The following is a 90406-nucleotide window of genomic DNA, read 5'->3' as shown; positions in this document are numbered from 1 at the left end:
GTCGCCGCTTCTGCACATCTGTACGCTGACAGCAGGGGGTCATCTCTGACGCTTCTTGGCGTACTTGCGGCGGGCGCGCGCCTGGCGCTCCTCTTCCCGCTCCGCCTTCTCCTTCGCCTTCTGTTCGGCCTCGGCATCCGCTTCCACTATCTCGACGGCCACCATCTCCGGGGTCTCCAGGGAGATCCGCCCCAACATGCCGGACCGGAATTCATTGACCAGAATTTCCGAGGCCTTGTGCAGATCAGCCAGGCCGCCCTTGCGCATGAAGCCGCGCTGGCGGGCGATGAGATCCAGCAGCTCGATCTCGGTCTCGGGCAGCTCGCTCAGCTGGTAACGCGCCCTGATGCGCTCCGGATAGGCCTTGATGAAGTAGTCGGCGGCAAACATGGCGATGTCCGCGTAGTCGAAGACGGTGTCCTTGATGGCGGCGGTGATCGCCAGCCGGTAGCCGCAGGAGGGCGGGTTGAGCTTGGGCCAGAGGAACCCCGGGGTATCGGTCAGGATGACGTGGTTGTCCAGCTTGATCCGCTGCTGGGACTTGGTCACCCCCGCCTCGTTGCCGGTCTTGGCGATGATGCGCCCGGCCAGGGTGTTGATCAGGGTGGACTTGCCCACGTTGGGAATGCCCATGATCATGGCGCGCACCCCGCGCAGCTCGAAGTTGCGCTCAGGGAGCATCTCGTGGCACAGGGTCAGCAGTTGCTTGATCTTCTCCGGCTCCTGCTGGGTCAGGGGCAATGCCTTGATCCCCTTCTCCTGCTCCATGTGCGCCACCCAGAGTGCGGTGATCTCGGGGTCGGCGAGATCGGCCTTGTTCAACACCTTGATCACAGGGGTATCCCCGCGCAGCTCCGGCACCAGGGGGTTCTCGCTGGAGAAGGGGATGCGGGCGTCGAGCATCTCCATGATGACATCGACCTGGGGCATGACCTCGGCAATCTCTTTGCGGGCCTTGTGCATGTGGCCGGGGAACCAGTTGATGGACATATCCGTTACTCTCTCATAGGGGGCGGTCCCCTCTCGGGCTGCAGGCGCGTGGTGAGGCGCCAGACCGCGGGCACTCATCGCAAGGGGGCGCATTTTACCTGCTGCGGCCCCGATTTGACAGGCCATTCTGGCCGGTTGGACGCACTCCCCCGAGGGAATGGGCAAGCGGGTCCGTCCCCGGGGCTCGTCCGCCACCGGGTGACGCCTCATCAATAAGTGATTGATACAACATAACATTTGGATGATAGCTTCATCGTATTGTCATCCCGCTTCACTAAAAGTGTCATCTGTGACCTCTAGGCTGCGCTCAGGTTTCACAAGGAGCGAACCCCAATGAGAAAGATGGCAGGACTTGCAGTGATGATAGGCGCCGCCCTGGCCGCCGGCTGCAACTCCAACAACGACAGCACCACCCCCGAGCCCAGCGCCAGGAACGTGATCTTCTTCCTCGGGGACGGCATGGGCCTCAACACCCTGACCGCCGCCCGGATCTACGGCGTCGGGGAAGAGGGCAGCCTCACCATCGACACCCTGCCGGAAACGGCCTTCATCAAGACCTTCTCCCACGATGCCCAGGTGACCGACTCGGCCCCCTCCATGGCGGCCTACATGACCGGGGTCAAGAGCAACAACGGCGTCATCAGCATGGACGGCGACGCCACCCAGGAGAGCGACTGCAGCCAGAGTGGCGGCAAGCCGGTCACCACCTTGCTGGAGCTGGCCAAGGCCGACGGCCGCGGTACCGGCGTGGTCACCAGTACCCGGGTGACCCACGCCACCCCGGCCGCCACCTATGCCCATATCTGCAACCGGGATCTGGAGGCGGACATCGCCGTCCAGCTGGTACCGGGCGGTTCTGGCTACAACTCGGCCCTGAAAGAGGGGCTGGACGTGGTGCTGGGGGGCGGCAGCGGCTTCTTCCTGCCCACCGCCGACAAGGGCAAGCGTACCGATGGCCGCAACCTCATCGCCGAGATGCAGGCCAAGGGCTACCAGTTCGCCAGCAATCTGGACGAGCTGAACCGGGCCGAGGCGGGCAAGCCGCTGCTGGGGCTGTTCGGCGCCAGCCACATGAAGTACGACCTGGACAGGCCGGCCAGCGAGCCGTCTCTGGCCCAGATGACCCTGGCCGCCATCAAGCAGCTCAAGGATAAAGAGAAGGGCTATTTCCTGATGGTGGAGGGGGGGCGCATCGATCACGCCCTGCACGACACTAACGCCAAGCGCGCCCTGCAGGACACCCTGGCCTTCGACGGCGCCATCCAGGCCGCCATCCTTGAGGTGAAGAAGACAGACCCCGAGCTCAAGAACACCCTGATCGTGGTCACCGCCGACCATGACCACACGCTCGTCCTGAATGGTTATGCCAAGCGCACCGGCAAGACCACGTCAGGCAATCCGGGCGTGCTCGGGCTGGTGAAGAACTACGAGACCGGCGAGCCGAGCAAGGACAGCGATGGCATGCCCTACACCATCATCGGCTTTGGCAACGGCTACAACCGGGTGGACGGTCCGCGCAGCAGCGTGGCGGCCCTCGACGACGCCACCGTCTCCGCCGACGACTATCACCAGGAGGTGGTGGTCAAGGTGGGCGAGCTCGGCAACGAGACCCACGGCGGCACGGACGTCTTCCTCGGCGCCATCGGCCAGGGGGCGGAGAGCTTCCACGGCTCCCTCGACAACACCGCCGTGTTCGGCAAGATCAAGGCTGCGGCCAAGCTGTAAGGGACTATCAGGATGAATAACACCATGAAAAAGACGCTGGTCTGCACCGCTCTGCTCGGCGCCCTTTGCGGCACTCAGGGCGGCCTCTCCCAGGCACAGGCCGCCGACGCCAAGAACGTCATCCTCTTTATCGGTGACGGCATGGGCCCCACGGTACTCACCGCCACCCGCCTCTACAAGGTGGGGGAAGCGGGGGATCTGGAGATGATGAAGCTGCCCCGAAGCGCGCGCATCAAGACCTTCTCCCACGATGCCCAGACCACCGACTCGGCCCCCTCCATGGCGGCCTACACCACGGGGGTCAAGATGAACAACGAGGTGATCGCCATGAGCAGCGACACCCAGGCCGTCGCCCCCGGCAAGGATGCCAACGGCAACAAGGGCGTCAACCACTGCACCAGCGACAACGGCACCCCGGTGCCCACCATACTCGAACTGGCCAAGGCGGCGGGCAAGTCGGTGGGAGCCGTCACCACCACGGAGCTGACCCATGCCACCCCGGCGGCCACCTACGCCCACATCTGTCACCGGGACGCCGCCTACGCCATCGCCGAGCAGGCGGTGCCGGGCGGCGCCGGTTTCAACCCGGCGCTGGGGGACGGGGTCGACGTGCTGATGGGGGGCGGCGCCAACCACTGGACACCGTACAACAGCGCCAGCAACAAGGGCGGCCGAGCCGACGGCCGGGATCTCACCGCCGAGCTGACGGCCCAGGGCTATCAGTACGTCACCACCAAAAGTGATCTGGCCAAGGTCGAGAGCGGCAAGGTGCTGGGCCTGTTCAGTGCCAAGTCCCACCTCGACTACGAGCTGGACCGCGTCGCCAAGGGGGCGGCCAGCACCCAGCCATCCCTCTCCGAGATGACCGCCAAGGCGATCGATCTGCTCAGCCAGAACGACCAGGGCTACTTCCTGATGGTGGAGGGGGGCCGTATCGACCACGCCCTGCACGCCACCAACGCCAAGCGATCGCTGACCGATGCGGTGGCGCTGGACGAGGCGGTCAAGACGGCCCTCGGCAAGGTGGACCTGAGCGATACCCTGATCGTGGTCACCGCCGACCACGACCACACCATGACCATCAACGGCTATTCCGCCAAGGGCAACCCTGTGCTGGACCTGGTCAAGAACGCCGATGGCTCCACCCAGAACGACGTCGACGGCAAGCCGTTCACTACCCTGGTGTTCGGCAACGGCCCAAACCGTCAGGACCTGCGCCCCAGCCTCACCAGCGATCAGGTGATGGCGGACGACTACCTGCAGGAGACCGGTGTCAAGCTCGGCTCCGAGACCCACGGCGGCGGCGATGTGATGCTGTTTGCGGACGGCGCCGGCAGCGACCGCTTCAAGGGAACGCTGGACAACACCCGTGTGTTCGGCAAGCTCAGGGAGGCGCTCGGCCTGTGACCGACGGGGCCCGGCACCGCGCCGGGCCCTGCCCGTTCGAGCGACAGACGATGATGAAAACGCTGTTTTCTTTATGGCTGCTGGGCAGCGCCCTCTCCTTCCCCCTCCTGGCCGACGAGGTACCCGATCTGGCCGCCCGCATCCGCTATCAGGACAGGGTCACCGGCAGCGATGGCATCACTCGGGAGAGCCAGTGGCAGGAGAAGTGGCTGCGGGTCGGCAACCAGGTGTGGAGCCAGCGGCTCATTCCCCTCCCCCTGGCGCGAGCCTATCACGCCACCCACGACGCCAACCCCGGTCACAAGCACTTCACCCACCAGATGGCGGCGCGCTGGGTCACCCTGGATGACGGGGGAGACCTGCAACTGCGCTACGCCGATGCCTGGCACAACCAGCTGGTGGAGGTACCGCCCGAGGAGTATGGCCAGGTGGCCTTCACCCCCCACTGGGACAAACTTCGCCACCTGGTGGACCCCGCCCTGCTGCAAGGCATGACCCCCCTCGACGAGGCGGCCCCCGAACAGGCCCGCTGGTACGAGAAACGCGAGGGCAGGCAGCGCACCCGCATCCTCTGGTCCGGCCGCTGGCAGATCCCTCTGGTGGTGGAATCGGCGAGCCTCGACGGCTATCGCAGCTACCGCATGGAGGTCACCCTGAAGCCCCTGCCCAAAGCCCTGCCCTGGCAACGGCTGGAAGGGTACCAGACCCTGGATCTGCGGGATTTCTTCGACTGAACCCGCCCCGGTCACCATGGGCAGGCTGACATCGGGTAACGGGATGTTACACTCTGTGCATTCATCCCGGACCTGACTTTCCATGCGCCTCGTCATCCTGCTCCTGTTGCTCTGCTCCCCGTTCCTGTGGGTCCCCCGGGCCCACGCCGTGGTCGTCGTGGCCGCTGACATTCCCCCCTATGTCATTCGCTCCCATCAGGGGGCACCGAGCGGCATGGCCATCGAGGTGCTGGAGGAGGCGGCTCGCCGCCTCGGGGAGACGCTGGAGATCGAGCTGATGCCGCTGGCCCGCGCCCTCAGCCAGACCCGCCACCGGCCAGACGTCCTGCTGCTGCCGCCGGCCAGAAATCCCCAGCGCGAATCCCAGTTTCTCTGGATTGCCCCCCTCCTGGAGGAGGCATTCGTGCTGGTCAGCCACCGCAACCATCACCCGACCCCCCTCACCGTGGCGGATCTGCCCGGCCTCACCGTGGCGGATCTGCCCGGCCTCACCGTAGGCGTATTGCGGGGCTCCCATGGCCAGAGCCTGCTCCTGCCGCTGGCGGGCGTGGCACAGGAGCAGGTCGGCGAGGAGGTGGGCAACGCCAGCAAGCTGGCGCGCGGCCGCATCCAGGCCTGGGCCGTGGCCTGGAACACCGCCCGCTACAACCAGCAGCGGGCCGGCCTGCCGCTCCCGGATCTGGTGCGGGGCCAGACCCTGCAACAGAGTACCCTCTACCTGGCTGCCAGCCACCGCTTCTCCCGCAGCGAGGCGCTGCGCTGGCGCCAGGCCATCCAGGGGATGCGGGAGGATGGCAGCCTCGCCCGCATCCTGCACCAGTATGATTATCAGGCGCCCTGAATTGCCAAAGCCATTCAGAATGGTTATGGTATCCCCATGAAAGCAATCATGATTTCTTCAAGTACGCTCACACCCCGCTGAGCCCCCGCCCTCGCCCCGCTGCGCGAGTCGCTCGGGGGCATCGCGCTTGCGATCTATTCTCACCCTTCGAACCCATTGTCGACCAGCCTGCCCGTCATCCTGGTCTCGTCAGCCATTGATAAGGAATACCCCATGCAACAGCCTCATCTCGTCATCTCCAGCCTGGATCTGGATCGTATCGAACAGCTGCTCGGCAGCCACCCGCAGCACCTGGCCCTGCAGGAGGAGCTGGATCGCGCCGAGATCCGCGAACCCGCCGACATGCCGCCGGACGTGGTGACCATGAACAGCACGGTGCGCTTCAAGATGCAAAGCAGTGGCAACGACTTCTGCCTGACCCTGGTCTACCCGAAGGACGTGCAGGGGGACGAATCGAAGATCTCCGTGCTGGCGCCCGTCGGCAGTGCCCTGCTGGGGCTCAAGGTGGGTGACAGCATCGCCTGGCCCGGCCCGGCCGGTCGCACCATCCAGGTGGAGATCCTGGAGGTGGTCTATCAGCCGGAGCGCGCGGGCGAGCTGCACCGCTGACGGGCTGCCAGACGGCCATCCAGGTCTGATGCTACCAGGTGGCTGATCCGGCACTCCTTTGCCCGGTCGGAGCCGCGGGCCACCGAGCCGGGCTGAACCCCGTCGGCTCAGGCCGGCAGACAGACCCGGTTCTTGCCGCTGCGCTTGGCCCGGTAGAGGGCGCGATCGGCCTGGCTGAACAGGGTGTCGAAGTGCCATTCGCGGGCGCCGGGTACCAGCCCCAGGCTGGCGGTGACCTGGATCCCCGCCAGGGGCAGTGTGGCAATGGCCTGGCGGATCTGCTCGCAACGGGCCTGCTGAGCCAAGGCATCCCCCTCTGGCAGCAGCAGCACGAACTCCTCGCCGCCGAAGCGACTGGCCACCAGATCCCCCTGCGCCGCCAGATAGCGTCCCACCGCCGCCAGCACCCTGTCCCCCGCCTCGTGACCGTGGCGATCGTTGATCTGCTTGAAGTCGTCCAGATCCAGCACCACCAGGGCCCCCTGCTTCGGCGCCCTGGCGCAGTGCTCCATAAAGCCGCGCCGGTTCAGGAGGCCGGTCAGGGGATCCTGGCTCGCCTGCCGGCGCAGGGCCAGCGCCCGGTACTGGGTGCAGAGCAGCAACACCCCGAAGGTGGAGAGATAGTTGCCCATCAGCATGGAGAGGAAGGGCAGCACGTTGACCACGTGCTGATCCATCAGCACCCGCGCCTCGCCGCTGAGCAGGGAGCCCATGCGCACCAGGTTGAAGCCGTAGAGCAGGATGTTGACCACGGTGAACACCAGCACGGCCGGCAGGTAGGCGGGATAGCCGTGCCGCCAGATGAGAAAGACGATCACCGCCCCCAGCACCATGTAGCTCAGGCAGGCCAGCAGCACCTTGGGGGCCATGTGATCGTTGAACAGTACGCTCCAGCAGAGGATCGGCACATAGATGACCATGAAGAGCGCGAAGGCACGCCAGTTTGGCGGCTCGCCGAAGAAGCGCTGGATAGCGAGTGGCATCAGGGCGATGCAGAGGGTGATGAGCAGGTTGGCGAGCCAGATCCCCGCCATGTGGGGTGCGAACGCCTGCAGGAAGAACAGCGACTGGGCCGCCAGGGCGCAGAGGCTGGACCACCACCAGAGCCCGAGGCCCGGGATCTCCCTGTGGGTGGACCAGATGATGGAGAGGGTGATGAATCCCAGGCTGTAGCCCCCGAGGGCCATGAGCATCAGCGTGAAGACATCCAGATTGAGCAGAATTGAGGCGTCCATTGCCGAACCTTCCAATGGGGATGGCTGAGTATATGGGAAGCCCATGACAAGACACAGAGGGAGCCTTCTGGCATGGCAAAAATAATTCTCCGGCCTGCCCCGTCCCCGCGCTTAAGGCCAGAGTTGAGCGTCGTTCGACCCCAAACCCTCCTGCGACATGAACGCCGGAGATTTTTGCACTTGAACCCGCGCCATTAGATAGATATGTTGTTTTCGTGTGGTTTTATGAGTCGCCACGAGCGGGAAAAGTGCCCATAACTTATTGAGTCTTCTGGCACAATCAGATTTTGGTACATTTTTCACTCAACGGACCATTCATAGAATCTCATATGGGGCTTTTGCCCCGACCAAGACAATAATCCTGTCTTGCCTGCTGCCGGATGCAGCAGTCTCTTGTGCCACGGAGTCGCACGGGAGCAGGTTCAAGGCCGAACACACTTTCGACAGAGACGTCACTTATGATCAAAAAACTCATTCTCTCTACCTTGCTGCTGTGCGGGCTGGCCAATGCTGCCCCCAGCTCCACCCTGGATGCCGTGTTGGAGCGCGGTGTGCTGCGGGTCGGCTTCGACGCCGGCTACCAACCCTTCGAGATGACCAACAAGCAGGGCCAGTACATCGGCTTCGACGTGGACCTGGCCAAGATGGTCGCCAAGGAGATGGGCGTGAAGGTGGAGTTCGTCAACACCGCCTGGGACGGCATCATCCCGGCCCTCTTGACCGACAAGTTCGACGTCATCATGGGTGGCATGACGGTCACCCCCCAGCGCAACCTGCGCGTGAACTTCGCCGATCCCTACATCGTCGTCGGCCAGACCATAGTCCTGCGCAAGGACAAGGCGGGGGAGATCAAGTCCTTCCAGGATCTGAACGATCCCAAGTACAAGATCGCGGTCAAGCTCGGCACCACGGGCGAGCAGGCGGTCAAGCGCATGATCCCCAAGGCCACCCTGCTGCAGTTTGAAACCCAGGACGACGCCAAGCTGGAAGTGATCAACGGCAAGGTCGACGCCTTCGTCTACGACCTGCCCTACAACGCCATCTTCGCCTCCCAGAACCAGGGCGCCGTGGTGCACCTCGACAAGCCGTTCACCTTCGAGCCGCTGGCCTGGGCCATCCGCAAGGGGGATCAGGACACCCTCAACTGGCTGAACAACTACCTGCGCCAGATCAAGGGCGACGGCAGCTACGACCGTCTCTACAAGAAGTGGTTCGAGTCCACCGCCTGGCTGGACCAGCTCAAGTAACCTCCCAAAGGGGCGGCATGCCGCCCCTTCACGCAGACCCCCCACAATAACGACAAAAGAGGTTGTGACAGTGATCAACCCCAAAATCACAAGACAGATGGAAAAACAGCCCAATCAGCTGCTCTGGCACGGGGTCTTCCTGCTGCTGGTGCTGGCCGCCATTTTCGGCATCTACAAGGCCGTGCAGGCGGTGGACTACACCTGGCGCTGGGAGCGCATTCCCCAGTACATCGCCTATCAGGCGGAGCAGAAGCACTACGCCGAATTTGACGGCACCGTGGTGGCGGAGAAGGGGCAGCTCTTCCTGCAGGACGATCTCGACCCCAGCCGTCGTCAGGCCATCGCCGCCCAGGGCGCCCAGCTGGCCGAAGGGGACACCGTCTTCCTCGGCGACACCCTGGATGTGCAACTGAGCTGGACCGCCGGCCCCATCGCCTGGGGCGTCTGGGTCACGGTCAAGCTATCCCTGGTGGCCGGGGTCTTCGCCATCCTGCTCGGCACCCTGGCCGGGCTCGCCCGCCTCTCCCCCAATCCGGCCCTGCGCAACCTGGCAGTGACCTATGTGGAGCTTATCCGCGGCACCCCGTTGCTGGTGCAGATCTTCATCGTCTATTTCTTTATCGGCACTGTACTCAATCTGGATCGCTTCACCGCCGGGGTGGCGGCGCTGGCGGTCTTCACCGGCGCCTACGTGGCGGAAATCGTGCGCGCCGGCATCAGCTCCATCCACAAGGGGCAGATGGAGGCGGGCAGGAGCCTTGGCATGACCTCGGCCCAGACCATGCGCTACGTCATCCTGCCCCAGGCGTTCAAGCGCGTCCTGCCGCCGCTGGCGGGCCAGTTCATCAACCTTATCAAGGATTCGTCGCTGGTGTCGGTCATCTCCATCACGGACCTCACCAAGGCGGGGCGCGAGGTGGTGAGCTCCACCTTCAGCCCGTTCGAGGTATGGTTCACCGTGGCCCTGCTCTATCTGGTGCTCACCGGCACCCTCTCCTTCCTGGTGCGTCGTCTGGAGGTGAAATATGCGCGCAGCAACTGATCCCGTTATCAAGGCCCAACCGGTGTCGAGACGTTCTGCCATCACCGGCACTCACTGCCCCTTCCCGGTGCGTCGTCTGGAGGTACAACATGATGCGCGCAGCAACTGATCCCGTTATCAAGGCCCAACCGTTGTCGAGACGTTCTGCCATCACCGGCACCCCCTGCCCCTTCCCGGTCCGTCGTCTGGAGGTGAAATATGCGCGCAGCAACTGATCCAATTATCAAGGCAAGCTCAGTGGAGAAGTTCTACGGCACCGAGGTGCACGCCCTCAAGAACGTCAGCACCCAGGTGGCCGAGGGGGAAGTGGTGGTGATCGTGGGGCCGAGCGGCTCGGGCAAGTCCACCTTCCTGCGCACCCTCAACCAGCTGGAAACCATCAACGACGGTCACATCCTGGTCGACGGCATCAGCCTCACCGAGCCCGGCGACGTCAACAAGCTGCGGGAAGAGGTGGGCATGGTATTCCAGTCCTTCAACCTCTTCCCCCACCTGACGGTACTGGACAACATCACCCTGGCGCCCCAGAAGGTGCGGGGACTATCTCGCAAGGAGGCGGAAGACAGGGCCAAGGCGCTGCTGCTCAAGGTGGGGCTCTCCAACAAGGCGCAGAGCTACCCCTCCCAGCTCTCCGGCGGTCAGCAGCAGCGGGTGGCCATCGCCCGGGCGCTCGCCATGCAGCCGCGCATTATGCTGTTTGACGAGCCCACCAGTGCCCTCGACCCCGAGATGGTGGGGGAAGTGCTGGACGTCATGAAGGGGCTGGCCCGGGAAGGCATGACCATGGTGGTGGTGACCCACGAGATGGGCTTCGCCCGGGAGGTGGCGGATCGGGTGCTCTTCATGGAGAGCGGCGAGCTGCTGGTGGACGAGAAGCCGGCGGATTTCTTTGACAATCCGCCCTCTCCCCGCCTGCGCCAGTTCCTGAGCCAGGTGCTATAAGCCGGGTGTTATGACAACCGCTGTGGCTTCGACAATCCATCGCGCCCCCGCCTGCGCCAGTTCCTGAGCCAGGTGCTATAAGCCGGGTGTTATGACAACCGCTGTGGCTTCGACCATCCATCGCGTCCCCCGCCTGCGCCGGTTCCTGAGCCAGGTGTTATAACCCGCGATGCACAAACACGAAGAGGGAGCCCATGGCTCCCTCTTCTATGCTGACCTTCCTCATCCACCCCCAGATCATCTCCTTGCCGCAGTCTTTCGCCATCGGGTTGTTCACCACCCGGATGGAGCAAGGATGTTAATGAAATTTTAAATCCATCCGGTATGCTGACATCCAACTGGTCCAACCGGATGGCTCATATGGATGTGCAACTGCTCCTGCTCTACCTCTCCCCCCTCTTTCTGGCCTTTATCGGCTGGGAGATGCTCTACCTGCGAAGACACGGCGCCGCCTATCCCACCGCCGGCTACCAGTGGAAGGATCTCTTCGCCAACGCCACCCTGGCGCTGATGCATCAGGGGGGCGATGCCCTGGCGGCCGTCGCCATCGCCTACCTCTACGACACCCTCTGGGGCTGGCGGCTATTCGATATCGATCTCAACCTCTGGAGCCTCTTGCTGCTGTTCCTGCTGCAGGATCTCTGCTACTGGCTGTTCCACTTCGCGAGCCACCACGTGCGCTGGCTCTGGGCCTCCCACGTGGTGCACCACAGCTCGGAGCGGCTCAACCTCTCCACTGCCTTTCGTCAGAGCCTGATGTATCCGGTCTCCGGCATGTGGCTGTTCTGGATCCCCATGATCCTCATCGGCTTCCCGCCCGAGGCGGTGGTGGCCACCGTGCTCGTGAGCTTGGGCTTCCAGTTCTTCGTCCATACCCAGGTGGTGGGCAAGCTCGGCAAATTGGAGTGGATCCTCAATACCCCTTCCCACCACAGGGTGCACCACGCCAGCAACCCCAAATATATCGATCGCAACTTCGCCGGGGTGCTCATCATCTGGGACAGGCTGTTCGGCACCTTCGTCGAGGAAGACCCGGCCGAGCCGTGCCGCTTCGGCATCACCAAGCCCGTCCACAGCTTCAACCCCCTCACCCTCACCTTCCACGAGTGGCGCGACATGCTGCAAGAGGCCCGTAGCCTCCCCTGGCGGCAGAAGCTCGCGGTGCTGTTTGGCAAGCCGGCCGGTCCCGCCAGCCGCTGAGCACGCCCGGCAGACAACCCGCGGACAAAAAAAGAGCGCCTCTGGGCGCTCTCTTCATTGGCTTACTCACTCAGACGTGGGCAAAGGACCAGACGGCGGGAATGAGGCTCAGCAGCGTCACCCCGGCCAGCAGCCGCTCGCGCCCGCTGAGCCGCCGCTCCGCCCCGAGCTGGCGGCGGCTGTAGAGAAACAGCAGCAGACCCGGCCCGTAGAGCAGCAAGGAGAGCAGCAGGTACTCCACCCCGGCGGCATAGAGCAGCCAGAGGCCGTAACCGCTCGACACCAGCGCCACCGCGCGCATCAGGCCATTGCCCTCGCCACGCAAGGAGAGCTTGAGCAGGAAGAGGCCTATCAGCAGGTAGGGCACCAGGATCATGGAGGTGGAGATAAGCAGCAGGTTGGTGTAGCCCTTGCCGAGCAGCCACACCAGCAGCAGACAGCCCTGCACCGTCAGGCTGGTGAGCCAGAGCGACGCTATGGGGGTGCCGTTGCGGTTCTGGCGCCGGAAGATGGCCGGGAAGGCCCCGTGGCGCGCCGCGCTGAACGGCACCTCGGCCGAGAACAGGGTCCAGCTCACGTAGGAGGCGAGCACCGATACGATGAGGCCGGCGCTGATGAGCAGCTTGCCCCAGGAGCCGGTCATCTGGGCCATCAGCCCCGCCATGGAGGGGTTGGGCAGGGCCGCGAGCTCGGGGCGGCTCAGGATCCCGAGCGCCAGCACCGAGATGAGCACATAGAGCAGCAGCGCCAGCACCACCCCAAGCACGGTGGCCGTGCCCACGTCCCGCTTGTTTCTCGCCCGGGCCGACAGCACCGCCGCCCCCTCTATGCCGGTGAAGACCCAGAGGGTGATGAGCATGGTGTTGCGCACCTGCTCGGAGACCGGCACCGCCAGCGTGCTGCCCTGCTGATCCGCCGCAAAGGTGACCGGATCGAACCAGTAGCAGGCGAACAGGATGAACAGCAGCAACGGCAGGCTCTTGGCCAGGGTTGCCACCAGATTGAACAGGGCCGCCTGCTGCACGCCGCGCGCCACCAGCAGATGCACCGCCCAGAGGATGCAGGACTCGCCGATGAAGGCGCCCAAGGTGTTGCCCTCGCCGAACCAGACACTGTCAGGGGTATCGACGAAACTGCCCAGCGCCGCGAAGGCGATCACCAGATAGCCCACCACGCCTATGGTGGCACAGAGCCAATAGCCCCAGGCGGAGAAGAAGCCCACCAGATCGCCGAAGCCGGCCCGGGCATAGCTGTAGATGCCGCCGTCGAGCTCGGGTCTGAGTCGCGACAGATAGAGGAAACTCGCGGCCAGCGCCAGTATGCCGACCCCGGTGACGGCCCAGCCGATCAGCACGGCGCGGGCCCCCGCCACCTCGGCCATGTTCTGGGGCAGGCTGAAGATGCCGGCCCCCACCATGGAGCTGAACACCAGGGCGGTGAGGGACCAGAGGCCGATCTTGCTCTCTTTCATCGGTTCTCCTTAACGCAGCCGGCTGGCCAGCGCCTCTATGTGTTCCGGGCCTATGCCGCAGCAGCCGCCGATGAGGTTTGCCCCGGCTGTGCGCCAGCGCTCGGCCCAGCCGAGGTAATCCAGCGGCCCCAGATCGCCGCGGATCTCGTCCAGACCGTCGTTGGCTGTGGCCTCCTTGGGCTGGGGCGGGAAGGCGTTGGCATAGGCGCCGAGGCGAACCTCGGTGCGACCCAGGACCTGCAACCCGGCGCCGGCTACCTTGATCGCCCCTTCGATCACCTCGGGCTGGCAGCAGTTGAACAGGATGGCATCCACCCCGGCCGACGCCAACGCGGCCACGGCATCGGCTACCCGCTCCCCGGAGCGCAGGGTCGGTTCGCTGCCCGGCGCCTCGTCTTCCAGGGTGAAGGAGACCCAGAACGGCTTGCCATCATCGGGCAGCAGGGCCTTGAGGGCCAACGGCTCGGCGATGAGGCTCATGGTCTCCGCCAGCCAGAGATCCACGTGGGGGGAAAGCGCCCGGATCAGCGGGGCTGCCAGCTCGCTCACCCGCTCGGCTTGATACAGATCGGCGCGATAGGAGCCAAAGAGCGGCGGCAAGGAGCCGGCCACCTGCACGGAGCCCGGCTGCTCGTCGGCCACCTCCCGGGCCAGTTGCCCGGCCAGGGCCGCCAGCCCCTCCCCTTGGGCGGCAAAGCGCGCCTCGCCGATATGGAACGGCACCAGGGCATAGCTGTTGGTGGTGATGACCCGGGCGCCGCTCGCCACATAGGCCTGATGCACCTCGCGCACCGTCTCGGGTGCCTCCATCAGGGCCAGCGCCGACCACTCCGGCTGGCGAAACGGCGCCCCCCGCCGTGCCAGCTCGCGCCCCATGCCACCATCCAGTACCCACAAATCCTTTGTATTCATCTCTGTCTCTCTGCGTGTCCCCGTCGTGACGGGTGTTTATTGTGTGGAATCACATAAAGCCATCAAAACATCTAGACGGCTAGAATGCTTTTTGCATCATGACCCAAAGTAGAGGAAGAGGCAATCGGGCGCTACGAACAAATTCGGGCAAGCTCAGGGGGATAGCGGCAAAGGAAGGGGGCGTCCTGACCGCTGAGGCCTCAGCCCCAGGGTGAGAAACGGCAAGAGGCCACCCGAAGGTGGCCTCTTGTGGCGACAGATGAACTGGCGGCTCAGCGCCCGGCCAGCACCCGCTTGGTCTGCTTGACCCAGTCGGAGACCCGGCCCTGCTGGGGGTATCCCTGCCAGATCTGCTCCCACTGGGCGGGGCTGAGCGGACGACCCAGGCGGCGCTGTACCCCGGCGTAGAGGTAGTCGTGGGCCGTGGTGCGCGCCTGGGCCGAGGTGAGGAACTTGGAGACGGGATCGGTCAGGCGCACGTCCCGCATGCCGAGCAGGGGATAGTCGCTGTGCACCGCCGCCAGCATGGTCTCGCGCATGGCGGACTCGATGTAGCCGCGGGCAAACAGGGCGGTCACCGACTCGAGCGACCCCTGATCCGGGCCGTGATACTCCTCGTCGAACACAGGGCTGGGCTCCGCCACGGCGCTCTGCACCACCGCATCGGGATCCGGCTGCGGCACGACCACGGCGGCCTTGGGGGCTGCCGGTTTGGCGACTGTGGTGGCCTTGCGCGGAGCGCTCTGGCTGCAGGCGCCGAGCACGAGGGCGAGCGCCACACAGGCCAGCGCTCTGGAATGAGACGACATCTTCATGGTTCCTTGTTAACTCCTATCACTCTTCCTGAACGGGCTTGTCGGCCGGGACGGGCTCGACCCGGGTGACCAGCAGCTGGTCAATCTTGTAGCTGTCGATGTCGACGACTTCGAACTTGTAACCGGCGTATTTGACCGAGTCGGTCCGCTTGGGGATCTTGCGCAGCATGTACATGATGAAGCCGGCGATGGTCTCGTAGTTCTGGTTTTCCGGGAACTCCTCGATGTCGAAGGCGCGCATCACGTCGGAGATGGGGGTGACCCCGTCCACCAGCCAGGAGTTCTCGTCCCGCTGCACTATCTGCTCCTCCACCACGTGGGTGGCCCACTCCCCCATGACGGTGCTCATCAGGTCGTTCATGGTGACTATGCCCACCACCAGGGCATACTCGTTCATCACCACGGCGAAGTCGCCGCGATGGTTCTTGAAGTACTCCATCGCCTCGTAGAGGTTCAGGGTGTCGGGGATGATGATGACGTTCTGCACCAGGGAGCCGCTGTTGAGATCGATGCTCTGGCCGCCGATGACCCGGATCAGCAGCTCCTTGGCGTCGACGAAGCCCTTGATGCTGTCGAGGTTGTGGTCGCACACCAGGAACTTGTTGTGGGGGTGCTCGGCGATCTTGGCCTTGATGCTCTCCTCCCCCTCCTGCAGGGTGAAGTAGATGAGACTCTCCCGCGCCGTCATGGCGGAGGTGACGCCGAGGGACTGCAGCTCGAACACGTTCTCGATGAGCTGGTGCTCCTCGCGCTGGATGACGCCGGCCTCGGCCCCCGCATCCATCACCGCATAGATGTCGTCCGAGGTGATCTCGTCGTTGCGCACCATGGAGATGCGCAGCAGGCGAAACAGGCCGTTGGCCATGCCGTTGAACAGCCACACCAGCGGCATCAGCAGGGTGACGCACAGCAGCATGGGGCGCACCACCACCACGGCGATCCGCTCGGGCATGGTCATGGCGAGGCGCTTGGGCATGAGATCCGCGATCAGGATGAACATGCCGGTGACGAACACGAAGGAGGCCGCCGAGCTGATCTCGCCGAGCCAGGGCCCCTGATAGAACTCGGAGATGAACGCCTTGATGGCCGGATTCAGGGCGGACTCGCCCAGGATGCCGCCCAGGATGGCGACGGTATTGAGGCCTATCTGCACCACGGTGAAGAAATTGCCAGGCTGGGCCTGCAGCGCCAGTACCTTATCGGCATGGCGGTTGCCCTCGTCGGCCATCACCTGCAACTTGATCTTGCGGGAGGCGGCGAGGGAGATCTCGGAGAGCGAGAAGAACACGCTGCCGGCGACCAGCAGCATCAGAAAGAACAAACTATCGGCAAAACTCATGATTGACCTATTGCGACAGCCGCCTTGACACAAGACGGCAAACTGGGCCCGGGAAACCGGACCGTGACTCCATCCGGGACTCACACAGGGGCCACATTCTAGCAGAAAAGCCCCCGTTGGGGGGCGTTATCTTAAGATGCCCCTGGATGCAACAAAAAAAGGCGCTTTACGCGCCTTTTTATTCATGTCGGGATCAGTGTTTGCCCAGCAGATCGTTCAATTCGTCCGCCTTGGTGTGGCGCACGTCCTTGCCCTTGACGTAATAGACGATGTACTCGCAGATGTGCTGGCAGCGATCGCCGACCCGCTCGATGGCCCGCGCCGCCCACAGCACGTTGAGCACCTGGGGGATGGTGCGGGGGTCTTCCATCATGTAGGTCATCAGCTCGCGGATGATGGACTCGTACTCCCGGTCCACCTTGTCATCTTCCTTGTAGACCGCGAGCGCCGCGTCCAGATCCATGCGGGCGAAGGCGTCGAGCACGTCGTGCAGCATCTTGATGGTGCGGCGACCCATGTTCTCCAGCGACACCAGCGGCGGCTGGGGCTTGTTGGCGTTGTCGGTCAGCATGCGGGCGATCTTGTCCGCCACGTCGCCGATGCGCTCCAGATCCGTGATGGTCTTGATGATGGCCATCACCAGCCGCAGGTCAGACGCGGTGGGCTGACGCTTGGCAATGATGCGGGTGCACTCCTCGTCGATCGCCACTTCCATGGCGTTGACCTTGTGGTCGTTGGCGACGATCTTGCGCGCCGCATCCAGATCCTGGCCATGAATGGCGGCGATGGCGTCGGTGAGCTGCTTCTCCACCAGCCCCCCCATCACCAGCACCTGGTTGCGCACGCTCTCGAGCTCGGCATTGAACTGACCGGAGATGTGTTTGTTGAGGTTCATATTGTCCATACAAATAATCCTTGTTGCTCCGAGTATGCCTTAGTCGTGGAACCGACTGCCAATCTGTTTGTTGATGCTCATCTTGTTCATCTCAATAACCCCTGTTGCACCAACATGCCTTAGCCGTAACGACCGGTGATGTAGTCTTCGGTCTTCTTCTTGGCCGGGGTGGTGAAGATGGTGTTGGTGTTCGAGTACTCGATGAGCTCGCCCATGTACATGAAGGCGGTCTGATCCGAGACCCGCGCCGCCTGCTGCATGTTGTGGGTCACGATCACCACGGTGAACTGGCTCTTGAGCTCGTTGATCAGCTCCTCGATGGTGAGGGTGGAGATGGGGTCCAGCGCCGAGGTCGGTTCATCGAGCAGCAGCACTTCCGGCTCGATGGCGATGGCACGGGCGATCACCAGACGCTGCTGCTGGCCGCCGGAGAGGCCGAAGGCGTTGTCGTGCAGGCGATCCTTCACCTCGTCCCAGAGCGCCGCACCGCGCAGGGAGCGCTCGGCGGCCTCGTCCAGGGTACGGCGGTCGTTGATGCCCTGCAGGCGCAGGCCATAGACCACGTTCTCGTAGATGGACTTGGGGAAGGGATTCGGGCGCTGGAACACCATGCCCACCTGGCGGCGCAGGGCGGAGACATCCACGCTCTTGTCGTAGATGTTGTGGCCGTGCAGCTGGATCTCCCCCTCGATGCGGCAGATCTCCACCAGATCGTTCATCCGGTTGATGCAGCGCAGCAGGGTGGACTTGCCGCAGCCGGAGGGGCCGATAAAGGCGGTGACCTGCCCCTTGGGGATCTTCATGTTGACGTTGAACAGCGCCTGCTTGCTGCCGTAGTACAGGTTGAGATCCTTGACCTCGAGGGCGGTCTGCTCCGGGGTCAGGTTCAGCAGATCGGTGGCGGTGTGCTGGGTCGAACTCGGTGTTACGTTGATCATCTGTTTACCTCAAATCTGTCGGTGGCGGCGGGCACTCTCATTGTCCGCGGCCGGAATGCTTGGCTGGCAAGGGGGCAACTGCCCATCACTTGCCTCGCATCAGTCTGGGTGGCTGGATTAATGCGCCAGCGACCGGAATGTTTCACGCAGGTGGCGAATACCCGCGATGCCCGTCAGCTTCATCATCAATGCTCCAAAGAACGGAACTTCTCGCGCAAGTGGTTGCGGATGCCGATGGCCGTCAGGTTGAGGCCGACGATCACCGTCACCAGCAGGAAGGAGGTGGCATAGACCAGGGGACGCGCCGCCTCGACGTTCGGACTCTGGAAGCCCACATCATAGATGTGGAAGCCCAGGTGCATGAACTTGCGCTCCACGTGCAGGTACGGGAAGTTGCCGTCCATCGGCAACGTGGGGGCAAGCTTCACCACCCCCACCAGCATCAGGGGCGCCACTTCACCAGCCGCACGGGCGATGGCCAGGATGAGGCCGGTCATGATGGCCGGGCTCGCCATGGGCAGCACGATGCGCCACAGGGTCTCGGCCTGGGTGGCCCCCAGGGCCAGCGAGCCCTGGCGAATGGTGCTCGGGATCCGGGCCAGCCCCTCTTCGGTGGAGACGATCACCACCGGCAGGGTCAGGATGGCCAGGGTCAGGGCCGACCAGATGACGCCGGGGGAGCCGAAGGTGGGGCTCGGCAGCGCTTCCGGATAGAAGAGTCGGTCCAGCGATCCCCCCAGGGTATAGACGAAGAAGCCCAGGCCGAACACGCCGTACACGATGGAGGGCACGCCCGCCAGGTTGATCACCGCGATGCGGATGATCTTGGTCAGGCTATTCTTGCCCGCGTACTCGTGCAGGTAGACCGCCGCCACCACCCCGAGGGGCGTCACTATGATGGCCATCAGGATCACCATGAAGACGGTGCCGAAGATGGCCGGGAACACGCCCCCCTCGGTGTTGGCCTCGCGGGGCTCATCGGAGACGAACTTGCCGATCTGGTGGAACCAGTGCCCCATCTTGGCCATCAGGCTCATGTCGTTGGGCCAGACCACGTCCAGCACCCTGGACATGGGCATGGTCACCAGCTCGCCACGCATGTCCTTGACCGTGATGCTGTCTCTGTCCGCCTGGCTGCGCAGGGAGAAGAGCTCCTTCTCCAGCACCAGGTAGCGATCGTTCAGGGCCTGGCGCTCGCTCGCCAGCTGGGCCTTGAGCTCGTCGGTCAGCTTGTCGTCCAGCTCCGCCTTGCGCTCTTTGAGGCGCAGCCGCTCCAGCTGGTAGTTGATGCTGCCGATGTCGCCCTTCTGCAGCTCGTTGGCCTGGCTTGAGAGGTCGTTGGCGCGGGCCAGCACCCGTTGCAGCGCGGGATGCAGATCCTGGGTCAGCTCGCGACCATCCTCCTTCACTCCCACTATGTAGCCGTAGAAGTTGCCGTTGGTGGCGCGCTCCACCATGGCGAGCTCCGCCGGCTGGGTGCGCGATACGATGTCGGTCTCCAGTACCCAGCGGAAGTCCAGATCGACGAACTCCCGGTTGCCGGTCTTGACCAGGTAACGGGTCAGCTCCTCGCGCTCCTCCCCTGCAAGCTGAAGACCGGAGGCCCGCAGCCGCTCCACCGGCACCAGCTCGCGATCGTTGATCTCGCCGATCAGCACGCTCTTGTTGCCGTTTGCATCGCTCAACTGCCACTCATAGATGGGGTGCGGCCAGAAATAGACCAGACCACGCCAGCCGATCAGCAACAACAGACCCAGTACGGCCACCAGACTCAGGCTGACGGCGCCCCCCGTCATCCAGATCCAGGGGGCCCCCGATTTAAACCACTTACCCATTGTCGATTCCTTAGTCCTTACAGAGAGCTGTACTTTTCACGCAACCGCTGGCGGACGAATTCGGCCAGGGTATTGAACATGAAGGTGAACACAAACAGCACGAAGGCGGCGAGGAAGAGCACGCGGTAGTGGGAGCTGCCCACTTCCGATTCCGGCATCTCCACCGCGATGTTCGCCGCCAGGGTGCGCAGCCCCTGGAACATGGAGAAGTCCATGATGGGGGTGTTGCCGGTGGCCATCAGCACTATCATGGTCTCGCCCACGGCGCGGCCCAGGCCCATCATCACCGCCGAGAAGATGCCCGGGCTCGCGGTCAGGATCACGACGCGGCTCAGGGTCTGCCACGGGGTGGCGCCCAGGGCCAGGGAGCCCTGGGTCAGGTGCTTGGGCACCGAGAAGACGGCGTCTTCGGCGATGGAGAAGATGGTGGGGATCACCGCAAAGCCCATGGCGATGCCGACCACCAGGGAGTTGCGCTGGTCGAACTTGATGCCCATGTCGTGGGTCAGCCAGATGCGGGAATCCCCGTGCATGAAGGCGTTCTCTATGATGGGGCTCAAGGCGAAGGCCCCCCAGCCGATGAACAGCAGCACCGGAATGAGCAGGATGGCGTGCCAGCCTTCCGGCAGCCAGGTACGGCCACGCTCCGGCAGATAGTTCCAGACCAGCGCCGTCAGCAGCATGCCCATGGGCAGCAGGATCAGCAGCAGGATCACCCCGGGCAGGGCCCCCTCTATGATGGGCGCGAGCCAGAGACCCGCCAGGAAGCCGAGGATGACGGTCGGCAGCGCCGCCATGATCTCCACCGTCGGCTTGACGTACTTGCGCAGCCCCGCCGACATGAAGTAGGCGGTGTAGATGGCGCCGGCGACGCCGAGGGGCACCGCGAACACCATGGCGTAGAAGGAGGCCTTGAGGGTACCGAATACCAGGGGCACCAGGCTCAGCTTGGCTTCGAAGTCGTTGCTCGCTGAGGTGGACTGCCACACGTACTGGGGCTCGGGATAGCCTTCATACCACACCTGCTGCCACAGGGCAGACCAGGTCACCTCGGGGTGATCGTTCTCCACGTCAAAGACCTTGAAGTCGTCCCCCTGCTGGGTCAGCAACAGGTTGTGGCGGGGAGAGATGGCGACGGCCGCGAGGCTGCCCCCCTCGATCTTCTCGCCGAGCAGCTTGGCCTCCCCGGTGGCATGGAAGAAGTTGATCGCACCATCTTGACTGGCGCTGATAAAGCCCTTGCGGAAGTGCTCCGGGGTCAGCAGCGCGACCGGGCCGTCACCCTTGAAGTCACGGATCTGGGTGAACTGGCGCTTGCCATCCTGAGCCACTTCGAACCACTGGGAGATGACGCCGTTGTCGTTGCCCACCAGCAGGGAAGAGGCGCCGGAGAGCAAAGCCACCTGGGTCACGTTGGCGTTGGGGGCATTGATCTCCATGACGTCGCGCAGGGAGATGTCATTGAGGTTGTGGATGTCGTAGACGGAGAGACGGTTGCCCTCGCGCACGAACAGGATGCGCAGGTTCGGGGTCAGCAGCATCTGATCCACGTGGCGCGGCAGGGACGGAATGGCGTAGTTCTCGCTGCTCCACTCGACTTCCCCGGAGAGGAAGTTCTCCTCGCCGCTCATCACCATCAGCACGCCGCGGCCATCTTCGGTCACGGCGGCGGTGGCCATCTTGTCCTTGGTGGCCTCGAAGACCATGCGGGTCAGCGCCTTGCCTTGGGGATCGATCACCACAGGCTCTTCGCCGAAGGGATATTGCAGGCTGGGGTCGATGACGCGCACGTCGTTGGGATAGGAGACCTTGAAATAGGGCTGCACCACCTGGGCCTTACCATCGGCAAAGCCATAGGCGATGAGCTTCTGGCCAGGTGCAGGGGGCGCCACCGCAGTGATGTCACCGGAGACCTGCGCATCGCCGATCACCTGACCCACCTTGATGTCGCCATCCGCCTGAACGGCAAAAAACTTGACCTTGCCGAGATCGCTGAAGCGATAGCCTATCTCGTTCTGCTCCTCGACACCGAGCCAGGCGGTCTTGCCCTGGGTCGGCAGCTCGAAGGAGGACGTCGCCTCCATGCTGGCGCCATTGAAGATGGGCTTCACCACATAGAGCAGATAGAAGAAGATAAGCAGCAGCGCCACCAGCACCAGGGCTCCCCCTGTGGTGACGCCATATTTGGCCAATTTATCCTTGATCCGGCGTTTTCGACTGCCCGCCATGACCAGATTTAACGATTCCGATGACATGCAAGACCTCAATGTGAGCTAGGCTTGGCGGCATTATATGGCGGTTGCATGACAGTTTTGTTACATCGAGAGCCTCTGTGAAGAGGTTATTTCGAAGGGGAACCAGGCGGGAGAATGAGGGCAAGAGGCAATGCCAACCCTATGTTTTATATGAGAATATTTGAAGAAATTCAGAGCAGGGGCAAGATGATGCCCCCGTCCGCCTCAGAGGGCGGGGCCACCACTTTGTTTCAGCGCCTCTCTGGCCGCCTTCTTCTCGGCGCGGCGCCGCTTGAAAAAATCCGACAACTGGGCCGAGCAAGCGTCGGCGAGCACCTCCCCCGTCAACGCCACCCTGTGGTTGTGGCGCGGGTCCAGCAGGATATCGAACACGGACCCTGCCGCCCCCGTCTTGAGATCCCGGGCGCCGTAGACCACCCGCTTGACCCGGCTGTGGATGAGGGCCCCGGCGCACATGCAGCAGGGCTCCAGGGTCACATAGAGGGTGGTGTCGATCAGCCGGTAGTTTTCCAGCCTCTTGCCGGCCTCGCGCAGCGCCATGATCTCCGCATGGGCACAGGCATCGTGGTCGCTGATGGAGCGGTTCCAGCCCTCCCCCAGGATCTCGTCCCCCAGCACCAGCACGGCACCGACCGGGATCTCGCCTATCCCCTCCGCCCTGGCCGCCAGCGCCATGGCGTGGCGCATCCAGCGTTCGTCCTGCTCGCTCTGGCTGGCCTGTGCTGCGACTTCCGATGGTTTCACGCCCTGCTCCTCTCTGGTTGGTTGATGGCGGCAGACTGATGACGGTAGATCATGCTCGACGGGGACAGGGGCGACGGCCCCGCCACAATCGGCATCCCCCGACATGAGATGCCCGCCGGGGGGGCGGCGATTATGCCAAAACTGCTGCCCAGGCCCAAGCCGCATCTTGGTTGAACAATAAAGAAGCAATCGGCATCTCCCTGATAAAAAAGGAGTTGCACCCGTCAGGCCATCCTATTAGACTCCTTCCCCGTCAGCCGAGCTGACTCCGTCGGTGTGTAGCGCAGCCAGGTAGCGCATCTGCATGGGGTGTAGAGGGTCGGAGGTTCGAATCCTCTCACACCGACCAAATTCCCCGAAGATAGCCCAGTCAAACGACTGGGCTATTTTTTTGCTTCGCTTTCCACCTGTGTCTCTCGCGTCATCCCCCTCCATCCGCCCCCCCGCCGGCATAGATTTTATACAGAACCACTTGAAGCTTTTACAAAGTGCCGCTAGGATACGCAACTTTTCCGCCGGCCAGAAAACAGGGAGGTGGGCGTTAGGGTGATGGACTCACCGACCGGCTTGCAATCAATGAGGCAAGCATCCATGACCCAAGCAGTTGACACTCAGCCCGTTCAGCCCCTGCTCTCCCCCGCCGATCTCGATCCCGCGGAGCACGAATTCGGCGGTTCAGTGCATCTCGATGTGATCGATCTCGCCGCCCCGGATGAAGATTACTGAGACGAACAGGCCCCATGTTGCGGTTCAAGACGCCGGTTTTGCTGTCCGGCACCGCCTTCTAACCCTGACGAGACACCGCCCTCACAAATAACGATAAAATGCCATAAAAAGATAAAAATCTGGTTTTATTCACTAGCAGATAACGATGCACATCCCTCCCTCGGGCTCCCGTTCCCTGATACAAACCTACGTTATTGCGCGTCATTTCCCTGCTCTCCCCGTTTCCCCTCCCTCTTCACATCTTTTCCTGATTCGGTTTTAAACAATAGTTCATCAACCAGTCTCCTTGCAGGCCAGATGAAAGCTGCATTGAAAGGATGCATTTCATACAGATGTTTTTTCCAAGCCTGGAGTAAGGTCGGGATTTCTTTTTGCATTTGTAATTTTATTACGTAATTAATTACATTTTCGACACCCAATTGACGGCCCGTTCATCCTCCCTGAGGGGCGGCGCAGCCAAGAGCATAACTATCTGTATAGAGCTTTTATGCTAATCACATAAATCCTTTTAAAACATCATCTTAACAACCACACCAAAACACCTGTTTTAAAAATCAAGTTGACGAATCCCCCATTCTTTTGCACCTTATGAGTCGTGTTACCCCGCTGTTATGGGGAGTTTAAGAGAAACGAACATAGACGTTAGTCGTAGTTAGTAAGTTCAAAATGTAACTTTCAAAGGAGTGAACCCTATGTCGGCACCGGCCCAGACCATCAGCAGCCCCCGCCTGCACATCCAAGGCGAGATGCTTCCCGATTACGCGCAGATCCTGACGCCGGATGCGGTGGCCCTGGTATCCGAGCTGGTGGAACGCTTCGCTCCCCAGCGCAACGAACTGCTCAAACAACGGGTCGCCCGTCAGGCCCGCATCGACGCAGGTGAGCTGCCGGACTTCCTGCCCGAAACCGCTCACATCCGCGACGGCGACTGGACCATTCGTGGCATCCCCGCCGACCTGCAGGACAGGCGTGTGGAGATCACCGGCCCGGTCGAGCGCAAGATGGTGATCAACGCCCTCAACGCCAACGTCAAGGTGTTCATGGCCGACTTCGAAGACTCTCTGGCGCCGTCCTGGAGCAAGGTGATCGAGGGTCAGATCAACCTGCGCGACGCCGTCAACGGCACCATTGCCTACCAGAGCCCGGAGGGGAAGGTCTATACCCTGAGTTCCGATCCGGCCGTTCTCGTCTGCCGGGTACGCGGCCTGCACCTGCCGGAGAAGCACATCACCTTCGACGGCGAGCCCATCCCCGGCGGCCTGTTCGACTTCGCGCTCTACTTCCTGCACAACCACAAGGCGCTGCTGGCCAAGGGATCCGGCCCCTACTTCTACGTGCCCAAGCTGCAGAGCCATCTGGAGGGGCGCTGGTGGAGCGAGGTGTTTGCCTGGACCGAAGACAGGTTCGGCCTGCCCCGCGGCACCATCAAGGCGACCGTGCTCATCGAAACCCTGCCGGCGGTGTTCGAGATGGACGAGCTGCTCTATCAGATGAAGGATCACATAGTCGCGCTCAACTGCGGTCGCTGGGACTATATCTTCAGCTATATCAAGACCTTGAAGAACCACCCGGATCGCGTCCTGCCGGACCGCCAGGTGGTCACCATGGACAAGCCGTTCCTCTCCGCCTATTCGCGGCTGCTCATCAAGACCTGCCACAAGCGCGGTGCCCTGGCCATGGGCGGCATGGCCGCCTTTATCCCGGCCAAGGATCCGGCGGTCAATGCCGAGGTATTCGCCAAGGTGAAGGCAGACAAGGAGCGTGAGGCAAACAACGGCCACGACGGCACCTGGGTGGCCCACCCCGGCCTCGCCGATACCGCCATGGCGGTCTTCAACGCCGCCATCCCGGCCGGCACCAGCAACCAGATCCATGTGCTGCGCGAGCAGGATGCCCCCATCACCGCCACCGATCTGCTGGCCCCCTGCGAGGGGGAGCGCACCGAGTCTGGCATGCGCACCAATATCCGGGTGGCGCTGCAATACCTGGAAGCCTGGATCAACGGCAACGGCTGCGTGCCCATCTACGGTCTGATGGAAGATGCGGCGACCGCCGAGATCTCCCGCACCTCCATCTGGCAGTGGATCCGCCACGGCAAGACCCTCTCCAACGGTCAGGTGGTAACCAAGGCGCTGTTCCGCCAGATGCTGGCCGAGGAGCAGGAGGTGGTCAGACGCGAAGTGGGCGAGGCCCGCTGGCAGGCCGGTCGCTTTGCCGAGGCGAACGCCCTGATGGAAGAGATAACCTGCGCCGACACACTCATCGATTTTCTGACGCTGCCCGGCTACGAGCGGCTGTGAAACCCGGGCCGGTGACGGCCCCCATAACAAGTCAATGGAAACGTGAAATCAATGAAAGAGGGAACTGATATGGCACTGACCCGTGAGCAACAGATCCAGGCTATCGAGAAAGACTGGGCAGAAAACCCCCGCTGGAAAGGGATCAAGCGCGGCTACAGCGCCGAAGACGTGGTGAACCTGCGCGGCAGCCTGCAGCCGGCACACACCCTGGCCCAACGCGGTGCCGACAAGCTGTGGGAACTGATCCACGGCGGCGCCAAGAAAGGCTATGTGAACTGCCTCGGCGCCCTGACTGGTGGTCAGGCGGTGCAGCAGGCCAAGGCCGGCATCGAGGCCATCTACCTCTCCGGCTGGCAGGTGGCGGCGGACAACAACCTCTCCTCCACCATGTACCCGGATCAGTCCCTCTACCCGGCCAACTCGGTGCCCTCGGTGGTGGAGCGCATCAACAACTCCTTCGCCCGTGCCGACCAGATCCAGTGGGCCAACAAGGTGGGCCCGCAGGACAAGGGCTTCATCGACTACTTCCTGCCCATCGTCGCGGATGCGGAAGCCGGCTTCGGCGGCGTGCTGAACGCCTTCGAGCTGATGAAGGGGATGATCGAGGCGGGCGCCGCCGGCGTCCACTTCGAGGATCAGCTGGCCTCAGTGAAGAAGTGCGGCCACATGGGCGGCAAGGTGCTGGTCCCGACCCAGGAAGCGGTGCAGAAACTCATCGCGGCCCGTCTGGCGGCGGACGTCTGCGGCACCACCACCCTGGTGATCGCCCGCACCGACGCCAACGCGGCGGATCTGCTGACCACGGATGCGGACCCCTACGACGCCGGCTTCCTGACCGGTGAGCGCACCAGCGAGGGCTTCTACAAGGTGCAGGCCGGCATCGAGCAGGCCATCTCCCGTGGCCTGGCCTACGCTCCCTACGCCGACATGGTGTGGTGCGAGACCGCCAAGCCTGATCTGGACGAGGCGCGCCAGTTTGCCGAAGCCATCAAGGCCCAGTACCCGGACAAGATCCTGGCCTACAACTGCTCCCCGAGCTTCAACTGGAAGAAGAACCTGGACGATGCCACCATCGCCCGCTTCCAGCAGGAGCTCTCCGACATGGGCTACAAGTACCAGTTCATCACTCTCGCGGGCATCCACAACATGTGGTTCCACATGTACGAGCTGGCCTACCAGTACGCCCGCGGCGAGGGCATGAAGCACTACGTCGAGATGGTGCAGCAGCCGGAGTTCGCGGCCGCCGAGCGGGGCTACACCTTCGTGGCGCACCAGCAGGAGGTGGGCACCGGTTACTTCGACAAGGTGACCACCGTCATCCAGGGCGGGCAATCTTCGGTGACCGCTTTAACGGGCTCCACCGAAGAGGACCAGTTCCACTAAGGTGATGGCTAGAATGGCGCCGACCAGGTGACCCTTTCAGCCAGCTATCCAGGGTGGGCAATCCTCGGTGACCGCGCTGACCGGCTCGACCGAAGAAAATCAGTTCCACTGATAAGCAGAATCCCTTGAGATAGCAAAACCCCGGCCAGTGGCCGGGGTTGCTTTTTATCCGTGGCCTCGGCGTCGCCGAGCCTCAAACCAGCTTGACGGGCTCAGAGCTCGAGTATCTCTTTGACAAAGGGGATGGTCAGCTTGCGCTTGGCGCGGAAGGAGGCGTTGTCGAGCCGGTTGAGGGTGGCGAGCAGGGTGCGCATGTCGCGCGACAGCCGGTTGAGCAGGAAGCGGCCCACGTCGATAGGCAGCTTGAAGCCCCGCAGCTCGGCGCGCAGTTGCAGGGCACTGAGCTTGCCCTCATCGTCCAGCTCGTCGAGGTGGAAGCTCACCCCCCAGTCGAGGCGGGAGGCGAGATCCGGCAGCTGCAGCCCCAGCTTGCGCGGCGCGCTGCAGCCGGTGACCACCAGGGTCCCCTCTCCCTTCTCCTTCCAGCGGTTGTAGAAGTCGAACAGGGCCCGCTCCCACAGGGCGTTGCCGGCGATCGCCTCCAGGCTGTCGAGGCAGACCAGGGGCAGGCTCTCCAGGGCATCCAGCATGCTGGGGTCGAGCTGTTCGAACTGATCGAGGGAGAGATAGGCAGCGGCGGCGTCGCGGGCGTTGACCTCGGCGCAGGTGGCGTGCAGCAGATGGGAGCGGCCCGAGCCTTTGGCTCCCCAGAAATAGAGGAAGGGCGAGCCCTGACCGATGGCCGCGTTCTTGAGGGCGGTGATCAGATGGGCATTGTTGCCGGGATAAAAACTGACGAAGGTTTCATCATCCGGTAGTTGTACGGCGAGAGACAGTTGGGCCGGTTGCTTCACTCGTTGGGCTTTGACTGTGATATTTGCGGGCAAGTGTATCACCAGAGCGGCAGATAGAGAACCGCCCGGGTCATGCCGGGCGGTCTGGAACATCCCCTGAGCTCAGGGCTGCGACCATTGGTAGCGCAGGCCGCTCTCGTTGTCTTCCACCTGGCGCAGGCGGCTCTCAAGCTGCAGACCCCGCACCAGCTCCGCCTTGTCCCCCTGCAGCGAGAGATTGAAGGTGACCTTGTCTCCCTCCAGCTTGCCGATCGCCACCTTGGTGACGCTGGCCATGCCTTGCAGCATCTTCTGTATCTGGATCATGCCGTCGATGTCGGACAACCCCTCCACCACCAGGGTCTGGCTGGAGGCGACCCCGGAGAGGCGGGTGCCGTACTGCTGCACCAGCCAGCCGGCCAGGGCATCGGCAAACCCCTTGGCCACCTCGGTCTGGGACCCCGAGCCAGACCCCTTGGTCAGTTCGGTCAGCTCCCCCGCCTGGGCACCCGGCTTGACGCCATAGAGGCCCCAGTCGATGCTCCAGCTCTCTCCCTCCGGCGTCAGCTTGCCCAGCACCACCATTTCGGCGCCATAACGCTGGCTCGCCTTGAGCACGGGATCGGCGAAGCGACCCCAGACGTCGGTGGCGTTGACCGCCATGTTGTCGTCGAGATCCATCAGCGGGATGCTGATGGGCAGCCCCATGGCCTGGGCCTGGGTACGCAGGGCGGCGGCCCAGCCATCGCCGGACTGATCCGGCAGGATGCGGCGCTCCCCTTCGTCGACAACCAGCCAGACGCCCAACTGAGGGCGCACGGGGCCCAGCAGGGCAAACTTGCTCTGGGCGACCAGGGCGTTGACCTTGGCCACGTCGAAATCGGCCTTGAGAAACTTCACCGGCCCCACGTCCTGATAGCCGTAATGCTGCACATAGTCACCGGGCGCGGCCAGCGCCTTGACCACGTCCGGCTGGGTCAGGATGTCCCGCTTGCCCGTCACCTTGACGAGCACATCCCCCAGGGCCTGAGCCTGAGCGGCCGTCATGTCGCCGCTGGTGGGTGCCTTGCCCTGATAGAGGTCGGTCACCTGGGCGGCCGACGCCACGAATGGCAGACAGCAGCAGAAGAGCATCGCTAAGCGTTTCAGCATAAAGAAGATTCTCGAAATGGGGGATGGTGCTTATGGTAGCGGCAAGGCCCAGGTGGCAGCAAGCCGGCGGGGGGCATAAACCACGAAGCCGGCGATAGGCCGGCTTCGCTTGCGCTCTTTTTGAAAGAGCGCCGATGACATCAGGACTTATTTGGTGCCGAAGATCTTGTCACCGGCATCGCCCAGACCCGGGACAATGTAGCCCTTCTCGTTCAGGCCCTGATCGACGGCGGCGCAGTAGAGCTCCACGTCCGGGTGGGCCGCTTCCAGCGCCTTGATCCCTTCGGGGGCGGCAACCAGCACCAGCACCTTGATGGACTGGCAGCCCTTCTTCTTCAGCAGATCAATGGTGGCGATCATGGAGCCGCCTGTGGCAAGCATGGGGTCGATGACCAGGGCCAGACGCTCTTCGATGTTGCTGACGATCTTCTCGAAATAGGGGACGGGTTGCAGGGTCTCTTCGTCGCGGTAGATGCCGACCACGCTGACGCGGGCGCTCGGCATGTGTTCCAGCACGCCGTCCATCATGCCGAGGCCGGCACGCAGGATGGGCACGACGGTGACCTTCTTGCCCTTGATCTGGTCAACTTCCACTGGCCCGTTCCAGCCATCGATGGTAACTTTCTCGGTTTCGAAGTCAGAGGTCGCTTCGTAGGTCAACAAACTGCCCACTTCCTTGGCCAGTTCACGGAAACGCTTGGTGCTGATGTCGCCTTCGCGCATCAGGCCGATCTTGTGCTTGACCAGGGGGTGTTTGACTTCAACGACTTTCATTATTATCTCCTCTAACTGCCGCCAAAAAAATCGCGGAATCATACAACAAAAGCCGCCCCTTGTAGAGCTTTTCCATCCAAAAACGCGCAAACGATTTTCTTTCTGCTTTTCCCTGCCCACTGATAGAATACGCCCCGAATTTTACCCTCCACTTCTTTATATGACGGGGAATACGCGTGACTGACAAAACCTCACTGAGCTACAAGGATGCTGGCGTGGATATCGATGCCGGCAATGCACTGGTTGAACGTATCAAGGGCGTGTCAAAGCGCACTCGTCGTCCTGAAGTCCTTGGTGGTCTTGGCGGCTTTGGGGCCCTGTGTCAAATCCCTGCAGGCTACAAGGAACCGGTACTGGTCTCCGGTACCGACGGGGTGGGCACCAAGCTGCGTCTGGCCATCGATCTGAAGAAGCATGACACCGTGGGGATCGATCTGGTGGCCATGTGCGTCAACGACCTCATCGTCCAGGGCGCCGAGCCCCTCTTCTTCCTCGACTACTATGCCACCGGCAAGCTGGACGTGGACACCGCCGCTGCCGTGGTCACCGGCATCGGCGTCGGCTGCGAGCAGTCCGGCTGCGCCCTGGTGGGTGGCGAGACCGCCGAGATGCCCGGCATGTATGAAGGGGAAGACTACGACATCGCCGGTTTCTGCGTCGGCGTGGTGGAGAAGAGCGAGATCATCGACGGCAGCAAGGTCGGCGAAGGGGATGCCCTGATCGCCCTGGCCGCGAGCGGCCCCCACTCCAACGGCTTCTCCCTCATTCGCAAGATCCTGGAAGTCTCCAAGGCAGACGTCCACCAACCGCTGGGTGACACCACCCTGGCCAACGCCCTGCTGGAGCCGACCCGCATCTATGTGAAGCCGGTGCTCAAGCTCATCGAGGAGTGCGAGATCCACGCCCTGTCCCACATCACAGGCGGCGGCTTCTGGGAGAACATCCCCCGCGTGCTGCCCGCCAATACCCAGGCGGTGATCGACGAGCAGAGCTGGCAGTGGCCGGCGGTGTTCAGCTGGCTGCAGCAGGCCGGCAACGTCACCCGCCACGAGATGTACCGCACCTTCAACTGCGGCGTCGGCATGATCATCGCCCTGCCGGCGGATCAGCTGGACAAGGCGCTGGCCCTGCTCAAGGCGGAAGGCGAGAACGCCTGGCACATTGGCCACATCGCCAAGGCGGCCGATGGCGAGGAGCAGGTCATCATCAAATGATGCGGATCCTGGTTCTGATCTCCGGCAGCGGCAGCAACCTGCAGGCGATCCTCGACGGCTGTGCCAGCGGCAAGATTGCGGGCCAGGTGGTGGGCGTCATCAGCAACAGGGCCGATGCCTATGGCCTGGTTCGCGCCAAAGAGGCGGGGGTGGCCACCGCCATCCTGGCCCAGCAGCAGTTCGCCAGCCGGGAGGAGTATGATGCCGCCCTGCTGGCCCTGATGCAGGACTACCAGCCGGATCTGGTGGTGCTGGCCGGCTTTATGCGGATCCTGAGCGGCGATCTGGTGCGCCACTTCGCCGGACGGATGATCAACATCCACCCCTCCCTGCTGCCGAAGTACCAGGGACTGCACACCCACCAGCGTGCCATCGAGGCCGGTGACGACGAGCACGGCGCCAGCGTCCACTTCGTCACCGAGGAGCTCGACGGCGGCCCGGTGATCCTGCAGGCTCGCGTGCCCATCTTCGAGGGGGACAGCGCCGACGAGGTCGCTGCCCGGGTCCAGGTCCAGGAGCACTGCATCTACCCCCTGGTGGTGCAGTGGTTCTGCGAGGGGCGCTTGCAGATGCGAGAAGGGTCTGCCTTCCTCGATGGCAAGCAGCTTGGCCTGGCAGGCTATGCCAGCGAGTAACCGCTAGCAGTAGTAAGACACAACAAGGGAGGCTTAGGCCTCCCTTGTCATTTCTATCGACCAGCGCAATTGCTGCCATCACGTCCGATTACGCCGCTGCGCGGCTAATCGGCCCTACACCGGATTGTCGATATCGATAAAGGTCACTTCCAGCCCGTGCACCGTGGCGAGCCACTCCCCCAGCGCCTTGACGCCATAACGCTCGGTGGCATGGTGACCGGCGGCGTAGAAGTGCATGCCCATCTCGCGGGCGGTGTGGATGGTCTGCTCCGAGGCTTCGCCGGAGATGAAGGCGTCTATGCCCTGCTCCGCCGCTTGGCTGATGTAGCTCTGGCCGCCACCGGTGCACCAGGCCACGGAACGGATGAGCTCGGGCCCGCTGTCGCCGCAATGGAGCGGCTCGCGGCCGAGGCGCTCGGCGATGAGCCTGGCAAAGTCGGCCCCGCTTATGGGCTCTTCCAGCTTGCCCACCATGGCGACGCTCTTGCTGTTCCAGGGTTCGAGGCCGCGACGCACCTTGATGCCGAGCAGCCTGGCGAGCTGGGCGTTGTTGCCCACCTCGGGGTGCACGTCCAGGGGCAGGTGATAGGCGAACAGGTTGATGTCGTGGGTCAGCAGGGTTTTGAGGCGGCGCTGTTTCATGCCGGTGATCTGGGCCGGCTCGCCGCTCCAGAAGTAGCCGTGGTGAACCAGGATGGCGTCGGCATCGGCGGCCACGGCCGCATCGATCAGGGCCTGGCTGGCGGTCACACCGGTCACCACCTTGCGAATGCGCTCGCGCCCCTCCACCTGCAGGCCGTTGGGGCAGTAGTCCTTGATGGCGTGGGGTTCGAGCAGGTGGTTGAGCAGGCTTTCCAGTTTTCGATGAGAGATCATGGGCGTCTCCTAACAGGGCTCCCCGCACAGGATCGCAGGGAGCCGGATTCCGATCGTCAGGGGCCCATGATAATCGAGCCGGGCCGGCAAGGCCATGGCACCGGCATCAAGCCTAGGCGGGCAGCTCTATGCCGGCGTCACGCATCTGGGCCAGCTTGTAGCGCAGGGTACGCGGGCTGATGCCGAGCTTGTCGGCCACCGCCTTGCGACTGCCATTGCACTCCTGCAGGGTGTCCAGGATGATCTGGTGCTCCTGCAGCTTGAGCTCGCCGCCGAGCCCCTCCCCCGACAGCCGCTCGAGGGGGCGTACCAGCGTCTCGTCCGTCTCCTCCAGGATCAGGTGCTCGCACCCGATGAGCCCGTCTGGACAGAGGATCAGGACACGCTGCACCACGTTGTCGAGCTCGCGCACGTTGCCGGGCCAGGAGTGGGCCATCAGGCGTTCGCGGGCCTCCTCCGCGAGCCGCGGCGTCGGCAGCCCCATCTGGCTGGCGTGGAGCGCCAGCAGATGCTCCGCCAGGGGCAGAATGTCCCCCGGGCGCTCCCAGAGCGCGGTCCAGCGCAGGGGGAAGACGTTGAGGCGGTAGTAGAGATCCTCGCGGAACAACCCGTCCTGCACCGCTTTTTTCAGATCCCGGTTGCTGGTGGCGATGACCCGCACATCGAGGGGGATCATCTTGCGGCTGCCGAGCCGCTCCACCTCTTTCTCCTGCAAGACCCGCAGCAACTTGGCCTGGAGCCCCAGATCCATCTCGGTGATCTCGTCGAGCAGGAGTGTGCCTCCCTGGGCCTGCTCGAACTTGCCGGGACACCCCTGCACCGCTCCGGTGAAGGCCCCCTTCTCGTAACCGAACAGGGTCGCCTCCAACATGTTCTCCGGAATGGCGGCGCAGTTGATGGCGATGAAGGCCTGCTCGGCACGGCTGGAGTTGTCGTGGATGTAGCGGGCCAGCACCTCCTTCCCCGTCCCGCTCGGGCCGGTCACCATCACGGTGGCCTCGCTCCTGGCGACCCGGGTCGCCAGCTGGAACAGCTCGGCGGTCCTGGGATCCCCGTACACCACGGCCCGCCTCTCCACCTTCTGGGCCGGCACATAGCGGCTGACCTGGTTGAGCAGCACCTCGGGGGAGAAGGGCTTGGCCAGGTAGTCGATGGCCCCCTCGCGCATGGCGCGCACCGCACCGTCGATGTTGGCGTAGGCGGTCATCAGGAGCACAGGCACCTGGGGATACTGCTGGCGGATATTGGCCAGCAGGGTGAGGCCATCCATGCCTCCCATCTGGATGTCGGAGATCACCATGTCGAAACGCTGGCGCGACAGGGCCAGCAGGGCCCGCTCACCGCTGTCCACCTCGCGGCACTCATAGCCACCGAGCAGCAGGGTGTCCACCAGGGCCTCGCGCAGGCCGTTGTCATCTTCCACCACCAGAATACGAGCCTGGGTCATGCTACACCTCCGAGCTGCACCGCTTGCTGATGCAGGGGGAACGACAGGGTAAAGCAGGTGCCCTCACCGGGGACAGAGGCCACGCTGACCTCCCCCTGGTGGGCACGCACCACGGATTGCACCACGGCGAGCCCAAGGCCTGTGCCCTGGGAGCGGGTGGTGAAGAAGGGTTCGAAGATCTGGCCGAGCAAGGCCGCCGGCATCCCCTTGCCGTTGTCGAGCACGCGCATCTCCACCCGGTTGCCGCTGCGCACCGCGCTCACCAGCAGCGAATCGGCGCCGGCCTGGCGCGCGTTAGCGATGAGGTTGTTGATGGCGCCCGCCAGGGCGCTGCTGTTGGCGAGCAGGCAGAGATCCGGCTCCGGCACCTCCAGGTGCAGGGCACAGCCCTGCTGCTGGCAGAAGGCCTCGGCGCCGGCCTGCACCTCCGCCAGCAGCCCCTGGACCGAGATGGGGGCCACCACCTGGTTGTCACCGTTGCGGGCAAACAGCAGGATGTCGTTGATCTGCTTCTCGAGATCCTGCAGGCGAGCCATCAGTTTTTGCTGGAACTGGCTGCGGGACTCGGGCTTCAGGGTGCGGTTCGCCAGGTTGGCCGCGTAGAGCATGGCGGCGGAGAGGGGGGTGCGGATCTGGTGCGCCAGGGAGGCGGCCATGTTGCCAAGGGCGGACAGCCGCTTCATGTGGTTGACCCTGTCCTGCAACTGGCGGGTCTCGGTCAGATCGGTGATGAACACCAGCTGCCCGGGCTGATCCGGCAGCGGCTGGGTCGACAGCTGGACCCGGCGCCCGTCCCGCAGGGAGATCTCGTGGCCGTCGTCTTCCCTGGGCTGGAAGCAGCGGGCGATGATCTGGCGCCAGAAGAGGCCCTCCAGCGGTTCCCCGAGCAAGGCCTGGGCCGCCGGGTTGGCGCGGGTGATCAGCCCCTCGCCGTCGAGCAGCAGCACGCCGGTAGGCAGCGCCGTGAAGATGGCGTAGAGCTGGCTCACTTCGTGTGACTGGAGGGGGTTGTCCTGCTGCGAGATTGTCATAAAGCTGACCTCAAACTGGCGATTGGGTCAGCTTATTCAATTTCCATGCCAGTGATTTATTGCATTAATATCAATGTGTTGACAGCCAAGCGTCAAAGCATTGACCTCAGTTGTCCTTGCTCATGCCGTACTTCTTCATCTTCTCCACTAGCGTGGTGCGGCGCATGCTGAGCAGGTCGGCGGCGCGGGCCACCACCCCGTCCTGGGACTCCAGGGCCTGGCGGATCAGCTCCACCTCGAGGTCGGCCAGCATCTCCTTGAGGTTGACCCCCTCCTGGGGCAGCTGCATGGGCAGGGGCATGGCGATGCCCGGATCCAGCACGGGCGGGGACTGGAACACGGCGGCCAGGGCATCCCGCTCGTCCATCTCGGTGAGGCGCTCATCCCTGGGTTCGCTCGGCAACAGCCGGTAGCGGCCGGGCAGGTCCGCCACATCGACGATCTGGTTCGGGTAGAGGATCAGCAGGCGCTCGATGAGGTTGGACAGTTCGCGCACGTTGCCGGGCCAGGGGTACTGCATCAGGGATTCCATGGCGCGCTGGGTCAGGCGGATGATGCCCCTGTGCTGCTCGGCATGGCGATTGAGCAGCTCCTGCAACAGCAGGGGAATGTCGTCGCAGCGCTCGCGCAGGGGCGGCGTCTCGATGGGGAAGACGTTGAGCCGATAGTAGAGATCCTCGCGAAACGCCTGGGTGCGGATCATCGCCTCCAGATCCCGGTGGGTCGCGGCGATGACGCGCACGTCCGCCTGCACCGTCTTGCCCCCACCGACCCGGTCGAACTGGCGCTCCTGCAACACCCGCAGCAGCTTGACCTGCATGGGCAGCGGCATGTCGCCGATCTCGTCGAGGAAGAGGGTCCCCCCCTGGGCCAGCTCGAAGCGGCCGCGACGGGCGGCGATGGCACCGGTGAAGGCCCCCTTCTCGTGGCCGAACAGCTCGCTCTCCAGAAGCTCTGCCGGAATGGCGCCGCAGTTGATGGGCACGAAGGGGCCCGAGCTTCGGGCGGAGAGCTCGTGAATGGCGCGGGCCACCACCTCCTTGCCGGTCCCGGATTCCCCCAGGATCAGCACGTTGGCATCGGTCTGCGCCACCTGGCCGATGAGGCGGCGCACCTCCTGGATCCCCTTCCCCTTGCCCACCAGCAGGCGCAGCAGGGTCTGACCCTTGTCGTGGATCTGCTGTCTGGGGTGCAGGGAGATGAAGGCCTGGCAGAAGTGCAGATGGCGGGTCAGGGACTCGTAGGTGAAGGGATCGTCGCTGCCGCCGATAAAGTTGCTGTTGGGGTGATCCGCCGACGTCAGGGAGATGAAGGGGATGCGAGGGTAGGTGGCCAGCAGCTCGGCCAGGGGGCGTTCGAGCAGACTGCCCGCCAGTATCCCCTGCAGCGGACCTGACGATTCGATGGCCACCTCGAGATCGGCCTCCACCACCTCCTGCCAGGGGATCCCCATGAAGGAGAGCACGGTTTCCAACTGCTGACGCCGCGCTTCATCGGCATCCACGATCAGCACCCCCATAGCCATCATATCCATATTCTTACACACCTGACGCCAAGTTATTGTTTTTAAACTACTTATGATAGTTAGCTATGCACAATGTCATAAAGGCCACAAAGTGCCAAAATTCTGGCGGATTGTCAAAACTTGTCGCGTTACAGAGTGTCCCGTCGGGACGGGGATCACGCTTCCAGCCAGACAGAGTATCGGAGGAAAATCGGCGCAGGGGGCAACAAGGCGCCGACGACAGCCGGCGCCGAAGGCGGGATCAGTGCTTGACGCTCTCCTGGGGCGCGGCGTAGCGGCACTCGGGGAAACGGCTGCAGGCCAGGAACAGGCGACCGGCGTGGGGACCCTTCTTGGCCTCCCGCTCCACCAGGGGCGCATCACAGCGCGGGCAGTGGGGCACCCGATGGGGATACACCTCCTCATCATCCTCCCCCTCGGCAAACAGATTATCCACCAGCTCGGCATCGGCAGCCGGCAACGGCGCAGGGCGTGGCGACAGTATGGCCTTGACGGGGGCGACGCCCGGGGTACGACCGCCATGGCGGGGCTCTTCCACCTCGACCCGATCCAGCTGCAAGGGGCTGAAGGTCGGCTCGCGGCGATCCCCAGGCAGCAGATCCTCATCCGGGGCAAGGCGGGGGCCGCTTAACAGCGGCAGGATCTGTTCGCGCAGTTCCTCGACCTGATAATGGCTGCTTGCCGGGATCTGCAGCAGCGGCAGACCGGCGCTGTCAAAGGCCGCCTTGAGGAAACTGTCGCGCACCTTGCGCTTCTGGTGGCGATGGGAGCTGTCATCGAGCTCGATGGCGCAGATGAAGGAGAGATCGGAGGGGTGGCAGAGCAGATAGTCCACGTGCTTGGCGCTGATCTTGTTGAACGCCTGCTGCCACTTGCTCTTGCCCATCCCCGTCTCCGGCGTCAGCACATCGGCCACCCGCACCTTGGCAAAGACCCGGGCCTGGTCGCCGACCGCCAGATCCAGCACGCCGAGGAAGGAACGCTCGGCGGGGGTGAACAGGGTCTCCTGCAGATCATAGGGCAGCGCCTTGCCCTTCTTGCCCCTGCTCCAGAAGATCGCCAGCAGAAGCAACACCAACAACACCAATCCCGATACGACAAGGCTATTCATACACGCACATCCCGTTCACAAGACATTTCCAGTTCACATCAACACGGAGGGGCCACACTCTACCACGTGGAAAGCGGCGCAGGCAGAGCTGAAATCAAACCCGCGCCGGCATTCGCGTTTTTTCACTAAATTTGCGCAAGGCGGGCTTCATATGGCCTGTCACAGCAGGCACAATGTCAGAGCCCATGGACGCGCTGGCGCACTCGCCGTCGCTGCCGGACGTCCCCCACGCAGTCCCATTCAAGGAGAGCAGGATGCAAAAGCAATTGGTCGTCACCGTGATCGGCGCAGACAAGCCCGGCATCGTCGAGAGCCTGGCCGATACCATCACCCGACAGCAGGGCAACTGGCTGGCAAGCTCCATGAGTGAACTGGCGGGGCAATTTGCCGGCATACTGCACGTCGCCGTCCCCGACGAGCACTATCGTCCCCTGTGCGAGGCGCTGGTGATGCTGCCGGGCCTCACCGTGAGCTTCGCCGAGGGGCAGCTCAGCCCGGAGCCGGCCCGTCAGGTGATGCTGAGCGTCACCGGCAACGACAGGCCGGGCATAGTCCACGAGGTGGCCAGCATACTACGCCAGCTCAACATCAACGTGGCCGATCTCACCACAGGCTGCGAGCCGGCGCCCCACAGCGGCGCGCCGCTCTTCTACGCCCATGCCCTGGTGGCCCTGCCACCCCAGCTCGAGCTGGACGATCTCGTCAGCGCCCTGGAGTCCCTCTCCGACGACCTGGTGGTCGACATCGACCAGGACCTGACCGAATAGTGCTGGTTGTCATAAATTTGTCATGGTTTGACGCCATAACTTCCGCGCAGACGCAACCAGAGTACAGAGGCACCAGATGAGCACCGACAGGCAGTATGAAGAGAAAGAGCTGAGTTGGCTCTCATTCAATGAACGGGTGTTGCAAGAAGCCATGGACAAGACGGTTCCGCTCATCGAGCGGGTCCGTTTCCTCGGGATCTTCTCCTCCAACCAGGACGAGTTTTTCAAGGTACGGGTATCGGACGTCAAGCGCCGCATCCTCATCAACGAGGTGCACGGCGGCGATGACGAGGCCAAGGTACTGCTGCGGGCCATCCAGCAGAAGGTGATGGCGCTCGGCGAGGCGTTCGACAACACCTACAAGGAGCTATTGCTCGCGCTGGCCCGCCACAACATCTTCCTGGTCAACGAGAACCAGCTCTCCGATGCCATCCAGCAGTGGCTGCGGGTCTTCTTCCGGGAGAAGGTGCTGCGCCACATCATCCCCATCCTGCTCAACAAGGAGGTCAACCCGGTCAAGTTCCTGAAAGACGAGCACACCTACCTCGCCATCGAGATGAAGAAGAACGGCCAGGTGATCCAGTACGCCCTGGTGGAGGTGCCGACCGACGATCTGCCCCGCTTCTTCCAGCTGCCGCCGGAGGGGACGCGCCGCAAGAAGCAGATCATCATCCTCGACAACGTCATCCGCTTCTGTCTCGACGAGATCTTCAAGGGCTTCTTCGACTACGACGAGATAGCGGCCTACGCGGTCAAGCTGACCCGGGACGCCGAATACGATCTCTCCGACCAGTTGGACCTCAGCCTGGTGGACAAGATGAGTGACGGCCTGAAGCAGCGCCTTACCGCCATGCCGGTGCGCTTCGTCTACGAGCGGGAGATGCCCGCGGCCATGATAAGCTTCCTCAAGCTCAAGCTGCAGATCAGCTCCTACGACGCCATCATGCCGGGCGGGCGCTATCACAACTTCAAGGACTTCATCGGCTTCCCCAACGTGGGCCGGGAATACCTGGAGAACCCCAAGCTGCCAGCCCTGGACTGCCGCGATTTTGACGGCTTCGTCAACGCCTTCGACGCCATCACCCGGCAGGACATACTGCTCTACTACCCGTATCACAAGTTCCACCACTTCACGGAGCTGGTGCGCCAGGCGGCGTTTGACCCGGCGGTCAGTGCCATTCGCATCAATATTTACCGGGTCGCCAAGAAATCGCGCATCATCCACTCCCTCATCGACGCCGCCAACAACGGCAAGAAGGTGACCGTGGTGGTGGAGCTGCGCGCCCGCTTCGACGAGGCGGCCAACATCGACTGGGCCAACATCCTGACCGATGCGGGGGTCAAGGTGGTGTTCGGGGTGCCCAGCCTCAAGATCCACTCCAAGCTCTGCCTCATCACCCGCCACGAGAACGGCGAGGCGGTGCGCTACGCCCATATCGGGACCGGCAACTTCAACGAGAAGACCGCCAAGATCTACACCGACTTCTCCCTGCTGACCCGCCACCCGGACATCACCGCCGAGGTGGAGAGCGTGTTCGAGTACATCGAATACCCGTACCGGCGCTACAAGTTCAACCACCTGCTGGTCTCCCCCATCAACAGCCGCCGCCAGCTCTATCGCCTCATCGACAACGAGCTGGCCAACGCCAAGGCGGGGCAACCCAGCGGCATCACCCTCAAGATCAACAACCTGGTGGACAGAGACCTCATCAACCGGCTCTATGCCGCCGGCCAGGCCGGGGTGCCCATCCAGATGATCATCCGCGGCATGTGCGCCCTGCGCCCCGGGGTGCCTAGCCTGAGCGACAACATCCGGGTCATCAGCATCATCGACCGCTTCCTCGAGCACCCTCGCGTCATGGTGTTCCACAACAAGGGCAACCCCCAGCTCTATATCTCCAGCGCGGACTGGATGAGCCGCAACATCGACGGTCGCATCGAGGTGGGTACCCCCATCTATGACGAGCGGCTCAAGCAGCGCATCCTCGACATCCTCGAGCTGCAGCTCGGCGACACCTGCAAGGCGCGGGTCATCGATGCCGACCAGAAGAACGAGTACGTGAAGCGGGGCAACCGCCGCAAGGTCCGTTCCCAGGTCGCGATATACGACTACCTCAAACGCATAGAGTCAAACCATGGACAATAGTCTGTACGCCGCTGTCGATCTGGGGTCGAACAGCTTCCACATGGTCATCGCCCGTCTCAACGAGGGGCGGATGCAGCTCGTCGATCGCATCAAGGAGCGGGTGCGCCTCGCGGAGGGGATGGACGAGCAGCGCCGGATGTCGGACGAGGCCATGGCCCGGGGCCTCGACTGCCTCGCCCTGTTCGCCGAGCGCCTCACCAACATCAAGCCGGATCAGATCCGCATCGCCGGCACCTATACCCTGCGCCGGGCCAGCAACGCCCGCGCCTTTGTGAGCGAGGCGGCCAAGGTGCTCAACCACCCCATAGAGATTATCAGCGGCCAGGAAGAGGCGCGCCTCATCTATCAGGGGGTCGCCCATACCCAGCACATCGAGGGCCAGGTGCTGGTGGTGGACATCGGTGGCGGCAGCACCGAACTCATCATCGGCGAGGGGTTCGAGCCTAAGGCCCTCACCAGCCGCAAGATGGGCTGCGTCAGCTTCACCCAGAGCTTCTTTGCCAACGGCAAGCTTGGCGAGAAGGCCTTCAACAACGCAGTGCTTGAGGCCCAGCACCAGCTCGCCCCCATCATCAACCAGTACCGCAAGCTCGGCTGGCAGAGCTGCCTCGGCAGCTCAGGCTCCATTCGCACCGTGCGCGACGTGTTGCAGGGGGAGGAGTGGACCGACGGCGCCATCACCCTGGCGGGCCTGGAGCGCCTCAAGACCGAGATGCTCAAGCACAAGCGGGTCGACCAGCTCAAGCTGGCGGGCCTCACCGAGGAGCGCCAGGGGGTGTTCGCCGCCGCGGTGGCCATCCTGCTCGGGCTCTTCACCTCCCTGCCCATCGAGCGGATGGAGTACTCCGACGGCGCCCTGCGCGAGGGACTGCTGTACGAGTTCGAGGAGCGGCTGCAGCACCACGACATCCGCGAGCGCACCGCCCTGGCCCTCTCCACCCACTATCGCATCGACAAGCGCCAGGCCACCCGGGTGGAGCAGAGCGTCCTCTCCCTGTTCGATGCCCTGAGCGGCCCCTGGGAGATGCCGGAGGAGCCCTATCGCGCCATCCTCGGCTGGGCGGCCCGGCTGCACGAAATTGGCCTCGCCATCAACTACAGCGGCATTCACCGCCACTCCGCCTATATCCTGCAAAACACCGACCTGCCCGGTTTCAACCAGGACGATCAGGCCCTGCTGGCGGCCCTGGTGCGCTTCCAGCGCAAGGGGCTCAAGCTCTCCGAACTGCCCGCCCTGCCGAACCACGACGAGCAGACGGTGCTGCGCTGCATCCGCATCCTGCGCCTCGCGGTGGCGGCCCACCACAGGCGCCAGGACAACCTGCTGCCCGAGTGGAACGTGCAGGCCGCCGGCGATCAGCTGGTGGTCACCCTGCCGCTGGACTGGTGCGACGAGAACCGGCTCCTGATGCAGAACCTGGAGAAGGAGCACCGCTACTGCCAGGAGCAGGGCTGGCCCCTGCTGTTCCAGCTCGGCTGAGCCCTCGGCTCAAGCGAACATTCGTTCAACTCAAATGAAAAAAGGCAGCCGATGGCTGCCTTTTGTCGTGATGCCGGTCTCACTGCAGGTCCGGCAGGATCAGCTTGGCTATCTCGAAGTAGATGATGAGGCCGGTGCCATCCACCAGGGTGGCGATGAAGGGGGCCGAGACCACCGCCGGATCGATGCGAAAACGGCGCAGCACCATGGGGATCACCGAGGCGACGGTGGCGCTCCAGAGCACGATGGCGATGATGGTGAGGGTCACCACCATGCCGATCTCCGGGCCCACCCCTAAGCTCCAGGCCCGCACCCAGGCGGCCAGGGCGATGGCCGCCGAGATGAGCAGGCCGGTGGAGATCTCTTTTTTCAGCACGGTGCCGAGGTTCTTCAGGCTCACCTCCCCCACCGCCATGGCACGCACGATCGTGGTGGTGATCTGGGTGCCGCTGTTGCCCCCGGTGCCGATCAAGAGCGGGATGAAGAAGGCGAGCGCGATGGCCGCCTCCAGCTGCTCCTCGAAGGCCCGCAGCACTGTGCCTGTGTAGGCCTCCGCCACGAACAGGATCAGCAGCCAGCCCACCCGCTTGCGCCACAGCTGCCAGGGAGTGGCCTGCAGATAGGGAGTATCCAGGGGAGATGAGCCCCCCTGCAGCTCCGCATCCTCGGTGGATTCGAGCTCCAGGATGTCGGCGGCGTCATCCACGTGGAAGACCCCCACCAGACGACCCTGATCTTCCACCGGCAGGGTCGAGAGGTCGCGGTCGATGAGCAGGCGGGCCGCCAGCTCCCGATCCGCCCGGGCGTTGATGCGCACCGCCTCCCGCTCCATCAGCTCGCTCACGGGCCGCAGGGGATCGGCGATCAGCAGCGACTTGAGGGAGACGCTGCCCTGCAGGCGCCGCTCGCCGTCGACCACATAGAGGTGGCCGAACAGCTGGGCCTGGTCCCAGGCGCCGTGGATCAGCTGTTTGGCGCTCTCCACCGTCGCCTCTGCCGCCACGGCCAGGTACTCGTGGCGCATGTTGGCACCGACCGACTCGCTCGGCCAGGCCAGCAGCGACCGCAGGGCATCCCGTGGGGGCTCGGGCAGACGAGCGAGCAGGGTGCTGCGATCCTCTTCATCGAGCCGGCGCAGCATGGTCAGCAGGTCGCGGCGCGCGATGGCCCCCTGCAGGCCCCCGAGGATGCTGCCATGGAGCCTGAGCAACAGATGGCCGGCGCACTCCGCGGGCAGGGAGCCGAGCAGGGCGGCCCCCTCGGGGACAGGCAGGGTATCGAAGATGCAGTTGAGCTCTTCCGGGCGCAGGGTCAGCAGCTGATCGGCCCGCTGGACCGGGTCCTGGTTGTGCGCCAGCCAGCTACCCAGGGCGATAGGATCGAGCAGTTGATGACGGTTGAGCAGGGTGTGTGTTTTCTTCATCACAGATGTCCTCATGTGATCCCGGGTCGGGCCCGGGAGCAACCGGTCATGCCGGCTGCCGTTTGCAAGAAAACAGCAATTTGATTGACGAGTAACAGGCAGGAAATGACGCCGTCCGGCGTGTCTTCATCCCCACGTACCAGCTTTAGCACTGCATAACGTATCCGGCGCGCCGGAAGCCACTTGGGTTGACACCTTAATCCGATGAAAACTGTCCTGATCTTGGGCGTCTCTGGACGTCGTGAGATCAGTGGCCTGTGTTTATGCAGGAGCCTCGCCTAACGAGATGCTGCGAATGATGCGCACGGCGGGGCCGTGCGGGCGGCATCATCGGCCCAGGCGCGAGTCGAGTCAAGGCAATCAGGACGTCTGCAACGGGTTGTTACAAATTGCGGGCAGGAGCATGAAATGACGGCTCCCCCGGGCCGGGGCCACGGGGGAGCGTGCGGTCAAGGGACAAATCAGCGGATATAGTCGAACAGGGTGAGCTTGCTTATCTTGCTGAAGGCGAGCTGGGAGGCGCTCATGGCCGCATCCTCCTTGGAGAGGGTGGCGATCACCTCGTACATGTCGGCCTCCGAGACCTTGGCCCTCGCCTGCTGGTTCAGGGTGCTGAGGCCGTCGTTCGAGCTCATCACCTGCTCCAGGCTGTTGAGCCGGCTGCCCACCTCCCCCTGTCCCCTGTCCACCTGGGTCCTGGCGTTGTTCATATGGGTGGTGGCATCGGCCACCGCCAGCTGGAAGTCGCTCGCCGGTAGGCTGGGATCCCGCAGGGCCGAGATGAAGTCGGACATGCCGTTGAGTATGTTGTCGTTCACTGGCTTATCGAGCACAAAGGTTTGAGGCGCCGAGCCGGCAGGCAAATCCAGGGTCAGCTCCAGCCCGTTGAAGGAGATGGCGTTGCCCGCCGTATAGGGAAGAGCGGGTCCCTGGACAACAACACCCAGGCTGTTCTGAATATCATAGGTTCCAGGTGGGCCAATCTGGGTGTTCACCGTGTACTGGTTGCTCGGCAGGGCTGGATCGTAGTTGTTGCGATAGAAGCTCTCGAAGTTGCCCTGGTCCCCCACCCCCACCTGGATGTTGGCGCTGGTGGCGCTGGCGGTGCGCCGGGTTGCCACCATCTCGAACAGATCGAAACCGGAGTCGTTCGCCGGGATCTTGACCGTGGGAGAGACCTGGATGCTGCGCTGACCCGTGTCCCCCTGGAACACGTAGTTGCCGCTGGCATCCTTGACGAAGGGCTGGGTCTTGCTCTGGTTGCCGCCGAAGATGAACTCCCCCTGGGAGTTCTTGCTGTTCATCAGGTCGAACATCTGCTTTTGCAGCCCCTCCAATTCGCTTGCGATGGCGCTGCGCTCCTCGGCGCCCATGGCGGAGTTGTTCGCCTTCTGGATCAGGGTCTGGGCGCTCAGCATGGCATTGTTGATGGAGGTGAGGACCGTATCCTCGTGGCCCAGGCTGTTCTCCAGCAGGCTGCCGTTGACGCCGTACTGCTTGAAGAGATCGATCTCCTTGGTCAGCGCCATCTTCTGGCTCATGCCGGAGGGATCCTCGCCGGCACGGGTGAACTTCTCCCCCGTCATCAGCTGGTTGTAGGCGGTGTTCTGACGCTCGCTCACCTTGCTCATGGTGGCCAGGTTGCGGTCGTAGATCATGTTGGTGGTGATGCGCATGACTTACCTCACGGAGGAGAGCAGGGTGTCGAAGATGGTCTTGGCGGTGTTCACTATCTGGGCCGAGGCCGCATAGGACTGCTGGAAGCGGATGAGGTTGGCCGCCTCCTCCTCCAGGTTGACCCCGGAGACGCTCTCGTAGATGCCGGTGCTCTGGGTCAGCTTGGCCTCGTTGGCCTGCAGCAGGGTCTTGGCCTGGCTGGTCTTGTTGCCGATCCCGCTCACCAGCCCGGAGTAGGCGTCGTTGAAGGTCATCTTGTCGTTGCTGGTGGCGGCGTTGTTGTTCTTGCGCACCAGCTCCTTGTTCTGCAGCTCCGCCAGGGCCAGGCCGTTGGCGTTGTCGGCGAAACCGTCCTTGTTGTAGCTCAGGGTGAAACTGTCGTTGGCCTCCACCTTGCCGATGATGCTGAAGTCATAGCCCGGGGTCAGGGCTGGCACTATGGGCGTCCCCAACGGCATCTCGAGGACGGACATCAGGTTCTGTCCCTTGCTGGACGCCGGGGCCACGCCGAGCAGGTTGTTGTTCTTGTCGTAGACCTCGTAGTTGCCGCTGCCGTCGATCTTGATGACCTGGGGAGCGCTCGGATCCAGGTTGTTGGCGCCAAAGCCCGAGCCCGTCCCCGTGTTGTAGACACTGCTCAGCTTGATTTCACCCGAGCCCAGGTTCTGGGCGTTCTTGTCCGCCTTGATGGGGGACGCCAGCGCGATGTCCTCTGGCCGGGTGATCGCGGCCTCGAGGTTGGCGGCGGCATGCCGGGTGGGTTGCAGCGCTATCTTGTCGCCGGCGGCCGGGGTGCCGGAGAGATCGATCTCGATGCCGTGCCCCGCCACCTCGAACGTGGCGGGGGGCGTGGTGCCGGTCATCAGCGAGGTACGCTTGCCGCTACCGTCGATGGAGAACACCTCATAGCCGGTGGCGCTGCTGAACTGCACCTCGTAGTCGAAGGTGGTCACTTCCGTTCCCTTGCCGGGGACGAAGTTCACCTTGGCGGCGCCGCTGCCGGTATTCTGGCTGTAGGGCAGGCCATCGCTCGCGCCGAGGGAGAAGAGATCCCCACCGAGCTCGTTGTCCAGATCCATCCCCAGCCGGTTCTGCTGGTTCATGGCGTCGGCCAAGGCGACCGCCAGCTGCCCGAGCTCCCGCTTGGCCGGTTCCAGATCCCGGCGCGCGGTGAAGAGGCCGCCGATGGCCCCCCCCACATCCTTGTCGTTGACGTCGGCCTGGTTGGCCCCCAGAGTCAGTTGCAGCGTGACGTCCCGGGAGTCCGGGTTGCCCGCCACCACCTTGAACTGGGCCACGCCGCCGTCCAGCACCAGGGAGTGCCCCGTGCTCATGTTCACCAGCATGCTGCCGTTGGGCTGGGTCACGGTGCGGATCTCCATCTTCTCGGAGAGCTGGCGGATGGCCTCGTCCCGCTGATCGAACAGCATCAGGTTCTCCTCCGGCGTGCCCTGGGTGCGGATGATGGCCTGGTTCAGATCGTTGATGCTATTGAGCAGGCTGTTCACCCTGTCCGTCTCGTCGCTGATGGTGGCGCTGATGGTGTCCCCCTGCTTGTCGAGCTGGGCGGAGAGGGTGTGGAATCTGTCCACCATGCCGCCCAGCTCGCTCAGGGTCGTCTTGCGCCCCCCGATCTCGGACGGCGACTCGTTGGCGGTATGGAAGGCCTTGAAGTAGGAGGTGATGGTGGTGCCCACGCTGTTGCTGGCATCGCCGAGCAGGCTGTCGAGCTGGAAGAGCTGATCGTAGCGGGTGCTGGAGGCCTGATAGATGGAGGTATCCCGGCGCATCTCGGCCTGGGCATAGGCGTTGATGATGCGCTCGCTCACCATGTCTCCCGTCCCCAATCCGACGGAATTGGTATAGATCAGGGTGCGTTCACGTACATAGCCCTGGCTATTGACGTTGACGATGTTGTTGCTGGTGGTCTGCAGCAGTCGCTGCTGGGCCAACACACCCGAGGTACCGATTCCAAGCAGATCGCTTGCCATAGCTTACAGCTCCATCTCTGTGTTCCTGGTCGCAGTGCTGCCGGGCATCGAGTAGCCGGCGATGGCATCACTGCGCAACACTTGTTTAAGTTTCCTGGCGTACTGGGGGTCGGTGGCATAACCGGCCTGCTGCAGCGCCTCGAAATAGCTGTCCGGGCTGTCCACCTTGGCCAGGGCACCCTTGTAGCGGGTCCCCGAGGTCAGGAAGTCCACGTAGTCGTTGAAGCTCTCTTCAAACGACTCGTAGGAGCGGAACGCCGCCTTCTGGCGCGAGGCCACCCCCTGCTCGTACTCCAGGGTGCTCACCACCGCCTTGGGCCCTTCCCAGCGCGGATCGGCCTTGATGCCGAACAGGTTGTGGGTTATCTGCCCCTCCCCGTCCTTGATCACCCGCTTGCCCCAGCCACTCTCGAGGGCGGCCTGGGCCACCAGCACCGCCGGGCTCAGCCCCAGCTTGTCCGCCGCCTTCTTGGCGAGCGGCATCAGCCTGTCGACGAACTCCTCCGGACTGTCGAACACCTTGGTGCTCCCGTCCAGGGCCGGCGCCCGCTGGCCCGTGCCCATGGGCGGCACGGTGCGGTGGGGACGCCGGGGCGGGGCCAGACGTTGCTCAGCCCCAGCCAGCTCACCCTTCATCTCGCTCTTCATTTCGTTATCAGCAAAATCTTTGCCAACTTTGGAGGCGGCGATCAGATCGTTGGAAGCACTGGGGGGCTGATAGGGCTTGTAGACCCGCTCGGTGCGCTCGGGCAGCTTGAGCACGCGCCCATCCTGATGGGTGAAGGTCTTGTCAGGAGAGAGCTGCCTGGCCACCATCTCGGCGATGCCGAGGCCCCCCTTGCTCGACATGTCGGCAACCCGCTGCTCGTCCAGCATCCCTTCATAGAACTGGGTGTAACTGCTGTTCATCGGGTTGCCTTCGGTCAGCACCGAGTTGGCCTGGCGCATCCCCTTGAACAGGGTCTGGGTGAAGATGGACTCGAACTGGCGGGCCGCCGCCATCAGGGCCCCCTGCTGCCCCTCCTTGCTCTGGCTCATCCGGCGCAGCTTGTCCAGGTTCTGGACATCCTGCACCATGCCAAGATTGATACCGCTCTGGGTGTCGAACTCTGCCATAACCTACCTCTTTGCCGCCCGTGGCAACCTCTTGCCGCTCAAGATGTTACAAAATGACCAGCTGGCCCTGCCGGAGGTGCCGCCCGAGGCGGCATTGCCATCCCTCATTACAGAATGACCAGCTGGCCCTGGATGGCGCCTGCCTGCTGCAGGGCCTCCAGGATCGCCATCAGATCGCCGGGGGCCACCCCCACCTGGTTCACCGCCCGCACCAGGTCGTCCAGGGTCGCGCCGGTATCGAACTTGAACATCCGCCCCGGATCCTGCTGCACGTTGATGGTGGAGTTGTTGGTGACCGCCGTCTGCCCGCCCGCCAGCGGATTGGGCTGGGAGACCTGCTGGTTCTCGGCGATGGTGACCGTCAGGCCGCCGTGGCTGATGGCGGCCGGACGCAGCCTGACCTCGCTGCCGATGACGATGGTGCCGGTGCGGGAATTCACGATGATCTTGGCGGACTCGCTCGCCGGATCCACCTCCAGGTTCTCTATGGTGGAGAGGTAGGAGACCCGCTGGGCCGGATCCCGCGGCGCAAACACCTTGATGGAGGTGGCATCCAGCGCCTGGGCGGTATTGGGCCCCACCAGATCGTTGACCACGTCGGCCACCCGACGGGCGGTGGTGAAGTCGGGCCGGTTCAGGTTGAAGGTGATGGTATCCCCCTGGCTGAAGGAGTTCGGCACTTCCCGCTCCACGGTCGCCCCGTTGGCGATGCGCCCCACGGTCGGGGTGTTGATCACCACCTTGGAACCGTCAGCCCCCTCGGCCCCCAGGCCCCCGACCACCAGGCTGCCCTGGGCCACCGCATAGACGCGGCCGTCCAGCCCCTTGAGGAAGGTCTGCAGCAGGGTGCCGCCCCGCAGGCTCTTCGCCTCGCCGATGGCGGAGACGGTGACGTCTATGGTCTGGCCCGGCTTGGAGAAGGGGGGCAGATCCGCGTGGATCGCCACCGGCGCCACGTCCTTGATCTTGGGCTTGATGTTGTCCGGCACCTTGATGCCGAAGTTGTTGAGCATGGTCCTGAAGGTCTGCTCGGTGAAGGCGTTGTTCTTCTCACCCGTGCCGGGCAGACCTACCACCAGACCGTAACCGATCAGCTGGTTGCTGCGCACCCCTTCCACCGAGGCGAGATCCTTGATGCGGGACGCGTGCGCCAGCCCGAGCGGCAACAGGCAGCACAGCAGGGCAAGCAGACGGAATCGGTTCATGACATCTCCTAACGAAACCACTGTGGCCCGGATCGGCTTGGCGATCCGGGCTGTCGAGTCTTAAATGGGCCACCAGGGACCGTTGAAGAAGCTGGTCAGCCACCCCTGTTCCTGGGTGTTGGCCAGATCGCCGGTCCCGCCGTAATGGATGCGGGCATTGGCCACCTTCTGGGACGACACGCTGTTCTCGGAGCTCACGTCCTCCGGACGCACCAGACCGGTGATGCGGATGTATTCGTTGCCGTTGTTGAGCATGATCCACTTCTCGCCGCGCACCAGCAGGTTGCCGTTCGGCAGCACCTTGACCACGCTGACCGAGATATTGCCCTGCAGGCTGTTGCTCTGGTCCGCCTTGGCCTGCCCCTTGAATGCGCTGCTCTGATCGACGGAGGCGGAAAGGTTGTAGGGGCTCGCCGTCACCGGCACCCCGCCCAGGCTCACCGGCGACAGATCGAAGCTGTTGTCCTTGCCGCTCTGGGTGTTGGCCTTCTTCGACGCCGAGGTCGACTCCGCCAGCTCGATGGTGATGATGTCACCTATCTTGTGGGCCTTGATGTCCGAGTAGATGCCGTTGACCTGCTCGGGCTGGAAGATGGCCCCGGTCGGGCGCACCGACACCGGCTCGGATTCGCCGTAGACGGGAGCAAATTCCGGATCGTCGGGCTTGGGGGTGTTGGGGGTACTGGCACAACCCGCCAGGGTCAGCAGGCCCAGCATCCATATGGCTTTCATCATGGCTCTCCTACGTCAGGTACGCTGGGTCAGGAAGGACATCATCGAGTCTACCGCTGAGATGACCTTGGAGTTCATCTCGTACACCCGCTGGGCCTGGATCAGGTTCACCAGCTCCTCGGTCACGTTGACGTTGGAGGTCTCCAGCATCCCCTGCTTGATGACCCCTAGCCCGTCCGCACCGGCAGTCCCCTGAATGGGGGCACCGCTGGACTGGGTCTCGAGGAAGAGGTTCTCCCCCATGGGCTGCAGGCCGGTGGGGTTGACGAAGTCCGTGGTGTTGATCTGGCCCACCACCTGGGACTGGCCGTCCCCCTTGAGCTGGACCGAGACCTGGCCATCCTCCCCCACGGTGACGCTCTGGGCGTTCTCGGGGATCTGGATCTCCGGCTGCAGCGGGTAACCGTTGCCCGGGGTGACTATGGTGCCCTCGTCGTTCAGGGTGAACTGGCCGTTGCGGGTGTAGGCCGCGCTGCCGTCCGGCAGCTGGATTTCGAAGTAGCCGCGGCCGCTGATCATCAGGTCCAGGGAGTTGTCCGTGGTCTGGACGTTGCCCTGGCTGTGGTTCTTCTGGGTGGCGACCACCTTGGCCCCCGCCCCCAGCATCAGGCCGGAGGGCAGTTCGGTGTCCGCCGAGGAGCGGCCACCTGGCTGGTTGATGTTCTGATAGAGCAGATCCTCGAAGATGGCGCGGGCCTTCTTGTAGCCCACAGTGCTGGCGTTCGCCAGGTTGTTCGAGGTGACCGAGATGTTGGTCTGCTGGGCATCCAGGCCGGTCTTGCTGATCCAGAGTGCAGGATTCATGGTGTGCTCCTTGATTAGCTGATACGCAGCAGCTGGGTTTGGGCCTCGTCGTTTTCCTCGGCGGTCTTCATGATCTTGACCTGAGTTTCAAACTGACGTTGCAGGCGAATGAGGTTGGTCATCTCGTCGACCACGTTGACGTTGCTCCCCTCGAGGGAGCCGGCGATCAGGCCCACCTCGGCAGACGCGGCCTCCCGCTGGCCATCCTTGCGGCGGAACAGGCCATCCTGACCCTTCTCCACCGCATCCCCCGCCGGGTTGACCAGCTTGATGCGCTGGAAATCCTCAGGCAGGTTGGCGGCAGCCCCCTCGGGGCGACCGCTGATGGTGCCGTCACGGTTGATCTCGATCTTCTCCATGGGCAGCGGCAGCACTATGGGCTGGCCGGCGTCATCCACCACGTTCAGACCGGTGGAGGTCTGCAGGTTGCCGGCGGCGTTGAGCTGCAGGTTGCCCATGCGGGTGTAGGCCTCCGCACCGTTGGGATCCTGCACCGCAATCCAGCCAGGACCGTCGACGGCGACGTCAAGATCCCGCCCCGTGGTCATCAGCATGCCGTGCTGCAGGTTCTGGCCCGGCCGCTCGGTCATGGCGAACACCCGGGTGGGCAGCCCCTCGCCGAACGCCTGCATGCTGCGCGCCTGCTCGAAGTCAGACTTGAAGCCGATGGTGTTGGCGTTGGCCAGGTTGTTGCCACGCACAGCCAGGCTGTTCATGTTCTCCTTGGCCCCGGACATGGCGATGTAAAGCAGGTGATCCATGGGATCCTCCGTCAAACAGATGACTCTCGCGGGGGAACTGCAAGTTGAATGCCAAGAGAGAGAAACACGGCGACAGGAGCGAGGGAAAAAGCGCGGCGCTGAGACGACAAGGGGCGCCGAAGCGCCCCTTGGAACCACAAACACCTTAGCGGATCTGCAGTATGTTCTGCTGCAGGGAGCTGTTCACCTCCAGGGAACGGGAGTTCGCCTGGAAGTTGCGCTGGGCGGTGATGAGGTCCACCAGCTCTGTGGTCAAATCCACGTTGGACTGCTCCAGGGCCGACGACTTGATGGAGCCGAAGGTGCCCGAGTTCGGGGTGCCGGGCAGGGCATCGCCGGAGAGCAGGGACTGGCGCCAGGAGGTGTCGCCCACCTGGGTCAGCCCCTGGGAGTTGGCGAACTTGGCCATGGCCACCATGGCCACCTTGACGGTGGTGGCGTTGCTGTAAGTGGCGGAGACTATGCCGTCCGCGGTGATCTCCACCTTGGTCAGGCGGCCGACGGTGGAGCCGTCCTGGGTCAATTTGTTGACTTCGAACGGCGAGGCGTACTGGGTCACGGTGCCGAGCTTGAGCTCGATCTCCTGGGTACCGTCGGCGCCATTGGTGATGATGCCGGCCCCCGCCGCCCCCAGCTGCTCGGTCTTGATGACCGCCGGGGTGGTGGGGGTGACCATCTTGCCGGAGGCGTCGAAGGTCACCCGCGCGCTCAGGGGCGCCTGGCTGACACCGGTGGCCATGGTGGTGGCCACACCGCCCGCGATGTCGATGGGCTTGTCGCCTTGATAGAGGTACATGCGCCAGGCGGTCGGCACCGCCGCCTGGGTCGTGTCGGCAGGGTCGGCTTCTTTCACGAAGTACTGGGTGATGGTGTGGGGCTCACCCAGGGAGTCGTAGACCACCACCGAGGTGGAGGAGGAGTAGGTGTCCGAGTCCTTGGGGTCGAACTTGGAGGCATCGGCGGCGCCGTTGCCCGCGGCCAGCGGCGAGGCGGTGGAGGGCAGGTTGAAACTCGCTTCGATCGTCGAGGTCTGGACCGGTTCACCGGCCCGGTCCGGGATCTGGATGGGCTTGGTCGCGTTGATACTCACCGCCTTGGGGGTGCCGTCTGCGTTGATCTCGTAGCCCTGCAGATAGCCGCCGGAGTTGCTGACCATGTAGCTGTTTTCGTTGAGCTTGAAGGCACCGGCGCGGGTGTAGGTGCGATCCAGGTTGGAAAGGCCGTCCGAGGTCACGAAGAAGCCGTTGCCCTGGATGGCGAGATCCAGCGCGTTGTTGGTGAATTGCAGCGCCCCCTGGTGGAACTGCTGCGCCACCGCCCCCGTCGCCACCCCGTTGCCGACCTGGGTCTTGGCGTTGACGAAGATGGAGTTGGCATAGACGTCGGCGAACTCGGCGCGGGACTCCTTGAAGCCAGTGGTGTTGACGTTGGCAATGTTGTTCGCGGTGACGTTCAGGTCTTTTTGAGCCGCATTGATGCCGCTGAGGGCATTGTTGAATGACATGTCTTTCTCCTTAGATCACTGCGTTAGAGGTCGAGGCCGGGGTCGTGGTCGACTTGCCGCCCGTCCCGCCAATTTCCAATACATCGGTCAGGTAGATGCCGCCCAGCCCCTTGAGCTTCAGGGTGCTGGGATTGGTGCTCGTACCCAGGGTGACGCTCTCCACCTTGGCGTAAGTCAGGGCGGGTACGCTCTCCGACTTGCCATCCACGGTGGCGTGCGCTTCTATCGAATACTTGCCGCTCTTGGCCGCATTGCCGGACTTGTCCTTGCCATCCCACTCGAAGGCCACGTTCCCCTTGTGGTCCCCCTCGAGGGAGAACTCCTTGACCACCTGGCCGCTCTCGTCCTTCACTGTCACCTTGATGTTGCTGCCGCCGTCTCCGGTGGCGATGACGCCGGAGAGGGTGCCTCCCTTCTCCACATACCCCGTGTTGGAGGGGATGAGCACGTTCTGGCCCACCAGGGCCGACGCCTGGAGCGCCTGGCTCGAGGTCATCAGGCTGTTGAGGCTCTCCATCTGGGTGGAGAGGCTGCTGATCCCCTGGGAGGTCGACATCGAGGTCATCTGGGACAACATCTGGGCGTTGTCCACCGGCTTGAACGGATCCTGATAGGAGAGCTGCATGGTCAGCAGCTTCAGGAAGGACTCCTGATCCAGCTCCTTTTTCTGGGTGCTGGTGTTGACCGTACTGGTCTGGGCCGACGTCGTCCGGTTGACACCCAGCAGGCTGTCATAGGTATCTGCCACTTATGCTCCCCCCTCTAGGGCTTGCGATGCCCGGCGTAGGCCGAACAGGCGGTCACGGGTCTCTGTCATCTGGGTTCACCTCTATCAGGACTTGCCGAGGCCGAGCGTCTGCTGCAGCATCTTCTTGGCCGCATCGGCCACCTGGACATTGGTCTGGTAGCTGCGCGAGGCGGCGATCATGTCCGCCATCTCCTCCACCATGTTGACATTGGGCTTGAAGATGAAGCCATCCTTGTCCGCCATGGGGTGGTTCGGGTTGTACTCCTTGAGCAGGGGGGCATCACTCTCGACGATGCCTTTCACGTCCACCCCCACCGAGGCCTGCTTGTCGGACATGGCCTGATCCAGCTGGGCGGCAAACACTGGCCGCCTGGCGTGGTAAGTTTTTTCCACGCTGGAGCTGACGCTGTCGGCGTTGGCCATGTTGCTCGCCACCGTGTTGAGGCGAACGGACTGCGCGCTCATGGCGGAGCCTGCAATGTCAAAGACCTTGAACAAACTCATCCTTGCTCTCCTTTCAGTGCCTTGAGCAGGCCGCTTATCTTGCCGTTCATGAATTCGAGGGAGGCCTGGTATTCGAGGCTGTTGCGCAGAAACTCGCTGCGCTCCTGCTGCACGTCCACCGTGTTGCCGTCACCGGTATCCGGTTGCAGGGGATTGCGGTACTGGGTCGACCCGGGCGCATCCATCTGCAAGGCGAAGTGCTTCTCGCTGGTGGTGCTGAGCCCGAACCCTTGCCGGCTCTGGGCCTGTTGCAGCGCCTGGGAGAAGTCGATGTCACGGGCCTTGAAGCCCGGTGTATCCGCATTGGCGATGTTGCTGGACAACACCTCGGCACGCTTGGCGCGCACGCTCAGCGTGTACTGGTGAACACCGAATGCCTTGTCGAATGAAATTGCCATAGCACACCTCCTGCTTCACGAATGTTTAGCAAGAGGTGTGCCAAAGAGGGATATGAGGAGGGTTATTTGACCTTGTAGACGATGCCGGGGTTGCAGCGGATCATCTCGAACTTGTCGGTGAGACCGGCCAGGGACTCCGAGGCCCCCAGCATCAGATAGCCGCCAGGGTTGAGGCTGCCGGCGAACTGGTTGAGGATCTTGGACTTCACCTCGGGGGCGAAGTAGATGAGCACGTTGCGACAGAAGATGATGTCAAACTTGCCGAGCAGGCTGTAGCTCTCCAGCAGGTTCAGGGGACGGAAGCTGGTCAATTTTCTGACACGCTCCGATACCCGCATCTTGTTGTCGCCGCAGGGCTCGAAGAACAGCCGCTTGCGCTCGGGGGAGAGGCCCCGGGCCAGCGCCAGGCTGTCATAGACCCCCTCCTTGCACTGGTTGAGCATGGTGCTGGAGATGTCGGTCCCCACTATCTGCACCCCGCCCGGCAGGGTGCCCGGTCGCTTGACCTGCTGCTCCAGCGCCGTCATGGCGATGGAGTACGGCTCCTGCCCGGATGAGGAGGCGGCGGACCAGATCTTGATGGGACGACCGCTCTTGCCGAGCTCGGGGAAAATCTTGTCGCTCAGCAACTGGAACGGGTAGGTATCGCGAAACCACAGGGTCTCGTTGGTGGTCATGGCATCGACCACCGCCATCTTGAGTTCCCGCTCGCGCACGTTCATGGCCCGGGTCACCAGTTCAGACAGACTCTCGATACCAAACTGAGTCATCAAGGGCGACAGGCGGCTCTTGACCAGATACTGTTTGTTGTCACCCAGCACTATGCCGCTCTGTTGCGCCAGAAAATTGCTGAATTGCCTGTATAAGTCGTCCGAAAGAGTCTTCATGCAGTTTTTCTTCTTGATTAGAGAGCGCCTTGTACGGCCTTGGCCAATTCATCAGGCTGGAATTTGGCAATGAAATTGTTCGCGCCGACTTTCTGCACCATGGCCTGATTGAACACCCCACTGAGGGAAGTGTGCAGGATAACATGCAAATCCTTGAGGGCGGGATTGTTGCGGATCTCGGCGGTGAAGGTGTAGCCGTCCATCTCCGGCATCTCGATGTCCGAAATCACCAGGGCGATCTGATCCTTGATGGGGCCGTTCCTGGACATCTCCAGCAGCATGTTGAGCGCCTCGCGCCCGTCCTTGGCCAGCACGCACTGCACCCCGATCGCCTCCAGCGCCCGCTGCACCTGCTTGCGCGCCACCGAGGAGTCGTCCGCCACCAGCACGGGGCGACCCAAGGGGTTGTGCTCCACGCTCGCCTCCACCAGCTCGGCGCTCACCTCGGTGGAAACCGGCGAGATCTCGTTGAGGATGCGCTCCACGTCCAAGATCTCCACCAGCTCGCCGTCCACCTCGGTGACGGCGGTCATGTAGTTGATGCGCCCCGCCCCCTTGGGTGGCGGCAGGATGGACTCCCAGTTCATGTTGATGATGCGTTCGACCGAGTGCACCAGGAACCCCTGAATGGATCTGTTGTACTCGGAGATGATGATGAAGCACTTGGAGAGGTCCTGGATGGGACGCTTGCCCATCGCCATGCTGAGATCGATCACCGAGATGGTCTGGCCACGGATGTGGGCCACGCCGCGGATGCAGGAGTTGAGCTTGGGCATGACGGTCAAGGGCGGGCACTGCAGCACCTCACGTACCTTGAATACGTTGATGCCAAATCTTTGACGTCCGTTGAGACGAAACAGCAGCAGCTCCAGCCGGTTTTGTCCCACTAACTGGGTTCGCTGGTTGACCGAGTCCAGAATACTCGCCATAAACACTCCCTAAAAATGCTTGGCACTGATCGTGCATGTTATTATGCATGCACATTGGCTTGCATCAGACCAGCGATGTTTCGACAACCGAATTCTGGTGCAAGCATAGTTAACTACGGTGGTATACGTGAATAACTTATCGACCGGTAAGCAAAAATGATTAGTAGACTTTTCCTCATCTTACTGCCGTTTTGCAGCCTGTCTCACGCCATGGCGTCCGAGGTCACCGACTATCTGCAGGAACAGGCGCAGGAGTTCGTGCTCGACCAGCTGGATATGCCCCTCGATGCCCAGGCCGAGGTGAAAGCCGGGACCATTGACGAGCGCCTCCCCCTGACACGCTGCGAGGAGGCCCTGACCATCACCCTCCCGTCCAGGATGGAGATCCGCCGCAACACCACCGTCTACCTCAAGTGTGAAGAAGACAAACCCTGGGACCTCTACCTGCCGGTGCGGGTCAGCATCCAGAAGCCCTATGTCACGGTGGCGGCCCCTGTGGCCAAGGGCGACGTACTGAGCGAGTCCATGTTGACCCTGGCCTACCAGGATCAGACCCTGATCCGCGGCGACTATCTGACCGACCCGGCCGCCCTCGTCGGGGTACGCAGCAAGCGCGAGCTCAAACCCGGCCAACCCATTCGGCTGACCCAGGTGTGCGTGGTCTGCAAGGGGGATCAGGTGACCCTGGTCGCCGAAAACAGCAGCATGCAGATCAAAACCATGGCCCGCGCCTTGCAAGATGGCAGCTTCGGAGACATGATCCGGCTTGTCAACATTCGTTCGGGCAGAGCGGTGCAGGGCCAGGTCAGTGCCGTGGGATCCGTGGTGGTCACGTTTTGACTGTTTTGTTAACGATCCGATTTTTTTTCTAAAGTTCTGACCGCCGTCACCGATATACAGGTAAGCGAACAGCAAAGCAGACGAAGGTAAACCTTATGGCTATCAACAATATCAACAACTTGGCTAACAACCGGTTGCAAAACAACGGGACCAGTCAAGGTGTAGCCACCAAGTCCGCGACCTCTGGTGAGGGCAACCGCGCGACGACCGTCAAGAGCGACTCTGTCTCCTTGACCAGCGAGGCGCAGCAATTGCAACAGATGCAGAAGACCCTCAACACCGCCTCCACCGGTAACGAGAGCCGCGTCGAGAGCCTGAAGAAGGCCGTGGCCAGTGGGGAGTACAAGGTCAACAGCGAAGCCGTGGCCAGAAAGATGTTCAGCTTTGAAGCCGATCTGGACAAGCGGCTGGGATGATGGATCTCGTCGAGCTGCTGCACGCCCAGGACGACAACCTCTCCCAAATGCAGGGTCTGCTGGCGGAGGAGTTTGATCTGCTCAAGGCTCACCGTGCCCTCGCCTTGCCGGCGCTGGCCGATCGCAAGCAGCAACTGCTGGTGGCCATCGAGACCGTGGACAAGACCCTGGCCGGACAGCCCGACCTGCAGCAACGACTCGGTGCCTTCCCTGACCAGCTGCAGGCCCTGCAGGCCAAGCTGGAAGCCTGCCAGGAGCAGAACAACCTCAACGGTCGCCTGCTCGAACTCAGCATCGTCTCCAATCGCCGGCTGGCCAGCTTCCTCAGCAAGCTGAAGGACAGCAACTCCCTGACTTACGACGCCAAGGGCAATACCCGTTCCGGCACCCGTTCCCTGGGGATCAAAGCCTGACCCCCTTCCCGCTTCGGCGTTGAGAAACCCCTTTATCCCTCTGTCCTGACCCGCGCGGGTCAGAGCGCCAGCCGCATCAGCTCGGCATCATCGGCGCAGGCGTGAATGCTCATGACACCATCCTCGTAACGGCCGTAGCTGGCCGCCCACTCCCCCCTCGGAAAACAGATGGACCCCGGGTTCATCAAGACCCTCTCCCCGTCCTGCCGCAGCACGGGAAGGTGGGTGTGGCCGCTGATGAAGAGGCTGCCCGCAGGCAAAGGCACCGCCTCCGGCTGATAGAGATGGCCGTGGCTCACGAACCAGCGCCGCCCGTCCATCAACATCTGGTTGTAGGGGGCCGTGATGGGGAAATCCAGCAGCATCTGATCCACTTCCGAATCGCAGTTGCCCCGTACCGCCATGATGCGGGAAGCCAGTGTATTGAGTCGCTCGGCCACGGCCGCAGGGGCATAGCCCTCCGGCACTGGGTTGCGCGGACCGTGGTTGAGCAGATCCCCGAGCAGCAGGTAGTGATCCGGCTGCCAGGGGGCGAGCCGGGCCAGCACCTGCTCCAGGGCAGGCAGGCTGCCGTGTACATCGGAGATAATTGCTATCTTCATCCCACTTTCCTCATGGCTGACTGAAGTAGAGATCCTTGGTGGCGATGGCGCCCTTGAGGTTGCGGCTCGGCAGGCCGCGCAGGGCCGGGTCCACCAGCCGCATCTGGTTGTAGTGATAGACGGGGATGACGGGCATCTCCTCCATCAGCAGTTGTTCCGCCTGATGATAGAGCCCGGTCCGGGCCTTGGCATCCAGGGTCTCCGACGCCTGCTGCAGCAGACCGTCGAAGGCCGGGTTGCAGTAGCCGCTCTCGTTCTGGGGATCCTGGCAACGGAAGCTGCCCAGCATGGAGGAGGGCTCCACGTAATCGCCGAACAAGAATGAGCGGGCCAGCATGAAGTCGCCGCTGTCCTTGGCCACCTGATAGGCGTTCCACTCCAGGTTGTTGAGGACGACCTCCACCCCCAGCGGCTTCCACATGGCCGCCACCGCCAGGGCCAGTTTCTTGTGGTTCTCCGAGGTGTTGTAGGTCAGCGTCAGCTTGAGGGGATGGGCGCTGTTGTAGCCCGCCTGGGCCAGCAGGGCGGCGGCACGGGCCAGCCGGGTAGCCTGCGCCTCCAGGGCGAGGGGCGAGCCAAGCTCGTCATAATCCGGCATGCCGGGCAGCAGGGACCAGGCGGGACGCTCTCCCTGACCGCTCACCTTCTCGGTCAGCAGGCGGCGATCGATGGCCATGGAGAGCGCCTGACGCACCCGCACGTCCTGCAGCTCCGGGCGATTGAGGTTGAAGGTATAGAGGTAGGTGCCGAGCAGCGGCAGGCCCCAGATCCGCTCCGGCGTCTCCTGCATGGCCTTCTGGTAGTACTCCAGCGCCACCTTGTTGGTGAGCTGGATCTCCCCCGCCTCGTAGCGCAGCCGCTCCGCGTGCTGGGAGGCGAGCGGCAGATAGGTCACCCGCTGGATCCGGGTGTGGGCATCGTCCCAGTACTGGGGATTGCGCTCGGCTTCGATGCGCTCGTTCGGCACCCAGCTCACCAGCCGGTAGGCGCCGTTGCTGACCAGCTTGCCGGGCTGGGTCCACTGCTTGCCGAACTGGCTGACCGCCTTTTCATTGACCGGCACGAAGGGACGCTGGCTGATGAGCTGCAGGAAGTAGGGCACAGGCCGCTCCAGGGTCACCTTCAGGATCTGGTCGCTCTCGGCCTCCACCCCCAGGGCATCGAGATCGAGCGCACCGGCGTAGATGGACTGGGCATTGTTGATGCCGGTCGCCAGCAAGAGACCGGCGGAGGGCGATGCCAGCGCCGGGTTCAGCAACCGCCGCCAGGCATAGACGAAATCCCGTGCGCCAAGGGGCTCACCGTTGGACCACTTGAGCTGGGGGCGCAGGAAGAAGCGCCACACCAGCCCATCCTCGCTGGTCTCCCAGCGCTGGGCCTGGGCCGGCACTATCCTGCCCTGCCCGTCCTCGCTCACCAGCCCCTCGAACAGGTCCACCAACACCACCTCCCCCGGGAAGCCGGAACGGATCTGGGCCGGATCCAGGGACTCGGGTTCGGCGCCGTTCCCCTTGACCAGGGTCTGCCGATCCGACAGCACAGGCTGCTGCCCCACTGTGGTCGCCTGCAGGGGGGGCGCCATCATCAGCCCGAGCAACAGGGAAGGAAGCCAGCGGCGGGCGGGCCGGGCGGCGAAACGGTAAAACATGACATCAACCTCTTTCAATTCTTCTGACTGCAGGGTGGGGAAGGCCGACGGCGCGCCTGAAACCGAATGCATGATGCCGCCCTTGTTATCCCCGAAGACGCCCCGTATTGTATCGGGCTTGCCCGGCAGATGGAGTCTTTCGGGCTATTTTTTTCAGCCGTTTTTGCGCGAGAGCCGCCGCCGGCATGCTTCCACCGCCAGTCTGGCCGTGACGACCGGCTGACAGGGGGGCCATCCGGCGGGTTTCTGCCGTTTCAGGGGTCTTTATGGGATACGAATGGCTGGCGCTGGCCGCCGCCAGTTTATGGGCGGTCGCCGCCCTGATTTCCGTCAAACCGGCGCGCCATCTGGGGGCCTTTGCCTACAGCCGCTGGCGCATGTTCCTGGTCAGCCTGATGCTGGCCAGCGCCAGCCTCGTCACCGGAGGCTGGCAGACGCTCACCGAGAGCGCCCTCCCCCTGCTGGCGCTCTCCGGCCTCGTCGGCATCTTCGTCGGCGACACCGCCCTCTTCGCCTGCATGAACCGGCTGGGCCCCAGGCGCAGCGGCCTGCTGTTCTCCTGCCACGCGCTCTTCTCCGCCCTGCTCGGGCTCTGGCTGTTCGGCGAGCGGCTCGGAGGCTGGCGTCTGGTGGGTGCCCTGCTGGTGCTGGCCGGGGTCATGCTCGCCATCCTGTTCGGACGCCGTGGCGACAATCAGCAGAGCGAATGGGAGCAGGTGCGCGGCAGCCTCGTCGTCGGCATTGCCCTGGGCCTCACCGCCGCCCTGTGTCAGAGCCTCGGTGCCATCATCGCCAAGCCGGTGATGATGGGTGGCACCGTGGACGCGGTGAGCGCCTCCGGCATCCGCATGGGCAGTGCCCTGCTGGCCCACTGCGCCCTGCGGGTGCTGCGGGTGCCGCTGGCCATGCCCCACCACCCCATCAACCGGCAGGTGCTCGGCATGATAGGCATCAACGGGTTTCTGGCGATGGCGCTCGGCATGACGCTGATCCTGGTGGCCCTGCGTCAGGGGGACGTGGGCATGGTGGCCATCCTCTCCTCCACCACCCCTGTCATCCTGCTGCCGCTGCTGTGGTGGCACTCGGGGATGCGGCCCTCGCTCCCCGCCTGGGCCGGCGCCCTGCTGGCGACCCTGGGCACGGCGCTGGTGCTGGGGGGATCCTGATCCCCCTGCCCCCGGCCTTTCCCCTCGCCCTCAGGGCGAGGGGGATCAGAACCTGGCTACCTCTTCCTCGGTCAGCTCACGGTATTCCCCCGGCGCCAGCTCCTCGTCCAGGGTCAGCTCGCCGATCCGCTCCCGGTGCAGCCCCACCACCTTGTTGCCGATGGCGGCGAACATCCGTTTCACCTGGTGATACCTGCCCTCGTGGATGGTGAGGCGCGCCTCGCACTCCCCCAGGATCTCCAGCTCGGCGGGACGGGTCTTGTCGGCTTCGTTGCGCAGATAGACGCCGTCGGCAAACAGCGAGATGGCGTCCTCGCTCACGGGGTCGGCCAGCCAGACGTGGTAGGTCTTGGCGCACTCGTGCCGTGGCGAGGTGATGCGGTGGGACCACTGGCCGTCATCGGTGATCAGCACCAGGCCTGTGGTGTCGAGATCGAGCCGGCCCACCACGTGCAACTTGCCCATGGCGGGCTCGTCGAGCAGCTGGAAGACGGTGGCGTGATCCGGATCCTCGTTGGAGCAGACGTAGCCTTCCGGTTTGTGCAGCATGAAGTAGCGATTGCGCTGGTTCAGCGTGAGCGTAACGCCGTCAAACTCGATCTGGTTCTGCTCGTGGATGTGGAAGGCGGGCTGCTTGACCAGGACCCCGTCCACCATGACCTCCCCCTGACGGATCAGCTTGCCCGCCTGGGAACGGGTCAAGTCGGAGCAATCGCAAATAAATTTATCGAGCCGCATGCAAAAACCTCGGAATCCATCTTGATAAGGGGCGTCATTATATCGGCCGAACCCGACAACACCAGCACTAAGCAGGGAGAGCGGCAGATGGTGCCTGACGCCATCCGGCACCGGTGGTAGACTGCCGCCAGCAGCGTCACACCATGCATAATAATAATCTCAGGACGTCCCCATGAAGCCGACTCAGCCTCATCCCGTCATTCCCGTCAGCCAGTTGCAACCCGGCATGTATGTCATTGCCATCACCAGCCAGACCGGCGCCATGGAAATAGCCCAGATGGGGCTGGTCACCAGCACCAAGCAGATCGAGGCCCTGCTCCGGCGCGGCGTCACCACGGTGCGGGTGGATCTCGCCCGCAGCAAGCTGGCCGGCATAGAGCAACACCTCTCCCCGGCCCCCGTCTCCCCCTCCGCCGGCGCCCAGCCCCCCGGCAGCAGCGCCAGCGGCGAAGGGCGCGAGCTCAAGATCCGCCGCCTCTATCAGGAGGCCCGAGAGCTGCAGGGCAAGTTCATCCGCCACCTCAAGGCGGGGGAGCCCATCGACATCACGCCGCTGGCGGCGGTGGCCGAAGAGATGGTGGACACCATGTTCACCCATGGGGACGCCATGCTCTGTCTAGCCAGGATCCGGGCCAAGGATGCCTATCTGATGGAGCACTCCATGAACGTCGCCATCCTGCTGGCGAACTTCGGCCGTTATCTGGGGCTGGAGCGCAGCGTGCTCAGGGAGCTGACCCTGGGGGGGCTGCTGCACGACGTGGGCAAGATCATGACGCCGGACGAGGTGCTGAACAAACCGGGCAAGCTGACCGACGAGGAGTTCGATGTCATGCGCCAGCACGTGGTGCACAGCCACGACATCCTGATCGCCACCGCCGGCATCACCCCCACCATGCTGGAGGTGGCCACCAACCATCACGAGCGCCTCGATGGCACCGGCTATCCAAGACGGCTCAAGGGAGAACAGCTCTCGCTCCATACCCGCATGAGCGCCATCGTCGACGTCTACGACGCGGTCACGGCGGACAGGGTCTACAAGCGGGGGATGCAGCCGACCCAGGCGTTTCGCATCCTGCTCAAGGGGGCCGATCACCACTTCGATCGGGTGCTGGTGACCAAGTTCATCAAGTGCATGGGGGTCTATCCGGTCGGCACCCTGGTGCAGCTATCCAACCAGCGGCTGGCCGTCGTGATGCAGCGCAACGAACAGCAGCCGCTCAAGCCCGTGGTCAAGGTGATCTATCACGCGACCCAGCGCCACTATCTCGAGGTACAGTGGCTGGATCTCGCCCGAAGCGGAGTGCAGGAGACCATAGAGAACACGGTGGATCCCAAGGAGTTTGGCATCAACCTGGCCCATTTCGTCTAGCGCACCCGGGACTCGGGGGCCTGCTCGCGGCAGTAGCGGATAAGGAACTCCTCATCCAGCGGGGAGAGATCGAAGCGCAGGCAGGCCTCCTCGATAGCCCGGATGTCGTGCAGATGATGGTCGCTTAGCCAGCGCACGGCACGGCGCAGATCCTCTCCATGGGGCAGCAGGGTATGGTCGCTCATGGTCACCTCCGGTCAGCCATCGTTCCCGGCCCGTCGCGGCGGGCCCTCTCTATCTAGCTTAGCCCGCCTGCCGCCCCTTCATCCTGCCTTCAAGCTGGCTCAGGCAAACGCCCGCTGCCAGTCCTGATCGAATTTCGCCAGAGCCGCGTCCACCGCCGGCACCTGGAGCAGCTGCTCCGCCACATCCAGCGGCAGGGTGATGGACCGGCAGCCCGCCAGCAGGCAGTCGAGGGCCTGGCGCGGAGTACGGAAGGAGGCTGCCAGCACCTTGCTGTTCGGGGCGTGCAGCGCCAGCAGCTGCTGCAGCTCCTGCACTGTCTTGATGCCGTCCCCCCCCTGGGCATCCAGCCGGTTGACGTAGGGCGCCACGTACTCGGCCCCGGCCACCGCCGCCAGCCAACCCTGCAGCGGGGTATAGACCGCGGTGCCCAGGGTCGGCACCCCGTTGGCCGTCAGGGTCTTGATGGCCGCCAGTCCTTCCGCACACACCGGGATCTTGATCACCAGGTCCAAGTCCAGCTCACGCAGGGCAAACGCCTCGCGCACCATCTCGGTCTCGGTTTTGCCCATCACCTGGGCAAACAGCCGTCCCTTGGCTCCCAGCACCTCCCGCAGGGCGGGCAGCAGCTCGGGCAGCGGCATGCCGCCGGCCGCGGTGATGGACGGGTTGGTGGTGACGCCGGCCAGCGGCAGGATCCGCGACCAGCGGCGCACCGCGGCCACATCGGCCGTATCGAGATAAAGCTCCATCTCTGACTCCTTATGGGGATGTTCAATCTGTCGCCATTCTAGCGGTTTCTCATTCGCGAATTTATTGATCAACATCAAAATGACCTTCGAATGAAAGCAAATAGAATGAAAACCAAAAGGAGGCGGTATGATTTTCGACCTGCAACGCTACTCGACCCACGATGGCCCCGGCATACGCACCCTGGTGTTTCTCAAGGGATGCTCCCTCGCCTGCCGCTGGTGTCAAAACCCGGAAAGCCGCTCTCCCAGGCCGGAGATCCTGCTCGACCGGCGCCAATGCATCGAGGGATGCAGCCTCTGCAGCCAGGCCTGCCCGGCCATCCTGCGTGACGCTCAAGGCATCCGGCTGATACGGTCCGGCCTCGGAGCCCAGGATGTGGAGCGGCTGCGCGGCCTCTGCCCGAGTGAGGCGCTGCAGGTGTGCGGTCGGGAGGAGAGCCTGGACGCGCTCATGAGCACAATATTGCGGGATCGCCCCTTCTTCGAGCGCAGCGGCGGCGGGGTCACCCTCTCCGGCGGCGAGCCCTTTATGCAGCCCGACTTCGCCGCAGAGCTGCTGGCCCGCTGCAAGGCCCAGGGGCTGCATACCGCGGTGGAGAGCTGCCTGCACGTGCCCTGGCACCAGATTGAGCCGAGCCTCCCCCACCTCGACCTGCTGCTGGCGGATCTCAAGCACGTGGATGAGGCGCGTTTCTTCGACTGGACCCGCGGCAAGGTCGCCCTGCCCCTGGCGAACCTCGGGCGTCTGGCCGAGCGCGGCGTGGCCATGCAGATCCGGGTGCCGCTCATCCCCGGCTTCAATGCCGACCGCGAATCGATAAAAGCCATCACCGACACCGCCGCCCGCCTCGGCACTGTGCAGGAGATCCACTTTCTCCCCTACCACACCCTGGGGGCGGGTAAATATGCCCTGCTGGATCTGCCCTACGAGGCGCCAGAGCGACCCCTCAATGACCCGGATTTGCTCGACTTTGCCCACACCTATGCCCAACGCCAGGGGCTGACCCCTGTCACCAGAGGATAAGATCATGACCCAGCTCGATTTGAATACCCTCAGCCCCCGGATCCGCGCCCACAAGGAGAGCCTGATCCACATCGTCCAGCCGCCGGTCTGCACCGAGCGGGCCCGCCACTACACCGAGGCCTATCAGGCCCACCTGGCCCGGCCGCTGCCGGTACGCCGCGCCCTGGCGCTGGCTCATCATCTGAAGGAGCGCACCATCTGGATCAAGCACGACGAGCTCATCGTCGGCAATCAGGCCAGTCAGGTGCGGGCGGCGCCGCTCTTTCCCGAATACACGGTGAGCTGGATTGAGAAGGAGATCGACGAGCTGGCCGACCGCCCCGGTGCCGGCTTTGCGGTGAGCGAGGCAGACAAGCTGGCCATCCACGCCCTCACCCCCTTCTGGCGCGGCCAGACGGTGCAGGATCGCTGCTACGGCCTCTTCACCGACGAGCAGAAGGCGCTGCTGGAGAGCGGCATCATCAAGGCCGAGGGCAACATGACCTCGGGAGATGCCCACCTCGCGGTCAACTACGAACAGCTGCTCGCCCTCGGCCTCGACGGACTCAAGGCCAGGGTGGCCGAGCGGCGCGGCCGGCTCGATCTGGCGGACTGGGCCGATCTGCAGCGCGAGCAGTTCCTGCAGGCCGTCGCCATCACCTTCGATGCCGTCAGCCAGCACATCGAGCGCTTCGCCGCGCTGGCCCGCGAACTGGCGCAGCAGGAGCCGCGTCCCGAGCGCCGCTGCGAGCTTGAGACCATCGCGCTCAACTGCGCCCACATCGCCCACCGGCCCCCCGAGACCTTCTGGCAGGCGCTGCAGCTCTGCTACTTCATCCAGCTCATCCTGCAGATCGAGTCCAACGGCCACTCGGTGTCGTTTGGCCGGATGGACCAGTACCTCTACCCCTGGTATCGCCGCGAGGTTGAGCTGTCGGAATCCCTGCCGCGCACGCGCGCCATCGAGCTGCTGCAGGGGTGCTGGCTCAAGCTGCTGGAGGTGAACAAGATCCGCTCCGGCACCCACTCCAAGGCCTCCGCCGGCAGCCCGCTCTATCAGAACGTCACCATCGGCGGGCAGAACTGGCGCAATGGCACAGCCCATGACGCGGTCAACGGCCTCTCCTACGCCATTCTGGAGTCCTGCGGCCAGTTGCGCTCGACCCAGCCCAACCTCTCGGTGCGCTACCACGCTGGCATGAGCGAGGATTTCCTCGACGCCTGCATCCAGGTGATCCGCTGCGGTTTCGGCATGCCCGCCTTCAACAACGACGAGGTGGTGATCCCCGAGTTCATCAGGCTCGGGGTGAGCGAGGAGGATGCCCACCACTACGCCGCCATCGGCTGCATCGAGACCGCGGTGCCCGGCAAGTGGGGCTATCGCTGCACCGGCATGAGCTTCATCAACTTCGCCCGCATCCTGCTGGCGGCGCTGGATGGCGGCCGCGATGCCACCACGGGCAAGGTCTTCTTGCCCCAGCCCCAGACCCTGCGCGAGGGCAATTTCGCCTCCTTCGACGAGGTGATGGCCCGCTGGGACGAGCAGGTGCGCTACTTCACCCGCAAGTCCATCGAGATCGACTGCGTGGTGGACAGCGTGCTGGAGGCCCAGGCCCACGACATCCTCTGCAGCGCCCTGGTGGATGACTGCATCGAGCGCGGCAAGACCATCAAGGAGGGGGGCGCCGTCTATGACTGGGTCTCCGGCCTGCAGGTGGGGATCGCCAACCTGGGCAACAGCCTGGCGGCGCTGAAAAAACTGGTGTTCGAGCAGGGCGTGGTGGATCAGCGCGAGCTGGCCGAGGCGCTGGAGCAGGACTTTGCCGGGCTCGAGGGGGAACAGCTGCGCCAGCGCCTCACCCATGCGGCCCCCAAATACGGCAACGATCTGGACGAGGTGGATCTGCTGCTGGTGCAGGCCTACCAGAGCTACATCGACGAGCTCAAGGGGCTGCACAACACCCGCTTCGGTCGCGGCCCCATCGGCGGCACCTACTATGCAGGCACCTCCTCCATCTCGGCCAACGTGCCGTTCGGCGCGGCCACCCTGGCCACCCCGGATGGCCGCCACGCCCGCACTCCGCTGGCAGAAGGGGCCAGCCCCTCGTCGGGCTCGGATCGCCTCGGCCCGACGGCGGTGTTCAACTCCCTCGGCAAGCTGCCCACGGCGGCCATCCTCGGTGGCGTACTGCTCAACCAGAAGCTGAGCCCGGCCAGCCTGGAGAACGAGCGGGACAAGGCCAAGCTGATGAGCCTGCTGCGCACCTTCTTCGAGGTGCACAAGGGGTGGCACGTGCAGTACAACATCGTCTCGCGGGAAACCCTGTTGGCGGCCAAGGCCCATCCCGATCAGTACCGGGATCTGGTGGTGCGGGTGGCGGGCTACTCGGCCTTCTTCACCGCCTTATCCCCCGATGCGCAAGATGATATCATCGCCCGCACCGAGCACAGTCTCTGACGCCCACAGCGCCCGTGCGACCGATGACAGGCAAGCCACCCGCGGGTGGCTTGCCGCTATCTCCCCAACCTGCGAGGCCCCATGAACCCACGCCACCAACTGATCCTCACCCTGGTCCATCAGGCCCGCAAGATGAGCGTGGCCGAGCTTTCCCGGCACACAGGGGTGTCTGAGGTGACGGTGCGCAACGACCTCACCGCGCTGGAGAAGCAAGGACTGCTCAAACGGGTGCACGGCTCGGCCATGGCGCTGGAGAGCGACGACCCCGACGCGCGGATGAACATCAACTACCTGCTCAAGGAGCGCCTCGCCGAGCGGGCCGCCCAGCTGGTGGAGGATGGCGAGACGGTCTTCATCGAGGGAGGCAGCGCCAACGCCCTGCTGGCCCGCCACCTGGCCCTGCACAAGCGGGTCACCATCATCACCATCAGCAGCTACATCGCCCACCTGCTGCGGGACACCCAGGCCCAGGTGGTGCTGCTGGGCGGCCTGTTCCAGCATCAGAGCGAGAGCGTGGTGGGGCCGCTGACGCGCCTGTGCATCGAGCAGGTGCACTTCTCCAAGGCCTTCATCGGGGTGGACGGCTTTCACCCCGAGATCGGCTTCACCGGCCGGGACATGATGCGGGCCGACGTGGTCAACAGCGTGCTGGCCAAGGGGGTGACCAATGTGGTCATCACCGACAGCAGCAAGTTCGGCGCCATCCACCCGAGCCCCCTCGGCGCGCCGGGGCAGATCGGCGTGCTGGTCACCGACGATGCCCTGCCCGCCCCCATGCGGGCCGCCCTGGCGGTGCGCGGCATCACCCTTCACTGCGTCGCAGCCTGAGTAGCACCTTGCCACCCGTTGCCGGGTTACTCCCCCGCCTGGCGGCTTGACGGCGCCCACCCTGGCAGGGGTATGCTCGTCCTCTTTCGGCCTCCCCTGGCAGGGGCCGATCACACAAGGACGTTGCATGCAAACCAAGGACAAGTGTCTGGCCGCCCTGGTCATCCTCTGCTGGGGCCTCAACTTCGTCGCCATCAAGTGGGGGCTGGAGGGCATTCCGCCGCTGCTGCTGGGGGCGTTGCGCTTCATCGGGGTGGTCTTCCCCGCCATCCTGCTGGTCCCCAGGCCCGCCATGCCCTGGCGCTGGCTGCTGGCCTACGGCGGCGCCATCAGCCTGGGCCAGTTCGCCTTCCTGTTCTGCGCCATGAAGTTCGGCATGCCCGCGGGCATGGCCTCTCTGGTGCTGCAATCCCAGGTGGTGTTCACCCTGCTGTTCGCCATGATCTGGCTGGGGGAGCGCTGGCAGCCCCACCACTGGGTGGCCCTGCCCCTGGCGGGGCTGGGTCTCTACCTCATCGCCACCCATGGCGAGGGTAACCTGACCCTGCTCGGCTTCGTGCTGACCCTGTGCGCGGCCGCCTGCTGGGGACTTGGCAACGTCATCAACCGCCAGATAGGGCTGCGCTACCAGACCACGCTGCCCAGCCTTATCGCCTGGGGCGGCCTGGTGCCCATACTCCCCTTCCTCGCGCTCTCCTGGCTGTTCGAGGGACCGGAGCTGATGGCCAGCAGCCTGCTGAACTTCAGCTGGCAGGGGCTCCTGTGCGTGCTCTATCTCTCCTTTGTCGCCACCTGGCTCGGCTACGGCCTGTGGGGGCGGCTGCTGATGCGCTATCCGGTGGCGCAGGTGGCCCCCCTCTCCCTGCTGGTGCCCTGCGTCGGCATGGTGGCCGCAGCCCTGCTGCTGGATGAACACCCCACCCCCTTGCAGTGGCTGGGCTCCGGCCTGGTGCTGCTCGGCTTTCTGGTGCATCTGCTGGGAGGCAGAATGCGGCTGTTCAGGGTCCAGGCCGAGGATTGACCTCGCAGGGGAAACTTCCCATGATGGTGAAGGCCCTCTTGGGCCCGATCCCCTATCCCGGCCGGACGCCATCATCAGGAGAGCAAGGACATGCGCCACCCTTCACCCTCGGTCATTCCCTCTTTATCACGGGCCATGGGGCTCATGGCCATCGTGCTGCCGCTGTGCTGGAGCCCCTTCGGCTGGAGTGCCAGCCTGCCGGCCGACCTCAAATGGGAGAGCAACGACACCGACCCCGTCTATGCCGACCCAGAGGCCAGGCGGGGCGGTACCTTCCGTGACTTCATGTCGAGCTTCCCGCTCACCCTGCGCAAATACGGGCCCGACTCCAACGGCGGTTTTGCCGGTTATGTTCGCGAGACCAACCTGCCGCTCTTGAGCACCCACCCCGTCACCGGCCATCCCGTGCCGATGCTGGCCAACCAGTGGGCCTTCGGCGCGGACCACAAGACCCTCTATTTTCGCATCAACCCCAAGGCGCGCTGGTCGGACGGCCAGCCCGTCACCGCCGATGACTGGGTCTTTACCCTCAAGATGATGCGCAGCAAGGAGATAAACGACCCCTGGTACAACAACTACTACAGCACCCAGATAAGCGAGGTGACCCGCTTCGACGACCATACCCTGGCCATCACCAGCGGCACGGAGAAGAGCCGGGAGGATCTGCTGGAATCCCTGCCGTTCAGCCCGGAACCCAGCCACGCCATCAAGCTGACCAGCGACTGGGTCAAGGAGTACAACTGGAAGGTGCTGCCGGTCACCGGCCCCTACCGGATCGGCGAGGTGAAGAAGGGCAAGGCGATCACCTTCGAGCGGGTCAAGGATTGGTGGGGCAATGACGAGCGCTACTTCCAGCACCGCTTCAATCCGGACCGGATCGAGATCAAGGTGCTCAGGGATCAGAACATCGCCTGGCAGCACTTCCTGCGCGGCGAGCTGGACACCTTCCCCCTGGTCATGCCCAACTGGTGGCACGACAAGAGCAAGACGCCGGAGTTCGAGAAGGGCTACATAGCGCGGCTCTGGTTCTACAACCAGACGCCCCAGCCCCCCATGGGGCTCTATCTCAACACCGCGGATCCGCTGCTGAGGGATCTCGACGTGCGGCTCGGCATCCAGCACGCCCTCGCCTTTGACAAGATGATCGCCACCCTGCTGCGGGGGGATTACCAGCGTCTCAACACCTATGGCTCGGGCCAGGGGAATTTCACCAATACCGACCTCAAGGCACGCCCCTTCGATCCCAAGCTCGCCCGGGAATACTTCGCCAAGGCGAGCTTCACCAAGACCGGACCGGATGGCATCTTGCGAAACGACAAGGGCCAGCCCCTGACCCTGACCATCACCTACACCACGGCGGAGCACGCCCAGCGTCTCACCCTGCTGCGGGAAGAGGCGAAGAAGGCCGGACTCAACCTCGAGCTCAACCTGATGGATGCCTCGGCCGGCTTCAAGTCCATGCTGGAGAAGAAACACCAGAGCGCCTGGATGGCCTGGAGCGGAGGCCGTTACCCCGCCTATTGGGAACACTTCCACAGGGTCAACGCCAACAAGCCCCAGACCAACAACATCATGAACCTCGATGACGAGGCCCTCTCGGCCCTGGTGGAGCAGTACGACAAGGCGTTCGATTTCGGCAAGAAGGCCGAGCTCTCCCGCCAGATCCAGCAGCGGCTCTATGAGCTCGCCAGCTTCGTCCCCGCCTACCAGGTGCCCTATACCCGGGCCGGCGCCTGGCGCTGGGTCCGCCTGCCCAAGGTGCCGGCGACGCCCCAGAGCGATCTGCTCTACTGGCCGCTGGACGGGGGCAACAGCGGCTACAGCTTCGGCGGCCTGCTCTGGATCGACGAAGAGGCGAAGGCGCAGACCCGGGCCGCCATCAAGTCAGGCCAGACCTTCCCGGCAGTCACCCTGATTGATACCACCTATCAGCAGAAATGAAGCGGCTTGCGCCGCCTAGCCGCGCCACAAACAAAAGACCCCGCACATAGGCGGGGTCTTTTCTGCAACCGGGGTTGCAACGGCAAGCGGGGGCGATCAGCCGCGCTTGGCCTGCTTTTGCGCGATGGCGTCGGCCACGTCGGCCGGATCCAGCACTATGCCTTCCTGATCCGGCGTCGGGAACACGGCGACGCAGAGCTCGTCCTGCTCCATGCCATCCACCCAGCGCTCCAGCCACACCTTGAGGGTGATGGACTGCGGCTTGCACTCGGCCCACTCCCCTTCGGCCCAGGCCTTGGCGTAGTCGGGATGCGGCCATACCGGAATGCAGTCTTCCTCTTCGGTCGTCAGCATCATGACGCCGTGCTCGTCGGTCAGGACAAACAGCTCTTCGTGCTCGACCAGCTTGCTGATGAAGTGATCAAAGCGGTAATCGGCGTTCAGTTGCAGCGCGGCGTTGCGCTCGGTGTCGCTAAGTTCATAGCTCATCGGTCAAGTCTCTCATGAAATAAAGGGCGACATGTTCACATCTTGCCGGCGCCTTGTCCAGCAGGAGTGATCGGTCACCCATTTTTCGCGATCTCATCCCAGCTCCGGGGTCACCAGGGTGATCTCCGCCATCTCGCTGAAACGCTGGCGCAACCAGTAGGCGGACTCCACCTCGACGAAGCAGAGCTGATCCCGTCCGGCCCGCACCCCTTGCATGATCTGCTCGAGGCGCGCCTGTTGCTGTCGTTGCCAGGCCGCCGCCAGCTTGGTGCCATGGGCCTCGTCCACCACCTCGCGGCGCAGCTCGAACAGGTTATCGGTGATCGGGCTGTTTATCTTGGCGGGGCTGTGCCAGTACATCAGCAGGTTATCCAGCATCTCCTCGTCGTAACTCGCGAGCGCCTCGAGCCCGGGAGTGTCGCCTTCCCCCTGGGCGGCAAAGTCGCACCAGCCCGCCGCCAGCGGAGCCAGGCTCTGCGCACTCGCACCCTTGCCATGCTGACGCAGGGCTGTCACGTCCTCCCCCCTGATGGAGGGCAGCCAGAGATCCCCCTGATGTCCGTCCAGGAGGGGAAGCAGCAAGGAGGGGGCATAAACAGGAAAACGGGGGCCCAGGGAGTGCAGCAGAGATACCAGGGTGACAGTGATCATGAGACGCGCCTTGAACTGAACGACCTGGTGTCATACCCGGCCATGAGGATGAACGAGGGGCCATTCTAGCATGTTTACCGATGCAGAGGCCCAGAACCACGGCCCGGCGAGCGGCGGGCCAGAGCCCAAAAAAGCAGCGTTCGAACCTGAGCCTCCCCGAGAAAGACCAATAGTTTGAGCCAGCGCCCACTAAAGTGGCACCGGGGATGCTAGGTTGCATACATCTTTAGCGTGAGGAGTGCATCCATGAGTGGGATCAACCAGGTTTCTGACGATTTTGTGAATGAGCTGAAAATACTGGCGTGTTTTGATCCGGCCAACATGAGCCTGGGGATCAAGCTGCGCAGCGACATGTCGGAAGCGCTGTGCCAGGCCGCAGCACGCCTGCACAGCCAGGGTCTGATCACGGCGGCGGATGGCGGCTATCTGACTCCCTTCGGCATGACCATGCTGGAACATCTCCAGCACCTGCTGGTCGCACTCAAGCCGAATTGAGTTCCTGCGGGGCCCAGAGCGAAAAGTTGAGCAACTCCCAGTGCGCCCCCTGGCGCAGCAGACAGGCAAACAGCAAAGGACCTTCGGGTCCTTTTATCTTGCCATCGATCACCCACTCCCCCACTCTCTTCACCACAGGCTGCGCCCTGATCTCGTCGGGTTGCGTCGCGCTGCCCAGCCGCACCTGCACAAACTGCTGGCACACAGAGGCGGCTTCACGGGCCACGGGATCGGGTATCGGGGCATTGACGGGGCTGGAGAGCACCGCGCTCAGCAGGAGTGATGGGAGCATAGTGGAGGCCATGGCAAGGATCTGTCATCAAGATGGCACAAAACAAAAAGCCGTGGCACCAGAGGTACCACGGCTTTCTTAAATTCTGTAAGAATTACAGAGCAGTTACGTTCTCAGCCTGCGGGCCTTTCTGACCTTGGGTCACAGAGAACTGTACGCGCTGACCTTCAGCCAGGGTACGGAAGCCGTTACCTTGGATGGCGCTGAAGTGAACGAAAACGTCCGGGCCGTTTTCTTGCTGAATGAAGCCAAAGCCTTTGGTTTCGTTGAAGAACTTGACGGTACCGGTGATCATGTTGGACATATCTTTAAACCTGTATTCAAAATAATTACTTATGCTTTTCAGCGGATAAAGCTCAAAAAACGGGATTACTTATGAACAACAGGAAAAGATGCAAAACATCATATTCATTGACATAACTATCGCCCTTTCAAGCTGGTTGAGATTATACGTGCCTTTGTCGATTACGCAAACAAATTTGTACCCCGCCAGCGGCAGGGTACAAACGCTTACACCTCCGCGGATTCCAGCGCCTGAACCAGAGCCTTGAGGAAGCGCGCGGCCTCGCCACCGGTGCAGGCCCTGTGGTCGAACGTCATCGACAGCGGCAGCGCCCTGACCGGGCGCGCCTCCCCGTGAACGAACACCACCTTCTCGAACAGCTTGCCCGCCCCTATGATGGCCACCTGGGGCGGCGTGACGATGGGGCTGGCGTAACGACCCGCGATGGCACCGAAGTTGGTGAGGGTGATCGTCGCCCCCTGCAGCATCTCCCGCGGTACCGCACGGGCCTTCACGTCGGCGATCATCCGATCCAGCCCCTGACGGATGTCCACCCTATCCCGCTCGGCCACGTTCTCCATCACGGGCACATAGAGCCCGTGTTTGGAGTCGACCGCGATGGCCACGTTGACCTCACTGAACAGCCGCCGCGACAGGGTCTCCCCGTCAAACCAGGCATTCATGGAGGGCTCGGCCCGGCAGGCGACGCCGATCGCCTTGATGAGGCGCACCGTCACGTCTTCGTCGGACCGCCAGTGGCGCAAGTCCACCTCGTCCGTGATGCTGACCGGCACCACAGTCCTGTGGGAGTGCTCCATCGCCTTGGCCATGGCCCGCCGCGACCCCTTGAGGAACTCGTTGCCACTCCCCTGCATCGCCTCGAAGGCGCTCTGCACGTCCTGCTCGGTCACCATGCCGGCGCTGCCGCTGCCCTGGATCCTGTCGATGTCGAGGCCGAGTTTTTGCGCCAGCAGGCGCACGGCGGGCATGGCCTGCACCAGGGTGCCGCCGGGCGCCATGGCCCCCACCACGAAGTGATCCTCGATGTGCTGCTGATGGGCACTCACCTTGCCCACCACGGTGCCATCGTCCTCACCGCCCTCGAATTCCACCAGGGGGGCGCCGATGTGGAGTATGTCCCCTTCCTGACCGCACAGCCGGGCGATCACCCCGGCCACCGGCGAGGGCACATCCACCAGCGCCTTCGCGGTTTCAACCGACAACAGCACCTGATCGACGCTCACGGTCTCACCGGCGCGCACCTTCCATTCGACGATCTCGGCTTCGGCCAACCCTTCGCCCAGATCCGGTAATTTGAAAAATTTCATGACCCGTTCTCCATCCGCAGGAACATCACCAAAGGTTGAAAGATCTCATGGCTCTTGCTTGCCGGGGCGCCAGCGCGCCAACCTGTGAAAAAGGTCATAGCCATTTGTTCTCCATCAGCTGGCGAGCCGCATCGGCGATCTCCTGCTCGGTGATGAGGTAGTACTCCTCGTTGCGATAGTAGGGCACGGCAACATCCACCCCGGTGAGGCGTCTGGGCGGGGCCTTGAGGGCGGTGAGCGCCTCCTCGGTGACCCGCGCCACTATCTCGGCGCCCACCCCGAAGCTGCCACAGGCCTCGTGCACCACCAGCAGGCGCCCGGTCTTGCGCACCGAGGTCAGTATGGTCTCCATGTCCAACGGCTTGATGGTGGCCAGATCCAGCACCTCGCACTGGATGTCCTGCTCCGCCAGCAGGGTGGCGGCCCGCATCACCTCCTGGATACAGGCCCCCCAGGCGACCACGGTCAGATCCCGACCCGGTCTCAGGGTGAAGCAGACATCCAGCGGCAGGCCGACACCGTCATCCACCACCTCCGACTTCATAGAGCGATAGATGCGATCCGGCTCGAAGAACATCACCGGATCAGGGTCGCGGATGGCCGACAGCAGCAGGCCGTAGGCCCGCCTCGGGCTGGAGGGGATCACCACCCGCAGCCCCGGGATATGGGCGAACAGGGCCTCCACACTCTCGCTGTGGTGCTCGGGGGAGTGGATGCCGGCCCCATAGGGCGAGCGATAGACTATGGGGCAGGAGAGCCGCCCCCGGGTGCGGTTGCGCATGCGCGCTGCCTGGCAGACGATCTGCTCCATGCCGGGGAAGATGAATCCCTGGAACTGGAATTCGGCGACGGGCTTGAGCCCCTGGGTCGCCATGCCCACCGCCACCCCGGCGATCAGCCCCTCGGCCAGCGGGGTGTCTATCACCCGCTTGAAACCGAACTTGTCGCGCAGGCCCACGGTGGCACGGAACACCCCGCCGTTGACCCCCACGTCCTCGCCCAGCACCACCACGTCGGGGTCGTGCTCCATCTCGTGGTGCAGCGCCAGATTGATGGCTTCGAGCAGCGTTATTTCACTCATGGTGAGCCTCCCCGCCGTGCTGCTGCATACCCTTGGCGATGATGCGCCGGCGCTGTGCGCGGTAATCCTTCGGCAGCTCGGCAAACTGATAGTCGAGCAGGGTCTCCGGCGCCTGCGGCATCATGCCCTCATAGGCGGCCACGGCGCGCTCGACTTCGCGGCTCGCCTCCGCCAGCAGCGCCTGCTCCTGCGCCTCGTCCCACCAGCCCTGCCCGGCCATGAACTGGCGCAGCCGCTTGACGGGCTCCCTGGCCCAGGCGGCTTCCACCTCTGCGGAGTCCCGATAACGGGTTGCGTCGTCGGCGGTGGTGTGATCCCCGAGCCGGTAGCTGACGGCCTCGATCAGGGTCGGTCCCTTGCCGCTGCGAGCCCGTTCGACGGCGGTGCGGGTCGCATCAAAGACGGCCACTACGTCGTTGCCGTCCACCTGGAGGCTGCGCACGCCGGCCCCAATCCCCTTCTGGGCCAGGGTCGGGGCGCTCGACTGCAGCTTGCGCGGCACCGAGATGGCCCACTGGTTGTTGTTGATGATCATCACCATGGGGAGATGCCAGACGCCGGCGCAGTTGAGCCCCTCGAGGAAGTCCCCCTTGGAGGTGCCGCCATCCCCTATGGTGACCACGGCGACCCTGGGCTGATTGCGCAGCTTGAAGGCGGCCGCGATGCCGGCGGCATGGGTGATCTGGGTCGCGATGGGCACGCAGATGGGCAGATCTTCGGAAAGTTCGCCATCTGCCTTGTAAAAGACGCTGCCCCGTTCATCCCCGCCCCAGTACTGCAGGTTCTGCTCCATGGGCACGCCCCGCACGTAGAGAGTGGGCATGTCCCTGTAGTAGGGCACGTAGACATCCTCCGGCTGCATGGCGAGACCGACCCCTATCCCGACCGCTTCCGCCCCCAGGTGGGAGGGAAAGGTGCCGAGCTTGCCGGTTCGCTGCAGTGCAATCGCTTTCTTGTCGTAGCTGCGCACCATCACCATGTTGCGGTAGAAGGTGTGCAGTATCGCCTTGTCCAGCCAGGTCGGCAGTGTCGCGACCGGGCGCCCCTCCTCATCGAGGTAACGAAGGAAGGGGATGTCGACATGGGTCATAACTGGCTCCTTGCCGTTGTCAGCGTCACCACCATGAGGTGACCCCTAAAATGTAAACAACATGTTAAGTGCAGGGCAATGGGATTCACTCAGGTAAGACCAGTAGAAACTTCTTTAATTTAAGAAAGACACTGAGATCTTCGGCGAGCAGAAACGAAAAAGGGAGCCCATTCAGGCTCCCTGTCACGGCGAGTTCGGGATCGCTCCTCCCATCACAATGGCGCTGCGGGCCGCCAGGGAGGCAGATCCTGCCAGCACGGGCGGACCGGGATCACTCCCACAGCCGGGTCGGCACCACCAGCAGCATGGTGCGCTGGCCGATGGCCACGTTGGCGTTGGGGAAGACCACCGCCTCCCGCGGTTTCTCTACCCTGTATTGCCGATCCCCGTCTTCGGCCAGCACAAAACCCTGGGGAAATTCGGTGAAATTGTCCACATCGCTGGCAAACAGGAAACGGAACTGCTCCGACTGCTTGTTGATCACCCGATCGATGGCGAAGAGGGTGAAATCATCCGCCCGCCAGGGCTCGAGCAACACCTCATCCTGGGTCACCAGCTCCTGCAACGCCTGGCGCACCTCGATGAAGCGGGTCATGTCGTTCTCGCCGAAGGGGCGCACCTTGCCCAGCTCCACCGTGAAGGCATGGGCCCCGTGCTGGTGCGAACTGTAATAGCTGAAGGTGGTGGTCGGGCCGCTCGAGAGCAGTATGGTGCGCACGCCGCAGGCACCGAGGAAGCGGACCTGCTCCTTGCAGTGGGGGCGCTCGTGGGGGAAGGGATAGACGGCAAACTTCTCGTGGCGCGAGCCGCGGATGGCGGTGTGCAGATCGTAGTGATAGCGGGGCCTGGCGGGATCGGCGAAGAAGCGGCTCACATACTGCTCCAGGCGCATGGCGCGAATGCGCTCCCGGTTGCACAGCCCCTCCCCCCTGCTGTGGGCACCGGAGAAGAGCCGGTTCATGTTCTCTTCCACCTCCCGCACACCCTGGTTCATGGCGGCGGGGTTGCCAAACAGAAACAGCACCCGGTGACGGGCCCTGAGTTCTCCCCCGAGCAAGCGGCTCAGCAACTGGTTGCAGATCTCGATGGGGGCGGTCTCGTTGCCGTGGATGCCGCAGGAGAGCACTATGTCCTTGCGCCCGCCCGGCCTATCTTCCGCCCCGTGGGCGGGCTCCAGGCAGATCACGCCGGTGTCCCACACGCTCACCCTGGTGCCGTCGGGCAGGTCGAAGTCGAAGGGATCGAGCTGCCACTCGTGGCGACGCGTCAGGGCCAAAAAGTCATGCTGGGGAATCATCCGTCTCACCCTCTTGTCTGGAATACCATGGCCGGATTATACGCAAGGCGAGCGGGCTTAAAATCAATTTTTAAACAAATTCAAACAGTAACGACACAAAATTGGCGATGGTTGATGACAAGTCATTCAACACCAGGGGACGCGAGAGCAATACGGGGGAGGAAAAACGACGGCAGACGGCAAGGGGAAAGGGCGGCTCTTCACGAGGGGCATCAGGCCCCGGGGATCAGCGAGAGAAACGAGGCATCCGTGCCCGGCTGATCAACCACGCCAGAACGGCTTGGTGGTCTCTTGATAGCGATCGGCTTCGTTCAGACCGATGTCCTTGAGCAGGTAGGCGGGCAGCTCGGAGAGCTGGCGACGGCTGCGGCTGCGTTCCAGCCAGGTCAGGACGGTCATCTTGGCGCGAGCAACCAGGTTCGAGTCGCTGGAGTGCTGGTAACCGGCTTCGGTATAGGTCATGTTGGCCATGGTGTGGCTCCTCTAAGTTCTGCACTGGGTTCGTATTTTCTTGCGCAAAGCTTAGTCAGCCCGGTGAGGTGCCTCAATTGACGAATTTTGATACATGACATTAGTAAAAGTAATGGCTATTCTCCCCAGCCATAAAAACATAACCATATGATTTTTATCATAAATGTCAGGGCAACTTTCCCCCGTGCAACCCGACAGCATTTTCTCCTGCATCACGGGTTTCTAACTATGCAGTTTCCTACGTTAGCTATGCACGGACCGGCGCCGGACCCAAAGCCGGCCAGCCCGGTCTCACCACCAATTGTTAACCGAAAGTTTCATTAAAGATCGTTATTTAACAGAACGATGCAGCAAGGCAACGCCTTCGCCACGCACCGCGAGGCGACCCCGATCAGGGGCAGAAAGGGACACTTGGCACCCTGTCGACATGCTGGTATGGTTATTTATACAGTAGTCAGTCATGCTGCCTTTCCCCTCAATGCCGGACAGGCGACACACAGGATCTGCCGATGGACACCTTTACCCCCGCCGCCGCCCTGCGCCAACAGATGGCCCTGCTGGAAGAGGCCCTGGCCCGCCTCGCCAGTCGGCTCGCCCGGCTCGACTTGCAGGAGGCCCATGTCTATCCCCTCCCCGCCGTGGCGCAGGGGGAAGAGCACGAGCCCATCGAGGCCATCGAAGTCGGCCATCTGCAGGGCGACGCGGCGCTGGCCGCGACCCTGGCGGCCTTTCAGGATCACAGCGCCCGCCCCGGCTGCTCCACCAAGGCGACTCATCGCCTGCCGGGCTGGCTGCGCTTCCCCGCCGCCTGTGCCGCTGATCTGGCCCCCCTGATCGAGGAGATCAACGGCCACAAGCTCGCCTTCAAGGCCCTGGTGCAGGCCGCCGGCGGACGGGACGAGAAGTTCGAGCTGGTGCACGGCGCCCTGCCCGGCGTCATCACCCTGCAGGTCTATCGCAAGCTGACCTGGCTTCAGGGGGCGCTCCACTCCCTCGGTTTCACCTGGGCCGACAAGCAGAGCATCAGCCGCCTCAGCCGTGAGCAGGTGCTGGAGATGCTGGAGCGCAGCCGTCGCTACATCCCGGCCCTGTCGGACAACGAGGAGTGGAGCAAGATGGTGGATCAGGAGGTGTACGACATTCGCCGCCTGCCGGCGGATGCCCAGCTGCGCATCCGCCGGCCGGTCAAGACCCACCCCATGATCAACCTGCTCTGGCAGGACAGGGAGCCGCGCAAGCAGCAACTCAAGGCGAGCCTGCCGTTGCTGCTCTGCTCCGATACCTCGCCCAGCGTCACCCACCTGGGCCACTACCCGCCCAAGCTGCGTCAGGCGCGCCGGGATCGCAAGATTGGCGGCGAGCCCATCATCGAGCGGCTGCACCTCTACCTCTATCAGGGGTAGCTCGCCCGCACGGCCCCAACGACAAGGGGAGCATCCCAGATGCTCCCCTTGTCTCGCTCACCCGCACAGGCTGTCAGCTCATCAGCAGCGCTCTCAGGCTCTCCACGTCCAGCCCCTTCACCTCGGACTGGCCGCTCAGGAGGCCATCGGCCAGGGCCCGCTTCTCGTCGTGCAGGGCCACTATCTTCTCCTCCACCGTCTGCTCGCACACCAGCCGATAGACGGTCACCGGCTGGGTCTGGCCCATGCGGTGGGCCCGATCGCTCGCCTGATCCTCCACCGCCGGGTTCCACCAGGGGTCCAGGTGCAGCACGGTATCGGCCTGGGTCAGGTTGAGACCCGTGCCCCCCGCCTTGAGACTGATGAGGAACAGGGGCACCGCTTCGTGGCGAAAACGCAGGATGGACTCCTGACGGGACTTGGCGGAGCAGCCGCCGTCCAGATAGCAGTAGTCCCACTGCTTCTGCGCGATGCGCGCTCGCAGCAGGCTCAGGAGATCGACGAACTGGCTGAACACCAGCACCCGGTGGCCGCCGTCGATGGCCTCCTCCAGCAGGTTCATCGCCTCGTCCAGTTTGCTGCTGGTCTGGGACCACTCCGGCATCACCAGCTGGGGCGAGCAGCAGAGGCGCCGCAGCCGGGTCAGCCCGCTCAGCACGTGCATCAGGGCGCGGCCATCGGCGCTCTGCACCTGCTGCACCACCTCGCGCCTTGTCGCCTCGTAGAGCTGGCGCTCCTCGGGGGAGAGGCTGATGTGGTGGATGATCTCGGTCTTGTCCGGCAGCTCGGTCAACACCTGCTGCTTGAGGCGGCGCAGGATGAAGGGGCTGATCACCGCCCGCAGCATCGCCATGTGGCGGGGATCCTTCACCGCCTTGCCGAAGCGGCGCTTGAACTCGCCGAGGCTGCCGAGCAGGCCCGGGTTGATGAAGGTGAACAGGCTCCACAGCTCGCCGAGGTGGTTCTCGATGGGGGTGCCGGAGAGGGCCAGGCGAAAATCCCCGTCGAGCTGGAACAGCAGTTTGGCACGCTGGGTGCCGGCATTCTTGATCTGCTGCGCCTCGTCCAGCACCATGCTCGCCCAGTGACGGGACTTGAGCGCCTGGGAGAGGCTGCCGAGCATGCCGTAGTTCACCAGGATGATCTGCCCGGCCCTGGCCTCTTGGATCAGGGTCGCCCGCTCGGCGGGGTGCTCGAACACCACCACCTCCAGCTCGGGGGCAAACCGCGCCACCTCCTCCTGCCAGTTGGTGACCACTGACTTGGGTACCACCACCAGGGCGGGGCCGAGATGCTGGCGCATGCGCAGCACCATGAGCGCCTGCAACGTCTTGCCTAGGCCCATGTCGTCGGCGAGACAGGCGCCAAAGCCGTGGTGGGCCAGGGTCGCCATCCAGCGCACCCCCTCCTTCTGGTAGTCCCGCAGCGCCGTCAACAGCTCGGGGGCACACTCCACCTCCTGCTGCCACTCCTGCTGCAAGTCGTGCCAGGCGTCATCCCCGGCGGTGGTCACCGCCGACAGCAGGCGGGCCAGGGGATAGGCCAGCTTGTTGTTGATGCGCTGCTCGGTGTCCAGCATGGCCCCCAGCATGGTGAGACGCTCCACCAGCTTGTCGCTCAGCATCAGGCTGGTCTTCTCGTCGAGCTGGACGGTGCGCTGCCCCGGGGTCAGCTGGCGCAGGATAAGGCGAAGATCGAGGATCTGGTGCTCGTCCAGCGCCAGCGCCCCCTCCACCTGGAACCAGTCCTGGCGCCGCTCGATGCGCAGGCTCAAGGCCGCCTCGTCGAGGCTCTTGAGGCGGGCGCTGTCCTGGTGCCAGTGCACCACCACGCCGGCGTCCACCAGCTCGGGCAGGGCGTTGACCAGGGTCAGCGCCTGCTCGCCATCCAGCTTCCACTCGTTGCCCGGCAGGCCGATGGGCAACTGGTTGCGCAGGCGCTGGGCCTCGGCCTTCTCGGCGGCCAGATCCCGCTGCCAGTAGTGGTACTCCCGGATCCCCTGGCGCACCATGGCCTCCCCCTTGCCAAGGGGCAAGGGAGGGAGATCCCCCTCCCGGGTCACCAGCTGGACCACCAGCTGGCCCTCCTGCCAATCCAGCTGGACCGAGGGGATGCCGGGCCAGGGGGCCAGCTCGGCGTTGCCCTTGAGCCCCGCCACCTGGCTGTGCCAGGGAAGATCCGGGATGGCATCCAGGGTGCGCTGGAGCTCGTCGAGCCCGGCGGGCGGCAGCGCAGGGATAGCCTCCAGGGCCGGCAGCCTGTCGAGCAGCGCCTGCGGCGTCAGAATGAGCTGCCACAGATCCTGGGCCAGGGGCACGATGTGCGCGCCACGGGCCGCGGCGGCCGGGCTCAGCACGGCGCGCATCTGCCGCCCATCCGGGTGCTGTTCGTCGGGCTCGGCCGCGACTATCTGCAGCAAGGGGGCGCTGATGGCCAGTTGCAGCTTCTGCCCCTTGGCATTGAACAGGCGGGGGTGGTCCGCCAGGGGGCGCCAGGCCTCTCGCGGCAGCTTGCCCATATTGCGCTGCAGGGTGCGCACCAGCGCCCAGTCCGCCTCGTCCAGCAGGTTGGCGTACTGGGTGGAGAGCAGGGCCGGATCGACCCGGCGCCCGGCGGTCCACTCCCCCTTGGTGCTCTGCTTCTGGATCTTGCACTCGAGCTCGGGCCCCTCGGCGTGGAGCAGCCATACCAGCCGCTCCTGAGGCTTGCGCACACCGCTCGAGCGCCCCAACCCCTGCAACCAGTTGAGCCAGCTCGCCGAGGCGGGCGCCTTGCCTTCCTCGCCCTGTGCCCCCTCCTCGTCCTCATCCAGGGGGGAGGCGCGCAGCGAATGCAGCGGGGCACGCACCGCCCCCTGCCCCAGCAAGAGCCGCAACAGATCCTGGCAGAAGGCCATCAGACGGTGGCGCGGCTCGGCCTCCAGCAGGTGGGAGAGATCCCACTTGTGCAATATGGTCACCTGGGGACTCTGTTCGCCGTGGCGGGCCAGGGCGCAGAGATCGAGCCAGAGATAGCCCCAGTGCAGCTCCTCCAGCGGCAGTTGCAGGGTATCGAACAGCCCCACCGCCTGACCGTGGCGATCGCCCGCCCACTGTCCCAGCAGATCCGCCAGTAGGGGGGAGCCATTGCCCAGGCTGCGCTGCCACTTCTTGCGCTGTTCGCTCCCCTGCATGGGCTCCGCCTGCTGCAACCAGCCGAGCCAGAGCAGGGCGCTGAACATCCTGGGCCAGGACCCGGCCCCCTCCTGCACCTGCCACTGCCCTAGCGCCCTCTGGAGCCGTTCGGCCAGGGGCTGCTCATCCCCTCGCTCCGCCAGTTGTTGCAGCGACGGCCAGTGAGTGGTCACCTCGCCGGTCAGCGGTCCGCAGAGCCACTCCCACTCGGTGGCCAGCGCCTCGACCCGCGCCGCCAGTGCAGGGGCGCAAGGGGTGACCAGGGACGCCAGCGGCCAGCTCGCCTCCGGCTCGGCATCCAGCAGGGCCTGCAGGGCGAAGTGTTCGAGCAGCAGGGTTTGCCAGGCGGGGCTGGAGCCAGACAGCAGGCGGTGGGCGTCGGGCAGATCCAGCAGGCTCAGGAGCTCCGCGCTCTGGTAATAGGCCGGGATCTGCCCCGCCTCCCCCAGGCAGAGCTCGCGCACCACCCCTTGTGCCACCTCCTGCCCCGTGACCGAGGGCACCCGGCGCCAGTCCGGCATGGGGCAAGCCCCCGAGCGTACCGCCAGGATCAGGGTCAGGGTCCCCTCCGCCGTCAGGCTCCACTGCTGCTCCGTGCGCTGGCGGATCAGCCCCAGCCGCTCCAGCCGGTTCAGGGTGTCGGTCAGCGAATGCTGCCCATGCAGCGTGTCTTGCAGGTAACGGGTGCTGGCGGCGCGCTGCAGTTGCAGCTCGCAGAGCAGGGCATGGCAATCCGAAGAGAGGGTGAAGGCTGACATCGGAACTCACGGGCAGATGCAAAGGCGGAATTTTAACGGGAAAGCGGCGGCGGCTCGACCCTTAAGCGCGAATTAGCACAAAAAAAGCGGCGCAGGGATCTGGAGGCGCCGCCACGGCCAGGGCTCAGGCTGCCGGCGCCATAAAAAAAGGCGCCGCGGCGCCTCTTGATTGAGCCAGGAGTCACCCTCAGCCTTCGAGCCGTGCCAGGCGGGATTCCAGCGCCTGCAACTGCGACTTGAGGCGCTCGACTTCCTCTTCCAGCTGGCTCAGGCGATCGGCGGCAGGAGAGGCGTGGCTGACTGCCGGTGCGCTCTGTGCCAGGGCCTCCAGGTCTATCTCCCCGCCAAACAGGTGGGCGTAGCGGGACTCCCGCTTGCCCGGCTCCCGGGGCAGCTTGACCACATAGGGCCCCCGCTCGACGAGGCCGGCCAGCACGGCATCCACCTCGGTCACGTCGTCGAAACTGCACAGGCGATTGGTGCGCGAGCGCAGTTCACCCGGGGTCTGCGGGCCGCGCAGCAAGAGTTCGCAGACAATACCGAGCTCCTGGGCCGTGAACTTGAGCTCGCCAAATTCGGTGTTGCAGAAGCGGTGCTGATAGCGCGGCACCCGGGCGTTGAAACCGGCGGTATTGACCACCAGGCGGCGGCGGATCAGCTCGTCGATCACGGCGCGGATGTCCAGCTCGGCGAGCTCCAGCACGGGCTCGCGGTTGCTCTTCTGGTTGCAGGCGTTGACCAGCGCATTGAGCGAGAGAGGGTACTGATCCGGCGTGCAGATCTCTTTCTCTATCAGGCAGCCGATCACGCGCGCCTCTAATGGGCCTAGTACTATCTCCATGTCATACTCCCTTGCCAAACAAGACGTTAAGACGGTTATCTTAGCCAAGACGCTCCCGCCGTCCAGCACTCAAGCCCGTTTTTGCGAGCCGATGCCCCCCTTGGTGCAACCTTGTACAGCTCCTGCCCCGACGTGGCTATACAGACTTGTCGACCCGGGTGTCCGCTCCCGTGGTCAGGATGCGCACCCTGTCCCCCTTGGCGAAGGTGAGTGCGGGATCCTGCTCCTGCACGACGTTGAGCAGTTTGCCCGCCTCCGTCTTGATCAGCAGCTCGACCGTCTGCCGGCCCTGCCCGCTCTGCTGGTTACCCTGGCGGCGGCGGGAGACTTCGGCCCCCGCGACGGCCCCCACTGTGGTGGCGACGGTCTGGCCGGAGCCACCGCCAAATTGGCTGCCGACGGCGGCTCCCAGCGCGGCCGCCCCTATGGTGCGAAGGGGCCGGGTAGTTCCCTGCCGGGGCGCCTCCTGGGTGAGGAGGCGGCTCTCCTGTACCGTGCCGTATTCCACCTGGGCGCTGGTGCCCGCGACAGCGGGCGAACCCGTCAGGGCGAGCAGGCTGATGACGATGAATGCACTCTTCTTCACGATATCCACTCCGGTGACGACCAAGACCCGATGACGCCGACCCCGCCTTGGGCCACGCCATCCCCCCGGGGAGACTACACCACCAAAGCTGACTGCCAGCTTGCCCGGGGTGGAAATGATCACGGCCGCGAGGCGGCCGTGATGGAAAGACACCGAGGGCTGTCACTCCGGACTATGAAGAGGGCTTGCGCTCCAGGGTCGCGGCAACGGATCTCGCCGCCGAGCCGGTGAGCAAGGGCTCACCTAGATAAAGCACCAGGGCCTCGGCCCGCAGGCGATCGGCCTCCTCACGCCTCCCCAGGGCATTGAGGGCGATCACCATGTTGGCGTAAATATTGGCCCTGGGGGTATGGCGCACGAACCCCTGCCCCCAGTCGAGATAGGCCTCCAGCTCTCCCTTGTTGTTGCTCTGCAGGCCCACCATCAGCCGCACCGCGTTCACGTCAAACTCCACCCGGGTCAGCCAGGCCATGGGATTGACGATGTCGAGCAGAAGCGCCGGCTGCTTGTAACCGCCCCGCTCATACTTGGTCACCACCCAGGCGGTGTGCAGGGCCGTCAGCATAAAGGGCACGACTATGAGGGGAATGGCGATGGCCGCGAAGCGCAGCAAGAGCCAGGGGCGACAGACATGCTCCCGCCAGTTGGCGTGGCCGGCCAGCCCCTCCTCCTCCACTTCCGCATCCACCACATGGATGAGCAACAGCAGCGCCCACCACAGGGCAATGGCGTGGTAGAAGGGATATTCGGTCTGGGTATGCAGCAGGATGGGCGTGACCAGGGCCAGCAAGGCCGCCCCCCTGACGATGCCAGCACGACCCAGCCGCCACAGCAGGGTGCCCCCCATCAGCACCATGCCGAGCATGGGGGCCATCCCCCCCTCCACCGCCCAGTAGAGAAACTCGTTGTGGGGGTGATCCAGGTTGTATTCGATCTGCACCATGGCGGGGTTCAGCGCCTTGTCGGCCATGTAGTGCTGCAGAAAAACGGACTCGAAACTGCCGTAGCCCCAACCGCTCCAGGGCGCCTCGGCGATGAGCCTGGCAGAATATGGCCAGTAGATGGAACGCATGCCGCCGGACTGGTATATCTCCAGTCCCCGCTTTGCCCCCGCCATCCCGTACTGGGAGGCCAGCCCGAGCGCAACCCCCAGGGCCACCAGACCCAGTACCCGGCCCAGCAACCGCTCACGGTGCAACCGGGGCACGAGCAGCAGCAAGGCCAACACCCCGCCGAGTTGCCCCACCCTGGATTGCACCACCACCAGCAGCAGGGACGTTGCCAGGATCACCCAATAGCGCAGCCCCCTGAGCCAGGGGTGCCCATGGCCCCGCAGCTCCAGCCAGATGGCCAGCGACAAGCCGGTCGCCATGAAGCTCGCCATCACGTTGGGTTGCTGGAAGATGCCGTAGGGGCGGTTGACCTTGGTGTCATAGCCTATCCAGTTGCCCGGCACCAGCAGGTAGTACTGCACCAGGCCGAGCAGCGCCTCTATGGCGACGGCACCCAGCAGCAGATAGAGCAGCCGGTCGCGTGCGCCGCGATCCAGCCGCCACTGGTAGAGGCTGGCGAGGAACAACAGGCCGGCAAACAGCCCCAGCAGCCGGGGAATGGCGTAATCCTTGAGCTCGAAGCCGGGATAGGCCATGGGCAGCAACAGCAGCAAGCCGCCAAGCCACAGGACCGTCAGCAGCGGCGAAACCATCAGCCGCTGGTTGAGGGTGACCTGCCACAGCCCCAGGGCCATCACCAGGCTCGCGAAGATCCAGCCCCAGGCGTTGAAGGGCAGGTAGAGCCCGGCTCCGCCGGGGTTGTGCATAAAGAAATGCATGCCCAGCAGCCAGTACAGCACGCTGATCACCCCAAAGGCCCTTGCTGTTGACGTCATCTTCCCTGACCTCCATGCATTCATGTTCATAACACTATCCCCCAGGCAACAAAAAGGTAACCGTTCACCGGGAGGATGTTGACAACAACTCTTCCGGGAGCGGGTAGTCTGTTTTCTCTATGCAGGCACCGACCACGGCCCTCAGCCATTCCTGCGGACAGCGACCTAACCGCTTGGCTGTCTCTATCAAAGACAAGATGCGCTGCCGAAACAGCTCTCCCCGATGTGACCAAACGCCATAGCTCCCCTTGCGCCACAGCACATACCCGCGTAGCGCCCGTTCCGCCTCATTATTGGTCAAGGCTATCTCGTCGTTTTCCAGAAAACGCCACAGCATTTCATCATCCTTGAGCAGTAGCCGACAGCGACCTCGGTAGCGCTTGCTGCACAGCAAACTGCCTCGCCCCAGCTCTTTTCGCCAGCTTTGCCGACATCGCTCAAGCCTTCGCTGATATTGTTTCTGGCTCAACACGCCTTGTTCATAGCCATGTCGAACCCTGAATACGCTATTTGCGAGAAGCACCAGTCGGGCCCCAATGGGCTGATTGACCTTTTCGCCGCTGTCGGCAATCGCTGCCACATTGCGCAGTACATGGGCCCAGCACAGCTGACGCTGGCTGCTGTCGATGAAACGGTATCCTGCGTACTGGTCTGTCACCAACACGCCATCCAATTCTGAGCCCAGCAGCCGTTTGGCCGCATCCTGACCCCGGCCAAACGCCGTCATGAAACAGACGGCCACCTTGCTCAGTGCCAGCCACATCCAGCGCCGCTCACCACCACGCTGATGCCGTGTTTCATCGGCATGGATACAGGAGGCTGATTGCACTTGTTGTTTGATGGCCTGGTGCGTCGGGGTCAACATGGCACTGACTCGCCCTTGCGCCTCGCTGATGGCGCCGCGACTGAAGCTCAGGCCGAAGTGCTGTTTAAGCTGTTGTTGTATCTGGCTAATGCTCTGGTGAAACAGACCACTTTGCAGGGCGATGTAGCTCAGCAGGTTGGTCCCCATCTGGCTGCTGCTCACCGTCTCGGGCAACGGAGCCGGGCTGGTCTCGATGCAATGACAACAGGTGCCGCTAAAGAGCTGATGTTCGGTCACCCTGTAGCTGACCTCGGGCAGGTCAAAGACCTGATGGACGCGGTAGGGTTTGTCATGAAATACCACATTGCCCCCACAGCAGGCGCACTGTCTGGCAGGGTAATGGGGTATTACCGTCAGCCGTTCATCCGCTGGATGACGCTCACGCCGAGCGCCTTTGTGGCCCGGTTGGGCGCCGCGTTTTTTACCTGAGGCAAGGCGCGGCCGAGCAGGTGGTGGTGAGCCTGGCCCATCACTGGAAGGAGGCTTGGAGGAATTGCCGCTGTGCTGGTTGAGTCGGTCTTCTAGCTCGGCGATGCGCGCCATCAGCTTCTGAATAAGTTCATTAGCCTGCTCAAGGGTCAGCGGCGAAGCGGCCGGTGGGGTCATGGATGTGCTCATGCCCCTGATGGTGCCAAGCTGACAGGATCACGCAAGAGGCAATAGTGGATCACCGGACGATCGTCTCATTTTTTACCTGTCAACTGGTCTGGGTGAACCGTTAC

At 63.7% G+C, this 90406-nt stretch carries 83 protein-coding genes, 1 tRNA gene and 1 riboswitch; of the genes, 31 read left to right on the top strand and 53 right to left on the bottom strand.

Annotation, left to right across the window (positions count from 1 at the left end; all coding sequences use genetic code 11):
• Positions 1-39: 39 nt before the first annotated feature.
• Positions 40-990 carry a ribosome biogenesis GTPase YlqF gene (gene ylqF, locus AB5Y72_RS16600; protein WP_368199260.1) on the bottom strand — a complete coding sequence of 317 codons (951 nt, stop codon included), beginning with the start codon at positions 988-990 and terminating at the stop codon, positions 40-42.
• Positions 991-1323: 333 nt separating this feature from the next.
• On the opposite strand from ylqF, the gene AB5Y72_RS16595 reads away from it, so the two are divergent.
• The 5 genes from AB5Y72_RS16595 (at position 1324) to rnk (ending at position 6306) form a co-directional block, all read left to right on the top strand.
• Complete coding sequence (locus AB5Y72_RS16595; RefSeq protein WP_368199259.1) at positions 1324-2715, top strand: alkaline phosphatase; 1392 nt, start codon at positions 1324-1326, stop codon at positions 2713-2715.
• Between the two features lie 12 nt (positions 2716-2727).
• A complete protein-coding gene (locus AB5Y72_RS16590; protein WP_042076422.1) occupies positions 2728-4122 on the top strand; it encodes an alkaline phosphatase in 1395 nt (464 codons plus the stop codon).
• 50 nt (positions 4123-4172) lie between these two features.
• Positions 4173-4856 (top strand): hypothetical protein, encoded by a 684-nt coding sequence (locus AB5Y72_RS16585; protein WP_042076452.1) that lies wholly within the window; start codon positions 4173-4175, stop codon positions 4854-4856.
• An 82-nt stretch (positions 4857-4938) separates the two neighbouring features.
• Complete coding sequence (locus tag AB5Y72_RS16580) at positions 4939-5697, top strand: substrate-binding periplasmic protein (protein ID WP_368199258.1); 759 nt, start codon at positions 4939-4941, stop codon at positions 5695-5697.
• A gap of 213 nt (positions 5698-5910) precedes the next feature.
• Positions 5911-6306: a nucleoside diphosphate kinase regulator gene (rnk, locus tag AB5Y72_RS16575; RefSeq protein ID WP_042076417.1), complete on the top strand. Its 396-nt coding sequence runs from the start codon at positions 5911-5913 to the stop codon at positions 6304-6306.
• Positions 6307-6413: 107 nt separating this feature from the next.
• Here the strand turns inward: rnk and AB5Y72_RS16570 are convergent, their stop codons facing one another.
• Positions 6414-7541: a diguanylate cyclase gene (locus tag AB5Y72_RS16570; RefSeq protein ID WP_042076414.1), complete on the bottom strand. Its 1128-nt coding sequence runs from the start codon at positions 7539-7541 to the stop codon at positions 6414-6416.
• A 458-nt stretch (positions 7542-7999) separates the two neighbouring features.
• Here AB5Y72_RS16570 and AB5Y72_RS16565 point away from each other — a divergent pair, with 458 nt between their 5' ends.
• From AB5Y72_RS16565 to AB5Y72_RS16545, 5 genes are all read left to right on the top strand, one after another.
• Positions 8000-8788: a transporter substrate-binding domain-containing protein gene (locus AB5Y72_RS16565; protein WP_042076411.1), complete on the top strand. Its 789-nt coding sequence runs from the start codon at positions 8000-8002 to the stop codon at positions 8786-8788.
• A gap of 97 nt (positions 8789-8885) precedes the next feature.
• Complete coding sequence (locus AB5Y72_RS16560) at positions 8886-9830, top strand: amino acid ABC transporter permease (RefSeq protein ID WP_042076450.1); 945 nt, start codon at positions 8886-8888, stop codon at positions 9828-9830.
• A complete protein-coding gene (locus tag AB5Y72_RS16555) occupies positions 9814-9939 on the top strand; it encodes a hypothetical protein (protein ID WP_325783065.1) in 126 nt (41 codons plus the stop codon). The genes AB5Y72_RS16560 and AB5Y72_RS16555 overlap by 17 nt, the downstream gene beginning before the upstream one ends.
• Positions 9940-10028: 89 nt before the next feature.
• The gene (locus AB5Y72_RS16550) at positions 10029-10772 is read left to right on the top strand and encodes an amino acid ABC transporter ATP-binding protein (RefSeq protein WP_042076409.1); all 744 of its coding nucleotides are present in this window, start codon (positions 10029-10031) and stop codon (positions 10770-10772) included.
• Between the two features lie 360 nt (positions 10773-11132).
• On the top strand, positions 11133-11972 hold the full coding sequence (locus AB5Y72_RS16545; RefSeq protein WP_042076448.1) for a sterol desaturase family protein: 840 nt from the start codon (positions 11133-11135) through the stop codon (positions 11970-11972).
• 70 nt (positions 11973-12042) lie between these two features.
• Here AB5Y72_RS16545 and AB5Y72_RS16540 read toward each other — a convergent pair whose 3' ends face one another.
• The 9 genes from AB5Y72_RS16540 to tadA all read right to left on the bottom strand — a co-directional run bounded on the left by AB5Y72_RS16540 (position 12043) and on the right by tadA (position 23176).
• On the bottom strand, positions 12043-13443 hold the full coding sequence (locus AB5Y72_RS16540) for a basic amino acid/polyamine antiporter (protein WP_368199256.1): 1401 nt from the start codon (positions 13441-13443) through the stop codon (positions 12043-12045).
• Between the two features lie 9 nt (positions 13444-13452).
• Entirely contained in the window at positions 13453-14355 is a 903-nt protein-coding gene (locus AB5Y72_RS16535; protein ID WP_368199255.1) for a homocysteine S-methyltransferase family protein, read from the bottom strand.
• 272 nt (positions 14356-14627) lie between these two features.
• Positions 14628-15170, bottom strand: a complete 543-nt coding sequence (locus tag AB5Y72_RS16530; RefSeq protein WP_209792990.1) for a hypothetical protein — start codon at positions 15168-15170, stop codon at positions 14628-14630.
• A 19-nt stretch (positions 15171-15189) separates the two neighbouring features.
• Positions 15190-16509 carry a hemolysin family protein gene (locus AB5Y72_RS16525; protein WP_368199254.1) on the bottom strand — a complete coding sequence of 440 codons (1320 nt, stop codon included), beginning with the start codon at positions 16507-16509 and terminating at the stop codon, positions 15190-15192.
• 193 nt (positions 16510-16702) lie between these two features.
• Positions 16703-17413, bottom strand: a complete 711-nt coding sequence (gene phoU, locus AB5Y72_RS16520; RefSeq protein ID WP_042076394.1) for a phosphate signaling complex protein PhoU — start codon at positions 17411-17413, stop codon at positions 16703-16705.
• A 110-nt stretch (positions 17414-17523) separates the two neighbouring features.
• Positions 17524-18342 (bottom strand): phosphate ABC transporter ATP-binding protein PstB, encoded by an 819-nt coding sequence (gene pstB / locus AB5Y72_RS16515; protein ID WP_042076392.1) that lies wholly within the window; start codon positions 18340-18342, stop codon positions 17524-17526.
• 185 nt (positions 18343-18527) lie between these two features.
• Complete coding sequence (gene pstA, locus AB5Y72_RS16510; RefSeq protein ID WP_325783070.1) at positions 18528-20177, bottom strand: phosphate ABC transporter permease PstA; 1650 nt, start codon at positions 20175-20177, stop codon at positions 18528-18530.
• Between the two features lie 17 nt (positions 20178-20194).
• Complete coding sequence (locus tag AB5Y72_RS16505; RefSeq protein WP_325783071.1) at positions 20195-22432, bottom strand: phosphate ABC transporter permease; 2238 nt, start codon at positions 22430-22432, stop codon at positions 20195-20197.
• Positions 22433-22636: 204 nt separating this feature from the next.
• On the bottom strand, positions 22637-23176 hold the full coding sequence (gene tadA / locus AB5Y72_RS16500; RefSeq protein WP_325783072.1) for a tRNA adenosine(34) deaminase TadA: 540 nt from the start codon (positions 23174-23176) through the stop codon (positions 22637-22639).
• A 272-nt stretch (positions 23177-23448) separates the two neighbouring features.
• On the opposite strand from tadA, the gene AB5Y72_RS16495 reads away from it, so the two are divergent.
• A tRNA-Pro gene (locus AB5Y72_RS16495) sits at positions 23449-23525 on the top strand.
• A 242-nt stretch (positions 23526-23767) separates the two neighbouring features.
• Entirely contained in the window at positions 23768-23902 is a 135-nt protein-coding gene (locus tag AB5Y72_RS16490; RefSeq protein ID WP_267882648.1) for a hypothetical protein, read from the top strand.
• A 191-nt stretch (positions 23903-24093) separates the two neighbouring features.
• On the opposite strand, the gene AB5Y72_RS16485 is transcribed toward AB5Y72_RS16490, so the two are convergent.
• Positions 24094-24279: a hypothetical protein gene (locus tag AB5Y72_RS16485; protein WP_325783073.1), complete on the bottom strand. Its 186-nt coding sequence runs from the start codon at positions 24277-24279 to the stop codon at positions 24094-24096.
• Positions 24280-24594: 315 nt separating this feature from the next.
• On the opposite strand from AB5Y72_RS16485, the gene aceB reads away from it, so the two are divergent.
• Positions 24595-26202, top strand: a complete 1608-nt coding sequence (aceB, locus tag AB5Y72_RS16480) for a malate synthase A (protein ID WP_325783074.1) — start codon at positions 24595-24597, stop codon at positions 26200-26202.
• A 69-nt stretch (positions 26203-26271) separates the two neighbouring features.
• Positions 26272-27585 carry an isocitrate lyase gene (aceA, locus tag AB5Y72_RS16475; RefSeq protein WP_039040251.1) on the top strand — a complete coding sequence of 438 codons (1314 nt, stop codon included), beginning with the start codon at positions 26272-26274 and terminating at the stop codon, positions 27583-27585.
• A 212-nt stretch (positions 27586-27797) separates the two neighbouring features.
• On the opposite strand, the gene hda is transcribed toward aceA, so the two are convergent.
• The 3 genes from hda to upp form a co-directional block, all read right to left on the bottom strand.
• Positions 27798-28499: a DnaA inactivator Hda gene (gene hda, locus AB5Y72_RS16470; RefSeq protein ID WP_039040250.1), complete on the bottom strand. Its 702-nt coding sequence runs from the start codon at positions 28497-28499 to the stop codon at positions 27798-27800.
• 102 nt (positions 28500-28601) lie between these two features.
• On the bottom strand, positions 28602-29630 hold the full coding sequence (locus tag AB5Y72_RS16465) for a DUF2066 domain-containing protein (RefSeq protein WP_368199252.1): 1029 nt from the start codon (positions 29628-29630) through the stop codon (positions 28602-28604).
• A 147-nt stretch (positions 29631-29777) separates the two neighbouring features.
• On the bottom strand, positions 29778-30404 hold the full coding sequence (gene upp, locus AB5Y72_RS16460) for a uracil phosphoribosyltransferase (RefSeq protein WP_039040248.1): 627 nt from the start codon (positions 30402-30404) through the stop codon (positions 29778-29780).
• A gap of 176 nt (positions 30405-30580) precedes the next feature.
• Here upp and purM point away from each other — a divergent pair, with 176 nt between their 5' ends.
• Together purM and purN are read left to right on the top strand one after the other, a co-directional pair.
• On the top strand, positions 30581-31618 hold the full coding sequence (gene purM, locus AB5Y72_RS16455) for a phosphoribosylformylglycinamidine cyclo-ligase (protein ID WP_039040247.1): 1038 nt from the start codon (positions 30581-30583) through the stop codon (positions 31616-31618).
• Entirely contained in the window at positions 31615-32253 is a 639-nt protein-coding gene (gene purN, locus AB5Y72_RS16450; protein WP_039040246.1) for a phosphoribosylglycinamide formyltransferase, read from the top strand. Before purM ends, purN begins: the two co-directional genes overlap by 4 nt.
• A gap of 114 nt (positions 32254-32367) precedes the next feature.
• On the opposite strand, the gene AB5Y72_RS16445 is transcribed toward purN, so the two are convergent.
• The 5 genes from AB5Y72_RS16445 to AB5Y72_RS16425 all read right to left on the bottom strand — a co-directional run bounded on the left by AB5Y72_RS16445 (position 32368) and on the right by AB5Y72_RS16425 (position 38243).
• Positions 32368-33129, bottom strand: a complete 762-nt coding sequence (locus AB5Y72_RS16445; RefSeq protein WP_368199251.1) for a Nif3-like dinuclear metal center hexameric protein — start codon at positions 33127-33129, stop codon at positions 32368-32370.
• A gap of 112 nt (positions 33130-33241) precedes the next feature.
• A complete protein-coding gene (locus AB5Y72_RS16440; RefSeq protein ID WP_368199250.1) occupies positions 33242-34576 on the bottom strand; it encodes a sigma-54-dependent transcriptional regulator in 1335 nt (444 codons plus the stop codon).
• The gene (locus AB5Y72_RS16435; protein ID WP_209793013.1) at positions 34573-35607 is read right to left on the bottom strand and encodes a PAS domain-containing sensor histidine kinase; all 1035 of its coding nucleotides are present in this window, start codon (positions 35605-35607) and stop codon (positions 34573-34575) included. The genes AB5Y72_RS16440 and AB5Y72_RS16435 overlap by 4 nt, the downstream gene beginning before the upstream one ends.
• Before the next feature lie 106 nt (positions 35608-35713).
• A complete protein-coding gene (locus tag AB5Y72_RS16430; protein ID WP_325783117.1) occupies positions 35714-37135 on the bottom strand; it encodes a sigma-54 dependent transcriptional regulator in 1422 nt (473 codons plus the stop codon).
• 238 nt (positions 37136-37373) lie between these two features.
• On the bottom strand, positions 37374-38243 hold the full coding sequence (locus AB5Y72_RS16425) for a DUF2726 domain-containing protein (RefSeq protein WP_325783078.1): 870 nt from the start codon (positions 38241-38243) through the stop codon (positions 37374-37376).
• Positions 38244-38497: 254 nt separating this feature from the next.
• Between AB5Y72_RS16425 and AB5Y72_RS16420 the strand changes: the two genes are divergently transcribed.
• The 3 genes from AB5Y72_RS16420 (at position 38498) to ppx (ending at position 42636) form a co-directional block, all read left to right on the top strand.
• Entirely contained in the window at positions 38498-39010 is a 513-nt protein-coding gene (locus tag AB5Y72_RS16420; RefSeq protein WP_209793017.1) for a glycine cleavage system protein R, read from the top strand.
• A gap of 76 nt (positions 39011-39086) precedes the next feature.
• Entirely contained in the window at positions 39087-41156 is a 2070-nt protein-coding gene (gene ppk1, locus AB5Y72_RS16415; RefSeq protein ID WP_368199248.1) for a polyphosphate kinase 1, read from the top strand.
• Positions 41146-42636: an exopolyphosphatase gene (ppx, locus tag AB5Y72_RS16410; protein WP_216990586.1), complete on the top strand. Its 1491-nt coding sequence runs from the start codon at positions 41146-41148 to the stop codon at positions 42634-42636. The genes ppk1 and ppx overlap by 11 nt, the downstream gene beginning before the upstream one ends.
• 79 nt (positions 42637-42715) lie before the next feature.
• On the opposite strand, the gene mgtE is transcribed toward ppx, so the two are convergent.
• The 14 genes from mgtE to AB5Y72_RS16340 all read right to left on the bottom strand — a co-directional run bounded on the left by mgtE (position 42716) and on the right by AB5Y72_RS16340 (position 57315).
• Entirely contained in the window at positions 42716-44059 is a 1344-nt protein-coding gene (gene mgtE, locus AB5Y72_RS16405) for a magnesium transporter (RefSeq protein WP_325783080.1), read from the bottom strand.
• Positions 44060-44182: 123 nt separating this feature from the next.
• A riboswitch (M-box (ykoK) riboswitch) is annotated at positions 44183-44352 on the bottom strand.
• Between the two features lie 168 nt (positions 44353-44520).
• On the bottom strand, positions 44521-45735 hold the full coding sequence (gene flgL / locus AB5Y72_RS16400) for a flagellar hook-associated protein FlgL (RefSeq protein WP_325783081.1): 1215 nt from the start codon (positions 45733-45735) through the stop codon (positions 44521-44523).
• A gap of 3 nt (positions 45736-45738) precedes the next feature.
• Entirely contained in the window at positions 45739-47727 is a 1989-nt protein-coding gene (locus AB5Y72_RS16395) for a flagellar basal body rod C-terminal domain-containing protein (protein ID WP_325783082.1), read from the bottom strand.
• 3 nt (positions 47728-47730) lie between these two features.
• Positions 47731-48843 (bottom strand): flagellar assembly peptidoglycan hydrolase FlgJ, encoded by a 1113-nt coding sequence (gene flgJ, locus AB5Y72_RS16390; RefSeq protein WP_325783083.1) that lies wholly within the window; start codon positions 48841-48843, stop codon positions 47731-47733.
• A 107-nt stretch (positions 48844-48950) separates the two neighbouring features.
• Positions 48951-50048, bottom strand: coding sequence for a flagellar basal body P-ring protein FlgI (locus tag AB5Y72_RS16385; RefSeq protein ID WP_042076360.1), 1098 nt, complete (start codon positions 50046-50048; stop codon positions 48951-48953).
• Positions 50049-50108: 60 nt separating this feature from the next.
• Entirely contained in the window at positions 50109-50780 is a 672-nt protein-coding gene (gene flgH, locus AB5Y72_RS16380; RefSeq protein WP_042076358.1) for a flagellar basal body L-ring protein FlgH, read from the bottom strand.
• Positions 50781-50795: 15 nt separating this feature from the next.
• A complete protein-coding gene (gene flgG / locus AB5Y72_RS16375) occupies positions 50796-51584 on the bottom strand; it encodes a flagellar basal-body rod protein FlgG (protein ID WP_010675290.1) in 789 nt (262 codons plus the stop codon).
• A 14-nt stretch (positions 51585-51598) separates the two neighbouring features.
• Entirely contained in the window at positions 51599-52345 is a 747-nt protein-coding gene (locus AB5Y72_RS16370) for a flagellar basal body rod protein FlgF (protein WP_042076355.1), read from the bottom strand.
• 145 nt (positions 52346-52490) lie between these two features.
• Positions 52491-53849, bottom strand: a complete 1359-nt coding sequence (flgE, locus tag AB5Y72_RS16365) for a flagellar hook protein FlgE (RefSeq protein WP_042076354.1) — start codon at positions 53847-53849, stop codon at positions 52491-52493.
• Between the two features lie 10 nt (positions 53850-53859).
• The gene (locus AB5Y72_RS16360; protein WP_042076353.1) at positions 53860-54597 is read right to left on the bottom strand and encodes a flagellar hook assembly protein FlgD; all 738 of its coding nucleotides are present in this window, start codon (positions 54595-54597) and stop codon (positions 53860-53862) included.
• An 84-nt stretch (positions 54598-54681) separates the two neighbouring features.
• Entirely contained in the window at positions 54682-55101 is a 420-nt protein-coding gene (flgC, locus tag AB5Y72_RS16355; protein WP_005329775.1) for a flagellar basal body rod protein FlgC, read from the bottom strand.
• Positions 55098-55499 carry a flagellar basal body rod protein FlgB gene (gene flgB / locus AB5Y72_RS16350; protein ID WP_042076352.1) on the bottom strand — a complete coding sequence of 134 codons (402 nt, stop codon included), beginning with the start codon at positions 55497-55499 and terminating at the stop codon, positions 55098-55100. Before flgB ends, flgC begins: the two co-directional genes overlap by 4 nt.
• 62 nt (positions 55500-55561) lie before the next feature.
• On the bottom strand, positions 55562-56386 hold the full coding sequence (locus AB5Y72_RS16345) for a protein-glutamate O-methyltransferase CheR (RefSeq protein WP_368199245.1): 825 nt from the start codon (positions 56384-56386) through the stop codon (positions 55562-55564).
• 17 nt (positions 56387-56403) lie between these two features.
• Entirely contained in the window at positions 56404-57315 is a 912-nt protein-coding gene (locus AB5Y72_RS16340; RefSeq protein ID WP_042076348.1) for a chemotaxis protein CheV, read from the bottom strand.
• A 234-nt stretch (positions 57316-57549) separates the two neighbouring features.
• Between AB5Y72_RS16340 and flgA the strand changes: the two genes are divergently transcribed.
• The 3 genes from flgA (at position 57550) to AB5Y72_RS16325 (ending at position 58984) form a co-directional block, all read left to right on the top strand.
• Complete coding sequence (gene flgA / locus AB5Y72_RS16335) at positions 57550-58155, top strand: flagellar basal body P-ring formation chaperone FlgA (protein ID WP_368199264.1); 606 nt, start codon at positions 57550-57552, stop codon at positions 58153-58155.
• Between the two features lie 95 nt (positions 58156-58250).
• Positions 58251-58571 (top strand): flagellar biosynthesis anti-sigma factor FlgM, encoded by a 321-nt coding sequence (flgM, locus tag AB5Y72_RS16330; protein WP_042076347.1) that lies wholly within the window; start codon positions 58251-58253, stop codon positions 58569-58571.
• Positions 58568-58984 (top strand): flagella synthesis protein FlgN, encoded by a 417-nt coding sequence (locus AB5Y72_RS16325; protein WP_368199243.1) that lies wholly within the window; start codon positions 58568-58570, stop codon positions 58982-58984. Before flgM ends, AB5Y72_RS16325 begins: the two co-directional genes overlap by 4 nt.
• Before the next feature lie 59 nt (positions 58985-59043).
• On the opposite strand, the gene yfcE is transcribed toward AB5Y72_RS16325, so the two are convergent.
• Together yfcE and AB5Y72_RS16315 are read right to left on the bottom strand one after the other, a co-directional pair.
• Positions 59044-59586 (bottom strand): phosphodiesterase, encoded by a 543-nt coding sequence (gene yfcE / locus AB5Y72_RS16320; RefSeq protein WP_368199241.1) that lies wholly within the window; start codon positions 59584-59586, stop codon positions 59044-59046.
• Positions 59587-59596: 10 nt separating this feature from the next.
• Positions 59597-61234 carry a peptide ABC transporter substrate-binding protein gene (locus AB5Y72_RS16315; RefSeq protein WP_368199240.1) on the bottom strand — a complete coding sequence of 546 codons (1638 nt, stop codon included), beginning with the start codon at positions 61232-61234 and terminating at the stop codon, positions 59597-59599.
• Between the two features lie 266 nt (positions 61235-61500).
• On the opposite strand from AB5Y72_RS16315, the gene AB5Y72_RS16310 reads away from it, so the two are divergent.
• Positions 61501-62400, top strand: coding sequence for a DMT family transporter (locus AB5Y72_RS16310; protein WP_368199238.1), 900 nt, complete (start codon positions 61501-61503; stop codon positions 62398-62400).
• Between the two features lie 45 nt (positions 62401-62445).
• Here the strand turns inward: AB5Y72_RS16310 and rsuA are convergent, their stop codons facing one another.
• Positions 62446-63138 carry a 16S rRNA pseudouridine(516) synthase RsuA gene (gene rsuA, locus AB5Y72_RS16305; protein ID WP_042076336.1) on the bottom strand — a complete coding sequence of 231 codons (693 nt, stop codon included), beginning with the start codon at positions 63136-63138 and terminating at the stop codon, positions 62446-62448.
• Between the two features lie 172 nt (positions 63139-63310).
• On the opposite strand from rsuA, the gene AB5Y72_RS16300 reads away from it, so the two are divergent.
• A complete protein-coding gene (locus AB5Y72_RS16300) occupies positions 63311-64507 on the top strand; it encodes an HD-GYP domain-containing protein (protein ID WP_368199237.1) in 1197 nt (398 codons plus the stop codon).
• Here AB5Y72_RS16300 and AB5Y72_RS16295 read toward each other — a convergent pair.
• The gene (locus AB5Y72_RS16295) at positions 64504-64692 is read right to left on the bottom strand and encodes a hypothetical protein (protein ID WP_042076666.1); all 189 of its coding nucleotides are present in this window, start codon (positions 64690-64692) and stop codon (positions 64504-64506) included. The two genes, AB5Y72_RS16300 and AB5Y72_RS16295, sit on opposite strands and share 4 nt — an antisense overlap.
• Positions 64693-64791: 99 nt before the next feature.
• The gene (gene fsa / locus AB5Y72_RS16290; RefSeq protein ID WP_368199236.1) at positions 64792-65442 is read right to left on the bottom strand and encodes a fructose-6-phosphate aldolase; all 651 of its coding nucleotides are present in this window, start codon (positions 65440-65442) and stop codon (positions 64792-64794) included.
• Between the two features lie 127 nt (positions 65443-65569).
• Between fsa and AB5Y72_RS16285 the strand changes: the two genes are divergently transcribed.
• The 5 genes from AB5Y72_RS16285 to AB5Y72_RS16265 all read left to right on the top strand — a co-directional run bounded on the left by AB5Y72_RS16285 (position 65570) and on the right by AB5Y72_RS16265 (position 72693).
• A complete protein-coding gene (locus AB5Y72_RS16285; RefSeq protein WP_042076669.1) occupies positions 65570-66466 on the top strand; it encodes a glycyl-radical enzyme activating protein in 897 nt (298 codons plus the stop codon).
• Between the two features lie 4 nt (positions 66467-66470).
• Positions 66471-68903: a formate C-acetyltransferase/glycerol dehydratase family glycyl radical enzyme gene (locus AB5Y72_RS16280; protein WP_368199235.1), complete on the top strand. Its 2433-nt coding sequence runs from the start codon at positions 66471-66473 to the stop codon at positions 68901-68903.
• 81 nt (positions 68904-68984) lie between these two features.
• Complete coding sequence (locus AB5Y72_RS16275; protein ID WP_368199234.1) at positions 68985-69731, top strand: DNA-binding transcriptional regulator YciT; 747 nt, start codon at positions 68985-68987, stop codon at positions 69729-69731.
• A gap of 127 nt (positions 69732-69858) precedes the next feature.
• Positions 69859-70752 carry an EamA family transporter gene (locus AB5Y72_RS16270; RefSeq protein WP_042076674.1) on the top strand — a complete coding sequence of 298 codons (894 nt, stop codon included), beginning with the start codon at positions 69859-69861 and terminating at the stop codon, positions 70750-70752.
• Between the two features lie 135 nt (positions 70753-70887).
• On the top strand, positions 70888-72693 hold the full coding sequence (locus AB5Y72_RS16265; protein ID WP_368199262.1) for an extracellular solute-binding protein: 1806 nt from the start codon (positions 70888-70890) through the stop codon (positions 72691-72693).
• Between the two features lie 96 nt (positions 72694-72789).
• Here AB5Y72_RS16265 and AB5Y72_RS16260 read toward each other — a convergent pair whose 3' ends face one another.
• A complete protein-coding gene (locus AB5Y72_RS16260) occupies positions 72790-73182 on the bottom strand; it encodes a DUF2750 domain-containing protein (protein ID WP_042076678.1) in 393 nt (130 codons plus the stop codon).
• Positions 73183-73275: 93 nt separating this feature from the next.
• Positions 73276-73833, bottom strand: coding sequence for a hypothetical protein (locus tag AB5Y72_RS16255; RefSeq protein ID WP_209793045.1), 558 nt, complete (start codon positions 73831-73833; stop codon positions 73276-73278).
• A gap of 246 nt (positions 73834-74079) precedes the next feature.
• On the opposite strand from AB5Y72_RS16255, the gene AB5Y72_RS16250 reads away from it, so the two are divergent.
• Complete coding sequence (locus AB5Y72_RS16250; protein WP_010675310.1) at positions 74080-74328, top strand: TIGR02647 family protein; 249 nt, start codon at positions 74080-74082, stop codon at positions 74326-74328.
• On the opposite strand, the gene AB5Y72_RS16245 is transcribed toward AB5Y72_RS16250, so the two are convergent.
• The 7 genes from AB5Y72_RS16245 to AB5Y72_RS16215 all read right to left on the bottom strand — a co-directional run bounded on the left by AB5Y72_RS16245 (position 74315) and on the right by AB5Y72_RS16215 (position 80170).
• On the bottom strand, positions 74315-74620 hold the full coding sequence (locus AB5Y72_RS16245; protein WP_219144379.1) for a hypothetical protein: 306 nt from the start codon (positions 74618-74620) through the stop codon (positions 74315-74317). The two genes, AB5Y72_RS16250 and AB5Y72_RS16245, sit on opposite strands and share 14 nt — an antisense overlap.
• A 94-nt stretch (positions 74621-74714) precedes the next feature.
• Positions 74715-74924 carry a cold-shock protein gene (locus AB5Y72_RS16240; RefSeq protein ID WP_005302803.1) on the bottom strand — a complete coding sequence of 70 codons (210 nt, stop codon included), beginning with the start codon at positions 74922-74924 and terminating at the stop codon, positions 74715-74717.
• 206 nt (positions 74925-75130) lie between these two features.
• Positions 75131-76231 (bottom strand): dihydrolipoamide acetyltransferase family protein, encoded by a 1101-nt coding sequence (locus AB5Y72_RS16235; protein ID WP_368199232.1) that lies wholly within the window; start codon positions 76229-76231, stop codon positions 75131-75133.
• A gap of 94 nt (positions 76232-76325) precedes the next feature.
• Positions 76326-77312, bottom strand: a complete 987-nt coding sequence (locus AB5Y72_RS16230; RefSeq protein WP_219142337.1) for an alpha-ketoacid dehydrogenase subunit beta — start codon at positions 77310-77312, stop codon at positions 76326-76328.
• Entirely contained in the window at positions 77305-78402 is a 1098-nt protein-coding gene (gene pdhA, locus AB5Y72_RS16225) for a pyruvate dehydrogenase (acetyl-transferring) E1 component subunit alpha (RefSeq protein WP_077095369.1), read from the bottom strand. Before pdhA ends, AB5Y72_RS16230 begins: the two co-directional genes overlap by 8 nt.
• Positions 78403-78673: 271 nt before the next feature.
• Positions 78674-79699 carry a succinylglutamate desuccinylase gene (gene astE, locus AB5Y72_RS16220; RefSeq protein ID WP_042076690.1) on the bottom strand — a complete coding sequence of 342 codons (1026 nt, stop codon included), beginning with the start codon at positions 79697-79699 and terminating at the stop codon, positions 78674-78676.
• A 261-nt stretch (positions 79700-79960) separates the two neighbouring features.
• The gene (locus AB5Y72_RS16215; RefSeq protein ID WP_042076692.1) at positions 79961-80170 is read right to left on the bottom strand and encodes a DUF1127 domain-containing protein; all 210 of its coding nucleotides are present in this window, start codon (positions 80168-80170) and stop codon (positions 79961-79963) included.
• A 509-nt stretch (positions 80171-80679) separates the two neighbouring features.
• On the opposite strand from AB5Y72_RS16215, the gene AB5Y72_RS16210 reads away from it, so the two are divergent.
• Positions 80680-81573: a DNA replication terminus site-binding protein gene (locus AB5Y72_RS16210; RefSeq protein WP_042076693.1), complete on the top strand. Its 894-nt coding sequence runs from the start codon at positions 80680-80682 to the stop codon at positions 81571-81573.
• 73 nt (positions 81574-81646) lie between these two features.
• Here the strand turns inward: AB5Y72_RS16210 and AB5Y72_RS16205 are convergent, their stop codons facing one another.
• The 5 genes from AB5Y72_RS16205 to AB5Y72_RS16185 all read right to left on the bottom strand — a co-directional run bounded on the left by AB5Y72_RS16205 (position 81647) and on the right by AB5Y72_RS16185 (position 90302).
• Complete coding sequence (locus AB5Y72_RS16205) at positions 81647-85504, bottom strand: DEAD/DEAH box helicase (protein WP_368199230.1); 3858 nt, start codon at positions 85502-85504, stop codon at positions 81647-81649.
• A 187-nt stretch (positions 85505-85691) separates the two neighbouring features.
• A complete protein-coding gene (locus AB5Y72_RS16200; RefSeq protein WP_049637067.1) occupies positions 85692-86345 on the bottom strand; it encodes a YceH family protein in 654 nt (217 codons plus the stop codon).
• A 136-nt stretch (positions 86346-86481) separates the two neighbouring features.
• Positions 86482-86931 carry a glycine zipper 2TM domain-containing protein gene (locus AB5Y72_RS16195; protein ID WP_052447009.1) on the bottom strand — a complete coding sequence of 150 codons (450 nt, stop codon included), beginning with the start codon at positions 86929-86931 and terminating at the stop codon, positions 86482-86484.
• Positions 86932-87103: 172 nt separating this feature from the next.
• Positions 87104-88819 carry a Wzy polymerase domain-containing protein gene (locus tag AB5Y72_RS16190; protein WP_368199229.1) on the bottom strand — a complete coding sequence of 572 codons (1716 nt, stop codon included), beginning with the start codon at positions 88817-88819 and terminating at the stop codon, positions 87104-87106.
• 64 nt (positions 88820-88883) lie between these two features.
• Complete coding sequence (locus tag AB5Y72_RS16185) at positions 88884-90302, bottom strand: IS66-like element ISUnCu16 family transposase (protein ID WP_201972752.1); 1419 nt, start codon at positions 90300-90302, stop codon at positions 88884-88886.
• Positions 90303-90406 lie beyond the last annotated feature (104 nt).

This window comes from Aeromonas sp. R7-4 (assembly GCF_040908055.1).
GTDB lineage: Bacteria > Pseudomonadota > Gammaproteobacteria > Enterobacterales > Aeromonadaceae > Aeromonas > Aeromonas sanarellii.
Note: the sequence above shows the minus strand (reverse complement) of the source record. Positions and strands in the feature narration are given on the sequence as shown.

Coding starts and splice junctions, on each gene's coding strand:
- flgL (WP_325783081.1), bottom strand. CDS start 45,735: ATGCGCATCACCACCAACATGATCTACGACCGCAACCTGGCCACCATG.
- ppx (WP_216990586.1), top strand. CDS start 41,146: ATGGACAATAGTCTGTACGCCGCTGTCGATCTGGGGTCGAACAGCTTC.
- AB5Y72_RS16270 (WP_042076674.1), top strand. CDS start 69,859: ATGCAAACCAAGGACAAGTGTCTGGCCGCCCTGGTCATCCTCTGCTGG.
- AB5Y72_RS16245 (WP_219144379.1), bottom strand. CDS start 74,620: ATGCTCCCATCACTCCTGCTGAGCGCGGTGCTCTCCAGCCCCGTCAAT.
- AB5Y72_RS16230 (WP_219142337.1), bottom strand. CDS start 77,312: ATGAGTGAAATAACGCTGCTCGAAGCCATCAATCTGGCGCTGCACCAC.
- AB5Y72_RS16370 (WP_042076355.1), bottom strand. CDS start 52,345: ATGGATCACCTGCTTTACATCGCCATGTCCGGGGCCAAGGAGAACATG.
- AB5Y72_RS16430 (WP_325783117.1), bottom strand. CDS start 37,135: ATGATGGCTATGGGGGTGCTGATCGTGGATGCCGATGAAGCGCGGCGT.
- AB5Y72_RS16200 (WP_049637067.1), bottom strand. CDS start 86,345: ATGGAGATAGTACTAGGCCCATTAGAGGCGCGCGTGATCGGCTGCCTG.
- AB5Y72_RS16530 (WP_209792990.1), bottom strand. CDS start 15,170: ATGAAGATGTCGTCTCATTCCAGAGCGCTGGCCTGTGTGGCGCTCGCC.
- phoU (WP_042076394.1), bottom strand. CDS start 17,413: ATGGACAATATGAACCTCAACAAACACATCTCCGGTCAGTTCAATGCC.
- aceA (WP_039040251.1), top strand. CDS start 26,272: ATGGCACTGACCCGTGAGCAACAGATCCAGGCTATCGAGAAAGACTGG.
- AB5Y72_RS16440 (WP_368199250.1), bottom strand. CDS start 34,576: ATGACCCAGGCTCGTATTCTGGTGGTGGAAGATGACAACGGCCTGCGC.
- AB5Y72_RS16210 (WP_042076693.1), top strand. CDS start 80,680: ATGGACACCTTTACCCCCGCCGCCGCCCTGCGCCAACAGATGGCCCTG.
- AB5Y72_RS16265 (WP_368199262.1), top strand. CDS start 70,888: ATGGGGCTCATGGCCATCGTGCTGCCGCTGTGCTGGAGCCCCTTCGGC.
- AB5Y72_RS16485 (WP_325783073.1), bottom strand. CDS start 24,279: ATGCAAAAAGAAATCCCGACCTTACTCCAGGCTTGGAAAAAACATCTG.
- AB5Y72_RS16540 (WP_368199256.1), bottom strand. CDS start 13,443: ATGAAAGAGAGCAAGATCGGCCTCTGGTCCCTCACCGCCCTGGTGTTC.
- yfcE (WP_368199241.1), bottom strand. CDS start 59,586: ATGAAGATAGCAATTATCTCCGATGTACACGGCAGCCTGCCTGCCCTG.
- upp (WP_039040248.1), bottom strand. CDS start 30,404: ATGAAAGTCGTTGAAGTCAAACACCCCCTGGTCAAGCACAAGATCGGC.
- AB5Y72_RS16395 (WP_325783082.1), bottom strand. CDS start 47,727: ATGGCAAGCGATCTGCTTGGAATCGGTACCTCGGGTGTGTTGGCCCAG.
- AB5Y72_RS16560 (WP_042076450.1), top strand. CDS start 8,886: ATGGAAAAACAGCCCAATCAGCTGCTCTGGCACGGGGTCTTCCTGCTG.
- AB5Y72_RS16565 (WP_042076411.1), top strand. CDS start 8,000: ATGATCAAAAAACTCATTCTCTCTACCTTGCTGCTGTGCGGGCTGGCC.
- AB5Y72_RS16535 (WP_368199255.1), bottom strand. CDS start 14,355: ATGAATACAAAGGATTTGTGGGTACTGGATGGTGGCATGGGGCGCGAG.
- AB5Y72_RS16570 (WP_042076414.1), bottom strand. CDS start 7,541: ATGGACGCCTCAATTCTGCTCAATCTGGATGTCTTCACGCTGATGCTC.
- AB5Y72_RS16310 (WP_368199238.1), top strand. CDS start 61,501: ATGGGATACGAATGGCTGGCGCTGGCCGCCGCCAGTTTATGGGCGGTC.
- AB5Y72_RS16300 (WP_368199237.1), top strand. CDS start 63,311: ATGAAGCCGACTCAGCCTCATCCCGTCATTCCCGTCAGCCAGTTGCAA.
- AB5Y72_RS16240 (WP_005302803.1), bottom strand. CDS start 74,924: ATGTCCAACATGATCACCGGTACCGTCAAGTTCTTCAACGAAACCAAA.
- AB5Y72_RS16545 (WP_042076448.1), top strand. CDS start 11,133: ATGGATGTGCAACTGCTCCTGCTCTACCTCTCCCCCCTCTTTCTGGCC.
- AB5Y72_RS16550 (WP_042076409.1), top strand. CDS start 10,029: ATGCGCGCAGCAACTGATCCAATTATCAAGGCAAGCTCAGTGGAGAAG.
- AB5Y72_RS16250 (WP_010675310.1), top strand. CDS start 74,080: ATGAGTGGGATCAACCAGGTTTCTGACGATTTTGTGAATGAGCTGAAA.
- AB5Y72_RS16285 (WP_042076669.1), top strand. CDS start 65,570: ATGATTTTCGACCTGCAACGCTACTCGACCCACGATGGCCCCGGCATA.
- flgB (WP_042076352.1), bottom strand. CDS start 55,499: ATGGCAATTTCATTCGACAAGGCATTCGGTGTTCACCAGTACACGCTG.
- pdhA (WP_077095369.1), bottom strand. CDS start 78,402: ATGACCCATGTCGACATCCCCTTCCTTCGTTACCTCGATGAGGAGGGG.
- AB5Y72_RS16505 (WP_325783071.1), bottom strand. CDS start 22,432: ATGTCATCGGAATCGTTAAATCTGGTCATGGCGGGCAGTCGAAAACGC.
- AB5Y72_RS16525 (WP_368199254.1), bottom strand. CDS start 16,509: ATGAGTTTTGCCGATAGTTTGTTCTTTCTGATGCTGCTGGTCGCCGGC.
- AB5Y72_RS16255 (WP_209793045.1), bottom strand. CDS start 73,833: ATGATCACTGTCACCCTGGTATCTCTGCTGCACTCCCTGGGCCCCCGT.
- AB5Y72_RS16425 (WP_325783078.1), bottom strand. CDS start 38,243: ATGAATAGCCTTGTCGTATCGGGATTGGTGTTGTTGGTGTTGCTTCTG.
- AB5Y72_RS16580 (WP_368199258.1), top strand. CDS start 4,939: ATGCGCCTCGTCATCCTGCTCCTGTTGCTCTGCTCCCCGTTCCTGTGG.
- purN (WP_039040246.1), top strand. CDS start 31,615: ATGATGCGGATCCTGGTTCTGATCTCCGGCAGCGGCAGCAACCTGCAG.
- astE (WP_042076690.1), bottom strand. CDS start 79,699: ATGATTCCCCAGCATGACTTTTTGGCCCTGACGCGTCGCCACGAGTGG.
- AB5Y72_RS16280 (WP_368199235.1), top strand. CDS start 66,471: ATGACCCAGCTCGATTTGAATACCCTCAGCCCCCGGATCCGCGCCCAC.
- AB5Y72_RS16435 (WP_209793013.1), bottom strand. CDS start 35,607: ATGACAATCTCGCAGCAGGACAACCCCCTCCAGTCACACGAAGTGAGC.
- AB5Y72_RS16235 (WP_368199232.1), bottom strand. CDS start 76,231: ATGAAATTTTTCAAATTACCGGATCTGGGCGAAGGGTTGGCCGAAGCC.
- AB5Y72_RS16295 (WP_042076666.1), bottom strand. CDS start 64,692: ATGAGCGACCATACCCTGCTGCCCCATGGAGAGGATCTGCGCCGTGCC.
- AB5Y72_RS16555 (WP_325783065.1), top strand. CDS start 9,814: ATGCGCGCAGCAACTGATCCCGTTATCAAGGCCCAACCGGTGTCGAGA.
- AB5Y72_RS16260 (WP_042076678.1), bottom strand. CDS start 73,182: ATGAGCTATGAACTTAGCGACACCGAGCGCAACGCCGCGCTGCAACTG.
- flgH (WP_042076358.1), bottom strand. CDS start 50,780: ATGAAAGCCATATGGATGCTGGGCCTGCTGACCCTGGCGGGTTGTGCC.
- pstA (WP_325783070.1), bottom strand. CDS start 20,177: ATGGGTAAGTGGTTTAAATCGGGGGCCCCCTGGATCTGGATGACGGGG.
- mgtE (WP_325783080.1), bottom strand. CDS start 44,059: ATGAAGAAAACACACACCCTGCTCAACCGTCATCAACTGCTCGATCCT.
- rsuA (WP_042076336.1), bottom strand. CDS start 63,138: ATGCGGCTCGATAAATTTATTTGCGATTGCTCCGACTTGACCCGTTCC.
- AB5Y72_RS16385 (WP_042076360.1), bottom strand. CDS start 50,048: ATGAACCGATTCCGTCTGCTTGCCCTGCTGTGCTGCCTGTTGCCGCTC.
- AB5Y72_RS16185 (WP_201972752.1), bottom strand. CDS start 90,302: ATGAGCACATCCATGACCCCACCGGCCGCTTCGCCGCTGACCCTTGAG.
- AB5Y72_RS16590 (WP_042076422.1), top strand. CDS start 2,728: ATGAATAACACCATGAAAAAGACGCTGGTCTGCACCGCTCTGCTCGGC.
- ppk1 (WP_368199248.1), top strand. CDS start 39,087: ATGAGCACCGACAGGCAGTATGAAGAGAAAGAGCTGAGTTGGCTCTCA.
- AB5Y72_RS16465 (WP_368199252.1), bottom strand. CDS start 29,630: ATGCTGAAACGCTTAGCGATGCTCTTCTGCTGCTGTCTGCCATTCGTG.
- fsa (WP_368199236.1), bottom strand. CDS start 65,442: ATGGAGCTTTATCTCGATACGGCCGATGTGGCCGCGGTGCGCCGCTGG.
- AB5Y72_RS16205 (WP_368199230.1), bottom strand. CDS start 85,504: ATGTCAGCCTTCACCCTCTCTTCGGATTGCCATGCCCTGCTCTGCGAG.
- AB5Y72_RS16420 (WP_209793017.1), top strand. CDS start 38,498: ATGCAAAAGCAATTGGTCGTCACCGTGATCGGCGCAGACAAGCCCGGC.
- AB5Y72_RS16340 (WP_042076348.1), bottom strand. CDS start 57,315: ATGGCGAGTATTCTGGACTCGGTCAACCAGCGAACCCAGTTAGTGGGA.
- aceB (WP_325783074.1), top strand. CDS start 24,595: ATGTCGGCACCGGCCCAGACCATCAGCAGCCCCCGCCTGCACATCCAA.
- AB5Y72_RS16325 (WP_368199243.1), top strand. CDS start 58,568: ATGATGGATCTCGTCGAGCTGCTGCACGCCCAGGACGACAACCTCTCC.
- AB5Y72_RS16345 (WP_368199245.1), bottom strand. CDS start 56,386: ATGAAGACTCTTTCGGACGACTTATACAGGCAATTCAGCAATTTTCTG.
- rnk (WP_042076417.1), top strand. CDS start 5,911: ATGCAACAGCCTCATCTCGTCATCTCCAGCCTGGATCTGGATCGTATC.
- AB5Y72_RS16190 (WP_368199229.1), bottom strand. CDS start 88,819: ATGACGTCAACAGCAAGGGCCTTTGGGGTGATCAGCGTGCTGTACTGG.
- flgC (WP_005329775.1), bottom strand. CDS start 55,101: ATGAGTTTGTTCAAGGTCTTTGACATTGCAGGCTCCGCCATGAGCGCG.
- AB5Y72_RS16315 (WP_368199240.1), bottom strand. CDS start 61,234: ATGTTTTACCGTTTCGCCGCCCGGCCCGCCCGCCGCTGGCTTCCTTCC.
- AB5Y72_RS16215 (WP_042076692.1), bottom strand. CDS start 80,170: ATGGCCAACATGACCTATACCGAAGCCGGTTACCAGCACTCCAGCGAC.
- AB5Y72_RS16445 (WP_368199251.1), bottom strand. CDS start 33,129: ATGATCTCTCATCGAAAACTGGAAAGCCTGCTCAACCACCTGCTCGAA.
- flgM (WP_042076347.1), top strand. CDS start 58,251: ATGGCTATCAACAATATCAACAACTTGGCTAACAACCGGTTGCAAAAC.
- AB5Y72_RS16585 (WP_042076452.1), top strand. CDS start 4,173: ATGATGAAAACGCTGTTTTCTTTATGGCTGCTGGGCAGCGCCCTCTCC.
- flgE (WP_042076354.1), bottom strand. CDS start 53,849: ATGTCATTCAACAATGCCCTCAGCGGCATCAATGCGGCTCAAAAAGAC.
- pstB (WP_042076392.1), bottom strand. CDS start 18,342: ATGATCAACGTAACACCGAGTTCGACCCAGCACACCGCCACCGATCTG.
- ylqF (WP_368199260.1), bottom strand. CDS start 990: ATGTCCATCAACTGGTTCCCCGGCCACATGCACAAGGCCCGCAAAGAG.
- AB5Y72_RS16275 (WP_368199234.1), top strand. CDS start 68,985: ATGAACCCACGCCACCAACTGATCCTCACCCTGGTCCATCAGGCCCGC.
- flgJ (WP_325783083.1), bottom strand. CDS start 48,843: ATGGCAGAGTTCGACACCCAGAGCGGTATCAATCTTGGCATGGTGCAG.
- flgG (WP_010675290.1), bottom strand. CDS start 51,584: ATGAATCCTGCACTCTGGATCAGCAAGACCGGCCTGGATGCCCAGCAG.
- AB5Y72_RS16595 (WP_368199259.1), top strand. CDS start 1,324: ATGAGAAAGATGGCAGGACTTGCAGTGATGATAGGCGCCGCCCTGGCC.
- AB5Y72_RS16490 (WP_267882648.1), top strand. CDS start 23,768: ATGACCCAAGCAGTTGACACTCAGCCCGTTCAGCCCCTGCTCTCCCCC.